This window comes from Sphingomonas sp. UNC305MFCol5.2, assembly GCF_000712135.1.
Taxonomy (GTDB): domain Bacteria; phylum Pseudomonadota; class Alphaproteobacteria; order Sphingomonadales; family Sphingomonadaceae; genus Sphingomonas.
This window is the reverse complement of the sequence record NZ_JOOE01000002.1, coordinates 57,672-173,014: the sequence shown is the minus strand read 5'-3', so window position 1 is coordinate 173,014 and position 115,343 is coordinate 57,672. Positions and strand designations below refer to the sequence as shown.

The 115,343-nt window shown below is 64.5% G+C and carries 97 protein-coding genes and 1 pseudogene (2 of these 98 cut by a window edge); 52 read left to right on the top strand and 46 right to left on the bottom strand.

Annotated features, from left to right (window positions below):
* The 11 genes from putA to BR78_RS0108025 form a co-directional block, all read left to right on the top strand.
* Positions 1-333, top strand: the end of a protein-coding gene (gene putA, locus BR78_RS0108075; RefSeq protein WP_025559988.1) for a trifunctional transcriptional regulator/proline dehydrogenase/L-glutamate gamma-semialdehyde dehydrogenase. It extends 3,285 nt beyond the left edge of the window; only the last 333 of its 3,618 coding nucleotides appear in the window; its start codon lies beyond the left edge, outside the window; the stop codon is at positions 331-333.
* 571 nt (positions 334-904) lie between these two features.
* The gene (locus BR78_RS0108070) at positions 905-1,468 is read left to right on the top strand and encodes a hypothetical protein (protein WP_025559987.1); all 564 of its coding nucleotides are present in this window, start codon (positions 905-907) and stop codon (positions 1,466-1,468) included.
* 124 nt (positions 1,469-1,592) lie between these two features.
* Positions 1,593-2,174 carry a hypothetical protein gene (locus BR78_RS20445; protein ID WP_025559986.1) on the top strand — a complete coding sequence of 194 codons (582 nt, stop codon included), beginning with the start codon at positions 1,593-1,595 and terminating at the stop codon, positions 2,172-2,174.
* 24 nt (positions 2,175-2,198) lie between these two features.
* Positions 2,199-2,762, top strand: coding sequence for a hypothetical protein (locus tag BR78_RS0108060; protein ID WP_025559985.1), 564 nt, complete (start codon positions 2,199-2,201; stop codon positions 2,760-2,762).
* A 13-nt stretch (positions 2,763-2,775) separates the two neighbouring features.
* Positions 2,776-3,360, top strand: coding sequence for a hypothetical protein (locus tag BR78_RS0108055; protein WP_025559984.1), 585 nt, complete (start codon positions 2,776-2,778; stop codon positions 3,358-3,360).
* Complete coding sequence (locus BR78_RS0108050; protein WP_025559983.1) at positions 3,360-3,923, top strand: hypothetical protein; 564 nt, start codon at positions 3,360-3,362, stop codon at positions 3,921-3,923. The genes BR78_RS0108055 and BR78_RS0108050 overlap by 1 nt, the downstream gene beginning before the upstream one ends.
* A 97-nt stretch (positions 3,924-4,020) precedes the next feature.
* Positions 4,021-4,524, top strand: coding sequence for a hypothetical protein (locus tag BR78_RS0108045; protein WP_025559982.1), 504 nt, complete (start codon positions 4,021-4,023; stop codon positions 4,522-4,524).
* On the top strand, positions 4,524-5,096 hold the full coding sequence (locus BR78_RS0108040) for a spore coat protein U domain-containing protein (RefSeq protein WP_025559981.1): 573 nt from the start codon (positions 4,524-4,526) through the stop codon (positions 5,094-5,096). The genes BR78_RS0108045 and BR78_RS0108040 overlap by 1 nt, the downstream gene beginning before the upstream one ends.
* 20 nt (positions 5,097-5,116) lie before the next feature.
* Positions 5,117-5,872: a fimbrial biogenesis chaperone gene (locus BR78_RS0108035; protein WP_049811444.1), complete on the top strand. Its 756-nt coding sequence runs from the start codon at positions 5,117-5,119 to the stop codon at positions 5,870-5,872.
* Positions 5,847-8,402 carry a fimbrial biogenesis outer membrane usher protein gene (locus BR78_RS0108030; protein ID WP_197021331.1) on the top strand — a complete coding sequence of 852 codons (2,556 nt, stop codon included), beginning with the start codon at positions 5,847-5,849 and terminating at the stop codon, positions 8,400-8,402. The genes BR78_RS0108035 and BR78_RS0108030 overlap by 26 nt, the downstream gene beginning before the upstream one ends.
* 2 nt (positions 8,403-8,404) lie before the next feature.
* The gene (locus BR78_RS0108025) at positions 8,405-9,463 is read left to right on the top strand and encodes a hypothetical protein (protein WP_197021330.1); all 1,059 of its coding nucleotides are present in this window, start codon (positions 8,405-8,407) and stop codon (positions 9,461-9,463) included.
* Here BR78_RS0108025 and BR78_RS0108020 read toward each other — a convergent pair.
* Positions 9,458-9,883, bottom strand: a complete 426-nt coding sequence (locus BR78_RS0108020) for a hypothetical protein (protein ID WP_025559977.1) — start codon at positions 9,881-9,883, stop codon at positions 9,458-9,460. The two genes, BR78_RS0108025 and BR78_RS0108020, sit on opposite strands and share 6 nt — an antisense overlap.
* On the opposite strand from BR78_RS0108020, the gene BR78_RS0108015 reads away from it, so the two are divergent.
* The gene (locus tag BR78_RS0108015; RefSeq protein WP_156022270.1) at positions 9,834-11,846 is read left to right on the top strand and encodes a sensor histidine kinase; all 2,013 of its coding nucleotides are present in this window, start codon (positions 9,834-9,836) and stop codon (positions 11,844-11,846) included. The genes BR78_RS0108020 and BR78_RS0108015 overlap by 50 nt on opposite strands.
* Positions 11,824-12,453 (top strand): response regulator, encoded by a 630-nt coding sequence (locus BR78_RS0108010; RefSeq protein ID WP_029725027.1) that lies wholly within the window; start codon positions 11,824-11,826, stop codon positions 12,451-12,453. The genes BR78_RS0108015 and BR78_RS0108010 overlap by 23 nt, the downstream gene beginning before the upstream one ends.
* Here BR78_RS0108010 and BR78_RS0108005 read toward each other — a convergent pair.
* From BR78_RS0108005 to BR78_RS0107935, 15 genes are all read right to left on the bottom strand, one after another.
* On the bottom strand, positions 12,387-12,986 hold the full coding sequence (locus tag BR78_RS0108005; RefSeq protein ID WP_025559974.1) for an A24 family peptidase: 600 nt from the start codon (positions 12,984-12,986) through the stop codon (positions 12,387-12,389). The genes BR78_RS0108010 and BR78_RS0108005 overlap by 67 nt on opposite strands.
* Positions 12,986-13,801, bottom strand: coding sequence for a hypothetical protein (locus BR78_RS21655; protein ID WP_025559973.1), 816 nt, complete (start codon positions 13,799-13,801; stop codon positions 12,986-12,988). The genes BR78_RS0108005 and BR78_RS21655 overlap by 1 nt, the downstream gene beginning before the upstream one ends.
* The gene (locus BR78_RS20895) at positions 13,798-14,748 is read right to left on the bottom strand and encodes a LytR C-terminal domain-containing protein (protein WP_025559972.1); all 951 of its coding nucleotides are present in this window, start codon (positions 14,746-14,748) and stop codon (positions 13,798-13,800) included. The genes BR78_RS21655 and BR78_RS20895 overlap by 4 nt, the downstream gene beginning before the upstream one ends.
* A 3-nt stretch (positions 14,749-14,751) precedes the next feature.
* On the bottom strand, positions 14,752-15,720 hold the full coding sequence (locus BR78_RS0107990; RefSeq protein ID WP_025559971.1) for a type II secretion system F family protein: 969 nt from the start codon (positions 15,718-15,720) through the stop codon (positions 14,752-14,754).
* Between the two features lie 4 nt (positions 15,721-15,724).
* Positions 15,725-16,726 (bottom strand): type II secretion system F family protein, encoded by a 1,002-nt coding sequence (locus BR78_RS0107985; protein WP_025559970.1) that lies wholly within the window; start codon positions 16,724-16,726, stop codon positions 15,725-15,727.
* Positions 16,726-18,087: a CpaF family protein gene (locus BR78_RS0107980; RefSeq protein WP_025559969.1), complete on the bottom strand. Its 1,362-nt coding sequence runs from the start codon at positions 18,085-18,087 to the stop codon at positions 16,726-16,728. The genes BR78_RS0107985 and BR78_RS0107980 overlap by 1 nt, the downstream gene beginning before the upstream one ends.
* Entirely contained in the window at positions 18,087-19,274 is a 1,188-nt protein-coding gene (locus tag BR78_RS0107975; RefSeq protein WP_049811443.1) for an AAA family ATPase, read from the bottom strand. The genes BR78_RS0107980 and BR78_RS0107975 overlap by 1 nt, the downstream gene beginning before the upstream one ends.
* Positions 19,275-19,297: 23 nt before the next feature.
* A complete protein-coding gene (locus tag BR78_RS0107970) occupies positions 19,298-19,921 on the bottom strand; it encodes a TadE/TadG family type IV pilus assembly protein (protein ID WP_025559967.1) in 624 nt (207 codons plus the stop codon).
* A complete protein-coding gene (locus BR78_RS0107965; RefSeq protein WP_025559966.1) occupies positions 19,918-20,442 on the bottom strand; it encodes a TadE/TadG family type IV pilus assembly protein in 525 nt (174 codons plus the stop codon). Before BR78_RS0107965 ends, BR78_RS0107970 begins: the two co-directional genes overlap by 4 nt.
* 6 nt (positions 20,443-20,448) lie before the next feature.
* Positions 20,449-22,005, bottom strand: a complete 1,557-nt coding sequence (locus BR78_RS0107960) for a pilus assembly protein TadG-related protein (RefSeq protein WP_025559965.1) — start codon at positions 22,003-22,005, stop codon at positions 20,449-20,451.
* Between the two features lies 1 nt (position 22,006).
* Positions 22,007-22,297, bottom strand: a complete 291-nt coding sequence (locus BR78_RS0107955; RefSeq protein WP_049811442.1) for a hypothetical protein — start codon at positions 22,295-22,297, stop codon at positions 22,007-22,009.
* A gap of 5 nt (positions 22,298-22,302) precedes the next feature.
* A complete protein-coding gene (locus tag BR78_RS0107950; RefSeq protein ID WP_231478207.1) occupies positions 22,303-23,823 on the bottom strand; it encodes a type II and III secretion system protein family protein in 1,521 nt (506 codons plus the stop codon).
* Complete coding sequence (gene cpaB / locus BR78_RS0107945) at positions 23,795-24,703, bottom strand: Flp pilus assembly protein CpaB (protein WP_025559962.1); 909 nt, start codon at positions 24,701-24,703, stop codon at positions 23,795-23,797. Before cpaB ends, BR78_RS0107950 begins: the two co-directional genes overlap by 29 nt.
* A gap of 79 nt (positions 24,704-24,782) precedes the next feature.
* A complete protein-coding gene (locus BR78_RS0107940; protein ID WP_025559961.1) occupies positions 24,783-24,974 on the bottom strand; it encodes a Flp family type IVb pilin in 192 nt (63 codons plus the stop codon).
* Between the two features lie 75 nt (positions 24,975-25,049).
* Complete coding sequence (locus BR78_RS0107935; RefSeq protein WP_025559960.1) at positions 25,050-25,235, bottom strand: Flp family type IVb pilin; 186 nt, start codon at positions 25,233-25,235, stop codon at positions 25,050-25,052.
* 539 nt (positions 25,236-25,774) lie between these two features.
* Here BR78_RS0107935 and BR78_RS20440 point away from each other — a divergent pair.
* Both BR78_RS20440 and BR78_RS0107925 read left to right on the top strand, forming a co-directional pair.
* Complete coding sequence (locus tag BR78_RS20440; protein ID WP_025559959.1) at positions 25,775-27,250, top strand: hypothetical protein; 1,476 nt, start codon at positions 25,775-25,777, stop codon at positions 27,248-27,250.
* On the top strand, positions 27,247-28,404 hold the full coding sequence (locus BR78_RS0107925) for a hypothetical protein (protein ID WP_025559958.1): 1,158 nt from the start codon (positions 27,247-27,249) through the stop codon (positions 28,402-28,404). Before BR78_RS20440 ends, BR78_RS0107925 begins: the two co-directional genes overlap by 4 nt.
* On the opposite strand, the gene BR78_RS0107920 is transcribed toward BR78_RS0107925, so the two are convergent.
* From BR78_RS0107920 to BR78_RS0107910, 3 genes are all read right to left on the bottom strand, one after another.
* Positions 28,380-29,171 carry a DUF2569 family protein gene (locus BR78_RS0107920; protein WP_025559957.1) on the bottom strand — a complete coding sequence of 264 codons (792 nt, stop codon included), beginning with the start codon at positions 29,169-29,171 and terminating at the stop codon, positions 28,380-28,382. The genes BR78_RS0107925 and BR78_RS0107920 overlap by 25 nt on opposite strands.
* A gap of 98 nt (positions 29,172-29,269) precedes the next feature.
* Complete coding sequence (locus tag BR78_RS0107915; protein ID WP_443027672.1) at positions 29,270-30,448, bottom strand: MFS transporter; 1,179 nt, start codon at positions 30,446-30,448, stop codon at positions 29,270-29,272.
* 7 nt (positions 30,449-30,455) lie between these two features.
* Entirely contained in the window at positions 30,456-31,490 is a 1,035-nt protein-coding gene (locus BR78_RS0107910; protein ID WP_025559955.1) for an aldo/keto reductase, read from the bottom strand.
* Positions 31,491-31,575: 85 nt separating this feature from the next.
* Between BR78_RS0107910 and BR78_RS0107905 the strand changes: the two genes are divergently transcribed.
* Positions 31,576-32,481, top strand: a complete 906-nt coding sequence (locus BR78_RS0107905; RefSeq protein ID WP_025559954.1) for a LysR family transcriptional regulator — start codon at positions 31,576-31,578, stop codon at positions 32,479-32,481.
* 376 nt (positions 32,482-32,857) lie between these two features.
* Here the strand turns inward: BR78_RS0107905 and BR78_RS0107900 are convergent, their stop codons facing one another.
* On the bottom strand, positions 32,858-33,268 hold the full coding sequence (locus tag BR78_RS0107900) for a VOC family protein (RefSeq protein WP_025559953.1): 411 nt from the start codon (positions 33,266-33,268) through the stop codon (positions 32,858-32,860).
* A gap of 68 nt (positions 33,269-33,336) precedes the next feature.
* Here BR78_RS0107900 and BR78_RS0107895 point away from each other — a divergent pair, with 68 nt between their 5' ends.
* Both BR78_RS0107895 and BR78_RS0107890 read left to right on the top strand, forming a co-directional pair.
* Complete coding sequence (locus BR78_RS0107895; RefSeq protein WP_025559952.1) at positions 33,337-33,855, top strand: MarR family winged helix-turn-helix transcriptional regulator; 519 nt, start codon at positions 33,337-33,339, stop codon at positions 33,853-33,855.
* Positions 33,856-34,166: 311 nt separating this feature from the next.
* Positions 34,167-36,584: a glycoside hydrolase family 2 TIM barrel-domain containing protein gene (locus tag BR78_RS0107890; RefSeq protein ID WP_156022269.1), complete on the top strand. Its 2,418-nt coding sequence runs from the start codon at positions 34,167-34,169 to the stop codon at positions 36,582-36,584.
* A gap of 16 nt (positions 36,585-36,600) precedes the next feature.
* Here BR78_RS0107890 and BR78_RS0107885 read toward each other — a convergent pair whose 3' ends face one another.
* Positions 36,601-38,148, bottom strand: a complete 1,548-nt coding sequence (locus BR78_RS0107885; RefSeq protein ID WP_025559950.1) for an alpha-L-fucosidase — start codon at positions 38,146-38,148, stop codon at positions 36,601-36,603.
* Here BR78_RS0107885 and BR78_RS0107880 point away from each other — a divergent pair.
* The 3 genes from BR78_RS0107880 (at position 38,141) to BR78_RS0107870 (ending at position 41,599) form a co-directional block, all read left to right on the top strand.
* Positions 38,141-39,190, top strand: coding sequence for an IclR family transcriptional regulator (locus tag BR78_RS0107880; protein WP_231478206.1), 1,050 nt, complete (start codon positions 38,141-38,143; stop codon positions 39,188-39,190). The genes BR78_RS0107885 and BR78_RS0107880 overlap by 8 nt on opposite strands.
* Positions 39,191-39,360: 170 nt before the next feature.
* Positions 39,361-40,368 carry a zinc-binding alcohol dehydrogenase family protein gene (locus BR78_RS0107875; RefSeq protein ID WP_025559948.1) on the top strand — a complete coding sequence of 336 codons (1,008 nt, stop codon included), beginning with the start codon at positions 39,361-39,363 and terminating at the stop codon, positions 40,366-40,368.
* A 151-nt stretch (positions 40,369-40,519) separates the two neighbouring features.
* Positions 40,520-41,599, top strand: coding sequence for a LacI family DNA-binding transcriptional regulator (locus BR78_RS0107870; protein ID WP_231478205.1), 1,080 nt, complete (start codon positions 40,520-40,522; stop codon positions 41,597-41,599).
* Between the two features lie 4 nt (positions 41,600-41,603).
* On the opposite strand, the gene BR78_RS0107865 is transcribed toward BR78_RS0107870, so the two are convergent.
* The gene (locus BR78_RS0107865; RefSeq protein WP_025559946.1) at positions 41,604-43,226 is read right to left on the bottom strand and encodes a glycoside hydrolase family 43 protein; all 1,623 of its coding nucleotides are present in this window, start codon (positions 43,224-43,226) and stop codon (positions 41,604-41,606) included.
* A 392-nt stretch (positions 43,227-43,618) separates the two neighbouring features.
* On the opposite strand from BR78_RS0107865, the gene BR78_RS0107860 reads away from it, so the two are divergent.
* The 4 genes and pseudogenes from BR78_RS0107860 to BR78_RS0107850 all read left to right on the top strand — a co-directional run bounded on the left by BR78_RS0107860 (position 43,619) and on the right by BR78_RS0107850 (position 48,904).
* On the top strand, positions 43,619-46,546 hold the full coding sequence (locus tag BR78_RS0107860) for a TonB-dependent receptor domain-containing protein (RefSeq protein WP_029725009.1): 2,928 nt from the start codon (positions 43,619-43,621) through the stop codon (positions 46,544-46,546).
* Between the two features lie 183 nt (positions 46,547-46,729).
* A pseudogene (locus tag BR78_RS22145) lies at positions 46,730-46,966 on the top strand (helix-turn-helix domain-containing protein); the annotation flags it as partial.
* Positions 46,967-47,099: 133 nt separating this feature from the next.
* Positions 47,100-48,014 carry an alpha/beta hydrolase gene (locus BR78_RS0107855; protein WP_049811447.1) on the top strand — a complete coding sequence of 305 codons (915 nt, stop codon included), beginning with the start codon at positions 47,100-47,102 and terminating at the stop codon, positions 48,012-48,014.
* Positions 48,015-48,142: 128 nt separating this feature from the next.
* The gene (locus BR78_RS0107850; protein ID WP_025559942.1) at positions 48,143-48,904 is read left to right on the top strand and encodes a FadR/GntR family transcriptional regulator; all 762 of its coding nucleotides are present in this window, start codon (positions 48,143-48,145) and stop codon (positions 48,902-48,904) included.
* Between the two features lie 36 nt (positions 48,905-48,940).
* Here BR78_RS0107850 and BR78_RS0107845 read toward each other — a convergent pair whose 3' ends face one another.
* The gene (locus BR78_RS0107845; protein ID WP_025559941.1) at positions 48,941-50,011 is read right to left on the bottom strand and encodes an alpha/beta hydrolase; all 1,071 of its coding nucleotides are present in this window, start codon (positions 50,009-50,011) and stop codon (positions 48,941-48,943) included.
* A gap of 169 nt (positions 50,012-50,180) precedes the next feature.
* On the opposite strand from BR78_RS0107845, the gene BR78_RS0107840 reads away from it, so the two are divergent.
* A complete protein-coding gene (locus tag BR78_RS0107840) occupies positions 50,181-52,241 on the top strand; it encodes an alpha-L-arabinofuranosidase C-terminal domain-containing protein (RefSeq protein WP_025559940.1) in 2,061 nt (686 codons plus the stop codon).
* 24 nt (positions 52,242-52,265) lie between these two features.
* On the opposite strand, the gene BR78_RS0107835 is transcribed toward BR78_RS0107840, so the two are convergent.
* Together BR78_RS0107835 and BR78_RS0107830 are read right to left on the bottom strand one after the other, a co-directional pair.
* A complete protein-coding gene (locus tag BR78_RS0107835) occupies positions 52,266-53,258 on the bottom strand; it encodes a cupin-like domain-containing protein (protein WP_231478240.1) in 993 nt (330 codons plus the stop codon).
* 14 nt (positions 53,259-53,272) lie between these two features.
* On the bottom strand, positions 53,273-54,004 hold the full coding sequence (locus BR78_RS0107830) for a SapC family protein (protein WP_231478204.1): 732 nt from the start codon (positions 54,002-54,004) through the stop codon (positions 53,273-53,275).
* 397 nt (positions 54,005-54,401) lie between these two features.
* Here BR78_RS0107830 and BR78_RS0107825 point away from each other — a divergent pair, with 397 nt between their 5' ends.
* The 3 genes from BR78_RS0107825 to BR78_RS0107815 all read left to right on the top strand — a co-directional run bounded on the left by BR78_RS0107825 (position 54,402) and on the right by BR78_RS0107815 (position 61,588).
* A complete protein-coding gene (locus BR78_RS0107825) occupies positions 54,402-57,272 on the top strand; it encodes a TonB-dependent receptor (protein WP_081855696.1) in 2,871 nt (956 codons plus the stop codon).
* A 64-nt stretch (positions 57,273-57,336) separates the two neighbouring features.
* Positions 57,337-58,878 carry a tryptophan halogenase family protein gene (locus tag BR78_RS0107820; protein WP_025559936.1) on the top strand — a complete coding sequence of 514 codons (1,542 nt, stop codon included), beginning with the start codon at positions 57,337-57,339 and terminating at the stop codon, positions 58,876-58,878.
* 34 nt (positions 58,879-58,912) lie between these two features.
* A complete protein-coding gene (locus BR78_RS0107815; protein ID WP_025559935.1) occupies positions 58,913-61,588 on the top strand; it encodes a glycoside hydrolase family 3 C-terminal domain-containing protein in 2,676 nt (891 codons plus the stop codon).
* Here BR78_RS0107815 and BR78_RS0107810 read toward each other — a convergent pair whose 3' ends face one another.
* From BR78_RS0107810 to BR78_RS0107795, 4 genes are all read right to left on the bottom strand, one after another.
* The gene (locus BR78_RS0107810) at positions 61,589-63,913 is read right to left on the bottom strand and encodes a glycoside hydrolase family 95 protein (protein WP_025559934.1); all 2,325 of its coding nucleotides are present in this window, start codon (positions 63,911-63,913) and stop codon (positions 61,589-61,591) included.
* Positions 63,914-64,119: 206 nt separating this feature from the next.
* Complete coding sequence (locus tag BR78_RS0107805; RefSeq protein WP_025559933.1) at positions 64,120-64,920, bottom strand: transporter; 801 nt, start codon at positions 64,918-64,920, stop codon at positions 64,120-64,122.
* A 65-nt stretch (positions 64,921-64,985) separates the two neighbouring features.
* Positions 64,986-65,705, bottom strand: a complete 720-nt coding sequence (locus tag BR78_RS0107800; protein ID WP_025559932.1) for a hypothetical protein — start codon at positions 65,703-65,705, stop codon at positions 64,986-64,988.
* The gene (locus BR78_RS0107795; RefSeq protein WP_025559931.1) at positions 65,702-66,190 is read right to left on the bottom strand and encodes an RNA polymerase sigma factor; all 489 of its coding nucleotides are present in this window, start codon (positions 66,188-66,190) and stop codon (positions 65,702-65,704) included. The genes BR78_RS0107800 and BR78_RS0107795 overlap by 4 nt, the downstream gene beginning before the upstream one ends.
* A gap of 98 nt (positions 66,191-66,288) precedes the next feature.
* Here BR78_RS0107795 and BR78_RS0107790 point away from each other — a divergent pair, with 98 nt between their 5' ends.
* The 10 genes from BR78_RS0107790 (at position 66,289) to BR78_RS0107740 (ending at position 85,233) form a co-directional block, all read left to right on the top strand.
* Positions 66,289-67,569 carry a S8 family serine peptidase gene (locus BR78_RS0107790; protein WP_025559930.1) on the top strand — a complete coding sequence of 427 codons (1,281 nt, stop codon included), beginning with the start codon at positions 66,289-66,291 and terminating at the stop codon, positions 67,567-67,569.
* An 85-nt stretch (positions 67,570-67,654) separates the two neighbouring features.
* A complete protein-coding gene (locus BR78_RS0107785) occupies positions 67,655-68,518 on the top strand; it encodes a hypothetical protein (protein ID WP_051683263.1) in 864 nt (287 codons plus the stop codon).
* 924 nt (positions 68,519-69,442) lie between these two features.
* Positions 69,443-72,757: a TonB-dependent receptor gene (locus tag BR78_RS0107775; protein WP_025559927.1), complete on the top strand. Its 3,315-nt coding sequence runs from the start codon at positions 69,443-69,445 to the stop codon at positions 72,755-72,757.
* 117 nt (positions 72,758-72,874) lie between these two features.
* On the top strand, positions 72,875-74,368 hold the full coding sequence (locus BR78_RS0107770) for a tryptophan halogenase family protein (RefSeq protein WP_025559926.1): 1,494 nt from the start codon (positions 72,875-72,877) through the stop codon (positions 74,366-74,368).
* Positions 74,369-74,439: 71 nt separating this feature from the next.
* Positions 74,440-77,415, top strand: coding sequence for a TIM-barrel domain-containing protein (locus tag BR78_RS0107765; RefSeq protein ID WP_025559925.1), 2,976 nt, complete (start codon positions 74,440-74,442; stop codon positions 77,413-77,415).
* Positions 77,415-78,797: an alpha-L-fucosidase gene (locus tag BR78_RS0107760; protein ID WP_197021328.1), complete on the top strand. Its 1,383-nt coding sequence runs from the start codon at positions 77,415-77,417 to the stop codon at positions 78,795-78,797. Before BR78_RS0107765 ends, BR78_RS0107760 begins: the two co-directional genes overlap by 1 nt.
* Positions 78,798-79,273: 476 nt before the next feature.
* Positions 79,274-80,317, top strand: coding sequence for a glycoside hydrolase family 5 protein (locus BR78_RS0107755; protein WP_029936080.1), 1,044 nt, complete (start codon positions 79,274-79,276; stop codon positions 80,315-80,317).
* Between the two features lie 52 nt (positions 80,318-80,369).
* The gene (locus BR78_RS0107750; RefSeq protein ID WP_029936078.1) at positions 80,370-81,359 is read left to right on the top strand and encodes an alpha/beta hydrolase; all 990 of its coding nucleotides are present in this window, start codon (positions 80,370-80,372) and stop codon (positions 81,357-81,359) included.
* Positions 81,360-81,385: 26 nt separating this feature from the next.
* Positions 81,386-82,609: a glycoside hydrolase family 27 protein gene (locus BR78_RS0107745; RefSeq protein ID WP_029936076.1), complete on the top strand. Its 1,224-nt coding sequence runs from the start codon at positions 81,386-81,388 to the stop codon at positions 82,607-82,609.
* Positions 82,610-82,812: 203 nt separating this feature from the next.
* Positions 82,813-85,233 (top strand): TonB-dependent receptor, encoded by a 2,421-nt coding sequence (locus BR78_RS0107740; protein ID WP_029936073.1) that lies wholly within the window; start codon positions 82,813-82,815, stop codon positions 85,231-85,233.
* Between the two features lie 47 nt (positions 85,234-85,280).
* Here BR78_RS0107740 and BR78_RS0107735 read toward each other — a convergent pair whose 3' ends face one another.
* Complete coding sequence (locus BR78_RS0107735; RefSeq protein WP_025561280.1) at positions 85,281-86,396, bottom strand: 5-methyltetrahydropteroyltriglutamate--homocysteine S-methyltransferase; 1,116 nt, start codon at positions 86,394-86,396, stop codon at positions 85,281-85,283.
* A 167-nt stretch (positions 86,397-86,563) separates the two neighbouring features.
* Here BR78_RS0107735 and BR78_RS0107730 point away from each other — a divergent pair, with 167 nt between their 5' ends.
* The 4 genes from BR78_RS0107730 (at position 86,564) to BR78_RS0107715 (ending at position 92,451) form a co-directional block, all read left to right on the top strand.
* Positions 86,564-87,922: an MFS transporter gene (locus BR78_RS0107730; RefSeq protein WP_443027671.1), complete on the top strand. Its 1,359-nt coding sequence runs from the start codon at positions 86,564-86,566 to the stop codon at positions 87,920-87,922.
* A gap of 57 nt (positions 87,923-87,979) precedes the next feature.
* Positions 87,980-89,410, top strand: coding sequence for an aldehyde dehydrogenase (locus tag BR78_RS0107725; protein ID WP_037566373.1), 1,431 nt, complete (start codon positions 87,980-87,982; stop codon positions 89,408-89,410).
* Positions 89,411-89,488: 78 nt separating this feature from the next.
* Positions 89,489-90,337, top strand: coding sequence for a p-hydroxycinnamoyl CoA hydratase/lyase (locus BR78_RS0107720; protein ID WP_029936066.1), 849 nt, complete (start codon positions 89,489-89,491; stop codon positions 90,335-90,337).
* 26 nt (positions 90,338-90,363) lie between these two features.
* Positions 90,364-92,451, top strand: coding sequence for an acetate--CoA ligase family protein (locus BR78_RS0107715; protein WP_029936064.1), 2,088 nt, complete (start codon positions 90,364-90,366; stop codon positions 92,449-92,451).
* A gap of 10 nt (positions 92,452-92,461) precedes the next feature.
* Here the strand turns inward: BR78_RS0107715 and BR78_RS0107710 are convergent, their stop codons facing one another.
* From BR78_RS0107710 to BR78_RS0107670, 9 genes are all read right to left on the bottom strand, one after another.
* Positions 92,462-92,920 (bottom strand): MarR family winged helix-turn-helix transcriptional regulator, encoded by a 459-nt coding sequence (locus BR78_RS0107710; RefSeq protein WP_029936062.1) that lies wholly within the window; start codon positions 92,918-92,920, stop codon positions 92,462-92,464.
* An 85-nt stretch (positions 92,921-93,005) separates the two neighbouring features.
* Positions 93,006-94,007, bottom strand: a complete 1,002-nt coding sequence (locus BR78_RS0107705) for an aldo/keto reductase (protein ID WP_029936059.1) — start codon at positions 94,005-94,007, stop codon at positions 93,006-93,008.
* 2 nt (positions 94,008-94,009) lie between these two features.
* The gene (gene pobA, locus BR78_RS0107700; protein ID WP_029936057.1) at positions 94,010-95,179 is read right to left on the bottom strand and encodes a 4-hydroxybenzoate 3-monooxygenase; all 1,170 of its coding nucleotides are present in this window, start codon (positions 95,177-95,179) and stop codon (positions 94,010-94,012) included.
* A complete protein-coding gene (locus BR78_RS0107695; protein WP_029936054.1) occupies positions 95,176-96,114 on the bottom strand; it encodes a Gfo/Idh/MocA family oxidoreductase in 939 nt (312 codons plus the stop codon). The genes pobA and BR78_RS0107695 overlap by 4 nt, the downstream gene beginning before the upstream one ends.
* A gap of 4 nt (positions 96,115-96,118) precedes the next feature.
* Entirely contained in the window at positions 96,119-96,970 is an 852-nt protein-coding gene (locus tag BR78_RS0107690; RefSeq protein WP_029936052.1) for a class III extradiol dioxygenase subunit beta, read from the bottom strand.
* On the bottom strand, positions 96,970-97,380 hold the full coding sequence (ligA, locus tag BR78_RS0107685) for a protocatechuate 4,5-dioxygenase subunit alpha (protein WP_029936049.1): 411 nt from the start codon (positions 97,378-97,380) through the stop codon (positions 96,970-96,972). The genes BR78_RS0107690 and ligA overlap by 1 nt, the downstream gene beginning before the upstream one ends.
* Positions 97,381-97,396: 16 nt before the next feature.
* On the bottom strand, positions 97,397-98,422 hold the full coding sequence (locus tag BR78_RS0107680) for an amidohydrolase family protein (protein WP_029936047.1): 1,026 nt from the start codon (positions 98,420-98,422) through the stop codon (positions 97,397-97,399).
* A complete protein-coding gene (locus BR78_RS0107675; RefSeq protein ID WP_029936045.1) occupies positions 98,419-99,279 on the bottom strand; it encodes an NAD(P)-dependent oxidoreductase in 861 nt (286 codons plus the stop codon). The genes BR78_RS0107680 and BR78_RS0107675 overlap by 4 nt, the downstream gene beginning before the upstream one ends.
* Positions 99,280-99,332: 53 nt before the next feature.
* Complete coding sequence (locus BR78_RS0107670) at positions 99,333-100,529, bottom strand: LysR family transcriptional regulator (protein WP_029936043.1); 1,197 nt, start codon at positions 100,527-100,529, stop codon at positions 99,333-99,335.
* 97 nt (positions 100,530-100,626) lie between these two features.
* Here BR78_RS0107670 and BR78_RS0107665 point away from each other — a divergent pair, with 97 nt between their 5' ends.
* The 4 genes from BR78_RS0107665 (at position 100,627) to BR78_RS0107650 (ending at position 104,362) form a co-directional block, all read left to right on the top strand.
* The gene (locus tag BR78_RS0107665; protein ID WP_029936042.1) at positions 100,627-101,298 is read left to right on the top strand and encodes a 4-carboxy-4-hydroxy-2-oxoadipate aldolase/oxaloacetate decarboxylase; all 672 of its coding nucleotides are present in this window, start codon (positions 100,627-100,629) and stop codon (positions 101,296-101,298) included.
* The gene (locus BR78_RS0107660) at positions 101,291-102,346 is read left to right on the top strand and encodes a 4-oxalomesaconate tautomerase (protein ID WP_029936040.1); all 1,056 of its coding nucleotides are present in this window, start codon (positions 101,291-101,293) and stop codon (positions 102,344-102,346) included. Before BR78_RS0107665 ends, BR78_RS0107660 begins: the two co-directional genes overlap by 8 nt.
* Positions 102,343-103,248 carry an amidohydrolase family protein gene (locus BR78_RS0107655; protein ID WP_029936037.1) on the top strand — a complete coding sequence of 302 codons (906 nt, stop codon included), beginning with the start codon at positions 102,343-102,345 and terminating at the stop codon, positions 103,246-103,248. The genes BR78_RS0107660 and BR78_RS0107655 overlap by 4 nt, the downstream gene beginning before the upstream one ends.
* An 82-nt stretch (positions 103,249-103,330) precedes the next feature.
* A complete protein-coding gene (locus BR78_RS0107650) occupies positions 103,331-104,362 on the top strand; it encodes a glycoside hydrolase family 43 protein (RefSeq protein WP_231478202.1) in 1,032 nt (343 codons plus the stop codon).
* A 6-nt stretch (positions 104,363-104,368) separates the two neighbouring features.
* Here BR78_RS0107650 and BR78_RS21650 read toward each other — a convergent pair whose 3' ends face one another.
* A complete protein-coding gene (locus BR78_RS21650) occupies positions 104,369-104,545 on the bottom strand; it encodes a hypothetical protein (protein ID WP_156022268.1) in 177 nt (58 codons plus the stop codon).
* A 160-nt stretch (positions 104,546-104,705) separates the two neighbouring features.
* Between BR78_RS21650 and BR78_RS0107645 the strand changes: the two genes are divergently transcribed.
* Positions 104,706-105,569, top strand: coding sequence for a methylenetetrahydrofolate reductase (locus BR78_RS0107645; protein WP_231478201.1), 864 nt, complete (start codon positions 104,706-104,708; stop codon positions 105,567-105,569).
* Between the two features lie 45 nt (positions 105,570-105,614).
* Here the strand turns inward: BR78_RS0107645 and ligM are convergent, their stop codons facing one another.
* Positions 105,615-107,024 carry a vanillate/3-O-methylgallate O-demethylase gene (gene ligM / locus BR78_RS0107640; RefSeq protein WP_029936031.1) on the bottom strand — a complete coding sequence of 470 codons (1,410 nt, stop codon included), beginning with the start codon at positions 107,022-107,024 and terminating at the stop codon, positions 105,615-105,617.
* A gap of 135 nt (positions 107,025-107,159) precedes the next feature.
* On the opposite strand from ligM, the gene purU reads away from it, so the two are divergent.
* From purU to BR78_RS0107620, 4 genes are all read left to right on the top strand, one after another.
* Positions 107,160-108,017 carry a formyltetrahydrofolate deformylase gene (gene purU, locus BR78_RS0107635; RefSeq protein ID WP_029936029.1) on the top strand — a complete coding sequence of 286 codons (858 nt, stop codon included), beginning with the start codon at positions 107,160-107,162 and terminating at the stop codon, positions 108,015-108,017.
* Positions 108,018-108,021: 4 nt separating this feature from the next.
* A complete protein-coding gene (locus BR78_RS0107630; RefSeq protein WP_029936027.1) occupies positions 108,022-108,882 on the top strand; it encodes a bifunctional 5,10-methylenetetrahydrofolate dehydrogenase/5,10-methenyltetrahydrofolate cyclohydrolase in 861 nt (286 codons plus the stop codon).
* Positions 108,872-109,243, top strand: a complete 372-nt coding sequence (gene folB, locus BR78_RS0107625; RefSeq protein WP_197021327.1) for a dihydroneopterin aldolase — start codon at positions 108,872-108,874, stop codon at positions 109,241-109,243. Before BR78_RS0107630 ends, folB begins: the two co-directional genes overlap by 11 nt.
* A gap of 87 nt (positions 109,244-109,330) precedes the next feature.
* Positions 109,331-109,786 carry a MarR family winged helix-turn-helix transcriptional regulator gene (locus BR78_RS0107620; RefSeq protein ID WP_231478200.1) on the top strand — a complete coding sequence of 152 codons (456 nt, stop codon included), beginning with the start codon at positions 109,331-109,333 and terminating at the stop codon, positions 109,784-109,786.
* A gap of 215 nt (positions 109,787-110,001) precedes the next feature.
* Here BR78_RS0107620 and BR78_RS0107615 read toward each other — a convergent pair whose 3' ends face one another.
* The 5 genes in view from BR78_RS0107615 to BR78_RS0107595 are tightly spaced (each overlapping or abutting the next) and all read right to left on the bottom strand, a layout consistent with a single transcriptional unit that may run on beyond the window.
* Positions 110,002-110,502, bottom strand: coding sequence for an aromatic-ring-hydroxylating dioxygenase subunit beta (locus BR78_RS0107615; protein WP_029936021.1), 501 nt, complete (start codon positions 110,500-110,502; stop codon positions 110,002-110,004).
* The gene (locus tag BR78_RS0107610) at positions 110,499-111,851 is read right to left on the bottom strand and encodes an aromatic ring-hydroxylating oxygenase subunit alpha (RefSeq protein ID WP_029936019.1); all 1,353 of its coding nucleotides are present in this window, start codon (positions 111,849-111,851) and stop codon (positions 110,499-110,501) included. Before BR78_RS0107610 ends, BR78_RS0107615 begins: the two co-directional genes overlap by 4 nt.
* Entirely contained in the window at positions 111,848-113,134 is a 1,287-nt protein-coding gene (locus tag BR78_RS0107605; RefSeq protein WP_051683262.1) for a spinster family MFS transporter, read from the bottom strand. The genes BR78_RS0107610 and BR78_RS0107605 overlap by 4 nt, the downstream gene beginning before the upstream one ends.
* Positions 113,131-114,759 carry a thiamine pyrophosphate-requiring protein gene (locus tag BR78_RS0107600; RefSeq protein ID WP_029936015.1) on the bottom strand — a complete coding sequence of 543 codons (1,629 nt, stop codon included), beginning with the start codon at positions 114,757-114,759 and terminating at the stop codon, positions 113,131-113,133. The genes BR78_RS0107605 and BR78_RS0107600 overlap by 4 nt, the downstream gene beginning before the upstream one ends.
* Positions 114,756-115,343, bottom strand: partial view of a TauD/TfdA dioxygenase family protein gene (locus tag BR78_RS0107595; RefSeq protein WP_197021326.1) — the 3' portion only. It continues 369 nt past the right edge of the window; only the last 588 of its 957 coding nucleotides appear in the window; its start codon lies off the right edge, out of view; its stop codon occupies positions 114,756-114,758. The genes BR78_RS0107600 and BR78_RS0107595 overlap by 4 nt, the downstream gene beginning before the upstream one ends.

Sequence of the window (115,343 nt, the reverse complement as noted above, 5' to 3'; positions counted from 1 at the left end):
CAGCTGGCCGCGAGCCTGGCCACCGGCAACCATGTCGTGGTCGATGGTGCTGCCGCGCTGCCGGCGGACCTACCGACAAGCGTGCGCGCGCGGATCCGCGGCGATGCGGGCGCGGTTTCGGCCGCGCTTGCCGAGGGGGACGGTGCCGAAGTCACGGCGCTGCTGACCGGGCTGGCGGAGCGGGAAGGCGCCATCGTCACCGTTCAGGCCGCTTCGACCGGGGCCTTGCGCGAGCCCGGTGCCTATCGTCTCGACCTGCTGGTCGAGGAGGTTTCGGTCTCGATCAACACCACTGCCGCCGGGGGCAATGCGAGCCTGATGATGCTGGGCTGACCGGCGCGCCGTTTGGCTGGGTGCCGCCGGCTTGTTCCACCGTTTCGGGCGACTCGGGGTGGAGATCTCCGAGTCGTTTGGCCGGCCTGGCTCGAGCCCGGCGACCGTGACACAGAAATGCCAGGAATCGTAATTTTATCCTAAGCTGGCGCCATTTTTCTGTTCGGCATCTTAACCCTTTTCATCTTGTCGGTCCCGCACCTCCCGACCCCAGCCGTTCCGAACTGTGGCAGTCGATCTGACGAATTCTTGGCTGCAACATGTAAGAACCGGCGAGATTTCCCGTTTAGTTAAACCTTAATACTACGTAGTAAAATGTTTGTCTCGTTCTTACACAAGTAATAACCCCGGTTTTCTGACTCGTTATAACCAAAGTTATACATATATATCGGACGGCTATAACTATTATTCTTTAGGCCGTTCGAATGGTTAATTAAAGGTTTAAAAAATCTTCTTGCGTTTCAGCAGGATGAATCGATCATTAGCCAATCGTTCATTTGCCTTGGGAGGGGCGGGAACTGTGATTGGCCGGTGTTCAATAGGCATATGTCTGTTCGCGATCGGTGTCGCCATGCTGCCGCATGCCGCCGCCGCGCAGACGGTGTATGCCGCCGGCCAGCCCGGTGTCGTGGGTGGCAACCGCCAGCTGCCGGTGCAGGTGACCGCGTCGGTCGGCGGGCATTGCGGGTTCGCGACGGGATCGGCGCCGTCGGGCAGCTACAATCAGCCCGACTTCGACGTCACCGGTTTCAGCCACGATTTCAGCTTTCAGCTCGATTGCACCGGCCCCTCGCGCGTTGCGGTGGTCTCGACCAACGGCGGGCTGCTGACCGGCGGATCGGTCACGCCGGGCTATGCCGCGCTGGCGCCCTATGACGTGTCGCTCAACCTGGTCGGCTCGTCGAGCACGGCGACCGGAACCTGCACCGTAGCGACATTGGCGGCCGCCGCGGCGGCGCCATGCGCGTTCCGCGGGCCGGTGAGCATGTCGCAAGGCCTTCTGCTCAATTCCACGTCGGTCAATCAGCCCGGCACGTATCTCCGCGTCAGCGCGCCCGCCTACAACGGCTCGAGCGCGCTGATCGGGGGCATCTATTCCGACACCTTAACGGTGACGGTGAGTGCGGCGTCATGACGGCGCCGTGCACAAAGCGGCTCTCCCGGCCATCGGGCAGCCGGTCGAATGTCAAAGGGGAGGGGGGCAGGTCGTCGACCGGGCTCACCGTCGGATTCAATCTGAATGGGGAAAAGGCAGTACAATGAACAAGCTTCTGATCGCGGCGCTCGGCGCCGGCACCATGCTCACCATCGCCGTGCCGGCTTCGGCCCAGACGGTGACGGGCACCGTCAACATCACCGGCAGCGTCGCGAACAAGTGCGCCGTCATACCCGGTTCGGGCAGCACCTTCACCAGCACGGTGGCGCTCGGCGAACTGGCCCAGGCGGACGGCACGATGGCGACCGACCTCGCCACGCGCTTCAACGCGTCGGGCCCTGCCACGCTCGCCTTCCGCGTCGTCTGCAACACGTCGAATCCGACCATCGCGGTCGACTCGACCCAGCTGACCACTGCGGGCGCCGCTTCGACCGGCTACGCGGCCCGGATCGACTATAACGCCAATGTCGCCGTCGCGCTCTCGCCGAGCGGTTCGACCACGGTGAGCAACGACAGCCGCAACGCGCCGACCGCGGCGACGCCGGCCGGTGGCCCGCTGGCCAACACCGGCGGCGCGAACGTGACCGTCACGGCCGACACCTTCGGCACGGCCAATCCGACCGACCTGCTCGTCGCGGGCTCGTACACCGGCAACATCTCGATCGTCATCGCGCCGGGCGCGTGATCGGCTTCATCGGAGCATAATGACATGAAGAACTCGATCCTTGCAGTCGCCGTGGTAGTCGCCGCGACTGCCGCCTTGCCCGCCGCCGCGCAGTCGGCGTCGGCGACGGGCACTGTCACGGTGAACGGTTCGGTCGCCGACCGCTGCCAGTTCACGACGCCATCCGCCGTCATCAATGCCGGCGAACTGGCGCTGCAGGGATCGGGATCGACCGCGGGCAAGCTGGATACCAGCAAGCTCGACGGCCAGACCCGCACATTGGTCGGCTGGTGCAACGGCACCGCCGCATCGATGAGCGTCGAGGCGCAGCCGCTGGTCGACACGACCTTTGTCGGTGCGGCCCCCACGGGCTTCGACAGCGTGGTCAATTATTCGGCGAGCGCGCTCGCCAACAGCGCGACGGCCTCCGACACCTCCATGACGGCTGGTGCCGGCACGGCCGTTCCGGTCGGCCTGTTCACCGGCAATGTCGTGGTGACCCTGGCGGGCTCTTCGTCGCCGACCGGCGGCATCCTCGTTGCGGGCAGCTATTCGGGCCAGGTCCTGGTCACGCTGACTCCCAACGTCAGCCTGCCGCTCTCGGATTGAGGAAACCAGGACCGTGAAGCGCTTGATCCTTCCACTGCTCGCCGCGATCGCCCTTCCGGGCATCGCGCATGGCCAGGCGGCGACGAATACCGCGACGGGTGACGTCGCGGTCGGGGGCAACGTCGCCCAGCTGTGCATGCTGGGCACGCCGACGCCGGCACCGGTCGATCTCGGCCAGCTGGCGACGACGTCGGGCACGCGCGTCGGCAGGATCGCCGTGATCGCGCCGCGCACCGTCATGCTCGCCGGCTCCTTCTGCAACTTCGCCGGTTCCGCGATCACGGTGACTGCGACCGCTCTGGTCAACACCGACGCGACGCCCGCGCCGGCGGGGTTCGCCCGCGCGGTGAACTACACGGCGGCGGTCACCAACTGGGCGTCGGGCGCGGCGACCGCGACCACGGGCGCCACCGCGGGCGGCGGAACGCCAAGCGCCTCGAGCGTCGGGGCCACGCAGGGGGCGCCGAGGATCGCCGATCTGACCGTCAACCTGTCCAATTTCACCGCACCGTCGGACGCATTGCTGACCGCCGGTTCCTATAGCGGCCTCGTCATCGTGACGCTCGGCCCGGCACCTACTTCAGGCGGAGGCTTGTGATGAGCATGCATCATCGACTGCTCGGACTGACGGCGCTCGCCGCTTTGTCCTGGGCAGGCACGGCATCGGCGCAGAGCGCGACCGACACCAAGAACTTCACCGTCACGGGCAACGTGCCGTCAATGTGCGTCGGGGGGATCGTGTCGGGCACCGGCTCGACCTTCGATCTCGGCGTGCTCATCGACATCAATACCGGCTTGCTGCGCACCGATCTGTCGGCGCCGCCCAAGATATTGGCGGGATCGTTCTGCAGCTCGCGCAGCACGATCACGGTCAACGCGACGCCGCTCGCGGCGCAGACCTTCACCAGCACGCCGCCCACGGGCTTCTCGCGCGCGGTCAACTATACCGCGACCGCAGCCGGCTGGACGACGACCGCGGCGAGCTTCGCGACGGGCGCGGCGACGAACCCCGCGGCGGTGCAGTCGCGACTCACGGCATTTTCGGGGGACATCACGGTGTCGATCGGCGGTTTCGCGACGGTAGGCGGCGCAACGCAGCGCCTCGTCGCGGACACCAACTATCAGGGCAACGTGACCGTCACTCTTGCGGTGGCCTCCTGAGATGAGCCGCTTGCCGCTCCTCGGATTGGTCTTGGTCGCCTGCGGTCTTCCCTGTGCACCCCCAACATCTGCGCAAACGACCGAGGCGGCCAAGACATTGCCGGTCACCGGCAACACCCCTCCCGTCTGCGCGGTGGGCGAGCCCAGGCTGCAATCGGGCAACCAGATCAATTTCCGCGGTCTTTCCGGCAATACGCTGCAGATCGATCGGATGGTGGATCCGGCGACTCTCGCGGTCAGCGCGGCTTCGGTCGATGTTCGCTTCGACGCGGTGTGCAACTATCCGCACCGCCTCCGCCTCGAATCGCAGAACAACGGCCTGTGGCCGACCTTGCAGCGCACCCAGGCACCCGCGCCCGGCTTCGCCTATGCGGTGCCGTATCGGGCGACGGTGACATGGGGCGACGTCAACGGCTTGCTCAACGCGGACGCGCAGGCGCGCCGCGTGACCGACCAGCGCTTCAACATCGATCAGGCGACGGCCGGCCAAATCGACCTGCGCCTGGCAATCGCACCCGGAGCGTCGAATGTTCGCGACAACGCTCCCATCCTGGCTGGTGACTATTCGGACACCATCCGGCTTTTCGTGGAGCCGCGCTGATGCTTCGTCCATCCCTTTTCGTGGCAGCCCTGGCGATCGGCACCGGCGCACAGGCACAGGAAGTCGCGATCGGCCAGGGCCGGCTCGAGATTGCCGGGCAGGCGCCTGCCGCCTGCGTGCTCAACGCGCCGGTCGTGTCGAGCGCGCAGAACGCAGCCTTCGCGTCAACCGGCGCAGCCAGCGGCGAGATCCGCATCGTTCAGCTCGGCGATCCCCAGACGGCGCAACCGCGCGCGGCGGCGATCGACCTTGCGCTGCCGGTGATCTGCAACGCGCCGCACCGGCTGACCATCACCAGCGCTAACGGCGGGCTGCTGCGCGATGGCGGCAATGCCCGCAACCGACAGTCGCCGACCGGCTTCGGCGAACTGCTCGGCTTCCAGATCAACGCGACCTGGGCGGGGCAGACGAGCAGCGTATTGACCACCACCAGCAGCACGCTGGTGATCAACAGCGCCAATGGCGGCGCCGGCGATATGGACCTGAACATCGTCGTTCCGCCGGGGGGCGGGGCGCTCGTTGCCGGTCGGTATGCCGATACAGTGACGGTGCAGTTTCAAGCAGCAAACTAGCGTATATTGGAGGGGGCAAAGTGAAGCGTATTCGATCATTGCTGGCGGGGGCGGCGCTGACGGGGCTGCTCATCTTTCCGCAACAGCTCGCCGTCGCGATGACGGTGCAGCCGGTCATCCTCAACCTGACCTTGTCGGGTAGCGGGATGGCGCAGCTCATCACCGTCGAAAACACTTTCGCGACGCCGCTGCCGGTGGAATTGCGCGTCCAGGCGCTCGATTTCGACCAGAACGGGATCAAGGAAACCGGCAAGGATCCCGGCGATCTGCTGATCTTCCCGCCGCAGGCGATGATCCAGCCCGGCCAGACCCAGTCGTTCCGCGTGCAATATGTCGGCGATCCCGATCTGAAGACCAGCAAGCATTATTACGTCACGGTCGCGCAGTTGCCCGTGAAACTGCCTGCCGGCCAGTCGGCGATCCAGATCCTCTACAATTTCCAGGTGCTGGTGAGCATCGCGCCCAACGGCGTGAAGCCGGCAATCAAGGTGCAGAGCGCCGAGGTCGGACGCAACGAACAGGGCAAGCCGATCCCGGTGGTGACGCTGACCAACGCCTCGACGGCCTACGGATATCTGTCCAACGGCCGCCTGCGGATCATCGAAAAAGATACGGCCGGCAAGGAAGTGTTCCGGCGAACCTTGTCCGGGCCCGAAACGCAACAGACGATCGGCTTCGGCCTCGTCGGTGCGAACCAGACGCGGCGCATGGCGCTGCCGATCGAGTTGCCGGTGGATGGGGGCAGCGTAGATGTCAGCTTCACACCAGAGAGCTGAGCAGGGCCAGCATCGCCCGCACCGCCTGTGGATCCTGATGCTTGCGGGGACGAGCATCGCAGCGTTCTGCACGCCGGCGCGCGCTTCGGATCAACAGGGTGTGGTTCCACAGGCGCAGGAACGGCGCGTCACGCTGGACGCTCCGATATCCCCGGCCAACGCGCCACAGACCAATCTCAACCCGACCGGCCGGGACATCGTCCTGACCGTGCCGGTCAAGGATGGGGGTGTCTATCTCGGCGACATTCCGCTGACGGTGACTGCCGACAGCAAGCTGGAATTGCCGGCGCAGCGTCTGCTCGACCTTCTCTCGAACGTCCTGAACCAGACCGCCTTCACTGCGCTGCAATCGAGCCTGTCGACCAAGGCCGTGCTGACCCCCGCCGATTTCGCGGGTGCGGGAGTCGTGATCCGCTACAATCCGCAGACGCTGGAGCTCAACCTCGAGATCGCAGCCGAGCGCCGGGCGTCGCGATCGCTTCAGGTCAGCCCGCTCGACCGGACGCGGGTGGGCAATTTCGCGCCACCCGCCGCGTGGAGCGCCTACCTCAACATCCGCGGCTCCGAGGACTATATCCACGCGGGCGGCGACAAGGGCTTCGCTTCTCCGATCTTTTCGCTCGATGGTGCGATGCGGATCGGCGGCGTGGTCGCCGAGGGCGAGGGGATCTGGCAGCCGGGCGCCAATGGCGTGGACTTCCAGCGGCTCGGCTCGCGGTTCGTCTATGACGACGAGAAGAATCTGGTGCGCTGGACCGCGGGCGACCTCCAGACGGTGTCGCGCGGCTTCCAGTCGGCCCCGGACATCGCGGGCCTGTCGATCTTCCGCTCGTACAGCGTCCTCCAGCCGCAGCAGCTGATCCGCCCGCGCGGCGACCGCAGCTTCCAGCTCAGCCGGCCCTCGACCGTCGAGGTCCAGGTCAACGGCCAGATCGTTCGCCGCCTCCAGCTCGCGCCGGGCACCTACGACCTGCGCGACTTCCCGTTCACGCAGGGCGCGAACGACATCCGGCTGTCGGTGCTCGACGATACCGGCCGTACCGACCTGTTGCGGTTCAACCTGTTCCTCGACCAGTCGCAACTGGCAAAGGGATTGAGCGAGTTCGGCCTTTATGCCGGTGTGCTCAATCCGCTCGGGCCGCATGGGCCGCATTATACCGACAATCTGGCCTTCACCGGTTTCTACCGCCGCGGCATCAGCGATTTCCTCACACTGGGCGTGAACGCCCAGGCCGACGAGCACTCGCAAATGGGTGGTGTCGAAGCCGTGGTGGCGACGCCGGTCGGCACCTTTGCCGGCAATGTCTCGCTGTCGACGGTCAAGGGCCTCGGCACCGGACGGGCGATCTCCGCGACATTCCAGCGGCTGATCCAGCGTTCGGGCGGCCAGGCGGACTCGCTCAACCTGTTCGTCGAATCGCGCAGCCGGAACTTCTCGCCGGTGGGCGTCTTCCTGCCCACCAACGCGTTCAGCTACGAACTCGGCGGCGGCTATTCGCATGCGTTCGACGAGCGGCTTTATGCCGGCGTCGACGGGCGTTTCTCGAAAGGCCGCGGGCTTCAGCGCGATCTCCAGAGCTATCGCCTGACCACCGGCTATCGCATCTCGTCGACTGCGACGCTGACCGCCGATGCACGTTGGGACAGGGACAATAGCGGATCGCGCTTCGGCGGGCTGTTGTCGCTGGTCGTGCGATTTGGCCGCTATTCGACCGGGCGTGTCGATTATGACTCGCGCGCGAACCGCACCCGGGCGTCGTATCAGACGCTCTATGGTTCGGGCGTCGGATCGTACAATTTCACCGCCGATGTCGAACGCAGCGACAATGGTTCGGGGGTCAATTTCAACGGCAATTACTACACCAACCGCGCCGAACTGGGGATTGGCCATTTCGGCACGTTCGAAAACACCTTCGGCGCCGTGACCAGCCAGCGCACCTCGTTCCGCTTCGGCACTTCGATTGCGGTTGCCGATGGCGCGGTGTCGATCGGCCGGCCGATCTACGACAGTTTCGCGATCGTCCAGCCGTACAAGAAGATCCGGGACACCAACATCGTCGTGTCGCCGTCTCCGTTCGGATATACCGCGAATACGGGCATGCTGCGTGCCGCAACCGAGCCCAGCCTGAGCTCGTACGCCGAACGCTCGATCTCGGTGAACGCGCCCAACGCGAAGCCGGGCCTCGATCTGGGCACGGGGTCATTCCGCCTGCTGCCGCCCTACCGCAGCGGCTACAAGCTCGTCGTGGGCTCGGCCTATTCGGTCACGGCGATCGGCAGGTTGCTCGACATCGACGGCGAGCCGGTATCGTTGGTCACGGGCTCCGCGACCGAGCTTGCGCATCCCGAGCGGCCGCCGACCACCGTCTTCACCAACCGCGAAGGCCGGTTCGGCATCGGCGGCCTCGCGCCGGGCAAGTGGCGGATCGAGATGCTCGACGACAAGAAATCGGTCTTCGAAATCAACATTCCCGACGGTGCCGACGGACTGATCCGCATCGACACGATCAAAGCGATTAAAGGGCAGTAATGATGGCCAGGTCTCTGTTTCGACGCGCAATATTGGTGGCAGCGGTCGCCGCTGCCTCGCTGCCGAGCGGCGCATGGGCGGCCGGGCGATGCGGCCTGGTCACGGTCAGCGGCGGCACCGCCAACCTCACTTATGATCCGTTCAGCGGCAACAACACGACGATCAACCTCGCCGGCGTCCAGCTGTCGCGCGTCAACGGAGCTGGCGGCGAGAAGACCGCGAACATCGAATTCTACGTGAAGGGCACAACCGCCGCGCAGAACGGGACGGTGCTGATCCCAACGAGCGCGACCGGGTCCGGCATGGGCGGTCCGACGGGTGGCAACATCTTCTTCGGCACCAACCAGACGCCGCCGATCCTCAACATCAACAGCGGCAGCCCGGCCACGGGCGTGTTTCGCTGGGCGTTCTCGGGCAACAACGCCGCGTCGGACGTCTTCACGCTCAACCTGCAGATCCAGCTGCCGGCCAATCTCAACCTGAACGCAGGGACGACGCTGCCGTTCGACATCGTCTACAGCTGCAACGGGACGGGCGGCGGCGGTCCGTTCACCGATACCGGCACCGTGTCGAACGCGCTGGTGGTCAATGTGACCGTGCTCAGCGGGCTGCAGGCGAGCTATGTCGGTTCGGTGCTCGATTTCGGCGAAGTCGGCAATGTGACGACCGCCCAGGTCACGTCGGCTCCGGCCACCTATACGACTCCGAACACCAACTATATCCGCGTCGCCAGCTCGGGTCCCTATTCGGTCGAGATGTCGTCGCAGAACAATTACAAGCTGACCTTCGCCGGCGGATCGCTCGGCAATCCCCTGCAGACGCTCAATTACCAGGCGCAGTTCCTCGGGCAGACGCGCTCGACCGCAAGCCCCACCTTTTCGACGGTGACTTGCGTGCGTGCCGGAACCGATGCGGCATCGGGCATCCTGCCGATCCGCGCGACGTTGCTCGAGGGCGGGCAGGGCAAGACGCCCGCCTCGGTCTACAACGACATCCTCACCGTCACCGTGACGCCGCTGCTGTCGACCGTACCGTCGCAGCAGAATTGTCCGGCGTTATAGTGCGACGACGCGGAACGAAATGGAGCCCGACTGGACATCGGTCGGGAGATCGAGACTCACCGAACGCGCCACGATGCCGGCACGATTGGACTTGCTGACCCGGGTCGAACCTGCGTTGCCCAGCGGCACTTTCTTGCCGTCGACCAGCAGGCTCGCCTTCGCCAGGTTCGGCGAATAATCGGCATAGACTTCATAGCCGTTGGGATTGTTGCAGAACTCGTTGAGCGAACCCAGCGACACCTGACCCGGCTGGGTCGGCACGGCCGTCGCGTCGACCGTCGCGCGGCAGATCACGGGTACGAAACCGCTGATGCCGATCGAATACTGAGCCGAACCGACACCAACATGCGGATCGACGGCCTGCGCACCCGTGGCAACGCAGGTCATCGCCGCAGCAATGACAAAAGCAACCTTCTTCATGTCCGCATTCCTTCAAATTACGGAATACGTATCGCACCGACGTGTGAAGATGCGGTCGTCCGGCATGGTTAAGCCGCTGATAATCTTCGCGTGCGGCTCGAGAGGCCCCGATCGAGCGTGGTGCCGAACCCTTGTCGCAGCAGCATGGTCGGCCTGTGGAAACTACTGGTTTGTGCCCCTCCGCCGGCCATGCGACACCCTTTGTGTGGAAATTGGCGCGCCTCGGGGGTTCGGCTGGTTGAGCGGACTGAGGGCCGCGACCGTCCGATTGTGGACGCGGGACCTGGGGACCGCCGCAGCGCGCGATGTCGCGGGGGCGACGCGGCTGTTGCTGGCGATCGTGTCGCTGGATTTCCCGTTCCGGTTCGGCGCCGGGAACGCCATCTGGTCGAATCCGGAGCAGATCGCGCTTGCCGGCTATATGCTCATCGCGGCCGGCACGCTGTTCGGGCGGTTCATTTCCTGGAAGCTCGATGTGCGTCTGCGCCCGATTGCGTGGAGCGCCGACCAGCTGATCTGCCTGCTGATGCTGCTCGCTTATCCGCAGGCGATCGGACTCTATCTGCCCTTCGTGATCTTCGCTCTGGGCGTTTCGCTCAGCCGGTCGCCGGTCGTCTTGGTCGCGCTCGACTATCTGCTGTTTGCCGCCGTCATCCTCTTTCACAATCGTCTCGCGGATGCCCTGCCGGGAGTCGGTGCGGCGAGCGACGAGGCCTTGCGCCTGCAATTCACCTTGGTGACCCTGGTGGGCGCTGCCATCCTGGCGTTCAGGGCCAGCCAGGCGGGCGCCGCGGTGGGTGACCGCTGGAACGAGGAATTGCTCGGCACGAGCATTCAGGCGCGGACGCTCCCCATCGCGGGCATGGCAACGAAACTGTCCGAACGGTTCGGCGTGTCGGAGATGCTGATCTGCTGGCGGCGCGCGGTGGATCGGATACCGGAATGCTACCGGTTCAGCGACGGCGAGTTGTCGAACGTCGAGCTCGACCCCGCTTTGCTCGAGCGGATGCTCGCGCCCGACAGAAGCGGCGAGGGGTTCATCCGGGATCCGGACAGCGGAAGCGCGCTGGTCGATGCGAAACTCCGGCTGGGGCCGACCGTGCGTATGATCCCGGCGGGGTTCTTGCCGGCCCCGGAGGCCGCGGCGAGCGGGATCGTCGCCGCTTTGCCGATCCGGACCGGAGCGTTCACCGGATATATCTATCTGCTGGATTTTCCCCGAATTTCGGAATTGAGGCTCAGCCAGGTCGTCGCTGCCTCGCGCGCGGTGAGTGCGACGCTCGATCGCTATCTGATGTTCGAGGCGTGGCGCGAACGGGCATTCGCCAACGCCCGGCTCGACCTGAGCCGCGACATGCACGACAGCGTGCTGCAAACGCTTGGCGGGCTCCGCATGCAAGTGGCGTCGCTCATCAAGGACAAGGATCTGCCCGTCGCGGCGAGGACCAGGCGGCTCGAATCGCTGCAATCGATCATCGCCGCCGAACAGGCGTGCCTGCGCGAGCTCGTCACCGACGCCAATTTGCCGATCGGCGAAAAGATCGACCTTGCCAGCCATCTGGCGCAGCGCGCGGAATTGCTGTCGCGGCAATGGGCGATCAGCTGCACGCTCACCACGGATCCGGCCTCGCTCTGGGTGTCTCCGGATGTCGCGGTCGAAGTCGAGTTTCTCGTCCGCGAGGCGGTGTCCAATGCCGTCCAGCACGCCGAATCGTCGAGCGTGAACGTCGTGGCCGCGCTGCGCGACGACGCCTTATTCATCACGCTGAAGAGTGACGGCGCCACGGTTCTGGCATCGGAGACTGGCGGGTCGAGTGTCGAGGGAGTGAAATCACGATCGCTGGCCCGGCGATTGAACGCGCTCAACGGTCGCGCTTACGCCGACCCCATGGAGCGCGGCGTTCTGCTGTCCATGCGAATTCCACTGGAGGCAATGGTCGATGTCCCGACTGCTGATCGTTGACGACCATCCGATCTTTCTCGAGGGGCTGAACCAGTTCCTCGAGACCAACGATCATTACGTCGAATCGACGGCCCGAACGCCCAGCGCGGCTTTGCGGATCGTCGAACAGGGTACGATCGACATGCTGATCATCGACGTCTGCATGTCCGAAGGCGGCGGGCTGCATGTGCTGCGGACGATGCGCGCCGGCGGGAACCGTCTGCCGGTCATCTTCCTGACGGTCGGCCTGAAGCCGGTGGAGACGATGGAGGCGGTCCAGCTCGGCGTGAACGGGATCGTCCTGAAGCACAGCGATCCGGAAAATCTGCTGACCTGCATCGAGGCAGTGAAGCGCGGCGATACCTGGATCGACCCGACGATCCTCGAGAGCGCGCTCCGGCGCAGCCTGTCTGCACACACCTTGCCGGTCTTGCCGAAATATAATCTCACGCGGCGGCAGGAGGAGATCGTGCGGCTGGTCGGCGAGGGGCTGCGCAACCGCGAGATCGCCCATCGCTGTGGCCTGACCGAGGGAACGGTCAAGCTTCACCTCCATCGGATCTATGCGATCCTGGGCATCCAGTCGCGCGCCCAGCTGATCATGATGCTCGCCGCGGAATCGCTCTGACCCGTCGTCGCGCCGATCCGTGACGGCTGCTGGTACCAGGGTACGGGCTGCGGGCTGATCTGGCCGTTCAGGATGGCGAGCAGCGCGCCGCCGGCGATCGCCACGCCATAGGGGATGGGTCCTCGCGCCTTCAGGCTGGGAATATTGCCCTCGCTGGTCAGGCGGGCGGGGACGATCCGGCGCAGGAGGATGAACAGGATGCTCAGCAGCGCCCCGCCGATCGCCACGAACAGGAACAGCGCGGCAGCTCCCCTGAAATCGAACCACAAGGCGATCGCCGCGAGCAACTTGACGTCACCGCCGCCGAGCCAGCCCCGCGAAAAGAGCAGCGCGCCGCCGAAAAAGGTCACGAGCAGGATGACTGCGTTTTGCCAGAGGGTGGGAGTCCAGCCGACATCATAGATCCACAGCGGAAACAACAGGATGATCGCGATCGGGAACAGGTTGGGTATCCTCAGTTTCCAGATGTCCACCGCCGCCGCGAGCATCAGCAACAGGCAGAGCGCGGTCGTCACGAAGCTGCCGGCCGACATCACCGGGCGTCCAGTCGCGCGAGGTTGGCAGCCGCAATGGCCTGAAAGACGGGACTGGCGGCGACGGCCATCGTCAGCCATTTGCGCGCATCGTCGCCGCGTCCGGCGAGCATGGCGGCGTACCCGGCATTGTTGAGCCGTTCGGCCCAGCGCGACATGCTGTCTCCCGAGCGGCGCACCGGCATCCGGCCGAGCGAGCCGGCGGCGATATCGAGATTGTTCGCGATGAGCACGTCATGGGGAGCCCTGGCACGCGCGCGCGCCAGGAGGGGCTCTGCTTCGGCGAAGCGGCGTTGCCTGATCAGCGACGCGGCGACATTGTTGAGTAATGCGGGCTGGTCGCCTCCGCTCGCCATCGCGCGGGCGTAAGCGGCATCGCTGTCGCGCCAGCGCGCTTTGGCATCATAGGCGAAGCCGAGCGCGGACCAGGCCTTCCAGTCCGCGGCACATGTTCCAGTCGCGCTTTCGAGATGCCCGATCGCAAGATCGGCGTCGCCCAGATCGGACTCGGCCATGCCGAGCCCCAGCAGCACGCGACAATCGCCGGGCATGCGCAATGCGAGCGCGCCGAAGCCCTGCCGCGCATCCTGATCGCGGCCCTGGGCAAGTGCCAGTTGGCCGCGCAATATCTCCAGCTCGGTCGTCGCTTCGCCGGTTTGCGGCGGTGTCGTCCGGGCAAGCATGAGTTCGGCCTGCACCAATCGGCCCGATCGAATCGCCGCCGCGATCAGCGGAATGTCGTCGGCCGGCCTGGCTTCGGCGGCAGCGGCAATCACCAAGACGCCGAGCAGGATCACGCGCAAAAGGGCGATCATCTTCGTTTCAGCCGGGCATCGAAGCTCACGGCATTACCGCCGACGAACAGCTGAAGCCGACCGGCACGCGAGGAAGGATAGAGCCGCGTGCGGAACGGAAGCGCGCGTGCAAGGCGGCGCGCCGCATCGCCCGAGCCGACTGGAAACACGATCCTGCTTTCACCAAGCCGGACGGCGCTGTTGCCCGTATCGACCCGCGACCAGCCGCGGCTGCCGAGAAAGATCTGAATGCGTCGCGCTATTCCCTGCCGCCCGGCGGCGTTGACGATCCGCGTCGGCAACAAGGCGGGCGGAGTCGGCGGCGCGGCGGCCACGGGATCGCGCCGGACGGCGCCATAGGAAGTCGCAACGGTATCGGGAGGCAGGACAAGCCTGACTTCGGCCGCCGACGACCGTTCGAGCCTGACGTTCCGCGTTACCGCGCCGGACGGCGCTGCCGGGACGATTGCCTGGCTCGCGGCAACCACGGGAGCCGATATCGCTGGCGGATGTACGTCGATTGCGGCGATCCCGGCATTTGGCGCATCCTGCGCAAGCATCGCGCGCATGTCGACGTCGAGCAGGTCGGCGTCGAAATTCTTCCCCTGCGACCGCAGCGATTTACCGTAGGCCGTGTAGATTTCCGGATCGCGCGGCGCCAGCGCCAGCGCCTGCTGGAAATAGCGGTCGCTGAGATCGAAGCGCTGCAGACGATCATAGGCGATCGCGAGGCCCTCGACCGCTTTGGCATCCTCCGGATTGGCGGAGAGATAACGGCGATAGGTTTCGATCCCGAGCCCGTAGTTGCCGTTCGCGACGAAGCGCTGCGCTGCTGCCAGCGAAACCTCCGACTTGCCAGTGAATCGCGTCCCTTCGGGCAAGGCAAGTCCGCCTTTGGGACCCATGCAGCCGTTGACGGCCAGCAGGATGCCGCACAGCGCCAGGCGCGATATGATTCCCCGACGCATCGATCAGCCCGACATCATCGGCAGAAGCTGGCGAATGACGCGGATCGCGGCGGGCAGCATGAGCACGCCGATCATCACCGGTAGCATGCAGGCGACCAATGGAATGGAAAGCAGGACAGGTAGCCGGTGCGCCTTTTCCTGCGCGAGCATCTTGCGTCGTTCTCGCATTTCGGTCGCATAGATTCGCAGTGTTTGGCCGATGCTCGATCCCAGCTTGTTCGACTGGATGAGCAGAGTGGCAAAGGATTTGATCTGATCCACTCCCGCCCGTTCGCCCATCCGGCGCAGCGCATCCTCGCGGCCACGTCCGGCGCGGAGTTCGAGAACCGTGTTTGCCAGCAAGCCGGCGACCAGCGGATGCGTGGTCGCCATTTCGCGACCCACCCGGTCGAAGGCCGCCTCCATGCCAAGCCCGGCCTCGACGCAGACGAGCATCAGATCCAGCGCGTCCGGAAAACCACGGGTGATCTGGTCCTGACGGCGCGAGGCGCGCGCCGACACCCATAGATTGGGCATGTAAAGGCCCAGCACCGCAAGCAGCGATCCAAAGAAATAGAGCTTGAACAGTGACGGCGGCGCGCCGTTGATCAGCGTCGCGGCGACCAGCAGCAGCGGCAGGCACAAGGTCGAGCCGACGCGAATGAGCGTGAAGACGCGCGGCGCCTGCGGCGAAGTGAACCCGGCAGCGGCAAGCTTGGCGACCAGCCCGGCATTGTTGGTGTCGAGCAACGAGATGCCGCGCTTCTCGATCGCATCGACGAGGCTCGCCCAGGCGTCGGGCCCCGAGGTTCCCCGCAAGGAAGCCGCTGCGCCTGGCCCCTGCGCGCCGGTTGCGGTCTCCGCCAGCCGGCGGCGGATCGCGGCGCGGCCCGTGACGACGGTCGAGACGCCGAGCACCAGCAGGACGACGACTGCGAACAACCCGCCGAGGATGACGAAGCGCGGAAATTGATTGAGAGCGGCTTCCCACATCGTCCTAGACCTTCAGGTTCACGAGGCGGCGGATAATGACGAACCCGACCGCATAGAGCACGATCAGGCACCCGAACCCGACCGAGAATGCCGGATCGTTGGCGACCTGCAGGTAGAATGGCGGATTGAGCAGGAACAAGGCCACGAACGCGAGCACTGGCAATGCAGTCAGGATGGTCGCGGTCATCCGGCCTTCCGAGCTCAGGGCGCGGACCATCAGGACCATGCTCGCACGGTCGCGGATCACCCGGGAGAGGTTTTCGAGGATTTCGGCGAGATTGCCACCGGTTTCGCTTTGCACCGACAGCGAGACGACGAACATCCTGAGGTCATCCAGATCGCAGCGATTGGCCATGCTGTGCAGCGCGTCGCGCAGATCCGCGCCATAGGCGACTTCATCGGTCACGATGCCGAACTCGCTGCCGATCGGATCGCTCATTTCCTGCGTGAGCAAGTCGAGCGCGGCGGCGACCGGATGGCCCGCGCGCAATCCGCGGACGAAGATGTCGAGCGCCACCGGGAATTGCTCGGCCATCCGCTTGCGGCGGCGATCGGCGCGGCGCGCGATGAACATCAGCGGCAGGCCCAGCCCCGTCGCACCGGCAAAGCAGGCCGCCATCAACAGGGTGCCGAAACTGATGGTGAGGCCGGCGGCGAGCGCGAAGATGACGGTCGCGATGAAGAGAAAGCCGACAGCCAGCACCATGAGGAACAGCAATCGCGCCGGCGACATGCCGAACGACGCGCCGCGCAGCAGATTGTCGAGCTTGCGCCCCGTGTTTGCGAGCGGTCCCGGCAGGTAGATGCCGCCGCCCCAGGCGTCGCGCCTGAGGCGAGCGAGAACTTCGGGACGATCGTGCCCCGTCGCGATGAGACGCAGGCGTTCGTTGATCGCGCGCACGCCGCCGCGATTGGCGCGGATCCAGGTCACCATTCCCTCGACCGCGAGGATCACCGCGGCGAATATCAACGCGAGGACGATCAATCGGATCGAAGTCATCGACATCAGTCGAGCACCATGCTGGGGTTGAAGATGTCGGCCGACAGGCTGATCCCGCGATCTTCGAGCTCGCGCATGAAATGCGGTCTGATTCCGGTCGCCTCGAACCGGCCCAATACGCCACCCTCGTCATCGCGGCCGGTCTGCCGGAAACGGAAAATCTCCTGCATGGTGACGACTTCGCCTTCCATGCCGATGAGTTCGGACAGGCTGAGCAACCGCCGCTTGCCGTCGGCAAGACGGCCGACCTGGATGACGACATTGATCGCGGAGGCGATCTGCGCGCGCGCGGAGCGCGGCGCGATGTCGATGCCGCTCATCCCGATCATCTGCTCGAGCCGGGACAATGCGTCGCGCGGCGTGTTGGCGTGGACCGTGGTCATCGACCCGTCATGGCCGGTGTTCATCGCCTGCAGCATGTCGAACGCCTCGCCGGCGCGGACTTCGCCGATGATGATACGGTCAGGGCGCATGCGCAGTGCGTTCTTCAGCAGGTCGCGCTGTGTGACTTCGCCGTTTCCCTCGATATTGGGCGGGCGGGTTTCGAGTCGCGCGACGTGCGCCTGCTGCAGCTGGAGTTCGGCCGAATCCTCGATTGTCACGATGCGTTCGCCGCCGTCGATATAGGCCGACATCGCGTTGAGCAGTGTCGTCTTGCCCGAACCCGTACCTCCGGAGATCAGGATGTTGCGCCGCGCCTCGACCACGGCCTTCAGCACTTCGGCAACCGACGCAGGAATGCTGCCGAGGCTGGTCAGGCGGGCCATGTCGATCGGCGTGCGCGCGAACTTGCGGATCGAGAGGAGTGATCCGTCCACGGCAAGCGGCGGAATGATCGCATTGACGCGGGATCCGTCGGCAAGCCGGGCATCGACATAAGGCGATGCCTCGTCGACCCGGCGGCCCACCGCGGAGACGATCTTCTGGATGATGCGCAGCAGATGCCGCTCGTCCTTGAAGCGGACCGGCGAAGCTTCGAGCCGCCCACGCCGCTCGACGAAGACCGAATCGTGGCCGTTGACGAGGATGTCGGTGATCGACTCGTCCTTGAGCAGCGGCTCGATCGGCCCCAGGCCCAGCAGTTCATCGAGAATGTCGCTGACCAGCCGCTGCCGTTCGCCGAGGTTGAGCGCATGCTTCTGCAACGACAATTGCTCGTAGACGATTTCGCCGATCTCGCCCTGGACCTGTTCACGCGTCATGCCGTCGAGCGCGGATAGGTTGATCAGGTCGAGCAGACGCTGGTGGAGTTCGACCTTGAGGGCGGTGTTACGGTCCACCCCCTCGCTCGTCGGATCGGCGGGCACGTTCGCGGAAGGTTTGGCCGCCCCGAGCTCGCCCGCCCGCCTGATTTGCCAGACGCTCATCATCCGCGCTCGAGCAGCATGTCGATGGCGTCGAGTATCTTGCTCAGATCCCGCCCGATCGCGCTCTTCGACTTGATGTCACGGATCATGGTGCCGCGATTGAGCGCCGTGTTCATCAGCGCGAAATCGCTGGTCACGCTCAGCCCGATCGGCTTGCCCAAAGTCTCTGACGCGTCGCGTAGGTTGATCGGCTTGAACATCTGCTTTTCGACGCGGTTGACGACGACCTGAACCGCATCGGGGTTGACTCCGAGTTTGGTCAGCAACGAGAGCTGCCGTTGCGCCTGGCGCAGGCTGGCGATCGACAATTCGATGACCAGAAAGACGATGTCGGATTGCGCGACCAGCGAGAGTGACCAGTTGGTCCAGTCGCTCGGCAAATCAAGGAAGACCGTGCCATATTGCGTCATCGCGAGATGGACGATGTCGCAGACCTGGTCGGTGCCGACGGCATCGGTCGGCATCAGTTCGTTCGGCGCGCCGAACAGGCGGAGACCCGAGGGGTGGGGAGCCGCGACCGAGGCCAGGACGGCCGGGTCGAGCCGCTTGCCGGCATCGAGCAGGTCGCTGACCGTCAGACCGGGATTGACCCCCAGATGCGTCGCCGCGTTGCCGCCCTGCAGGTCGAGGTCCAAAAGGCAGACCGATCGTCCACGCTCGGCCTCACGCATTGCGTAGAGCGCCGCGACCTGGCTCAGCAATGCAGTCGCGCCTACGCCGCCGACGCTCTTGATGATCGATATCGTCTTGCCCCTGGCGGCTTCCTCGCTCGCGCTGCGTTCGAGTTCGCCATGGATGCGCTCGAGCGCGGCTTCCAGATCGCGTCGCGTCAGCGGCAAGGCGACGACATCGTTTATTCCAGCACGAAGCAGCGCCTGCATTGCCGTGATCGACGGATCGCGGACGGCGGCGATGATCGCCAGCGCCCGGTTTTCGGCGTGCAGCCGCGTCAACCGGCGAAGCGATGCCGGCCGATCCGGACGAACCTCGACGATGACCACGCGGGCGCGCTTGACGATCTCGGCGGGGATATCCGCCTCGGCGTCGAGTTCGCTGGTGTCGAACGCCATGCCGGCGACCACGCTCTCGCCGAATTCCGCCGCGACGATTTCCTCGCGCGACAATATCAGCTCGACCATCGCGTCGCTGCGCTTGATCGTCCAGCCGGTAGACGCGAGTTCGGACAAATCTACTTCCACTTTACTAACCTCTAGTCGGATACGTTACCAATTCCGTCCTCCAGCGTGAGCGCCGTGTTGAAATTTGGCAGCGTAACGCTCGATGATCCGAAGAAACGAAACAGCATCGGGGTGAATGTGATATTTTGCAGCTTCACCGTGACCAACGGCGCGACATCGCTTCCATTGGGATCTCCGGCAAAGCCAAGGCCGGAATATTTATACGCCACGGTGACGTTGTCTGCGGCGATTGCCGGATAGAATAGCTGCATCCGGTTCACGATGTTCGTGAACGCGGCAGTGTCGACGGGCGTCAGCGTCGGGCAGACCTGACCGGAATCGCAGGAGCAGGTTACAGTCCCGCCGGTCGAACTGCAGGTTGCGCCACCGAACGCGCTCGCCGGGATCGGGTCGCCCTGAACGAGGCTTCCACTGACTGCGAAACTATAGGTCGACAGGCCGGTCGGGACCATGTTCGTCGCGACTGCGAAACGCGCACCCATCTGGGTCGCTTTTTCGGCCCGGTTACATTCCCAAAGGAACCGGCCCACATCGATCGTGCCGATCAGGAAGGCGATCAACAGCGGCGCGACCATGCCGAATTCGGCTGCCGTCGATCCGCGGCGATCGCCGAGCAGTTTCGCCAGGGCGCTCACAGGCCCATCACCGCAGCCTGGGACCGTGCTCTCAGCGACAAATTGGTGCTGGTGAAGCCGAGGTTGTTGAACAGCGAATTATAAGGAACCGTGGCCGAGACATTGACCGTGGGAGCCAGCGTCATCCCCTTGTAGAGGCCGGAATAATCGGCCCCGCTGCTGGTGGTCACGCAATCATAGCTGACGGTTATCGTCGTTGCGTCCGTCCAGCCGACCAGGCGCGGCGCGCCGCCCGATACCAATTGGTTGCGCGCTACGTTGCCGACGTCGGTGACGACGGTCCCGCCCGGCGTATTGCCGGTGGACGCGGTTGCGCACGGATAGTTGGAAAAGTTCAGCCGCGATGCGTAGCGGGCGCCGTCCCGCACTGCCTTCACGACGACATGCTCGCTGAGGAAGTAGTTGCCCAGTTCGACCGCGCCGAACATCAGCACGACGAAGATCGGCGCAACCATCGCCATCTCCACCGCGGCCGAGCCGGCGGTGGAGGCGATCAGTCGGGCAAGGCGCGGCTGTCGCATCTGCCGCTACCGGATCAAATATGGCACGGCGCGCTGGATGACCTGCGCGGTGGAGGCCCCGCCGATGCCCGAACCGGTCTCGCCGATTTCCTCGACATAGATGTCGGACATGTCGGTCTGCGCGTTGGTGCCGTTGCCGCGCGTAGCAACCGGCTGGACGAGGAAGACGTCGAGCCATTTCGTTACCGGCACATTGGTCGTCTTGCCGTGCAAATTGGTGGCGTTGCAGTTGATGACGGCGACCGACAGCCGCCGCCGGTCGATTCCCGAACCCGGGCTGATTCCCGCGACGCCATTGGCGGGCTGCCCGAACGCCTTGTCGTTGCCTACCGCCTGGCCGACACTGATTCCCTTGGCCACGCCGTCGACGACGACCGAGGGATTGGCGAGTTCCCATTGATAGACCTGGTAGCGCGTGACCGTCGCGGCGGTATAGCCGGCACTGGCCATCGCCGTCTGCCAATCGAAAGTGCTGCCGTAGTTCACGCGGAAGAAGGCGGCGCGATCCCAGGTACCGTTGCCGATGACACCGCAGGTGGCCGCATCCTTCTTGGCGACGGCGTGACAGATATCGACCGGGTAGCCCATGATCGGCGGGTCCTGACTACCATCGCTGGCGAGCGCGACGGGCGGATAGGGCGGCTGATAGAAGTTGCCGGGAATATCGTATTTGCTGCCGCCGCAGCCGGTACCCGAAGTCTTGCACACCATGTCCTTGCGGACATTGGTGGAGGGCGAACAGGGTCCGCTGCACCCGATATTGCCGTTGTTGTAGATGTCGAAGCGAGTGTTGAAGGCATCCATGACGGACGTCTTCATGCCCGTGCTGGTCGTCACGCCGCTGACCGGCTGGCAATCGACTCGCAACGAGTCGTTGCCGAGCAAGGCGGACAGGCCGGGCGCGCCATTGCCCAACCCGGCATCCAGCCAGCCGAAATTGCCGGGCGCATCGGCATTGCCCGTGACCAGCCTAAGGCCGAGCCCGGCCACCGGAGTGAAGGTGAGATTTTCGTCGGTATTGTTCGCCGGCTCGCCCGGATTGCAGATCATCACCGGCGGGACCTTGCAGATCGATTGGCCGAGGCCGGCGGTGGCCGATGCGGTGATGCTGCCCGAACGCAGCGCTGCGACGACGGGGGTGAGCGCGAAAAATGACTCGCGCCCGGCGGTCGTCACTTTGACGATCTTCGCCGCGGCGTCGGTCGTCGTGGCGGTGCCATAGGTATCAGTCGTGCGATCATATCCGTCGTAGAAAGTCAGCGACAGATCGGTCCCGGAAACTGCGGGCGTCTTGCCGTCATTGGCGAAGCGGGTTTCGTTGGCGATGAGCTGACGGGCGGCTCTCGTGGCGCGGGCGATCGCGTTCGTCTTGCCGTCGAGTTGTGTCGCGGCGGCCAGCGCGGCCTGGTCGGCCACGCCTTGCAACTCGCTATCCATCCCCGCCATGCGGGCATAATCGAAGCCGATGCCCGCCGCACCGATCAGCGCAAACAGCGAAATGGCGACCAACGGCGCGACAGAGCCTTCTTCCGAACGCCAGAGATGCCGTCCAGCCTGGCCCATGTCAGTTCGGCCCCGATCCCGGGCTCGCCCCACCGGTCGATTTGGTGGTCGTCTGGACCGGCTGCGGCTGCCGGACCGTGCCCTTGCGATAGCGTTCGGACGCCGCGCCCGCCAGATCGCCCGAGCCGCCTACAATGACCGCGGTCTCGGCGGAGATCGGCCCGGGCTCAGGGTTGATGACCTGCAGCGCATAGTCGGTCTTGACCGCGTCGCCGAAGGTGGCGTCGATCGGCGTGCAACTGGCCAGCAGGAGCAGTGCCGCCGGAACGATGATGATCTTGATGCCGAGCATGTCCGTTACCTCCCTTGATGGCCGTTGGGCCCGGAGAAACCGCCCTCTGGCGCCGCCGGGGCGGGATTGGCCGGATATGGGTTCTTCGGCGCATCCTTCGGATCCAGCGGATTGGACCCGACCGCGCTGTCCGTCCTGCCGTTCAGGAACAGGTCGAGTTCGCTGGGCGGCCGCACGCGATCGGTCGGCACCTTCATCTGACCCGCGGGGACCGGCCGAACTAGCCGCGGAGTCACGATGATGACCAGCTCGGTCTCCTGCTTCTGGAAGCCAGTCGAACGGAACAGCGTGCCGATGATCGGAATCGAGCCGAGCAGCGGGAATTGCCGGACGGTGCTCTGGAAGTCGTTGCGCAACAGCCCGGCGATCGCGAACGATTGCCCGTCGCGCAGCTCGAGCGTGGTCTTGGCGCGGCGCGTCTGCAGCCCCGGGATCGTCAGGCCGTTGACGTTGATCGATGCCGAGGGGTCGATCGAGCTGACTTCCGGCGCGACCACCAGATTGATCACGCCGTCGTCAAGGACGGTAGGCGTGAACGCCAGGCTCACGCCGAAGGGCTTGAACTCGACCGTGATGCTGGTGTTGCCGTTCGTGGTTCCCCCGCCGCCCTGGGCGACCGGCACGGGAAACTCGCCGCCCGCCAGGAACGACGCGGACTCGCCCGACATCGCCACCAGAGTCGGTTCGGCAAGCGTCGTCACGACACCCTTGCGCTCCAGCGCGTCGAGCGCAGTGAAGATGTTGAGATTGCCGAGCGTGATGCCCTTGGCGACGATGCCGAAGCTGCTCAGCACGCCGGCGAGATCGATCGTCGGCGAGCCGTTCTTGTTGGTCAGCAAGGTCGTGGTCGGCGCCGTGTTGCCGAAACCGCCCTGAAAGGTGTGCGGGCCGTTGCCGTTGGTGAACCCGGTATTGAGGCCGAGATTCTTGGCGGCGGTGCGGTTCATTTCGGAGAAGCGCACTTCGAGCATGACCTGCTGCGAGGCACCCACCGTCAGCAGATTGACGACCTTCTCGCTGGCATAGGTAGTCGCGATCTGCTTGGCGCGATCGACGGCGGGGCCGCTCGACACGATTCCGGTAAGCACCACCGAGTCGCCGGAAATCTGTGCGCCGATGGTTTCGGTGGGCATCAGATCGTGCAGCGTTCGCCGCAGCGTTATCACGTCGGGCCCGACCGCGACGTCGACGACCGAGATCAGATTGTTGTTGCGGTCGTACAGGGTCAGGCTGGTCGTGCCGATCTTCTTGCCGAGGATGTAGAGCGACCGATTGGTCAGCGGCAGAACGTCGGCGATGTCGGCATTGCCGATCAGCGCCTTGGTGAAGGGCCGATCGGCTGTCAGCACCTGGCTCTTGTTGACCGGCACGTCGAGCTGGCCGGCGAGGACATTGGCGCCCGGCAGCGAAACCGCGTCCTGGGCCTGTGCCGCGGTGGGCACCGCCAGCAGGGCGGCGATCGCCAGTGCGCGTGCCAGCGGCCGGCGCGGAGTTGCATTAGCGCGCGCCATAATGACGAACCTCATAGCTGCTGTCCTTGGTCCCGCGGACGATGAGAACGGTCGAGGTGTCGGCCGATGGCGACGCGGCGGCGGGTTTCGCCCTGCGCGGCGGCGGGGCCGGCATATAGGCCATCGGCGGCTGGTAGATCGGCGCCTTGTCGGAATAGCCGCCGACATAGGCGCCGTCGCGCAAGTCCTCGACGCTCACGGTCTCTACGGCCGGGCTCGGCACTGCGGAAGGATTGGCGAGAACCAGGCTGATCTGGCCGACTTGCTGGGCGAGCGCGAGCTTCTGCGCATCGACCTGCGAAACTTCGAGCGTCGCGGTCTTGCCGATGATGGGCTTGTCCGCTGAATCGCTGGCATCCTGATCTATCGCGATGACCCGGATCTTCTGCAGCAGGATGTCGGTGATCTGCCCGCCGCCATTGGCATTGGGCGGCGTTCGCGTGACGAGCACATCGACCACGTCTCCCGGCAGCACGAAGCCGCCGACGCCGGCGACGTCGCCGACCCGGACCGCGGCGGCGCGCATATCGGGCTTCAGCACGGCGGAAATCGCCGCGCGCCCGCCTTCACCGGAAATCTTGGAGCGCAGGATCGGCTCGTTGACCGCCATCGGCCGAAGCGCGACGCGGTTGCGGTTCATCGGCAGAAGCTGGGAGACCGACGAGAAGGTGCCCTCGGGCAACGTGTCCATCGGCAAGTCGATCAGCGTGATCTTGTCGGGCGTGATCACCGTGCCGAATTCGAGCGGCACGCGCGCTACGGCGACCTTGGCCATGCCTTGCGGCGTCGTCGCTTGTCGTTCCTCGACACGCCCCAGATAGCTGTTCGCGAGGAAGACCGCTGCGAGCCCCACGAGGATCGCGACGCCGAGAATGATAAGCCCTTGTCCACGCATGACCTTCGCCCCCGCTTGGTCGAATGCAATAATAAGCAATCGAATGGGGCCGCGCCGAAGCGCGATCCCCGTCAGAGCATCAGCAGGTCGGAGCGGCCGCGCCGCCCGATGTGTTGATGCAGTTCGACGCCTTGTTCATGGCATTGCTGATCGATCCGCCGAGCGTGAAGGCGGCAACGGCTATGCCGGTGCCCACGATCGCCAGGATCAGCGCATATTCGGCGGCCGACGCGCCACTCGTGTCGGCCAGCAGATTCTTGATCGTCGTCATGTCGATTTCCTTTCCTGTGCCGGGCCCAGCCCGGTCCGGAACGGCGGGGCGCCGCAACGGCGCCCCCCGTCAGGATCAGCAGGCCGTGGCGCTCGGTGTACGGCTAATGCAGTTCGACGCCTTGTTCATGGCGTTGCTGATCGAGCCGCCGAGCGTGAAGGCGGCAACGGCTATGCCGGTGCCTACGATCGCCAGAATCAATGCATATTCGGCGGCCGAAGCGCCGCTTGTATCGGTCAGAAGGTTCTTGATCGTCGTCATCGTCTTTCCCCATTCCCCTCTACCCGGAGAAAGTCTCCGGCCCATCGTTCAGCCCGAAGACGTCAGGAGCGATTTACGCTGGTCTTTCGCCAGCCGTGGTGGAGCATCCAAAAGCTCCGCAACGCTCGATACGCCTAGGTTGCATTCGAAGAGGGAACCCAAGTGACAACCAAGTCAACAACGCTTTATTTAATGTTTAATTTCCGTGACTTAGCGTATATTCTCGTTAACCATGGCAGAAAATATTGTGTAAAATCAAACACATAGTGCAGCGCGATCCATTGTGGATGCGTTTCGTTAACCATCCGGAATCGCTGAAAAAATGCCCCCTCCGAGACATTGGTTATAATAGATATAACTTTTGGTATTCTCATTCTGGACCGCGATGGTCCCAAGCTATGTTGTTCTACTTAAGGGACTTCCCGTTACTTGCCCGCTTTCTACGATTAACCAGATTCGCGCTTTGCCGGGAACGGATCGGGCGATAGGGTGAGTCGCGAATGGAGGGGGCTCCATTTGGGATAGTTTGGGGGGTCCGGATGGAACGGCCAAGGGTCACCGGTCCCGACCTTTCCGGAACCTCGTTCGTACTTGCGGCAAGCTTTGCGGCCTTCGCCATTGTCGTCGTCCTGTCGTCCGCACTCGCCGACGGGGATACCGGCTGGCACATCGCGACCGGTGCGTGGATCGTCGCGCACGATGCGGTCCCTCAGGTCGATCCCTTTTCGTTCACGGCGCGTGGTCAGCCCTGGGTGGCGCACGAATGGCTGTCCGAAGTGACGATGTATGCGGCCTGGCGTTGGGGCGGCTGGAACGGCCTGATCCTGTTGTTCGGCGCCGCCGCGGTGGCACTCTATGCCATTATTGCGCTCCATTTGCTTCGCTGGCAGCGGCCCGGCGGGGCGGCGCTGATGCTTATTTATCTATCGCTCGGGCTTGCGCAGTCCGTGCTCGCGCGGCCGCATCTGCTCGCACTGCCGATGCTCGCCGGATGGCTGGTCGCGCTTCTTCGTGCGCGTGATCGGGAGCGCGCGCCACCGCTCGCGCTCGCATTGTTGATGCTGGTCTGGGCCAATGCGCATGGCAGTTTCGTGTTCGGGCTGGCGCTCGCCGGTGCGTTCGGCTTCGAGGCGCTCGTCACTGCGCCAGCCGCAAGCCGAATGAAAGTGATACGCGACTGGGGCCTGTTCGGCGCGGCGTGTCTGGTCGCGGCGTTGCTGACCCCGGGCGGTGTCGGTGGCCTGTTATACCCGTTCTACGTCAACGACCTGAACCTGCTCGCTTATATCGCCGAGTGGCAGCCGGCGCGGTTCGGCGGAGCGTCGGCACTCGAAGTCCTGCTGCTCTCGGGCCTGTTCTTCCTGTTCTTCCGGCCGACGCGCATCCCGGTCACGCGCCTGCTGATCCTGCTCGTGGCGTTGCATCTGACCTTGGATCATATCCGCAACCAGATGGTGCTGGTCACGCTTGCCGTGATCCTGCTTGCCGAGCCGCTAGGCCGGGCATGGGCCGATGGCGCGGAACGGCCCCGCCCGGCGATACTTCCCCAGGTCTGGGGCGCGCGGCGCGAGCTTGCGCCCATCCTCGTCGTCGGGCTGTTGTTGTTCGCCGGAACCGCAGCCTGGCGAATGATCGCGCCATTCGACCGAAAGGACAGCTACGGCGTGCCGATTACCGCGCTCCGGCATATCCCGGCCGAGCTGCGGCAACAGCCGGTCTTCAACGAGTACAGCTTTGGCGGGCTGCTCGTCTTCGATGGTATGGCGCCGTTCATCGATGGCCGGTCGGACATGTACGGCGACGATTTCACGGCACGTTATTTCAAGGCGTCCACAGGCGATATCCGGAGTTGGCGCGAGGCCGACTCCCGCTGGAAGTTCGGTTGGACGATCCTGCCGCCCGACAACGCATTGGTCGCCGTGCTCGACAAGGAGCCGGGATGGCGGCGATTCTATGCCGACAAATGGGCGGTGATCCACGTTCGCGATCGCCCCTTGACCACCCCGCGCCGATGAACGCGCCGCCGCCGGGTTCGGGCAGGATGCGCGACTGGGTGCGCACCAATCCGCGCGCGGCGCTCCAGATCGGGCTCTCGACGGTCCTGGTCTATGGCCTGTGCTGGCCGATCGTGGCGCCCGACCTGCACACGTTCCTGTATCCGTGGATCGATCACATCCTCTCCGCAGGCCGGATCAAGGCCTTCGCGGTGCCCTTCAGCAACTACACGCCTCCCTATCTGTACCTGTTGTCCGCGGCGTCGCTGGTGATCGCCAACCATCTGGCGATCGTCAAGTCGCTGGCGCTGCTCTCGGTGCTTGCGGCCGCGTTCGCGGTGCGCCGGCTGATCGGCCAACGGCCCTTCGCCAATGAAGCGACGTTGCTGGTCCTGTTGTTGCCGAGCATATTGGCCAATGGCGCGATATACGGCCAGTGCGACGGATATTGGGCCGCGGCCTGTGTCATGGCGACGGCGTCGGCGGCCGATGCGCGGCCCCGGGCGATGCTCGTGTGGTTCGGCGTCGGTCTTGCGTTCAAGTTGCAGGCGATGTTCCTGGCCCCGTTCGTGCTCGTCATGCTGTTGCAGCAACGGCTGCGTCTGGTCGAGTGGCCGATCCCGCTGGCGATCTACGCATTGGCGATGCTTCCGGCGTGGCTCGCCGGCTGGCCCGCCGCCGATCTGGCGACGATCTACCTAGGGCAGGGCGAACATTTCAACACGATCGGAACCGCCCCCGGCCCCTGGGCGATCGTCGCGGCATTTCATGCGCGGGAACCGATGGCGATATTCGCGCTGGGTTATGCAGCGGCAGGGCTGGCGAGCGCCGGCTATGTCGCGATCTTCGCGCGCAAGCGCCTCGATCCGATGATGACGATGCGCATCGCTTTGCTGTCGGCGATGATGGTCCCGTATCTTCTGCCGAAGATGCACGAGCGCTATTTCCTGCTCGCCGATCTGATGTCGTTTGCGATCGCGGTCATCGCGCGCGATCGCCGGTCGGCGCAGGTCTTCGTCGCCTGCCAGCTTGCCTCGACGATCGCGATCTTCGGATCGATGTTCGATTTCCCGCGTGTGGCTGCGGCAAGCGTTGTTCCCGCCACCGTGGCGATCACGCTATTGCTGCTCCAGCTCCGCGCGGACGCTGGTCAGGCAGGCACACGCCAGCGATAGGTCAGGTTCACGCGGCGCGACAGCAGCAGATAAGGCAGCCAGATCGCGACGCTGATCAAAACTTTCTTCAAATTGCCCTCGAGCATGTCCGCCAGCGACGCGCCGACCGGACCGGGCAGATTGGCAACGTGCGCCATCACGCGCGCGATGCAGATCTGCATCAGGACGTCGATCACCCATACCCCGGCGAGGAACCGTGGGAAGAGCGGGACATGACGCAAGGCGAGGACGAACGCGAAGGCATAAAGGCCCGACAGGAACACGAGATCGACGAACATCATCACGTAGAGCATGCGGAACCAGTCGGGTGCCATTCCGCCCAGCGCCGGCACCCCGGCGAGGAACTCGAACGTACGGAAGGGCACGTTGATGAGGATCCCGACCAGCAACGAGGCCATGAACCCGCCGGCGCCGAACAAGGGCATGGATCGCGCGGTCACGGCATCGACACGCCGCCAACGGCCGAACTGCGCAAGTCGGCCAGTCGGCTGGGCAACGAACGCACCCGATGGGAAAGCGCGCAAACCCAGAAAGATCGTCACGACCGGCGCCACGATCACGAGAAGATAGGGCAGGGCATTCCTGATCGCATCGACCGGCGTCGCGATGGGCGTCGCGGCATATGCCAGCCGCAAGCCCGCAGCGAAGCTGACCAGAACCACCCAGAGAGTCATCAGGTCCGGCAGACCGACTTCCAGCCGGCTTACGAGCGTCTGGCTGCGCGCCGTAAGGTGACGGCTGATCGGCAGGCTGCTCAGGCGATCCATTCGAACGCGCTCCTTCGTATCGCCCGTATCGCCGGCATTATGCTTTCGAAAGCGTTGACGCCACGTAAAGGCCCCTTTTGCCGGCGCGAAACCAGACCTCACGCGCTGCAGGGTTGCTCTTGCGCGACAGGCCGTGCACGCTGCGTGGTGAGCAGGAGAGCAAGCAGCCCGATCGTCGACGTCGCAGCTCCGGCAAGTGCTACCGCCGGATAGCCCAGGCCGGCAGCGATCACGCCTCCGCCCAATGCGGCACCCAATGCGTTGCCGAGATTGAAGGCGCCGATATTGACGGCCGAGGCGAGGTTCGGCGCATCGGCGGCCGCGGTCATCACGCGAATCTGCAGCGGCGGGACGAGTGCGAAGCTCGCGACTCCCCACAGGAAGATCAGCACCGCCGACGCTCCGGCGTGCGGCATGAACAGGGCGAAGGCGATCAGGATCGCGGTCAGGGAGGCCAGCGTGACGATCAGCGTGCGATCGACCGAGCGGTCCGCGAACTTCCCGCCCAGCCAGTTACCCACCGTCAGCCCCACACCGAAGGTGACGAGCATCGCGGTCACGAACGCCAGCGAGGCATGCGTCACTTCGCGCAGGATCGGCGTGATGTAGGTGAAGACAGTGAACATCGCACCGGAACCGACCACGGTCAGCGCCAGCGCGCCCAGCACCTCACCGCGCCCGAGGACGCGCAGCTCCGCGAGCGAGCTTTCGCCTCTCGGCGCCGGCAGCGGCGGCAAGGTCAGCCGCAGCGCGGCCATCGTCGCGACGCCCAGGCCGGCGATGCCCCAGAAAGAAGCGCGCCAGCCAAGATGGTCGCCCGCCCATGTTGCGAGCGGCACGCCGACGACATTGGCGATGGTCAGGCCCATGAACATGGCGGCAACCGCGCTCGCGCGACGTTCGGGCGCAACAAGGCCGGCGGCGACTATCGAGCCCACACCGAAGAATGCCCCGTGGTTGAACGAAGTGACGATGCGCGCGGCTAGCAACATGCCGTAGCTGTCGGACACGGCCGCGAAGAGATTGCCGGCAGTGAACACGCCGGCAAGCCCGATCAGCAATGTCCGTCGCGAAACGCGCCCGGTGGTCAACGTCATGACGGGTGCGCCGATCACCACGCCGAATGCATAGGCACTGATCAGCAGGCCGGCGGCGGGGATCGAGACGCCGAGGTCGTTCGCGATCACCGGCAGCAGCCCCATGGGCGCGAACTCGGTGACGCCGATCCCGAATGCCCCGATGGCGAGGGCGATAATGCCGAGGTTGAGCTTCACCATCGCCTCCTCAGACCATCGCCTGGTTCAGGCGGGCGAAACCCTCCTGCTGGTGATAGGGGGTGTGGGGGTAGGGCGGCAGCACTGTGCTCACGGCATCGAGTGCCGCGACCTGCCCGGATGTGAGCGACCAGCCTGTCGCACCCAGATTCTGCCGGAGCTGCTCTTCGTTGCGCGCGCCGATGATCACCGACGAGACCGTGGGGCGGCGCAACAGCCAATTGATCGCGACCTGGGGCACGGTCTTGCCGGTCTCCGTCGCGATCGCCTCGAGCGCGTCTATGACCCGATACAGGAGCTCGCTCTCCACGGGCGGGGCGAATTGCTCGGTTTCGTGGAGCCTGCTTCCCGCAGGGACAGGGCGGTCTCGGCCGATCCTGCCGGTCAGACGGCCCCAGCCCAGCGGGCTCCAGACGAGCGCGCCGATGCCCTGGTCGGCGCCGAGCGGCATCAGCTCGGATTCATAAGCGCGGCCGATCAGCGAATAATAGACCTGGTGCGCCACCAGCCGAGGCCAGCCGTGCCGCTCGGCCAGGCCCTGCGCCTTCATCAACTGCCAGCCGGGATAGTTGGATACGCCGGCGTAGCGGATCTTGCCCGCCGCGATCAGCAAGTCGAGCGTGCCCATCAGCTCCTCGGCCGGGGTAGACGCGTCGAAGGCGTGCAGCTGGAGCAGATCGATATAATCGGTTCCGAGCCGTGACAGCGCTTGCTCCACTGCCCGTACGAGCCGGGCACGGGACGCTCCCCAATCTTGCGGGCCGTCGCCTGTCGGCAAGCCGGTCTTGGTCGAAATCAGCACGGCGTCGCGGCGTCCCCGAACCGCCTCGCCCAGGATCTCCTCGGACGCGCCGCCCGAATAGACGTCGGCGGTATCGAACAGCGTCACGCCGGCGTCGATGCAGATGTCGATCAGTCGCCGCGCCTCGGCGGCGTCGCTTTGGCCCCAGGCGCTGAACAGCGGCCCCTTTCCGCCGAAGGTGCCGGTGCCGAAGCTGAGTGCCGGGACGCGCAGGCCCGAATTTCCGAGTTGCCGATATTCCATGATCCACCGCTATGCTGTTGTCGATGCATAGATGGACGGCGGATCGTTGCTGCAGTAGCGGCTGCGGACGCGAAGGATTTATGCGATGGATGCAAAGATGGGTGGGGGATCGGACCGGGCCCGGGCACTGGCACTTTTCTCCGCCGTCGTGGAAGAGGGCAGTTTTTCGGCAGCCGGACGCGTCCTCGACATGAGCCCTTCCGCTGTCAGCCGGGCGGTTGATCGGATCGAAGCGCGGCTGGGAGTCAGACTTTTGTTACGGTCGACCCGAGCGCTGTCCCTCACGGCCGAGGGCCAGGCCTATCTGCAGGCGGCACGCCGCATCCTGACCGACCTTGACGATGTCGAACAGCAGATCGCCGATCAGGGTGCGCCGCGCGGGCGGCTGCGGATCAACGCGGCGCTCTCTCACGGTCGCCTCTGCGTCGTGCCGCTGCTGGGGGAGTTCGCCGCTCGCTTTCCGCATATCCTGATAGACATCGCGCTCAACGATGCACTGGTGGACGTCGCTGGCGGGCAGGCGGATGTCGCAATCCGCTTCGGTCCTCTGCCGGACAGTTCGCTCACCGCCCGAAAGCTGGGCGAGACACGCCGTGTGATCGTGGCGTCGCCGGAATATCTGGCGCGGCACGGACGGCCGGAGGTTCCCGAAGACCTGCACCAGTTCAATTGTCTCAACTTCAATTTCCGTCGCGTGGAGCCGATCTGGCCGTTCCGGAGAGATGGCCGGGATTTCGCCTTGTCGGTTGCCGGCAATATCGAGGCGAACAACGGCGAGACGTTGGGCCAGCTCGCGGAGGCGGGCGTCGGCATCGCCCGGATCGGCCGCTTCAGCGTAGAATCGGAAATCGCTGATGGCAGGCTCGTACCGCTTCTCGAGGAGTTCAATCCTGGCGACGTGGAGCAGATCCACGCGGTATTCGTCGGGGGAGTCAGCACTCCGGCCCGCGTCCGCGTCTTTGTGGATTTTCTTGCCGCGCACTTGCGCTGACCGAAGGCGGCGAGCGGATCGCCATCCGGCCCGATCGCGATAGCCGAAGGGCATAGGGCTAATAATGCATCATCATGCAGATGTCGTATTTGTCCAATCGGACTCGAAGGCCACAGCTTAAGGCGCGCTCATGGTGATGTTCGATTGGTGCCGGCGAGCGTCGGCATGGTTTCGAACTCTGGGAGATCTAAAGCGTGCGCAAACATGACCACAACAGCCGCGGAGCATACCCGCGAAGCCCGGTCAGGGAAGCGCTCGTCCGTTGGCTCGCAAGTCTCGACGCAGTGAGCCGCACGCTCTTCCCGGAGCAGGAGTCGTAAGGTTGCCTTTCGAGTCGGCTCGAGGAGCTTGCCGACCCTGACGGCGACGCCTGCGCTCAGGCGCCCGCCATTGCGGACATATCCATCCAGGCAGGTTCGAAGACATTCCCGTCAGGATCGGCGAAGCTGCGAAGGTACATGAAGCCCATGTCCTGCGCTTCGCGAATGTCTGCCGTTCCTCCAACCTTGGCGGCCGCCTCGACCATGGCGTCCACTTCGTCGCGGCTGTCGCGCGAGAGCGCGAAGAGCGCGGCGCTGGTTTCGCGGGCATCCGCAATCGGTTTGGATGTGAAGGTCTGGTAATAGTCCCGCGTCATGAGCTGGAAGATGATGGCTTCGGACCAGACCATCGAGGATGCCTGCTCATTGCTGAACTGGTCATTCTTCTCGAAGCCGATCGCCTCGTAAAAGCGGGTCGCTGCGGCCAGATCCGTCACCGGCAGGTTCACAAAAAGCATTTTCGGCATCGCTCTTCCCCAACTATGTCGAAACGAATATAACTCGATATCGAATTAATTATCTAGGTACTATCTCGATGTCAAGGCATATTGATGAGGCGGCGGATCGTATCGACGCACGCATGGCGCAATGGGCGTGCGAACTGCCCGACGTGGACACCACGGGCATGGCGATCCTGGGCCGGATGCGGTGGATCACCTTGTCCGCCCGACCCGTGATCGAACGCATTTTCGAAGAAGAGAATCTGGACACCGGCGAGTTCGATGTCCTTGCAACCTTGCTCCGATCCGGCGCGCCCTATCGGTTGCGGCCCACCGAGCTGCATCGATCGCTGATGATATCCTCCGGCGGGCTCACCGATCGCCTTCGCCGTTTGACGCAAGCGGGTCTGGTGTCTCGACCGGTCGCCCAGGAGGATGGCCGCAGCCTGCTCGTGGAGCTGACGCGGGAAGGGCGCGCCAAAGCGGAGAGAGTGTTCCGCAAGGACATGGAGGTTGAAATGCGAATGCTTTCCATGCTCGACGCGGAGGAGCGCAATCGCCTGGCGAATCTCCTGCGAAAACTTTCCCACTCCATCGCGATCTCAGCATTTTAGCCATTGGGGCAGCGAGGCATGCACCTTCGCGCCATCGAGCTCCGATTCCGCTCCGGCGCCGCCCTGTCCGCCTCATCAGGCTAGATTACCTTCCCGGAACAATTTTCGGCGCACTGGAATCGCGCCGCTATAGAAAGCCGCGGGCGGCGAACGCCCGGGCGATGGGCGGAGCGTGGCTTTGCTCCACGCTCTGAAGAGAGGGGATCATTCGGTTGTCATCCACCGGCAGGTTACGCTCGGCTTTCGCGCCTGTGCGCCAGAATCCCTCGAGCGGACGGAACAGCGCTTCGCTTTCATGGCCATATGCGCTGTTGCGGCTGGTATGCGCTTTCCTCGCCGTCCTGTCGCTTTCGGCGACCGCGGCATCGGCCGAGACTCGCAGTCTATCGCAGGGGTGGCTGTTTCAGGCCGGGGAGAGCACGGGGGCCGAACGCTCGCGTTTCGACGATAGCGGCTGGCGGAAAGTGGTCGTTCCGCACGACTGGTCGATCATGGACAAGCCGGACGGCAGCCCGCCGTTCGATCCCAAGGCGACTGCCGGCCAGGACTCCGGCTATCTGCCCGGCGGCATCGGCTGGTACCGCCGCCACCTGAACCTTACCGCGGAAGAAGCCGCCAAGGTCGTGCGGCTGAACTTCGAGGCGGTCTATATGGACGCCGACATCTGGCTGAACGGCGAACGGGTCGCCGAGCATCACTACGGCTACACCGCCTTCACGGTCGATCTGACCGGCAAGCTCAAGGCCGGCGACAATGTGATCGCCGTGCGCGCCCACCATGCCGATCCCTCGTCGCGCTGGTATGCCGGATCGGGCATCATCCGGCCGGTCACGCTCGACCTTCTCGATTGCCTGTATATCCGGCCGGAAAGCATCTTCGTCACCACGCCGGTCGCGACCGAGGCGTCGGGCACTCTCGCGATCCGCGCCTCCGCCGCGAACTGCGGGGGCAGGGCGGAGACCGTGGAGCTGGTTTCGCGCGTCGTCGCCTCCAACGGCGACGTGGTGGCGGAAGCGACCGAACGCCGCAACGTCGTCGGAAAGGGCAGCGCCGACTGGGCCCAATCGCTCACGGTGCCGCGCCCCGCGCTGTGGTCGCCGGACTCACCCAATCTCTACACGCTGGTGCAGCAGCTGCAGGTCGGCGGCGTGGTGACGGACGAGCGGCGGACCCGCTTCGGGATCCGCACGATCATCGTGGATGCCGCGAACGGCCTGCGGGTCAATGGAAAGCCGGTGAAGCTGCGCGGCGGCAATTTCCACCACGACAATTACATGCTGGGGGCCGCCGGTTTCCCCGACGCCGACGCGCGAAAAGTCGCGCTGATGAAGGCGGCCGGCTACAACGCCATCCGCAGCTCGCACAATCCCGCGAGTCAGGCGACGCTGGATGCGGCGGACGCGCTGGGCATGCTGGTCATCGACGAAGCCTTTGATGCCTGGAACAAGAGCAAGCGCGACCAGGATTATGCGCGCTTCTTCAAGGCGGACCGGGCGCAGGACATCGACAGCATGGTCGTCAGCGGACGCAATCACCCGAGCGTGCTGTTCTGGAGCATCGGCAACGAAATCCCCGAGGATGGCACGCCGGAGGGCGTCGAGTCCGGGCGCTGGCTTGCGGCGCGGGTCCGTCTCCTCGATTCCACCCGGCCGGTGACACAGGCGGTCAATGCCGATCCGCCGAAAAGCTCGAACCAGTTCGATATCCTGGATGTCGCCGGATACAATTATCACGCGCACGACTTCGAGAAGGAGCATGCGAAGTTTCCGGATCGGATCCTCTACACCTCCGAATCGGTGACGAAGGACGCTTTCTCCTATTGGCGATATGTCGAGAAATTTCCGTGGGTGATCGGCGATTTCGTCTGGACCGCAGTCGACTATATCGGCGAAAGCGGCATCGGCTGGATGGGCTATAGCCAGGATTGGCAGAAGCTCGGGCCCTATCCCTGGCACCTCGCTTATTCCGGCGAGATCGACGTGACCGGGCGCAAGCGGCCTGCCGCTTATTATCGCCAGATCCTGTGGAAGACAGGCATCGACCCCGTCGTCGCCTTTGTCCGCCAGCCCAAGGGCACCGAGGATCTGCCGGACCGGTTCCTGTATCCGATCACGCCGCCGCATCTCGATTGGTCGCATCCCGACGTCCACCCGAGCTGGACGTGGCGCGGGCAGGAGGGCAAGCCGCTCGAAGTGCTGGTCTATTCCGAGCTTCCCGAGGTCGAGCTGCTCCTCAACGGCAAAAGCCTCGGGCGCAAGCGGGCAGGCCTGGACACCGAATATGCCGCAGCGTTCAACGTGCCCTATGCCCCGGGCCGGCTGACTGCCGTGGGCTACCGCGACGGACGGGAGGCGGCGCGGTGGGAACTGCGGACCGCTGGGGTGCCTGCCGCCGCAAAGCTGAGCGTCGACCGCCAGCGCCTCACTGCCAACGGCACGGACATCGCCTATGTGACGGTCGAGCTGGTCGATGCCGATGGCACGCCGGTCTATGCGCAGGCGGACGACCGCCGCATGACCGTACGCGTCACGGGCGCCGCGGTCTTGGCCGGCATCGGCAACGGCGATCCGCGCGACGCGTCCAGCTTCCAGTCGGGAAGCCGCTCCTCGTTCCACGGCCGCGCCGTCGCTGCGATCCGCGCCGGAACGCAGGCGGGGCCGGTGACGATCGAGGTCGCCGTCGATGGCCTGCCGCTCCAGCGGCTGCGCTTCGACACGGTGTCGCGCTAGAGTCCGATTCAGCGCCTCAGGCGAAAGTGATTTTGAAGACGCTGGCGTGGCGCGTCGGCAGATGTCCGGGCACCGTTACGACGAGTGCGCGATCGGTCTGCCGGAAGCCGATCCTGCCGCGATGGCCGAGCAGCTGAACCTGGCGCACCCGGCGGCTCTCGTGCGGATTGCCGCTCGCCAGTGATGTTATCGCCGTCTCGCCCGAGGGTTCGCCCAGGACGATGGCGTAGAGCGCGCCGGCCTTGGTGGTGAAGCGGATGTCCTGCGCGGTGTATTCAGCCTTTTCGGCGAACATGCCCGACTTCGTCTCTGTCGGTCCTTCGCCGTAGATCTTCCAGGGCCGCGTGCTGTGGATCGCTTCGGCATTGATCGCCATCCAGGGGGCAAGCTCCGCCAGGAGCTGCTCGGACTGTGGCGGCAGGCTGCCGTCGGGATATTGCACGACGTTGAGCAGCAGATTGCCGTTCTTGCTCACGATATCGGCGAGCATCGTGACGACCTCGCTAGTCGTCTTGTAGGTATAGTTGTCGCTGTAGAACCAGTCGCCGTTCGACGTGTCGGTCTGCCAGGGCAGCGGGTTGATGCCGCTGAGGACGCCGCGCTCGACGTCCTGGACGACAGCTTCCTTGTGGAATTCGCCCGAACCGGTGTCCTTGCAGTTATAAACGGCTTCCAGCTTTCCGGTTCGTACGATGCTGCTGTTGTAGAGATGCGCGACCAGTGCGCGCCCGACTTCGCCGAACGGCAATCCGCCATCGGAATAGAGCAGGTCCGGCTGATAGGAATCGACGAGGTCACGAATCCGCTCGAACCACCGTTGGTGATAAGCGGGATTGGTCGTGTACCAGCTCTTTGGCGTGTTCAGGAACGGCTCGTCGCGATTGTCGTGATAAAGATCCGCATAGCGCGGATCGGCGCCGTCATAGCTGATCCCCAGCTTCGGCCAGAACTGATCGTAGAGATGGCTCGGATGCCACCAGCTATAGCTGGCGCCCAGATGTTCGGAGACGCCGAAGCGCAGGCCGCGGCGCTTTGCGGCGGCTTTCCATGCGCCGACGATGTCGCGTTTCGGGCCAAGCGCGGCTGCGTTCCAGCGATGGTGTTTGGAATTCCACAGATCGAAATTGTCGTGGTGCACCGCCATGGAGACAAAATATTTGGCGCCGGCCGCGGCATATTTGTCCATCAGCGCTTCCGGGTCGAAGCGCTCGGCCTTCCATAGCGGGATGACATCCTTGTAGCCGAATTCGGACGGATGCCCGTACGTCTTCACGTGATGATCGTAATGCGGGTGGCCGGGTACGTACATGAAGCGCGCATACCAATCGCCCTGACGCGGCACCGCCTGCGGTCCCCAATGCGCCCAGATCCCGAATTTCGCGTCGCGGAACCAGTCCGGCGTGCCGTAGGTCTTTAGCGACTCGACTGTCGGCGTGAAGCGCCCGGGCGGCACGTCGCGATGTCTCTCGCGGAGCCCGGAACTCTGGCTCTTCGCCTGCGCGCCCAGACCAAGCGCCGCCATCAGGGGAGCCGCCAGAACGTCGCGTTTGCTGAAAGTGACCATTTTCCTCCCCGTCGCTTGTTCGATCCGAGTCAAGCCGATCGAGCGTGACCTCAGGCGGCGTCTTGCCGCTCACCAGCTGAGGTATATGCAAACCTGTTTTCATATATCAAGCAATTCTCATCCACGCCTGCATGCTCTTCCGCGCTGGCGAGGCGCAGCGGCAGAGGGGGCGGCAAGGTCGGTTGACGTGGCTGGCTTCGCTCCAATATCTCCACGAGATCGAGCCGCGGCGATATGCATGGTCGAATTGGAGGGGACGATGGCAAAAGCAGGGCTCAAGGGGACCTATGCCGCTCCGGCCATCGAAAAGGCGTTCGAGGTTATCGAGCTGCTGGCGAACCGGCCGGAAGGCGCGCTGATAAGCGAGATGGCGACCGACTTGAGCCGTTCGGTGGGCGAATTGTTCCGGATTGTCGTGGTAATGGAGCGGCTCGGCTATCTGCGTAAATCCGATGCGTCGGACCGCTACACCATCGCCTACAAGCTTCTCGACGTCGCATTTCGCGGTACGCCGTCGCAGGAACTCGTGCGCGCGGCCATGCCGGAAATGCAGGTGCTTGCGCTGGAGGCGGGGCAATCCTGCCATGTCGTCGTACCCAATGGCGGCCGCGGCATGGTGGTCGCGAGAGAGGAGCAGCCCGGAACGCGCGGATTCGCGCTGAAGGTCGGCGCCCATATCGATATCATCAAGAGCTGCTCGGGGCAGGTTCTTCTCGCCTTCTCGAGTATTCAGCGTACGGAGCGGATCGTGCGCGCCGCGGAGGAGGAGCTGGGTATTTCAGTCGATCGCGGCTGGTTGGCCGATCGTATCGCAATCATCCGGCGAAAGGGCCATGACAGCCGCAAGAGCCCGGTCACCCATGGCGTGACCGATATCAGCTTCCCCGTTTTCGGCTTCGATCGGAATGTCGTCGCGGCGCTGACGATTCCCTTTCTCGAGCTGATCGACGGGTCGCAGAAAGTCGATCTGGAGGCGGCGCGAGACTTGCTGCGCACGGCGGCGGCGCGCGTTTCGGATCGACTGGGATATCAGTCAGACTGAGGCCATTCCGCTGCAGTGGCTTCCGGACCACGCTTGCGGCGCGCCTGGGCTACGACGCAATCCTGGATGCAACCGATCAGCGTTGCAGGCGCGCGGAAAATATCGATGAAATCTAACTTGCAAATACGCAAACGGTTGTGCGAGGTCGCGACAGGGAGAAGCCTATCGTTATGCGCACGATCATTTGCCAGGAGCCGTTTCGTCTCGCCTTGACGACGAGAAGCGAGCCCATCGCAGGCCCAGGGGAAGTCCTGGTCCGCATTTCGCGGGTCGGCCTGTGCGGAACGGATTATCATATCTTTGCGGGGCGCCACCCGTTTCTCCAATATCCGCGGGTAATGGGGCACGAACTGAGCGGCGAGATCGTTGCGGTGGGCCCCGGCACGACGCTGCGGACGGGCGGGCCGGTGACGATTAATCCCTATATCTCCTGTGGCAGGTGCGTGGCGTGCCGCAAGGGCAAGCCCAATGCATGCGTGAACATCAACGTGCTCGGCGTGCATTCCGACGGGGGCTTGAGCGATATGCTGGTGGTCCCGGAATCGGCGGTCATCGACGCCGAAGGCCTGACGATGGACCAGGCGGCGATGGTGGAGTTCCTCGCGATCGGCGCGCATGCCGTGGCACGCGTCCCGACGAATGCTTGCGGAAGGATGCTGGTCGTCGGCGCCGGCCCGATAGGCATCGCGACGGCTCTATTCGGCCGGCTCGATGGCTTCGATGTGATGCTCACCGACCAAAGGGAGGCGCGGCTCGCCTTCGCCCGGGAGCGCCTCGGATTCGAGGGTGTCTTCGCCGGTGACGCGTTGGAGACCGTGCTGGCGGAGCAGACCGGCGGCGACATGTTCGACGTTGTCGTGGATGCGACCGGATCGTTGCCGGCCATGCGACGCAGCCTGGGACTGGTGGCGCATGGCGGGGCTCTAGTGCTGGTCGGCGTGGCGCCAGGGGAGCTAGCCTTCGAAGACCCCGAATTTCACAAACGGGAGGCCATTTTGATCGCAAGTCGCAACGCGCTTGCGGCGGACTTCGAACGGGTGATCGCCGCGATCCGGTCGGGCGTGATCCCCACCGGGATCCTGCACACCCACAGCGTGGATGTCGGTGAACTGCCGGAGCGCTTTCCCGAACTCATCGCCGCGGCGGATTCGGTGCTGAAGGCGATCACGCGTTTCTGACGGCCGAGGCCGCATCCATTGACGAGGCGACAGAATGCACGCGCACGTCCTGCAATGAACGCATTCATTCATGGTCACCGGGCTCGGGAAATCCGGAAGTCTGATGTCGTCGTTGCGCGCCGGGTGAAATTGGCTAGTTCACGGAGACTCAGTGCATGAAGGGATCGTAGTGACACGAAACGCGCGTCCACGAAGCGCCACGCTCAAGGATGTCGCGGCAAAGGCCGGCGTATCGCCGATGACCGTGTCGCGCGTGATCAACGGACAAAGCGGGGTTGGCGCCGAAACACGCGCTGCCGTGGAAGAGGTCATACGAATACTCGGCTACACTCCCAACGTGGCGGCTCGAAGTCTCGTGACTTCGGCTGAACCCAAGATCGGCGTGATCTATTCCAACCCTAGCGCGGCGTTCATGAGCGACTTCCTGATCGGCGTGTTCGAAGAGGCGTCCGCGCGCGGAATTCGCCTCGTTCTCCTGAAAGGCGAGGGCGGCAAGCCTCCTGCGAAGGCGCGGCTGAAGGAACTCGCGGCTTCCGGGGTGGCAGGCTTCATCGTCACGCCGCCATTGGGCGAATCGCCGTCCATGCTGGATCTGCTTCGCGAGACGGGACTGCCGATGGCCGCGGTCGGCGCACACGCCGTCGAGAACGCGATCTGCGTTCGAATAGACGATCGCCGCGCGGCCTATGAGATGACGCGGCACCTGATAGATTTGGGCCATCGACGACTGGGCTTCATCGTCGGCAATCCGGATCAGGCGGCAAGCGCGGAACGGCTCGCCGGTTTCTATGCTGCTGTTCGGGAGGCGGGCGATGTCCGGACCACCGTCGCGCAGGGGGACTTCAGCTTCGCGTCGGGGCTGGACGCGGCCGAAAAACTGCTCGATGCCAGCCAGATGCCTTCGGCGATCTTCGCCAGCAATGACGACATGGCCGCCGCGGTTATTTCGGTCGCGCACCGGCGCCAGCTCGACGTGCCGCGAGAGTTAACCGTGGTGGGATTCGACGATACGCCTGCGGCTGTGATGCTGTGGCCGCCGCTGACGACGGTGCATCAGCCGGTTCGCGACCTGGCGTCGGAAGCGCTGCGCCTCCTCGCCGCCGAAATCGCCGCTCCCGGCTTGCCCGCGAGTCGATCCGATCGCGTGCTGGAACATACGATCGTGAAGCGGCAGTCCACGGCCGAGGTGCGGCCGCCAGATCGCGTGACCAGCCCGGAAGCCGCGGAATAACCTGTCATTCCTCGTCGCGGCCTTCATACCGAAAGAACGCAAAATCCGCCGGAGCGGCGGTGCCGGCCAGATCCTGACAGGCCATGCCGACGAATGCCCCCGTGAAATTGGGCAGGCCGGGGAACGAGGCCTCGTCGGAAAGGATGCTCGCATCCAGCACTTCAGGCGCGAACCGCCAGTCTTGGTCACCCTCGCGCCAGGCGAAGCGAAGCGCGTCGTGGTCCACGTCGACGCGCAGTTCGATCGGCCCGCGCGCAAGCGCCGGCACGATCGTGGTGAGCGAAGTGCCGCCGTCATCAGGCGAACTGGACATCACCTGCAGTTGCCGTGCGTCTCCATCGCGCGTCACGAACAGATAGTGGAATTTCGTGCTGTTATAGTAGCAGACCAGTCCGGCTGCTTGCTGGAAATGTGCCGGATCGAATTCCAGGCGGGTGGTGGCCGTGTAGCGGAAATGCTGTTGGCGGCGCGCCACCAGTGCCTGGGTGAAGTGGCTGCCCAGGCTCTCGCGCCCGTACAGGCGGAGATAGCCGGGCCGGGCGGCGAGGCTGAACAGCTCTTCCGGATATGGTGTCCGCAGCCACTGCAGATCCTGCGGCAGATCCGGTTGATCGAAGCGTCCATTCCAGGGCGTATGCGGCCGGGGCGCGGGGGGCAGGTCGGGCGCGGGCGGGGCGGGATCAGGCAGCGCGTCGCTGCGCGACGTTCTCAGCCAGCCGTCGTCGCCCCATTGCATGGGCTGCAGCGCCGTTTCGCGACCGAGGACGCAGCGTTCCCGTCCCGGCAGAGGGCGCCCGCACAGATAGCTGATCCAGGGCGTTCCGTCGGCGAGTTCGACAAGGTCGCCGTGCCCGGCCCGCGTCAGCGGCAGGTCGCGTCTCCCGAAGGAAGTCAACACCGCACCGTCGGGATGCGCCTCATAGGGGCCGCATAGAGTACGCGAGCGGGCCATCACCACTGCGTGCTCCCAGCCGGTGCCGCCCTCCGCGACGAGCAGATGGTACCACCCGTCGCGTTTGTAGAGATGCGGGCCTTCGGTGAAGCCGCGTTGCGTGCCCTCGAAGATCACGCGCCGCTCTCCGAGAAGCTTACCGGTGGAACGATCGAGCTCTTGCGCGACGATGCCGGCGAAGCGCGGCTTCGTGGGCCGGTGATCCCAGAGCATGTTCAGCAGCCAACTGCGCCCGTCATCGTCATGGAATAATGCGGGATCGAAGCCACTGCTGTTGAGATGGATCGGGTCCGACCAGTCACCGTCGATGCGATCGCAGGTGACAAGATAATTGTGGAAATCGCGCAGCGTCATGCCGGTGGGACCGTCCAGCGTCGATTGGCCGAAGCGCTTCACGTCGGTGTAGACAAGCCAGAAGCGGCCATCGGCATAGGTCAGGTCGGGCGCCCAGACCCCGCATGAATCGGGGTCGCCGCGCATGTCGAGCTGGGCTGGGCGGCGCAGCGGTCGCGCAGCCAGTCTCCAATGGGTCAGGTCCTTGCTGTGGTGGATCTGGACTCCGGGAAACCACTCGAACGTCGAGGTGGCGAGGAAGAAATCCTCGCCCACGCGCACGATCGAGGGATCCGGATTGAAGCCGCGCAGAACGGGGTTGGAAATCCGGTTCTGGTCCATCTCAGCTGGCGAAGGGCGACGAGCAGGGGCGTCCACACGCGTGTAGTCCGGTCTCTCCCCCATACGCTCTCCAACGGTAACGTTACCTAACACCCGAAACCGGCGCGCGGGACCAAAAGAAGCGCCATTGTTCCCGGGATGTGGGATAAACAACAGGAAAAGCCGATAATTCAAGCCAAAAATGCGAGCGTGGCCAAGAAATTTGTCGGAGCATTGACTCTCTGCGCCAGTGAATTTACCACTCCTATGGTAACGCTAACGTATCTGCTACGACGAGCAGGCCGAATGCGGCGGTCCGAAGAGGCCGAAGAGGAGGAGGAGAGAAGATGTCTGATTTGGGGAAGTTCGGATTCGTTGCAGCGGGCGGCCGGGGCGAGGTGTTGCGCCAGGCCATGCTTTCCGCCAGCGTTCTCGCCGCGATCACGTTCGTTGCCAGCCCGGCCATGGCGCAGGATGCTCCGACGAGTCCGCCGGTTGCGACCGCGCCGCAGCCCGCCGATGACCAGGTCGACGAAGCAACCGCAGCCGATATCATCGTCACCGGTTCGCGAATTCAGGCCACCGGTTTCGCGGCGCCCACGCCGACGACGATGATCGGCGAAGAGCAGATCCAGAGCAACGCGCAGCCGAACATCTTCGCGACCATCACGCAGTTGCCGTCGCTCCAGGGATCGAGCGGATCGACGACCAATACGTTCAGCACCTCGAGCGGCCAGCAGGGTCTCAGCTCCTTCTCGCTGCGCGGTCTCGGCACGATCCGCACGCTCACCCTGATCGACGGCCAGCGTGTCGTCGGCGCTTATTATACCGGGGTCACCGACGTCAGCCTCTTCCCGCAGCTGCTCATCCGCCGCGTGGACGTAGTGAACGGCGGCGCATCCGCATCCTACGGCTCGGACGCCGTCGGGGGCGTGGTCAACTTCATCACCGATACCCATTTTACCGGTATCAAGGGCAACATCCAGGGCGGCATTACCACGTATGGCGATGACGGGCAGGGGCTTATCCAGCTCGCTGCTGGCCGCAGCTTCTTCGGAGACCGCCTGCACGTCGTAGCCAGCGGCGAGTTCGCCAAGGAAGCCGGCGTCGGGCCGGGCGATTTCGGCCTCGATCTCGCCGGCGATCGCGACTGGTTCAAGCAAACCACGATGATCAACCGCAATGTCACCAACGACGGATCGCCGCAATATGTGATGCGCGACTTCGCGCAGCCCTATAATTTCACCAAATACGGCCTGATCAGTGCGGGCCCGCTTCAAGGCATCGCGTTCGATCAGAATGGCCGGCCTTTCCAGTTCAATTACGGCTCGAACGGTACGCCTGCGCGCAACGCGGCCGGCACTGTCAACGGCTGCTTTCCCGGCTTCTGCGTCGGCGGCGATCTTTCGGGGAACACCGACACCGGGCGCACGCTGCAATCGGGCATCCAGCGCCTGACGGGCTATGGCCGCATCGGCTATGACTTCGCCGAGGATAACGAGATCTACTTCACCTACAATGTCGGCCAGGTGAAGACCCACAACCAGCCGGTCAACGGCCAGAACCGGACGGGCCTGACGATCCAGTGCGCAAATCCGTTTGTCCCGGCTTCGGTGCAGGCGCAGTGTGCGACTGCGGGAATCACCAGCTTCACGTTCGGCACCGCGAACGCGCTGTTGCCAAACACCAAGGTCCGCACCGATCGCCGCCAATATCGGTTCGTCGGCGGCCTGAAGGGCAAGTTCAAGCTTCTGGATTCCGATTGGACCTACGATGCCTATTACGAACGCGGGATCAATCACACGGCGGTTGATGTCGAGGACATCATGCTCAACCCGCGCTACAACCAGGCGATCAACGCGATCGTTCTCAATGGCGCAATCGTCTGTGCCGATCCGGTTGCGCGGGCCAATGGCTGTCAGCCGATCAACATCCTCGGCGGTGCCGAGCCCTCGGCCGCCGCACGCGCCTGGATCATGCCCGAGAACGGACCGTTCCAGCGGTTGCGCATGACGCAGGACGTCGCGAGCCTGAACTTCTCGGGCTCGCTGTTCGATTGGGGGGCGGGGCCGGTGTCGGTCGCGTTCGGTGCCGAATATCGCAAGGAATTCTACGAAGTCCATGCGGACCCCTATGGTGCCGGCGTCGCCCCGATCAGCCCGAACAGCGCCGACTACCCCGTCGACCCGCTGCTCTCGACCACGGGCAACAACTGGTATGCAGGCAATTACAAGAACGGCCACGGAAAATATAGCGTCAAGGAAGCGTTCCTCGAGCTGAACGTGCCGCTGTTCAACAGCGACACCTTCGGACGGGCGAACATCAATCCGGCCGCACGCGTCACCGAGTACAGCACTTCCGGAACCATCTGGGCGTGGAAGGTCGGCGGCACCTGGGACACGCCGCTCGACGGACTGCGCATCCGCGGCGTCACGTCGCGTGACGTGCGTGCGCCGAACCTGTCCGAACTGTTCGCGGCGCCCGTTACGACCACGCTGCCCAACTTCCTCGATCCGGTGCGGAACGTGAACGTGGTGGCGATCCAGAGCGTGGTCGGCAATCCGAACCTCACGCCTGAAATCGGCCGGAACACCACCATCGGCGCGGTTTACGCAAACCCCTCCTGGTTGCCGGGCTTCAGTGTCTCGGTGGACTATTACAAGATCAAGGTGACGGACGTCATCTCCAGTCTCGGCGCGGCCCAGATCGTCGATCTTTGCTTCCGGAACATCCTTCCCGAGACGTGCAGCGCGTATAATCTCAACAATCCGAACGGCCCGAATTTCATCAACGTTCAGTCGTTCAACCTCGCCTCGATCAAGACCAGCGGATTCGATATCGAAGCGAGCTATCAATGGCGCCAGCCGCTGGGCTTGCCGGGCAACTTCACGCTGCGGGGGCTGGCCACCCATATCCGCGAGTTCATCACCGACACAGGCCTGCCGGGCACCGCACCGAACGACACCGCGGGCGTGAACACGGGCGCGACGCCGCACTGGAAAGTGCTGGCGGTGCAGAGCTACGCGAACGATCGGCTCAGCCTTACCGTGCAGGAACGCTGGTTCACCGACGGCAATTACGGCAACCAATATGTCGTCTGCGCGCCCGGCAGTTGTCCGGTATCGACGGCGATCGCACCCACGATCGACCGCAACTTCATGCCCGGGGCCTTCTATCTCGACGTCGGCGGGACCTATAATTTCTCCGACCAGGTCACGGGTTATTTCAAGGTCGACAATGTCTTCGACCATGACCCGGCAAAGTCGCCGTTCAACGCGAACCCGGCATTGTACGACATCATCGGCCGCGTTTACCGCGCCGGCGTCCGGTTCAAGTTCTGATCGCGCCCGAACGGAGGTCCCGCATGGTCTCCACCCCTCTCAGGCGCACCTTGACCGGCTACCCAGAGGGTAGCCGGTCCATTTTACGAGACCGGAATAAGCATGGTGGCGTTGACGCGCTGCCGAGCGCTAGCAGCTGAAGCGGCGTCAAAGCCGCGAAGGAGAGGTGCAGCCGTGAGGGATTTGCATGAAGACCTCGTTCTTCCGGGGCCGCAACGCAACGAAGGTGCATGTCAGTTGCCGCAGCTCACGCCGACCCAGAACCGGGTATTTCGACTCGTCCATGCCGGACTGTCGAACAAGGAGATCGCGCGCGAGCTGGGAATAGCCGAAGCGACCGTGAAGGTGCACATGACCGCCGTCATGCGCAGGCTGAATGTTCGCAATCGCACGCAGGTAGCGATCATCGCGAACCGGCTGCACCGGAGTCAGCCGGCCACCGCCAAAACAAAGGGTCCGAATATATCGGGAGCCAGCCGTCGCATTTTCCCAGGAGGAGGAAACAACCGTGAAGCTCAACAGGAAGCTTAGGCTCTTGCGCGTCGGCCGGCCGGTGCACATTCTCGCGGTCGCGGCCTCCCTGGCCTGCGCTCTTCCTTTGGCAGCCCGGGCGCAGAACGACAGGATGACACCGATCGCGACCCCGACGCAGCCGAATGCGATCGTGCTGGACACCGGCCCGCTGCCTGGGGCGACGGCGGGCGAGGCGTGGCACAGCCAATATGGCAGCGTCTTCGCCCGGAACGTCACCGTCGCTACCCTAACACCCTTTCTTCCGGATCCCGCCCGGGCATCCGGCGCCGCAGTGATCGTGGCTCCCGGTGGAGGGTTCCGGACACTCTCTATGGAGAATGAGGGCTGGGATGTGGCACGGGCGCTCGCCGCAAAGGGTGTGGCCGCCTTCGTGCTGAAATATCGACTCAATCAGACACCAGCGGACATGGCGGCGTTCCAGCGTTCGACGCGGGAAATGTTCTCGGCGCCTGCGCCCCGGCCGCGCATGGACCCCGAGCAGGCATTGAAAGGCCTGGCCCCCCAAATTGCCGATGCGCGCGCCGCCTTCGCCCTGATCCGCCGCCGCTCGGGCGAATGGCACGTGGATCCGGACCGCATCGGGATGGTGGGTTTCTCCGCGGGCGCCATGCTGACCCTCGCGACCACGCTCGCGGGCGAGGACGCGAAGCCGGCCTTCATCGGCGACATATACGGGCCGCTTGCTCCGGTCGCCGTGCCAAAGGACGCGCCGCCCTTGTTCGCTGCGCTGGCTGCCGACGATCCATTCTTCTCGACCGGGGGGATCGGGCTGATCGACAGTTGGCGGGCGGCGAAGCGACCCGCCGAATTTCACCTGTACGAGCAGGGCGGGCACGGGTTTGGCATGTATCCGAAGGAGACCACGAGCACCGGCTGGTTCGACGCATTCGTGCGCTGGATCGCGATGCACGGCATGCTGAAGCCCGCACACTGAGGCCGAAATCGTGGCCCGTTTCCGCGTGGCGGGCATGCCAATGTACTCGGAGTATTGCGCCAGATGCAACTTGCGCTGCAGTGTCGGGCTGCGGATAAAGCGCGGCGCATCAGGGGGAGATTCATCATATGGCATCGGATAGTGAAGACGCCCCGACGCCCCTGCTATCTCCCGCCGCACCCTTGGCCGCGTCCGCGAAGGGTACCGGCCGGCGGTTGCGTGGCGCGGTTGCGCATTATCTCGGCACTGCGATCGTTTCCGGACGCATCGCACCGGGCGAGCGCCTGACCGGCGAAGTCGCCAATTCCGAAGCACTCGACGTTTCTCGCAGCGCCTATCGCGAAGCGGTGCAGGTGCTCGCGGCGAAAGGGCTGGTCGAAAGCCGCACCAAGGCCGGAACGCGTGTGTTGCCCCGCAGCCGCTGGAATGTGCTCGATCCGGTCGTACTGGCGTGGGCGTTCTCGGGCGAGCCCGATCTGGAATTCGTCCGCGACCTGTTCGAACTTCGCGCGATCGTCGAGCCTGCGGCTGCCAGGATCGCGGCGGGACGGCGCGAGAAGGCCGATATCAAGGCGATGAAGGAAGCCTTGGCCAGGATGCGCCGTCATACCCTCGCGACCGACGCGGGCCGGGCCGCCGATCGGGATTTCCACGACGCGCTGCTGCAGGCCACGCACAACAACGCATTGATTGCGCTGACCGCGAGCATCGGCGCGGCAGTGAACTGGACGACTCAGTTCAAGCAGCGCACGCGCGCATTGCCCCGCGACCCGCTACCCGACCATGCGCGCGTCTTCGAAGCGATAGCGGCCGGCGATCCCGAAGCGGCGAGCGAGGCCATGCGGATCCTCGTCGACCTCGCGCTCGAGGATACGCGCTCGTCGATGTGAGCGCCGGAGCGGAGGGTCGCTCCGGCGAAGCCTGCTTCACCGGGACGCTGCAAACGCCAGATGCTTGCTGAAGAACGGGATCACCTGTTCCTGGAAGCGCGCGGCGACATCGCTCGTATGATCGCCGGGATAGATTTCGAAGCTGTTGGCAATGCCGTAGCGGTCGAGCACCTCGTGCAACTTTCGGGAATCATCCTTGAGCCCGTCACGATCGCCGACATCTATGGCGATCGCGCGGTAGCGGCGGAGATTGCCGACATATTGGTCGACGAACGCGAGCGGGGCGTTAGCCGCCCACTTTGCCAGGACCTCAGGCCGCACCACGCCGTCCTTCATCGGCAGGTCCAGATACAAAGGTGGATTCTGTGGATTGGGCGACCATGCCGCTGCGGTGGCGAGCTGGGCGCGCTCGCCCCAGCCGAGCTTGCTCGCTTCTTCCAAGGACTGCACCTTCGCAAGCGCAGCCCCGGTCGCCGCATTGAACTGGGCCGGGTCGCGCGGCGAGAGACAACAGGGGCTCATCATGTAGATCGCCCCGAACATGTCAGGATGCCGCATTCCGATGCGTGCGGTGCCATATCCACCCATCGAATGGCCGGCCAGTCCGCGGCTCTCACGCCTGGCCAGCGTGCGGTAATGCGCGTCGATATGTTGCACCAGATCGTGCGATATGAATGTCTCGAAATCGCCGGTAGTCGCCGAGCTCGAATACATCGAGCCGTTGTGCGCCGTCTTGCTGTCGGGAAGCACGACGATCATTTCCTTCGCGCCCTTGGCGAAGGCGCCTTCGATCGTTTGGGGGACGTGGATCTCCTTGACCCATTGTTCGGCACCGATCGAGTAGCCGTGCAGGGCATAGAGCACTGGATAACGCTTTTTCGGGTTGCTGGCGTAGCCGGGAGGCAGCACCACCAGCACGTCGCGATCGGCGGCCTCGCCCTCCAGATTGCCCGCGATGGCGGGAGAGTGGACCTTGATGCGCTCGACGGTGGCCGAAGGTGCGCCTGGCACCGGCGCCGGGACACGAGTCGTCACCTGCGCCGAGGCTGGGCCGGCCGCGATCCACGCCAGCGCCATGCCCAGAAGATAAGCACGTCTCTTCGCCATATCCGTTTGTCCTCTCCTGTTGCGGACCGTCCATTGTCGATCCCCGAGCCTTCGCGCCCTGTGCTGCTGCAAGCCCGGCACTCGGACAAATTGCCGAAACGGGGCTGGTGCAATGTTAGCGCTACCGTTACGAATAACGGTAATAGCAAATAACACAATGGAGGGATGGATGAGGCTGGCGGCGAGAGCGGCGACGCTCGTGTTGATTCTCGCGGGGAGTGCGCCGCTGGGCGCACAGGAAATCCGCGTCACCATCCATGGCTCGAAGCGTGCGGCGCCGGTCACGCGTTATGCCTATGGCATGTTCATCGAGCCCATCGGCGGGCTGGTGGCACGCACCTTGTGGGCGGAGATGCTCGACGACCGCAAATTCTACTATCCGGTCGTGCCCGAGGCGCAGGACATTCCGCCGCCGCTGAACGCGGAGGGTCGGCCCGGGGTCACCTATCGCAAGTGGCGCCCGATCGGCGGCGACGATGTAGTGAAGATGGACAGCCGGGATCCGTTCGTCGGACCACACAGCCCGAGCGTGGCGGTCGGGGAGAGGCCGCGCGGACTGACGCAGTCAGGCATCGGGGTTGCACGGAACACGCGCTATGAGGGATCGCTATGGCTGTCCGGCGACACGACGGCCAAGGTGCAGGTCGCGCTGATCTGGGGTGTCGGCGACGGCGACCGACAGGTCGTGACGCTGCCCGGCGCCGGACCTGCATGGCAACGCGTCGACTTCGCTTTCACGCCCGCCGCCGACTCCGCCGACGCGCGGCTCGAGATCACGGGAACCGGCACTGGCCGCTTCCGGGTGGCTGCGGTCTCGCTGATGCCTTCCGATAATGTCGATGGCTGGCGCGCGGACACGACGGCCATCGCGAAATCGCTGAACTCGGGCTTCTGGCGGCTGCCCGGCGGCAATTTCCTCTCCAACTGGGATTGGCACGGCGCACTCGGCCCTCGCGATCGCCGCGCGCCGATGTTCGATCATGCCTGGAGCGCCATGCAGCCGAACGATATCGGCATGGACGAATGGATGCGGCTCACCCGGATTCTGGGCGTCGAGCCCTATGTCACTGTCGATGCCGGTTTGGGCGACGCCAATTCCGCCGCGGAAGAAGTGGAGTATCTCAACGGCCCGGCGACCAGCGACTGGGGTGCGAAGCGCGCGGCCAATGGCCATCCCGAACCCTATGGCGTCCGGCTCTGGAATATCGGCAACGAGCCCTATGGCTGGTGGCAGATCGGCAAGACCAGCCTCGAATATTATATGATCAAGCATCGCGCGTTCGCCGAGCGGATGCGTGCGGTCGACCCTTCGATCGTGCTCATCGCCTCCGGCGCGATGCCCGACCAGCTCCATCCGCGTGATTTCAAGGAGAATGCGTCGCTCGAGAGCATCCAGCACAAGTTTGGAACCGAGGAGGACTGGACCGGCGGCTTCTTCGCCAAGGCAATGGGCACGTTCGACGGCATCAGCGAGCATTGGTATGATCGCCCCGAAGAGCGCCCGACGGCTCCCGCCGATGCAGAGCTGATCGAATATGCGCGCTCGCCCTCCAATCACGTGCGGATGAAGGCGGAGGAGTGGAAGATCTATCAGCAGCGTTTCCCCGCGATCAAGGATCGCAAGATCTTCCTGTCGATCGACGAATATGCCTATTTCGGCAAGCCGACGCTCAAGAACGCGCTCGCTTATGCGATGGTGATGCAGGAGATGTTGCGGCACACCGATTTCCTGACGATGAGCGCCTTCACTACAGGTGCCTCGACGATGGACATCACGCCTACCGCGGCGACGCTCAACACTACGGGCACTGTGTTCAAATTATACGGAGAACGGTTCGGCGCCGGCACGATCCCGCTGTCGGTCGAAGGTAACGTTCCCCAGCCGGACCCCAAATATCGGGTCGGCTTCGCGCATCCGCAGGTGAATGCCGGAAGCGCGACCTGGCCGCTCGACGTCCTCGCCGGGCTGAGCCCCGACGGCAAGCGGCTGCGCATCGCGGTGGTGAACGCTACCTACAAGCCGCAGCGGCTGCTGCTCGAGCCGCGGGGTCTCAAACCGGCCGGCGCGGGCACCCGATGGGTGCTCACCGGCGGATCGATCGACGCCGAGAATAAGGTCGGTAAACCGGAAGGCGTGACGATCAGCGAGAAGCGGGTGCCGGCGCTTGGACGCACGATCACCGTCGATCCGATATCGGTGACGATCTTCGAATATCCCGTCAAACAATGACGCGCGGGTCCTGCGCGGCGTCGATCATCCGCCGCGCAGGACCTGCATCACCATCGCGCGAATCCGGCCGTAATGGTTGCGCAGCGGGCCCAATATGCCGTGCCGTTCCTCGGGCAGATGCGCGAGCGGATGGCCATCGGGACGAAAGACATAGTGATCGAAAAAGGCACGCCAGGCCGCACGCTCGGCGGCCGGGCGCTCGGCGATGGCGATCATCGCGAGCATCATCGTCGCATAGGGCGCATCGGGGCCGGTGCTGAACCCGTCCCACCAGTAATTCACCAGCACGTTCGCCGGCCCAGTCGCCTCGACCTGGTGCCACCAGAGCTTGGGGATGTAGAGTGCGTCGCCGATTTCGAGCTCGGCATGCAGCGCCCGCGGGCGGGCCGCTTCGAACCGCGGAAAATGCGGATCGGCCTCCGTCAAGTCGGCCGCAAGGCTGACCGGCTGGCCGGCCATATTATGGTCGATCGGCCCGACATAGAGGTCGCCTATCGCATCGGGTGGGTACAGGGTGAAGCGTCGCCGTCCCGCGGCAACCAGCGCCAGATTGTCATAGGTGTCATAGTGGCACGCGACCCGCGACGCGTTGCCGATCCAGATGCGTGGGCGGATCGCGGGGGGCAGGAAGGCTACGCGATTCTCGTCTCCAAAGCCCGGCAGGTGAACATCCGTGGGCAAGGATCCCATATAGATCGAAGGCAGTTCGGGTCGGTCGCCAGCGGCTGCAATGCGCCGCAGGGTCTCCGAGAGCGAGAGCGTTTCGCGCGCGAAATTGAAGCCGTCGGGGCCGGTTCCGTAGTGATAGCGCCCCGCGATCGCGGGCGGCCCGATAAAGGCTTGCGCGGTCTGACCTGAGTCGAAGCGCTGAAGATAGGCGAACAATGCATCGCGCGAGGTTCGCGCCGCCGCGACGAGGGGCCAATCTTGTCCGAGCCCCCGCAGAATGACGGGTGCGCAGTTTTCGGCAACTTCCCGTTGAAAACTTTCGGGATCGAGCCCCGGTTCGGCGGAAATCTCGCGCACCCGAACTATCCCGGGACAGCCGCGAGGCGGCGATTGCGGCGCCAGGCGAGGGCGGGGATCTGCTTGAGCGATTCGGCCATGCAGTAAGCCAGCTGCAGATATCCGCGCCGGAACAGTTCCAGCACGGCGGCGTCGTCGAGTTCCTGCAAACTGTCGAGACTCACCGTATAAAGCCCCTGCAGCGCCAGCGCCTCGCCGTCGTCGAAACGCAAGCTGATGTCGACGGGATCGACAACGCGGTGCGAGAGCAGCGTCTGGATGAACCTGTCGGTCTCCTCCACGCCCGTTTTCAATTGACGCAGCACCTGCTGGATCCGCCGCAGCCGTTCGCTCGGCGCACCGCTTTCGGTAAAGAGCGGTTCGCCGTCAGGCGCGTCGAACCGCGCATGGTGCGGGTCGATTGCGATGCTGTCCGCGGAGATGAAGAAGCCCTGACGCTCGAGGTCGAGCGGATGATAAGGCCGTGCTTCCCCGGCTGGATACTGCAACAGGTTCTCGCCCGGTTTGAACCCGTACATTGCTCCGGCATAAAATGCGCCGGTGTCGGGATTTTTGGTCAACAGGATCGGACAGCAAGTCGCTGCCGAGGCGAATTCCGAGACGACCACCTGCACGAAATGGGGCGCGATCTCCTGGCCTCGCGCGATACGAAGGCTGCGGTGCGCCTCGGTATCCAGCAATTCGAGCTCTCTCTGCATTCCCCCTCCTGACGCGGGCGTCCAAAAAATTCGCGCCATTCGATGCTGAAAGCGACGCGAGGTCAACGCTCTGCGGGATAGTTATATACGCCTACAAATTATTGTTGATAGCGCTAACGTTGCTGGCTAATGTGTCCGCAGATTCGCAGAAGATGGATCGAGGAGGATGCTGTAGCTGCCGGCGGTTCGTCCGCGGGCGCCCGTTGACACCTATCTCGATGATAAAAGCGGCTTTTGACCGTCATATGCGCGAGTCCGCGCCGGCGATCCGGCGTGCCACCCGTCAATACCACAAGGAGGGGGTATCGGCATGAAAGACATAATTACACGTACAAATGCATCGGGCGCGAGTTCGACGGCCAAATTGGCGCTTTTTTGTGCTTCAAGTTTGGTAGCGCTAACATTGAGTTTGCCCGCGTTTGCGTCTTCCACTCCGATGCCCGGAGAGGAACGTGGCGCCCCCCACACGGCAGGCCCTGACTCGCCGGCGAACGGCGCTCAGGACCAGACACTCGAGGCGCCAGCGACGGGCCTTACCGAAGCCGAACAGGACGAGATCGTCGTCACCGGTATCCGCGGCTCGCTCCAGCGCAATCTCGACGCCAAACGCGAGGCTTCGGGAGTCGTCGACGTCATTTCGTCCGAGGATATCGGCAAGTTCCCCGATTCCAATGTCGCTGCCTCACTGCAGCGCCTGCCCGGCGTCTCGATCCAGCGCGACGGTGTGCGCGGCGAGGCGAACGGCGTGACGATCCGCGGCTTCGGTGGCGACTTCAACGAGACGCTTGTGGACGGGCGGCGCCTCGCCACTGCGACCGGCGGGCGTTCGATCGACTTCAGCACCGTCGGTTCGGACTTCATCGGTGCGCTCACCGTGTACAAGACCCCCGACGTGACGGTTGCGGCAAATTCGATCGGCGCGACCATCGACATCGCCTATCCCAAGCCGCTCGACCGTCCCGGGTTTCGGCTTGCGGCATCTGCCTCGGGATCGATCCAGAATTATTCGAAGCGCATCGTGCCTTCCGGCGGCCTGCTGATCAGCGACAGCTTCGCGGACGACAGGTTCGGGATCCTCGCCAGCGTGATCTACACGCGGCACGACACGCGCACGAACAATGTGTTCGTCCATGGTTTCCCAGGCGGTCGCTATGCGCCATGCCAGCTCGCCGGCAGTACGGCTGCGACCTGCAACCCGACGACCAACACGACCGCGCCGGCATCGCAGCAACAGACGATCGTCGGCTTCTTCGAGCAGCAATATGGTGCGCAGCAATCCTATGCGAAGGATGAGCGCATCGACGGGCGCATCGCCGTTCAATGGCAACCCTCTGATGATCTGCTGCTGACGGTCGACAACAATTATTCCGACCAGCGGATCAACACCGATACTTTCGGTTTCGGAATCTGGTTCAACCAGGGCTCGCTGCGCAACGTGAAGCTCGACGAGAATGGCGTGCCGCTGGATTTCACGCAGTCCGGCTCGCAGACCGACTTCACGGCGGGCACCGACAGCAACTGGCGGCGGAGCAACCAGACCGGGCTCAACGTGAAGTGGGACGCGACCCAGAACCTCGAAATCGAGGCGGACGGCAGCCTCTCGCGTAGCTGGCTGAACCCCGACGGACGCGTCAATGGCAAGGGCGCCGATGTCGGATACGGGTTCGGGATCGGCCCTGCGTTGGGTATCGCGATCACGGGCGACAGCGACGAAGTAATTCCGTCACTGCACAATTACGGCGTCAGTGGAAACCCGGCTCGCTGGGCGGACACGTCGGCGATTGGGTCGCACGTCACCGTCAACATTGCGAACAAGAATACCGACACGATCAAGCAAGGCCGTCTGCGCGCCAAATGGACGCAGGACGATCTGACCCTGTCGATCGGCGGATCCTATGTCGACGATACGTTCAAATTCCGCAGTGCCAACACTTTCGCGAACAACTTCTGGCAGGCCTATTCAGGCTATGGGCCGGCATCGGGAACGACGGGTGGCGTCGCCATTCCGACGAGCCTTTATGACCGTACCGTCAGCACCGCGAACTTCATCCCTGGGTTCAGCGGCACGCTTCCACCCACGCTGCTCGATTTCTCGGCGGTCGCGTTTCAAAACTTCCTTACCGGGCTCGGCAACCCGCAAACGAAGACGATTCCGGGCTATAATTACGGTTGTTGCGGCACTGCCTTCACCGGCACGTTCGATGTCGCGAACGATGTCGGCAGCTATCGCAACATCAATGAGAAAACCTGGTCGCTCTTCTTATCGGCGAAGTACAAGACCGAAATCGCCGGCATGCCGTTCCACTTCAACGCCGGCGTGCGTCAGGAATCGACCAAGCTCGCCTCCACCGGCGTCGGCCGTTTGCCGACTTCGATCACGCCGAGCACGACTGACCCGACATTGCTCACGGTCAACTTCGGCCCGTCGCAGCAAGTGACGACGCGGAACAGCTACAGCTATCTGCTGCCCGCGGTGGACATGAAGCTCGAGCTCACGCCCAAGCTGGTGTTGCGCTTCGATGCCTCGCGCACGTTGACGCGGCCGACGCTCAATCTGCTGACGCCGGTGCTCAACATCGGCTCGGGCCAGCGCGTGGGAGCGCTGACCGCGGATGGCGGCAACCCCCTGTTGCAGCCGTATCTCTCCGACAATTTCGATGCCGCGGCGGAATGGTATTATCAGCGCAATTCCTATGCGTCGGTGAACTTCTTCCTGAAGAACGTCTCGAACTTCATCGTTCAGGGCACGCAGCGCCAGACGATCAACGGAGTCACCGATCCATCGACCGGACAGGCGGCGCAGTTTAGCGTTTCCCAGCGCGTAAACGGTCCGGACGCGACGGTTCGGGGTGTCGAGCTGGCGCTGCAGCACACTTTCGGGGATTCGGGCTTCGGTTTCATTGCCAACGGCACGTTCGTGGAGACGAACAAGCCCTATGACCGCAATGACATCAGCCAGAGCGGGTTCGCCGTGACGGGCCTCGCGAACTCGGCGAACTTCGTCGGCTTCTTCGACAAATACGGGTTCGAGTTCCGCGCGGCACTCAACTGGCGCGACGAATATCTGCTGCAATTCGGCCAGGTGCAGAACACCGGCGCGTTCGGAGCAGAGCCGACCTTCGTCAATGCAAGCACGCAGATCGATCTCAGTGCCAGCTACCAGATCACCAAGAACATCAATGTCTTCGGTGAGGCACTGAACATCACCAACGAGACGATGAGCACGCATGGCCGGTACAACAACCAGCTGCTCGACGTCTTCGGGTATGGGCGGCGATTTACCGCGGGTCTCCGCATCAAGCTCTGACCCTTTTCCCCTTGGCCGGGGGTGTCTTTGACACCCCCGGGCTTTGTCGCTGAAGATTGCGCGCATGCGTCCGATCAAGAACATCGTCGTCGTCGGTGGCGGAACCGCCGGATGGCTGACCGCCGGGATCATCGCGGCGAAGCACCGGGGCCGGATGGCCGCCGGCTTCACGGTCACCCTTGTTGAGTCCCCCACGACTCCGATCATCGGCGTGGGCGAGGGGACCTGGCCGACGCTGCGAACGACGCTCTCGAAGATCGGTGTCTCCGAAACCGATTTCTTTCGCGAGTGCGACGCGGCGTTCAAGCAGGGCGCCAGCTTCGCGCGCTGGACGACGGGCGCGCCTGACGACGCTTATTATCATCCGCTCATGCTGCCGCAGAGCTTTCACCAGCTCAATCTCGTGCCGCATTGGCTGGCTGGATCGATGCCGGGCAGCTTCTGCGATGCGGTTTCGCCGCAAGGTCGTATCTGCGACGCCGGGCTCGCGCCCAAGACGATCGCCACGCCCGAATATGACGCCGTCGCCAATTACGCCTACCATCTCGACGCCGGAAAGTTCGCGCCCTTCCTTCAGCGCCATTGCTGCGAGAAGCTCGGCGTGCGGCATGTCCTGGCGGATGTCCGGCGCGTTCACCTGACCGAAGGCGGCGACATCAGGAGCGTCGAGACCGAACAGACGGGCGAGATCGAGGGCGATCTCTTCGTCGACTGCACGGGTTTCCGCGCGCTTCTCCTCGGCGACGCGCTCGGCGTGCCGTTCCGTGACTGCTCCGACGTGCTGTTCTGCGACACTGCGCTCGCGGTCCAGGTGCCGTATGATCGAGAGGACAGCCCGATCGCCTCGCACACTACCTCCACTGCTCAATCCGCCGGCTGGATATGGGATATCGGCCTGCCGACCCGCCGGGGCACCGGCCATGTTTTCTCGAGCCACCACATTTCCGACGATGAGGCCGAGCGCGAGCTGCGCGCGTATCTGGGAGACGCGGGAAAGGACCTTTCCGTTCGCAAGATCAGGATCCGCTCCGGCCATCGCGAGACGTTCTGGAAGGGCAATTGCGTCGCCGTGGGCCTTGCCGCTGGGTTCCTCGAGCCGCTCGAATCCTCCGCGATCGTGCTGATCGAGCTGTCGGCGAAACTCATCGCCGAACAGATGCCGGTGTGCCGCGAGGTCATGGATGTCGTCGCTTCGCGCTTCAATGCGACGACGCATTATCGCTGGGGCCGGATCATCGATTTCCTCAAGCTCCATTACGTCCTGACCCAACGGACCGACAGCGATTTCTGGCGCGACAATGTGCGCACCGAGAGCATACCCGATCGGCTCCAGGAACTGATGCTCCTGTGGAAATACCAGCCCCCTTGGTTCCACGACGAGTTCGACCGGATCGAGGAAGTCTTCCCGCCGGCCAGCTATCAATATGTGCTCTACGGCATGGACTTCCGCACAGAAGTCGAGCCGGGCGCGATCGCGGACGAGGCGCGGCTCGCCGAACGCGCGACGCGGGAGAACGCTGCGCAGACCGAGCGGCTGCGGGTCGGCCTGCCACGGCATCGCGATCTGATCCGCAAGGTCCATGAACATGGTTTCCAGCCGGTCTGATCGGTCTTCCGTACCCGCACAGGAAAGGCATCCCATGAAGCGATCCTCGGCCATTCTCGCGGCGTCCCTGCTGGCGGGGATGTCCTGCATTCCGCCGGTCGCTGCCCAAGACACCCAAACGGCGAATGCCCAGGCGCGGGCGGATCGGTTGGCAGCCGAGCTCGTCGGCAAATTGTCGCTCGACGAGAAGGTTGACCAGCTGCTGAACACCGCCCCCGCGATCCCGCGGCTCGACGTGCCTGCCTATAATTGGTGGACGGAATCGCTCCACGGCGCGTTGGGATCCTTGCCGACGACCAATTTTCCCGAGCCGATAGGGCTCGCCGCCACCTTCGACGCTCCGCTCGTCAAGCAAGTCGCCGGCGCGATCAGCACCGAAGTGCAGGGCCTTCACGCCCTGGCGCGGCAGACCGGGCGGATGGGCAGGATCGGCACCGGGCTCGACACGTGGTCGCCCAACATCAACATCTTCCGCGATCCGCGCTGGGGCAGGGGCCAGGAGACCTTTGGCGAGGACCCGTTTCTCGCCGCGCGGATGGGGGTTGCATATGTGACCGGCATGCAGGGCCCCGATGCCGCGCTGCCGCGAGTGATCGCCACGCCGAAGCATTTCGCCGTGCATAGCGGGCCGGAATCGACGCGCCACAGTGCGAACGTCTTCGTGTCGCGCCATGATCTCGAGGACACCTATCTGCCGGCTTTCCGCGCGGCCATCGTCGAGGGCAGGGCAGGATCGGTGATGTGCGCCTACAACCGCATCGACGGCCAGCCGGCCTGTGCCAGCGACATGCTGCTCGGCGAGTATCTTAGGGGTGCCTGGGGCTTCACCGGCTACGTTGTCTCCGACTGCGATGCGGTCAAGGACATCAGCGACAACCATCATTATGCGCCGGACAGCGCGACGGCCGTGGCAGCGGCGTTGCGCGCCGGGGTCGACAGCGAATGCCATGGGGCGACGCTCTCCGACACCGCCGGCCTCGGCGAGCGCTATCGCGAGGCGCTGTCCCGCGGTCTGATTACCGAAGCCGATATCGATCGAGCCCTCACACGCCTGTTCGCGGCGCGCTATCGTGTCGGTGACTTGCCCGGAATACGCAAACCCGCTGGCGACGTCGCAGCCGTCGGTGCGCCGGAACATGGTGCAACTGCACTTGCTGCGGCCGAAAAGAGCCTCGTCCTCCTCAAGAACGACGGCATCCTGCCGCTGCGACCCGGACTTCGGATCGCAGTGATCGGCCCGCTGGGGGATGCGACCCGCGTCTTGCGCGGGAACTACTCGTCACCGCTGTCCGGAACCCCAATCTCGGTGCTCGAGGGCCTGCGCCGCACGCTACCCGGCGCCCACGTCGACTATGTGCCGTTCGGCGAAACCTACACCGACGGTGACCCGATCCCCACGACCGCGCTGCGCGCGCCTGACGGTCGCGCAGGGCTGCTGGCACAGTATTACAACATCGTGGGGACGCCGCCGGCGCGTTTCGCTCCGGGAGAGTTCAAGGCCTTTGTCGGCAATGCGCGCTTTGCCGCAGAGCCGGTAGCCTCGCGCGTCGAAGCGAGCGTCAACGGGCGCAGCCTCGATCTCGCTCAGGTGTCCGACCATCACCGGGTCGTATGGACCGGCTTTCTCGTCCCTCCCGAGACCGGCAGCTATCGGCTCGGACTGTCCGGCTTCATGAGCGGCTCGCTGCGCTTCGAGGGGAAGCCCTTCGTCGATCTCAAGGATGCGCCATGGGGCAGCCTTCCCACGATGAAGACGATGCGGCTCGAAAAGGGGCGCCGCTACCCCATCGTCGTCACCGGCGATGCGCACACCGGAACGACCGGGGTGGGCCTCGTCTGGAAACGCATATCGACTGCGCCCGAGCGTGACCTGCAAGCCGCTGCGGCGCAGGCGGACGTGCTTGTCGCGGTGGTGGGTCTGACGTCGGATCTCGAAGCCGAGGAATCGCCGGTAAAGATTCCCGGCTTCGAGGGTGGTGACAAAACTTCGCTCGGCCTGCCGCCCGATCAGCAGGCGCTCCTCGTCCAGGCGAAGGCAACGGGCAAGCCGATCGTCCTCGTCGCAATGAATGGCAGCCCTCTCGATCTCTCCTGGGCAAAGAACAACGTCGCGGCGATCCTCGAGGCCTGGTATCCGGGGCAGGCTGGCGGGCTCGCGATCGGCAACATTCTCTCGGGCCGCACCAATCCATCGGGCCGCCTGCCGCTGACCTTCTATCGGAGCCTCGACGATCTGCCGCCGTTCGGGGATTATTCGATGGCCGGACGCACCTATCGCTACTTCACCGGCACGCCCGTCTACCCCTTCGGCTACGGGCTCAGCTACACGCGGTTCGCTTATGGACCGCTCGCGGTAACGCCCGTCGGCGGCGGCCCTCACAAAGGGCTCCGCGTGACGACCGAGGTGCGCAACGCAGGCGATCGCGCAGGCGACGAAGTGTCGCAGCTCTATCTCGACTTTCCCGACGATCCGGGCGCGCCGAGGATCGCGCTGCGCGGCTTCCAGCGCGTGGCGCTCAAGCCAGGGGAAGCGCGCACGGTTCGCTTCGATCTTTCGCCACGCGATCTCAGTGCGGTTACCATGGAGGGCGTGCGCAAGGTGCTGGCCGGTGACTACCGCGTCAGCGTCGGCTCCGGCCAGCCGAGCACCGGCGTGGCAGGCGAGAGCGCCGGCTTCGCGATTACGAAGGAAGCCACGCTTCCCAAATGATCATCCGGATCCAATGCTCTCCGCTGCGCGCAACCTCGCGCCGGAGAGATGCAGCGGACGTCCCGGCCTGAGCGTCGCGGCGACGCGGCGGGCACCCAGACGAACCTGATAGTCGCCGCCCGTCGCGCTCACCAAAGTCGCACGGGTCAGCCGGTGCGCGCGCCATTCGAGGTCGACGGTGCAGGCACCTCGCGCGCGCAATCCCCGCACCGATCCATCGGGCCAGGCGCGCGGGAGTGCCGGCAGGAGCAATATCTCGTCGTTCCGGCTTTGCAGCAGCATTTCGGCGATGGCGGCCGCACCGCCGAAATTGCCGTCGATCTGGAAGGGCGGGTGCGCGTCGAACATGTTGGGGTAGGTTCGCCCGGGCCCGAGCAGGAAGCGGAGGATCCGGTGCGCGCGCTCGCCGTCGCCGAGCCGGGCCCAGAGATTTGCTCGCCACGCAGTCGCCCAGCCGGTGGATTCATCGCCGCGCAGATCCAGCGAGCGTCGGGCGGCCGCCGCGAGGGCAGGGGTCTCCTCAAGGTTGATCTGGTGCGACGGATAAAGCCCGTAAAGATGCGAGACGTGCCTGTGCTGACGCTCGGGAGCGGCCGCATCCCAGTCTTCCTGCCATTCCTGCAGCTGCCCGAGCGCACCGATCTTGTCGGGTGCGAGTTGCGTGCGTGTCGTCCGGAGCTGCGCCGCGAATTGCGCGTCGATGCCGAGCACCCCGGCCGCGGCGGCGGTTTGTTCGAACAAGTCGCGCAGGATCTGCATGTCCATCGCCGGACCCGCGCATAGCGAGGATCCATGCGGGTGGTGGTTTTCGGGGGACAAGGAAGGATTGGTGACGAGAAACCCCGTCGACGGGTCACGCTGGAGCACATCGACGAAAAACTCGGCGGCGCCGCGCATCAACGGATAGACCGTAGCGAGCCATTTCGCGTCGCGGCCATAATCGTAGCGATTCCACAAATGGGTACACAGCCAGGCGCCGCCGGTGGGCCAGAGACCCCATTGCGCGCCGTCGATCGGCGCGGTCGCGCGCCACAGATCGGTATTGTGATGCGCCACCCATCCGCCTGCGCCGTACATTTCGCGCGCCGTCCGCGCGCCCGTCTCGGCGATTTGGCTTATCATCTCGATCAAAGGCGCCGTGCACTCGGCGAGGCCGGTAATCTCGGCGGGCCAATAGTTCATCTCGGTGTTGATGTTGATCGTGTATTTCGAGCCCCAGGGCGGATTGAGGCTGTCGTTCCAGATTCCCTGCAGATTGGCGGGCTGGCTCTTCGGCCGCGAGGCGCAGATCAGCAGATAGCGGCCATAGTTGAAGTAAAGAGCGGCCAGCGCGGGATCGTGCGCCTGCTCGCTGGTGCGGATGCGGACATCCGTCGGCAGGTCGGCGGCGGGCGTCCGGCCCAGATCGAGCTGCACGTTGCGGTAGAGCCGGCGATGTTCCGACGCGGTGTCGGTCGCGATCGTAGTGAAGCCAGTCGCGGCCGCCGCATCCAGCCGGGCGCGCGTGATCGCGGCGGGATCGGCGTCGACATCGTCGAAGCGCCGAAAGCTCGTCGCGATCGCGATGAGCAGCGTCGCCTCGTCCGCGCCATGCAGAACGATCTTCCCGTCGCGGGCCGCGAACGAACCGCCGCGCGCGATCACGCACACCCGCGCTTCGAAGCGCAGCGCACCGGCAACACCCTCCTTGTCGCCGTTCCGACCCGACAGCACGAGCGTATTGCCGTCGATGGCGAGCGCATGCCGCAGCGGCGATGCGAACCCGATGCCGCAGCTGATCGCGCCCGGCCGGTCCGCCGAAAGCCGGACCGCGATGATCTGCCGGATGGGGCAGGCCAGAACCTCGCGTCGAAAGCGCGTGCCGTCCGCCGTGAAGCGCGTAGTGGCGAGGGCGGCGTCGAGATCGAGCGCGCGTTCGTAGTCGCGCACCTCGGCTCCTTCGAGCCGGGACATTTCGATGAACAGATCGCCGACGGTCTGATAGGGCATTTGCTTCAGCGGCCGAGCCATCAATTTGGCGTCGGCGAGTGCCTGCGCCTCGGCGTAGCGGCCGGCGAAGATCAGGCGGCGCACCTCCGGCAGCGCCGCACGCGCCGCGGGATTCACCGGATCATACGGCCCCCCGGCCCAGAGCGTGTCTTCGTTCAGCTGCAATCGCTCACGCGCCACGCCGCCGAACACCATCGCGCCTGCGCGGCCATTCCCGACCGGTAACGCCTCGACCCATTCCTTGGCTGGCTGGCTGTACCAGAGACGATGCGCGTGCGCTTCCGGTACCGCGCGCATTGCCGATGCTGCGGGAGCCGCGAATCCGGCCGCCGCCACTGCAGAACTCCCCAGCAGAAAACGCCGCGTAATGCCCTCAGAATCTCCATTCTGGTCCCAAGATTCCATCCGCAGCTCTCCTCTGTTTCGTCCCGCCTTAACGCAGATCTGTTAGCGCTACCAGTTTCTACTGGCCAAAGTTGATTTGCAACAGCGAAAGCAGTCTCCCTTTTCTTGAGGGCATTCCAGGTCAGCGGGCACTTCCTTCAGAACAGGCGAACGCCGAGCTGCACGCCTGCCGTGGTATCGGGCGCGCTTTTCGACAGGCCCGCGCCGCCTTGCACCGACAGCGAAAGCCTTGGCGAGATGCCCGTGGTGAGCCGCATCGAGACCAGTTGCTCGTCGGACATCGCCGCACCCGGGTTCTGCGCATAGCCATAGGCGATCTGCCCCGAGACGCCCGAACCAAGCGCCGCGTTCAGCCCCGCTTGCCCTGCCAAGGTATCGCGCAGGCGATAGCCGTCCGGGCTCCCCGGCATCGTGTAGGTGACGTTCGCGAATGGAGTCACTCCGCCCAGCGGTTTCGAGACCTCGGCGCCCACCGAATAATCTGCCTTTCCGGTGCCCAGTCCGGTTTTGGCCGTCGGCAGCTTCACCTGACCATAAGCAGCGAGGTCGACCGCCTTGAGGGGCGCCACCCATGCAGCGCCCAGCCGCAGGTCGCCCACGCCCCGTCGACGCATACGCGTCGCGGGGCGAGTCGGATCGACGATGATCGGGAGGCCGAACAGTCCGCCGCCGCCCGTCACCACGTTCCCGGGCGCATCGACCTGGGTGTAGGGCAGTGAGGCAGACAGGATTACGCGGCCCTTGACCACGCGCGCGCCGGCGATTGCCGAGCGGCTCTCTATCCGCTGCCCGGTGCCATAGTCCCCGGTCTGGTATTCGGCACCGGCGCTCAGCTCCGCCCGGGCATTTCCTGGGCGGGAGACGGGCTCGGCGCGTTGCTGGGCCATCGCCGGAGGGGCGAGGAGCAACAGGCCGACGGCAACCGGAAACACATGCATGGCATTCTCCATTCTCGATACGTGCGTATGAGAACGAGGGCCGTTGCGGATTTAATCCCGCGGCTTCACCGCGACGGCGACCAGTGCGCGGCGATCGCGGATTGTTCGCCCGCGGCGTCGAACGGCGCGCCTACCATCATGTCCTGCGCTTCCGCCATCAGCGCCGCACTCGCCGAGCCGGCCTGACGATATTCGGTAGCGGCGCTCCCGCTCGTTCCACGGAGCGACTGGACCTGCCAGCCGCCCTCGTGCCGGCAGGCGATCGCGGCCTGCTCGCCCGTTTCGAAGGCGCGGCAATATTCGCCGTTTGTACGGCGAAACGTCACCACGATCCGGACGGGGGCGCCCGCCGCCTGCGAGGAGGCGAGCTGGGTGTCGAGCGCCTTTGCGGTCTCGCCACGCGCGACCAGCGCTTCGTCGTGCATCGCGAAGGGACCTTCGGGCTGCGGCAGCCCGCGTCCGATCACGAGCCCCAGCGCGAGCGCCGCCGCCGCCGCGCCACCCGCGGGCAACCAGCGTGGCAAGGCCCGACTACGCTTCGCGCGAACCTCTGCAATGTCGGTGACCTTCCCTGACGCGCGCAGCATCGCGATGAGCGCATCGGATGGCCGCGCAGATGTGATCGGATCGAACGCCGAACGCAGTCGCGCGCGCATCCGGCGATGCCGTGCGATCTCCTCGGCAAGCGCGGCGTCGGCCTCGGCGGCGCGCTCGACTCGCTTCGCCGCGATCGGATCGAGTTCGCCGTCGACATAGGCCATCAGCATTTCGGGATCGATATTCATGCCGCTTCCCCCAGCCGCGCCATCAGCGCCGTGCGTCCGCGCACAAGGCGCGAGGTCAACGTACCCATCGGAATCTCGAGCATCTCGGCGGCTTCCTTGTACGCGAAGCCCTCGACAAGGACGAGCGCGATCGCTTCCCGTTGCTCGTCGGGCAAGGTGGCCATAGCGCGCATCACCTGGCCAAGCTCGACGCTCGCCTCGATCGCGCTATCGCCGCTATCGCCGATGGTTTCGCCTTGCTCGGCAGCGACGAAGGTCTCGCCGCGACGGTTCGCCGCGCGGGCAGTGTCGATCCATAGATTGCGCATGATGCGATACATCCAGCTGTCCAGTCGCGTTCCGGGCTGCCACGAGGCGCGCGCGTTGATCGCCCGCTCGACCGCAGCCTGGCACAAATCGTCCGCATCGGCCGGCGATCGGGCGAGCGCATGCGCGAACCGCCGCAACCGCGGCAGGAGCGCCACCATCTCGTCCTCGAATGCCACTTTCTGCGGATTTCCTCGCTATTGCCGGATGAAACGAGCGGGCTCCCCCGTTTCATCCCTGCATGACACAAATCTTTGCCCGCGTTAGACTCGAAAGGATGAACCGACCTCCCTGGTTGCTCGTCGCGGCGCTGCTCATCGCGCCGGTTCGGGCGAATGCGCAACTTTTGCCGGTGCCGTCCTTGCCCGGGCCTGTCGGCGGCATTGTGCGCGATCTCGGCGCTCCGGTCCTGCGCGATCCGCTGGTGCAGCAGATCGATCGTGCCGCGCGGGGGCTCGCCCGCGATCGGCTTGATCGGCTGGAGGGCGTCGCGCGATTACACCCCGACGCGATCGAACTGGATCGCGACGGCAATCCGGTGCGCGCGCGGGAGATCGTGGTCGAGGATCCCGACGAGGCACTGCTTGCCCGTGCCGGCGTCGCGGGCTTCGCCTTGCTCGAACGCCAGACAATCGAAGGTCTGGAGATCGGCTATGCACGTTTCCGGGTGCCGGCGGGCATGTCGCTGCGCGACGCGCTGAAGCGCATGCGCACGATCGCCGGCGAGCGCGGTGTCTCCACCGATCCGCTGCACTTCGCGAGCGGCAGCGTGATGCCGGCTGCGCGGCCGGGCGGTGCGGCGCCTCTTGCGGCGACCGGAGCGCTGTCGATCGGCATTATCGATGGCGGCGTGGACCAGCGCGCGATCACGGGCCCTCTGGTGCAGCAGGCATTCGCGGCGGGCGGGCCCAGCCCGAATGCGCATGCGACGGCGATCGCTTCGCTGATTCAGGGAGCACCGTCGATCCGCGGCGCGGTACCGCAAGCGCGGCTGCTTGTCGCCGACGTCTATGGCCGCGATCCTGCGGGTGGAAGCGCGACTGCGATCGCGCGGGCGATCGGCTGGATGGTGCAGCAACGCATCCCGGTGGTCGCGGTGAGCCTCGTCGGACCCGCCAATCCGCTGCTCGCGCGGGTCGTCGCGGCGGCGCGGGCGCGCGGTACGGTGATCGTCGCCGCAGTCGGCAATGACGGCCCGGCCGCGCCGCCCGCTTATCCTGCCTCCTATCCCGAAGCGCTCGCGGTGACAGGTGTGGACGGGAGAAACCGCGCGCTGATCGAAGCCGGCCGCGCGCGTCATCTCGATTATGCAGCCCCCGGCGCGGACATGCTGGCCTCGGGGCTCGCCGGGCGAACCGTGGCGGTACGGGGTACTTCGTTCGCAGTGCCCTTCGCCGCCGCGCGGCTCGCGCGCTTCTACGCGGCGCCTGACAGCGGGGCGATTGCCGGTGGATTGCGCGCGCTCGATCGCGAGGCGCGCGATCTCGGCAAAAGCGGGGCCGACTCGCTCTACGGTCGCGGCCTGGTTTGCGGCGATTGCCGGACGCCGAATAAATGAGCGGCCGGCGGGATTAAGCCGGCACCGGCATCCGTTCTCGGGGAGAGCGCGCGATCTGCGCGCCCTGATGCGAAAGGAAAGCCCGATGAAGACGCTCTTTCTCGCGACGGCCGCGGCCCTCGCTTTCTCCGCAGCACCCGCGTCCGCCCAGCTTCTCGGCGGTAGCGGCGGCCTCGGCGGCACGATCGGCGGCGGAGGCTCGCTCGGCGGCCTTGGCGGCACCCTCGGCTCGGCGCCCTCGGGCACGATCGATCGGGTGCGCGAGCCGGTGACGGCCACCACCCGCTCGACGACGCATGCCGACGGCAATGCCCGCGCCAGTTCAAACGTGGATCGGCGCAGCGGCCGCGTCACTGCCGCCGGCGGCGGCGATGCGAACGGGAGCAGCGCGCTCGACGGCGCGGCTGGCGCGCTGGCCCCGTCCGGCAGCGGCGCCGCCTCGGGCTCGGCCGGCGGCAGTGCGAACGCGGACCTGATCGGCACCGATGACGCGCGGAGCTTGACCGGAAGCACCACGAGCGCCGTGCGCGGCGCGGCGGGCACGGCTGGCGAGCTGGCGGGAGGCGCTCGCGATCGTGCGCGGAACGCAATAGGCAGCGTCGGCAGCGCGACGGGCTCGGCCGCCGGCGGCGGAGCGGCTGCCGGCTCGGCGGCCGGAACGGCTGGCAACGGCGCACTCGCGCTGAGCGGCTCCTCCGCAGCCGAGGCGCTCGGCAGCTTCGCGGTCGCGCCCGGCATGGACGTCACCGATCTGAAGGGGCGGACGATCGGCACCGTCCGGAACCTCGTGACCGACGCGCGGGGCCGCGTTCAGGCGGTGCGGATGGAAGTCGGGAAACGGCTTGCTACTGTCCCCGCCGGCAATTTCAGCGGTTCCGGCGACGTGCTGGTCTCCACCGCGTCGAAGGGGGAGATCAAGGACATGGCGGAAGATCAGTCGGCCGACTGATCCGAATGTCGCGACATGCGGGCCGGGCGTCGACGAGAGTCGGCACCCGGCCCGCAAATGTCGGCGGAGGAAATAGCCCAAGTCGACGTCCGAGCGCTGGGGAGGTTCGGGCGTTACGATTGAATTGAAGCGGATTTGTTGCGTTGGTCTTCATTCAGCCGGCGGGCCCTCCGGCGACCACATATGAAAATAGTTTTTGCCTTATAGGAATTTAGGCCCCCGCGTAATCGCGGCCGAAGGCGTCGCCTGGATGGGCATCATGTCGTTGGTAACGGGCATTTTTTTCCGGCGAGGGGGGTGCGCGTGGTCGGCGCCGGCTTGAGTCTCCATCAACAATGACATGTGTCCGCCGAGCCACAGCTCGCGCGAGAATCGCAGTCTTTTGAAGGTAGCGATAAATCTCACTAGGAAATTCACATTTTTGCAGGTAAAAGCCATTTTGCAGGACGAAAAAAGGCCGCGCCGGGCGCACAAGCGCTAGCGCCTTACAAATCGCCTGCGGAGGTTCCGAGGAATCAGTCTGGGGAGGCTGCTGAAATGGTGAGGATGAGCGGGAATACGACGCTAGGCTGCAGACGGAATTTCGCATGCGCGAGCAGCTATATCGCCGCCAACGGGACGTTGGTGCGCGCGGGCAAGCTGCCCGGATTCCGCCACCGAAGTCCTTCAGCGAATATCGGATGTGAGTATCGTCGGCATCTGTCCGTCGGTCGAAGCGTCGGGGGTAAAATCGGCCCATCGAGATAGGTGGGCGAAGGAGGAGAGGGGCATGCTGAGGCCCCGCCTCTCAGAAACACGATGAATCATCAGTGAAGCCGGCAATTCGGCGTCCGCGACTGACAACGATGTCAGGTGCCCCGGGTCGAGCCTGAAGCCTTTGGGACGACCTATCGCCGAGAATTAAAACGATGGGGAGAGATTTATATGCTTGCGAAGAGATTTCTGGTCAGTGTCAGCGGTTGCGCGATCGCCTTGGCGGGAGCGGGTGTCGCGCACCCCGTATATGCGCAAGATGCCAATCAGGAGGTATCGCCGGAAGGTCCGGAACTGGACGAAATCGTCGTGACGGCTCGCCGAAAGGCGCTGGCGGATGCGATTTCCATCAAGAAGAACTCCGACACGATCGTCGACTCTGTGACCGCGGACGAGGCAGGCAAGCTTCCCGACAATTCGATCACCGAAGTTCTTCAGCGCGTGCCGGGCGTGTCGATCTCGCGTTTCGTTTCGGCAAACGGCGGCAATACCGCGTTCCAGATCGAAGGCACGGGCGTTACCGTGCGCGGCCTTCCCTTCAATTCGAGCACGCTCAACGGGCAGCAACTGTTCAGCGCCAACGGCGCGAGCGCCATTAGCTGGAACGAAGTCACGCCCGAGTTGATGGCGGGGGTCGATGTTTACAAGGCGGCGCGCCCCAACATTATCGAAGGGGGTACGTCCTCGATCGATCTTCGCACGCATCTGCCCTTCGATTTCCGCGATACGCAGTTCAACGTTACCGCGGGTGGCAGCTATGGCACCCAGGCGAAAAAGGCTTCGCCCCGCATCTCCGCCTTGTTCTCCACGCGCTTCGATACCGGCATCGGCGAAATTGGTGTGTTGTGGGATTTCGCCTTCAGCCGTCTGCACCAGCAGAGCAGCAATCTGCAGGTTGGTGCCATGTTCGCCCAGTACGCGCCGACCTCCACGCGTGCCGATGGTCTCGCCTTTGTCCCCAGCTCGTTCAACTGGAGCACTAACCAAAGCAAGCGCGACAGATACGGCGCCTATCAGGCCCTTCAATGGTCGCCGGCGTCGAACCTAACGCTGACCAACACCGTGTTCTTCTCCCAATATATCGAGGATAGCCAGGGGAACAGCGGGTCCGTGGGGGCGAACCCATCCGCGGCAGCTGCAGTCATGCCCGTAGTCGGCAAGCCGGTTGACTATGATGCCAATGGCGCATTCCGCAGGGGAAGCCTCACGGTCGGATCCACCGGCAATTCGGTGGAGTTTGGGAACACGACCACCCACACCTCCTGGTTGCCCCCCCAGTACCAGATCGATTGCGGTGCCAGCTATGGCGCTCCCGCGTCGTCGATTCAGTGGGACTGGTCGGCGAACGCTCCCGTTCTGGCGCAATGCGGCCCCGCCGCCACGCTGAACCCCAGCGGCGGGTCGTCGACATCGCACAGCAAGAATTCCACGCTGGATATTTCGCAGAAGTTCGTCTGGACCCCTGGCGACCGGGTGGCGGTGCGTGGCGGTGTGCAATATGTCAGTTCCCGCGCGACCGGGCAGAGCATGTATGTCGGCCTCAATCAGACCAGCCCGCTGGTCAGCTCGATGGACGTCGACCTGACGGGGTCGCTGCCGGTTGTGTCCGGCCTGTCCACCGTCGGCATGCTCGATAAGGGCAAGGCGTACTTGGCCCAGTTCGGCTATCATGAACCCAAAAATAAAGGGACGATGCTGGCCGGCCATCTCGACGTTGAGTTCAGGGTCAGCGACGGTGGATTCCTGCGCAACATCACTGTTGGCGCCCGTGCCGCCAAGCGCACCGAAAACGACAATTTCGTGGGGACGTATTGGGCGCCGCTGGGTCAGTCGTGGCTGTCGAATCCCTGGGGGCCCCATCTTGGTGACCCGACTTATGGACCGGGGAACATTCAATATCTCAATAATCCAAACGTCCGTCAGTCGGATTATCAAGTTTCCAGCTTCTCGAATTTCTTCGGCGGAAAGACGGCTGTTCCGGCACAGCTTTTCGTCCCCAGCCAATCGCTCATGCAGAGCTATGACTGGTACCATTTGCTCAAGACGTATAACGGTCAGATCCCCAACGGTACCGCGGATCAGTATTGGACGGCGAATATCGATCAGGGCCTGAACAAGACCGAAAGCCGCATCGTCAACCATGCTGCCTATGTTCAGGCCACGTTCGCGCATGATGGTATCGGATTCATTCCGGCGTTCTCGGGCAATATCGGCGTTCGCGTATTCCACGATTCCCTGCGGGCGAACGGCCTGCTGCAAACACCCGACAGCTCGAACCTTGCGCTGAGCGAAGCGGACTCTACGGCATATTTCAACGCGCAGCAGGGTGTGCCGGGTTCGTCGCCGGTGTTCCCGACGCTCTATGGGTTTACCAGAGCTTATTCGATGCAGACCCGTAGCTATGAGTACACGCGCGTTCTTCCCTCGTTCAACATCAAGTTCGACGTATCCGACAAATTCAAGATTCGCGGCGCGGCATCGCTGTCGTCTGCTCCGCCCAATCTCAATGACATTCGCGCGGGCGGTTCTATCAGCGCCAGAACACTTCCCAACCCTACCAATTCGCTGGCACCTTCGATTCTCACGGGTTTTGTCTCCAACGGCGGGGGCGCAAATCTGAAGCCGACCATGATCACCAGCGAAGACCTGACGTTCGAATATTATCCGTCGTCGTCCAGCTTCTTCTACGTCGATCTGTTCGCCAAGCAGATCAAGGATCACCCGCTGTTCTATTCGTTCATCGCCCAGAATCTTCCCGTTCCGGCGATGGCGTACGACAATGGGCAGAGCACGGTTGGGACGCCGACATCCCTGGATCTTCCGTGGCTCTATCTGCAGAACAAGTCGGCGACGGAGAGAGCCTATATCAAGGGATTTGAGATCGGTGGTCGCAAGTTCTTCGACCACCTGCCGGGAGTGCTCAGCGGGTTGGGCATCGAAGCCAACCTGACCTACATCGACAGCAGCAACCCTTCCCAGCAGGCCAACAGTGTGTTGAGTCCGCCCACGGCCAACGGAGGGCTCAATCCGGACGGCACGGTGCCGCAGACCTACCCTGACCTCCCCTACGCCGGACTGTCGAAATGGGCTTACAACGTCCAGTTGCTGTACAGCCGTGGCAAGGTCAATTTCCGCCTGGCGTACAACTGGCGCGACAAGGCGTTGCTGTCGACCAATGTCAATCCGCTGTCGTACGCGACGAGCGGTGGCAATCCCTACACGCTCAACACCAGCCCGACCAACTTTGACTCGGATCATTCCCGTCCCGTGTACAACATGGTTCCGGCCTACATGGCGGCGGCCGGTTACCTGGATATGGGCTTCGACTACAAGTTGAGTGAACAGCTTTCCGTCTCGTTCAATGCGAACAACATTCTCGATACGGTTTCGAAAACCCTTCAGGAGCCCGTGCCTGGCGTGTTCCAGCCGTACGACCATAACGTCAGCGATCGGCGCTACGAACTCACCATGCGGGTGCGTTTCTGACGGTCTGAACCGGGGGGAGGGCGCTTCATCGAGAAGTGCCCTTCCCCTTTTCGAATATTGGTTAAACCATTGCGGCCGTGTTGACCCGGCACGGGTCTGTCCATCGAAGGCATGTTTATGAATGACGGCCCTCAACAGAATATTGTCATTCTGGGTGGTGGTGCGGCGGGATGGATAGCTGCTGCGCTGCTGGCCAAGAAGGTTGATAGCCAACAAGCGCGCGTCACTTTGGTTGAATCAGAGGAAATCGGCATCATCGGCGTCGGGGAGGCGACGATTCCGATATTGGCGCAGTGCAACGCCTTGCTCGGTATCGATGAATTCGACTTTGTTCGCAGCACCCAGGGCACGTTCAAGCTGGGCATTGAATTCTGCGATTGGGGAACTGCCGGAAACCGGCATTTCCACGCATTCAGTGACTATGGTCACCCGGTTGAAGGGGTGTCGACCCACCATTATTGGCTGAGAATGCGACAATCAGGCGATAATCATCCGATTGATGATTATTCGTTTGCCTATGCCGTGGCGAAAAACAACAACTTCGCCCCGAGCGACCCGCGGAATTCACGCTATCACCATGCCTATCATTTTGACGCGGCATTATACGCCCGCTACCTGCGTGACGTCGCAACCGAACTGGGCGTGCAGCGTGTCGAAGGCAAGATGACGCACTGCGATCTGGATGGCGAGTCAGGCAATATTACCGCAATCCATCTTGCCAATGGCCATAGGGTTCCCGGCGACTTCTTCCTGGATTGCACCGGTTTTGCATCCGAGTTGCTGGGAAAGGCGTTGGACACGCCTTTTGTCGACTGGTCGCACTGGTTGCTCTGCAACAGCGCCATCGCGGTGCCATCGAAACGCGCTGGCGCGCCCACGCCGTTTACGCGATCCACCGCGCACGCCGGGGGCTGGCGCTGGACGATCCCGCTGCAACACCGCGCCGGCAATGGCATGGTCTATAATTCCGATTTATGGAGCGACGACGCGGCGCGCGACGCCTTGCTGGGCAGTATCGAAGGGGAGCCGCTCGCCGAGCCGCGGTTGTTCCGCTTTACGTCCGGGCATCGCAAGCAGTTCTGGAACCGCAATTGTGTTGGGATCGGTTTTGCCTCCAGCTTTCTCGAGCCCCTGGAATCAACTGGAATACAGTTGATCGTCATGGGGGTTCTTAAGCTGCTGCAATACTTCCCCCAACAGAACATCGATCCCGTTCTGCGGGACGAATATAACCGGCTATCCACGAAAGAAATCGAACGCATCCGCGACTTCATAATTGCGCACTATTATCTGTCGCGTCGTCCCGAGCCATTGTGGTCGGCGTGCCGCGAAATGGAGATACCCGACAGCCTTCGGCACAAGCTTGATGTCTGGAACGCGAGCGGGCAAATCGCGCTGGGCGATTCCGAATCCTATATGGAGCCGAGTTGGCTCGCCATCCTGTTGGGCAACGGTGCCGTTCCAGCGCGCTACAACATATCGGCTGATCTCTATCCGCTGGAGCAGATTCGCACGGGTATGGAATTGCGCCGCGAAGAAATCATGCGTTCGGCGCTGGCGGTCACTTCGCATCAGGATTTCATAGACCGACACTGCAAGGCTCCCCAATAGGCCCCGCTTACCACGACCTCCGGATGAGTAGATCGCAAAATACTGATCGCCGTGGAACAGGGAGAGACGACGTGAACATCGAAGGGACAGCAGAGTGCTGGAAGGCGCCCTCGCTGGTGATCGGCCGGCGAACGCTGCTTGGCGGCGTTGCCGCTCTTGCCACGGCCCCGGTATTCGCGGGCGTGGCGGAGCCTGTTTCGTCACTTCCCACCGGTCTCGATGCGAACGGCCATTTCCAAGCTGTTGCACTGCCGCAGAACGACTTCGCATTTACGCAACTGCGCGAAGGGGTGCAGTTTCGGGCCAACGGCGTTTCGAAGAACCTAATCTTCTATGCACCCGACACGGTACGCGTGAATGCGACGCTGGGTGAGAATTACTGGACGGCTGCCGGCCTTGTCGTCACCGGCCGGCCGCAGGCGGTGCCCTTTTCGATCAGCGAGACGCCCACGACGCTCGCGATCGTCAGCCAGAAACTGCGGATCGAGGTCGACAAGACCAGCGGCGCGCTTCGCTTCTTCGATGGCCAGGGGCGGCTTTACACGAGCGAGCAAGCCCATGCTCCACAGACGCTCAAGAAAGTCCTGATCTCGACCGCGCCGACCTATGAAGCGCAGAACACGCTGACGCTTCATCCCGGAGAGGCGATCTACGGTTTCGGTTTCACCGCTGACGACAGCAGCAACCGCCGCGGTAAGGATCTGCTGCTCGTACAGACCAATGTCGGGATCATTATTCCCGTGATGATGTCGTCCCGCCGGTATGGCATCCTGTGGGACACTTATTCGCAGATGCGGTTCAGGGACGGCCCCGACGGCGCGTCCTTGTGGGCCGAGAGTGCGCCCGGCGGCGTCGATTATTACTTCATGGCAGGCGAAACGCCCGACGATGTCGTCCGCGCCTATCGTGCACTCACCGGCCAGGCGCCCATGTACCCGAAACAGGCGTTCGGCCTGTTCATGAGCAAGGAGCGCTACCAGACACAGGAGCGCTTGCTCGAGGTCGCGCGAACCTTCCGCGAGGAGCGCTTCCCGCTCGATTACATCGTACAAGACTGGCAATATTGGGGCAGCGACAAGGACGGCAGCTGGAGCGGGATGACCTGGGACCCGGTCCGTTATCCCGATCCGGTCGGCATGATCCGGCAAGTCCACGGCCTCAACATGAAGCTGATGGTTTCCATCTGGCCGTCGATCGGCAACGACACCGCCCTTGCGCGCGAGCTGGACGCGCATGGCCTGCGCTTCCAGCCGCTGCACTGGATCTCAAAAAAGGCCCGCGTCTACGACGCGTACAGTCCGCTCGGGCGCCGCATCTACTTCAAGCACATCAAGTCGGGGCTGCTCGACAAGGGTGTCGATGCGCTGTGGATGGACGGCACCGAGATCGAAGTCAGCAGTGCCATGTGGAACGCTGCCGACAATATCCGCGATACGAAAGCGCTCGGGGCGAACGCGCTGGGCGACTTCACGCGCTATCTCAATCCCTATTCGCTGATGACGACGCTGGGTACCTATCAGGGGCAGCGCGCGACGAGCGACAAGCGCGTCTTCACCCTGACCCGCTCTGCCTGGGCCGGAGCGCAACGCACGGCGGCAGCGTCCTGGAGCGGCGATGTTTTCGCGAGCTGGAAGACCCTCCAGCAGCAGGTTTCCGGCGGCGTCAATGTGACCGTCACCGGCAATCCCTATTGGACGCACGACACGGGCGGCTTCTTCGTTTCGGCTTTCCCGGGGGGTGAGAAGAATCCCGCGTGGCGCGAATTGTTCGCGCGCTGGCTCCAATATTCCGCGTTCAGCCCCATCATGCGGATCCACGGCACCGACGTCGAGCGCGAGCCCTACATCTTCAAGAGCCTCGACCCGCAGGTCTACGCTTCGCTGCTGAACAGCGTTCACCTCCGTTACCGGCTGCTTCCCTATATCTATGGGCTGAGCTGGAAGGTCACCTCAGACGGCTACACCTTGATGCGGCCGCTGATGATGGATTTCCCGGACGATCGCGCGACCGACGCGATCGACGACAGCTTCATGTTCGGGCCGGCCTTCCTCGTCCATCCCGTTACGCGGGCAATGTACCATGTCGAACCGCCGCCGCCGCAAACTGTGCCGTCCCAGTTCCTGCGCACCGCCGATGGCCAGGCAGGACTGGCGGCCCAATATTATGAAGGGACCGGCTTCGAGACGGCAAAGGGGCAAGTGCTCGACGCGAAAATCGATCACACATGGCCGGATCCACCGCTCGCCGACATTCCGGGCGGCCTTGCCAGCCTCAACAATTTCTCGGTCCGGTGGCAGGGTTTCCTCATCGCGCCCGAGGATGGCGAATATGAACTGGGGCTCAGCGGCGACGATGGCTTCCGGCTGATCGTCGACGGTCAAAAGCGCATCGACGACTGGGCGAATGGCGCAGAGCGGTACCGGTCCACGATCCAGCGCTTCCGCCAAGGGCAGCAAGTGCCGATCACGATCGAGTTTTTCCAGGGCACCGGCAACCGCAGTCTTCGCTTTGCGTGGCGACGGCCAAAAGAGCGCGCGGCACTCAAGGCGACGGACCCGGCGATCGACCTCAATATGGAAACCTACCTTCCTGCGGGTTCGGAATGGTTCGATTTCTGGACCAACGAACGCTTCCAGGGCGGTCAACGCGTATCGCGTCAGGCGCCGCTCGACCTGCTGCCGCTCTATGTCCGGGCCGGATCGATCGTGCCGATGGGCCCGATCGTCCAATTCGCCACCGAGGCCCCCGATGCGCCTTATGAGATCCGCATCTATCCCGGCGCGGATGCCCGTTTCACGATCTACGAAGACGACAACGAAACCTATGCCTACGAGAAGGGGCAGCGCGCCACTTACGAGCTGGCCTGGAATGACAAGGCCGGGACCTTGCGCATCGGGGGCCGCCGAGGTTCCTTCCCCGGCATGGTGCGGCGTCGCCAATTGAACCTCGCTTTGATGCGCGCCGGCAATGCAACCGGCGCGGCGCCGGCGACGGCTACAAGGTCGGTTGTCTATAACGGACGGCCGCTCACGATTTCCCTAACCTGATGAAGTGGATGACGATCATGTTTTGCGCCGGTGCCCGCGCGACGCGAGAATGCATGGCCCTGATCCGGCGCCTCCTTGCGCTATGCGCCGCGGCCGCGTTCCTGCTCCCCGGCGTGGCCGGCGCCCAGACGACCGACGAGCAACGGTCCGCGGCGAAGGAGGCGAACGCCGATCCGACGCTCGCTCCGGACCTGCTGCTGCCCGACCGGGACATGGCCTGGTGGCGCGACGCCAAGTTCGGGATCTTCGTGCATTGGGGGCTCTACGCCATTCCCGCGAAGGGCGAATGGCACATGTTCAACGACAAGGTGCCGACCGAGGAGTATGCGAAGCTGGCGGCGCAGTTCAATCCGCAGCATTATGACCCGGATGCCTGGGCCAGGCTGGCGCGGGAAGGGGGTGCCCGCTACATGGTGATGACGGCCCGGCACCACGACGGTTTTTCGCTTTTCGACAGTCCCTCCAGCTACCGTCGCTACGACTCGGTCCATTCGGCCGCCCACCGCGATCTGATCGCTCCCTTCGTCGCTGCCGTTCGCCGCAATGGCCTGCGGGTCGGTCTCTATTATTCCCCCCTGGACTGGCGTTTTCCAGGCTATTTCCGCCCCCGTGAGCTCCCGGATAATGCCCGGCTCCTGAAGCAGCAGACCTATGGCCAGGTCGAGGAATTGATGCGCGGCTACGGGAAGATCGACATCCTCTGGTGGGATGGCGGCTGGCTGGCCCACCAGGGAACCGACGCGGACGCGGCGTGGTTCTGGGAGCCCGACAAACTCAACCGCATGGTCCGACACTATCAGCCGAAGATCGTGATCAACCCACGATCCGGCTGGCAGGGCGATTTCGATACGGCCGAGGGAGCGGCGCCGATCACCGGGCCGATCCGCGCGCGGCCTTGGGAAAAGACCTTTTCGATCAATCGGTCCGCCTGGGGATATACGCGCGACGACAACACGATGCGCGCGGACGAAGTCATCGTGTTGCTGGCCAACGCAGTCGTGCGGAACGGCAACGTTCTTGCCAACGTAAGTCCGGATCCCGACGGCGTGGTGCCCGCGAAACAGGCGGAAACGCTGCGGGGCGTAGGGGCCTGGCTCCGTCGGTACGGCAAGGCGATCTATGGAACTCGACCGGGGCCCTTGCAGCCGGTGGACGGAGTCTATGGCACCACGCAGTCGGGGCGCAGCATTTTCGTTCACGTCCTGAGCTGGCCGTCGGCAGAGCTGCGCATACCTTTGAGCGGCGCCGTCCTCGATGTGCGGAATCTGTCCGGTGCCCGGGTCGAATGGAGGCGCGAAGCCGGAGGATTGATGCTCGCCGTCCCGACAGAATCCCGCGGGAGCCCGGTGACGATATTGGAGATCAGGCGCGCCGCGCACTGAAGCGCAGCGGGAAACCGAAGTCGACGGGACCCGGAGAATTTCGGTTCAGGCGACGGTTTGACCGCCGCGCGCGGCGCCCCTCGCATTCACTTCACTAACGCTCGCAAATCTTTTCAAAAACGACATATACTTTCACATACGAAAAAACTGTTGCGCCTCTGAAATTTGCCGGGTACAGACAACGTTGTCCTATGATCGAGGGCGCCGTGCTCCGAGGATGTGCGGCGTTTAGAATAAGATGAGGGATAGGGAGAGCGCGCGTGAAAGTTGCGAGACGTCAAATTCTTGCTTCGACGATTGCATTGGTCGCCGCGGGCTGTTCCGGAGGTGCGGCCGATCCGACACCAGCGTCGGCGCCGCCTTCCCCGACGCCCACTCCGTCACCGACGCCCACCCCCTCACCGACGCCTACGCCGAGTCCGGCCAGCCTGTATCCAAGCTACAACACCAGCCCGACCCCGGCCGATCCGATGGGCATGACCAGCACTGCGGTCGATATCGCCGCGCGCATAAGGCTCGGTATCAATATCGGCAACACGCTAGAGGCGGTCGGCGGTGAGACCATCTGGGGCAACCCGATGATCACCCAGGCCCTGGTCGACAAGTACAAGGCGCTCGGCTTCGATGCGATCCGGCTGCCTTGCTCCTGGGATTTCTATTCGAACGCCACGACCGCGAAGATCGACGCGACCTGGCTCGATCGCGTCAAGCAGGTGGTGCAATATTGCATCAACGCGAACATGCTCGTCCTCCTCAATATCCATTGGGACGGCGGCTGGCTCGAGAGGAATGTCACGGTCGACAAGAAGGATGCCGTCGCCGCGAAGCAGAAGGCGTTCTGGGAGCAGATCGCCACGCATCTGCGCGATTTCGACGAACGCCTGATGTTCGCCAGTGCGAACGAGCCGAGTTGCGACACCGCGGCGCAGATGGACGTCCTGTTCACCTATCACCAGACTTTCATCGACGCTGTCCGCTCGACCGGCGGCAGGAACGCGTACCGCACGCTGGTGCTGCAATTGCCCAACACGAACACGGATCTGGCAAAAACGCTCTGGACGAAGACGCCGACCGACACGGTGGCCAACCGCCTGATGGTCGAGCCGCACTTCTACAGCCCTCCCAATTTCTGTATCCTCACCGAGGACGCGAGCTGGGGGAAAATGTTCTATTATTGGGGCAAGGACTATCACTCGACGATCGAGCCGGACCGCAACGCCACCTGGGGCGAGGAGGAGACGGTCGATCAGCACATGGCGCTGGCAAACAGCCTGTTCGTGAGCAAGGGCATCCCGGTGTTGCTCGGCGAATATGGCGCGCCGAGACGCTCCACTCCGCTTGATATGACCATGCATCTGGCGTCGCGCGCGCATTGGATGAAATATGTGACCCAAAAGGCCCTGGCGAACGGCATCATGCCGTTCCTCTGGGACACGGGCGACCTCATCAATCGCCAAACCTATGCGGTCAAGGACCAGCAGGGCCTGGACGCCTTGCTCGAGGGCGCCGGCAAGAAGTGAGAGGACATCGCCGGGAGCCCGTTTCAGACGGGACGCAAAAGGAGACCCTTCCGTGAGCCTTTCACGACGCGATCTTGTAAAATCTCCTTTGGTCCTGGCGAGCGCCTCGGCGATTGGCTTGGGATCGGCGGCCAAGGTGGGGGCGCGGCCTGGTTCGACGGGACCGGGCGAGACCATCGAGCTGTGGCCGCATCCCCCGGCGGGCGCCCTGCATCCGGGCATGGCGGAGATTGTCGAACAGTCTTCATCGGACCCGGCCTATAGCAGCCGGCGCACGAAGGGGATTTCGAGGCCGCGTATGATCGCTTTCCCGGCCGCCCAGCCCAATGGCTCGGCCATGCTGATCATTCCGGGCGGCGGCTTCGCCTGGAACTATTTCGAGCACGAAGGCTATTACATCGCGGACATCCTGAACCGCGCCGGCATCACCTGTTTCGTGCTGATCTACCGCCTGGCCCAGGACGGGTGGAGCGATCCGGCAAGCGTCGGTCCCGCCGACGCACAGCGCGCCATGCGCGTCATCCGCGCCCAGGCTCCTCGCTTCCAACTCGATCCGGCGCGAGTGGGCGTCCTGGGCTTCAGCGCCGGCGGCTTCCTGACGGCGACGCTCGCCACGCGGCATTCGGCGCCGTTCTCCACACCGAGCGACGCTACGGACAAGCTCAGCGCCCGGCCTCTGCTGGCGGCGCCGATCTATCCAGTGCAAAGCGCCGATCCCGCTTATGCTTATGGTGGGGTGGCGCCGTCGCTGTTCGGCGGACAGCCGACAGCAGCGCAGATCCGCGAGTGGTCGCCCGATCTCAATGTCACTGCGGCGGCGGCGCCGACGTTCCTTGTGCATGCCGAAGACGATGGCACGGTGCCCGTGGCCAATACGGTGCGGCTGCGTGACGCCATGGTCGCGGCCAGGATCACCGTCGAGACGCACCTGTTTGCTCATGGCGGCCACGGCTTCGGCGTGAGTCCCCGACCGGGCAGCCCCGACGGCCTGTGGTTGCCGCTCTTCCTCAACTTCGCGCGCGAGCAAAAGCTGTTCGGCTAGCGGCCGGGTTTATTTAGGGAACACCCATGATCGGAAAAACAGCCTTCGGCACACTGGCCGCGGCGCTTCTCCTCAATGCCGCCGTTGCGGCCTTCGCGCAGGAGGTGGATCCCAATACGCTCGCGTCATCGAACAATCCGAAGCGCGTTGCCAACGGCCTCGCCCCGACTCCGCCGATGGGATGGAACAGCTGGAACAAGTTTGCGTGCAATGTGAACGAGAAGATTATCCGCGGCACGGCGAATGCGATGGCCTCCAATGGGATGAAGGAAGCCGGTTATCGATATATCGTGATCGACGATTGCTGGCACGGGCAGCGGGATGAGAACGGATTCATAACCGCCGACTCTGTCAAATTTCCTTCGGGGATCAAGGCGCTGGCGGACTATATTCATTCAAGGGGGCTGAAGTTCGGCATCTATTCCGATGCCGGACGCAAGACCTGCGGCGATCGGCCGGGCAGCCAGGGCCATGAATATCAGGACGCGCTGACCTACGCTCGCTGGGGCGTTGATTATCTTAAATATGATTGGTGCAACACAGGTACGCGCAATGCGGAGGAGGCGTACGCGCTCATGGCCGACGCGCTGCGCGCAACCGGCCGCGATATCGTGTTCTCACTTTGCGAATGGGGCAATAGCCAGCCTTGGTTATGGGGGCAGAAGATCGGTAACCTGTGGCGGACCACAGGGGACATCACCGACAAATGGGAAGGAAAATACGGCTACAGCTGGGGGATGCTCAACATCCTCGATATGAACGAGCCGCTCTGGCCGTTTGCCGGACCAGGTCACTGGAACGATCCCGACATGCTGGAAGTCGGCAATGGCGGGATGACCGACGCGCAATATCGCGCGCACTTTTCGCTCTGGGCCATCATGGCAGCGCCGCTCATTGCCGGTAACGACGTCGCCAATATGGATGCAGCCACCAGGGAAATCCTCCTCAATCGCGACGTCATCGCCGTGAATCAAGACGTGCTCGGCGTTCAGGGCCGGCGCGTCAGCCGCGACGGCAACCGTGAGGTTTGGGTGAAGCCGCTATCCGGCGGCGCACGCGCGGTGTTGCTGTTCAACCGGGGCGAGCATCCAGAGACGATTTCCGTGGACTGGGAGGCGCTTGGCTACCCCATGACGCTGAAGGCGAGCATCCGCGACCTTTGGAGGCACAAGGACCTGAAGCCAGTCGCGGGGCACTACTCCGCCACGGTTTCCGGCCACGGGGCCGTGATGCTGAAGATACAGCCCTGAGCCGCGACGAGAGTAAAGCCACAGCTAATGCTGTCACCGGCGCGTCGGCGCGTCAGCACCGAGCGATAGGAGCCCGGCACGCCTGATGCTCAAGCTCGTTTCGAGGTCGAATTAGGTACATGGCATAACTGTTATTGACATGAACTAATTCTGATGGGAACCTTGCAACGGGACGGATAGATCCCGACCAAGGGGATGGATGCATGGCTGGTTTCGGCGGACGGGCGCGCGCGCGCCTGGCTTGTGGCATCGCGGCGTTGGCGGCGCCGGTGAGCGGAATCCTTCCGATTGCCGCATGGGCGCAAACCGGCACGGCCGCTCAAGAGGTCGCCAGTACCGAAGATGGTCAGGCCAGCAGCACCGGCGACGATATCGTCGTCACTGCGCGGCGGCGCGAGGAGAGCCTGCAGGATACGCCGGTCGCCATCACTGCGCTGAGCGCCGAAATGCTCGAGGAGCGGCAGATCGTGCAGACGCAGGATCTCGAACGCATCACGCCGAGCCTGCAATTCAAGCCGGCCGGCCAGCTGTCGGGCAACAGCGCGTCCTCGGTGGTGTTCATCCGCGGCGTTGGCCAGGTCGATCCGACCGCGGCAGTCGATCCCGGCGTCGGCATCTATCTCGACGAAGTCTATCTCGGGCGCGCCGTGGGCGGGGCGATCGATTTCGGCGACATCGCCGGCGTCGAGGTTCTGCGCGGCCCGCAGGGAACCTTGTTCGGGCGCAACACCATCGGCGGCGCGATCCTGGTACGCACGCGTCAGCCCGAACTGGGCAGCTGGAACGGTCGTGCGCGTGTACGCGTCGGCAGCGACGACCTTGTCGAAGGCTTCGCGGCGCTGAACATCCCGCTGGGCGACACGGCGGCCGCGCGTGTGTCGGGCGGGTTTCGCAAGCGCGACGGCTATGTCATCCGCGAATATGACGGCCTCGATCTGGGCAACGACAACAGCTATTCGATCAACGGCGCGATCAAATGGGAGCCGTCGACCGACTTCGACCTGTTCGTCCGCGGCGATTACAGCAAGCGTGACGAGCATGGCGCGCCTTTCGTGTTCGCCGGCATCAACGAGCAGGCCCCAGTCGCGGCGATCGCGAGCGTCGGCGCCGGATGCCCAGGCGCGACGATTCCCTTCGCGCCGATCGCCCCCGGCAATCCGCGCTTCGGGCCGCCCAACGTGCCGATGATCAACGATCCGCGCTGCGCGAACGATCTCCAGATCCGCGGACCCTTCGTCAACGGCGGCACCGCGCCGGTGATGAGCCGATCCGAAATCTGGGGGCTTGCCGCGACGGCGAACATCCGGCTGACCGACGTCGCGGCGGTGAAGCTCATCTCGGCCTATCGCAACACCAGTTCGCGCGGCATCCGCGATGCCGACAATACGCCGTTGACGCTGATCACCACCGATGTCGGCGCGCAATCCGAACAGATCAGCCAGGAAGTCCAGCTCCAGCTCGATTGGGGCAGCGTGAGCGCGATTGTCGGCGGATATTATTTCAACGAAGTCACCGACGAGCGTGCGACCGTACCGCTGGCATTCCCGCCATCGCCACCGGTGATCGCCTCGATCCTCGCGGGCCGCGGCGGCTCGCGCGATCTCCAGATCTCCCGGCTCAAGACCGACTCGGTCGCTGCGTTCGGCGAAGTGAGCCTGAAACCGGCCGAGGGGCTCGAGGTGACCGGCGGGCTGCGCTACACGACCGATCGCAAGACCTTCCGGGGTACCGTCCTCAATCTCTTCCCAGCGAGCTTGCCCGATCCCGACCCGCTGCCGACGCTGGCGATCCCGCAAGGCGGGCCCTTGTTCATCTACAACCGTCCGTTCACGCGCAGCTTTTCCGCGCTCACCGGCTCGGCCAGCGTCCAGTATCGCTGGAGCGAGGCGATCAGCACCTATGCCTCCTATGCGCGCAGCTTCAAGTCGGGCGGGTTCAACACGCGCTATAACGCCCCGCCGCCGGGCAATCTGCCGGTGCCTTTCGACGAGGAAAGCGTCACCAGCTACGAGATCGGCGCGAAGACCAATATCGGCCGGCTGCGGCTCAATCTCGCGGCATTTCAAGCCAATTACGACGATATCCAGCTGATTTTCCGGCAAGGCGTGGTGCCGCTGCTGTTCAACGCCGGCAAGGCGCGCATCCGGGGACTCGAGGCGGAAGCGAATTACCGCGCGCCCTGGGGCCTGATCGTCAATGCCAGTGCCAGCAAGCTGGACGACGAGATCCAGAGCATCACGCCGGTGCCCGGAGCGACCGCGACCGTCGCGCCCGGCGACGATCTGCCGCTGACGCCCGATTTTCAGGCCAATTTCGGAATTGGATGGGAATTCGATCTCGGCGGCAATGCGGTGCTGACGCCCCGTTTCGACGGCAGCTATCAATCGAAGGTCGCGTTCATCACGGGAAGCATCCCGCTGATCGAGGAAGACGGCTATTTCGTCGGCAACGCGTCGCTGTCGCTGAAATTCTCGCAGCGCTACGAGCTGACCGGCGGGGTCACCAATTTGTTCGACGAGCGCTATCTGATCCAGGGAAATGCCTCGCTTGCGACGCTCGGCTATGCGGAGCGTATCTACGCGCGGCCGCGGACCTGGTACGTGCAGCTCTCCGCAAGCTTCTGAACTAGCGAAACCCGCGATGCCCTGAAGCACCGCGGATCTCCGCACCGTCAGGCGATATCGCCCCAGACCGATCGCGCGACATCGATCACCAGCCGCAGCTTCGCCGCCTGCTGCTCGACGGCGATGTCGTTGCCGTGCACCGTCGACGAGAAGCCGCATTGCGGCGACAGCGCGATTTGATCGAGCGGCATGAATTGCGCGGCCTCGTCGATCCGGCGGCGAACGTCGTCCTCGGATTCGAGCTCGGCAAGCTTGGTGGTGACGAGCCCGAGCACGACGGTCTTGCCGGTCGGTACGTGGCGAAGCGGCGCGAAATCGCCCGATCGCGGATCGTCATATTCCAGGAAATAGCCGTCGACATCCAGTGCGTTGAAAAGCACTTCTGCTACCGGTTCATAACCACCTTCGGCCGCCCAGGAAGACCGGAAATTGCCTCGGCACAGATGGACGCACACCACCATGTCGTCCGGACGGTCGCGGATCGACTGGTTGATGATGTCGGCATAGAGACGCGGAAGGGCATCCGGATCCATGCCGCGTACGCGGGCATTGGCGCGCTGGGTGTCGTCGCAGAGATAGGCGAGATTGGTGTCGTCGAGCTGGAGGTAGCGGCATCCGGCCTCGGCCAGGCTGGCGATCTCGGCGCGATAAGCAGCGGCGAGATCGGCATAGAAATCCTCGAGATCGGGATAAGCGGCTGCGTCGATCGCATCGCGCCCGCCCCGGAAGTGCAGCATCGTCGGCGAGGGGATCGTCACCTTTGGAGTGCGCGTGGTGCAGCTTGCGAGGAACTCGAAATCGCGGCGCTGGATGTCGCGGGCGTGGGCGATCTTGCCGGTGATCTTCATGACCGGAGGCGCATATTCGAGCTCCTTGCCGCCATGCTGATGGAATTTGACCTGGCTGCCGCCGGCCTCCTCGACGCCGTCGAGCTGCAGAAGGAAATCGGTGTGGAAATAGGTCCTGCGGAACTCGCCGTCGGTGATGCCCTGCAGCCCGAGATCCTCCTGGAACTTCACGACGTCACGGATGGCGGCGTCCTCGACAATGCGCAGCGCGTCGGCGTCGATCCGGCCGGACCGATACGCCTCGCGCGCCTCGAGCAGGACTTTCGGACGCAAGAAACTTCCAACATGATCGGCACGGAAGGGGGGCTTCGACACGCGTATCTCTCCTGGTGAATTGTAGGAGTTGCATACAAAATTGCTGTCAGGCATGACAAGGACATTGGCAGCGAAATCGAGGCGATAATCCCGGCATCGCGCAGTGGCCGAACATGCTGCGCCGTCAGAGGGATATTCCGCCAACCGATTGTTGCCTTCCATAACAAATGACCGCACAACATGCGGCAAAGATGGAGAGGATGATGGCGAGCGATCCACGGGCAGTGATCCAGCGCGAGCCGATGTCGCGGTTCCAATGGGGAATCGTGGCGACGATGGTCGGTCTCAACGCGCTCGATGGATTCGACGTGCTGTCGATAAGCTTCGCTTCGCCCGGCATCGCTGCCGAATGGCGGATCGATCGCGCGGCGCTCGGGGTCGTGCTGTCGATGGAGCTCATCGGGATGGCCGCGGGATCGCTCCTGCTGGGTGGCATCGCCGACCGCGTCGGCCGGCGCGCCACCATCCTCCTGTGCCTCGTCATGATGACGATCGGGATGCTCGGGGCTGCCAGCGCAGGTTCGATCATGGTGCTTTCGGGTTGGCGCGTGCTGACCGGTCTCGGCATCGGCGGCATGCTCGCCGCGACCAATGCCGCGGTCGCGGAAGCAGCGAATGACAGGCGCCGCGCGCTGGCGGTGGTGCTGATGGCGGCCGGCTACCCGCTCGGTACGATCATCGGCGGGCTGGTCTCGGCCGTGCTGCTCGCCCATTTCGACTGGCGGGCGGTGTTCCTGTTCGGCGCCACGGCCAGCACTTTGTTCATTCCGATCGTCTTCTGGTGCGCGCCGGAATCGATCGCCTTTCTGGTGCATCGCCGCCCCTCCGGCGCGCTCGAGCGGACCAATCGCATCCTCGGGCGGATGGGCCATGCGCCGGTCGATGCATTGCCGGTGGAAGACACGTCACCGGCCAGGGTGCCGCTGGTCGCCTTGTTCGCGCCGGCGCTGCAGCGGCCGACGATCCTGCTGACGCTTGCCTATCTCGCGCACATCATGACCTTCTACTTCATCCTGAAGTGGATCCCCAAGATCGTGACCGACATGGGTTTCGCGCCGTCGGCGGCCGCTGGCGTGCTGGTCTGGGCAAGCATCGGCGGAGCTACGGGCTCGCTGCTGCTCGGCCTGCTCACCGCGCGCCTGCCGCTCCTGCGCCTCACGATCATCGCGATGCTCGCCTCGACAGCACTCGTCACAGTGTTCGGCGCGGGGCAGGGGAGCCTCGCCGGTTTGTCGGCGGTTGCGGCATTGGCGGGCTTCGCAACGAATGCTGGCGTCGTCGGGCTCTATGCGTTGATCGCACAGAGCTTCCCGACCGCGGTTCGGGCGACCGCCACCGGCGTAGTCATCGGAGTGGGGCGCGGCGGATCGGCATTGGCCCCGGCGCTGGCGGGGCTGCTCTTCGCGCAAGGCCATTCGCTGCAGACGGTGGCGCTGCTGATGGGGCTCGGATCGATCGTGGCAGCGTTGGCGCTGTTCGGCCTGACGACCGCGCGCCGAAGGCCTGCAGTCCCGGTAGCGCCCTGACGGCGCTTGCCACGGCGGGAAATAAGCTATAGTATATAACAAATAGGAGAGGCGTTCATGGCTACGATCGCACCGCCGCGCACCGGCGCTGCCACTTTCACTCGCCGCAACCCCGTCACCGGCGAAGTCGCGACCACCGCAAGGGCGTTCACCGTCGCGGACGCCGATGCCGCAGTCGACGCCGCCGCGGCCGCCTTTGCGACTTGGTCGACGCTCGGCCCGAATGCGCGTCGCGCTGCACTCGGCAAGGCGGCGGCTGCGCTGGAGGCGCGGGCCGACCAGTTCGTCGAGGCGATGATGCACGAAGTGGGCGCCACCGAAGGCTGGGCGCGGTTCAACCTGATGCTCGCAGCGGGCATGGTCCGCGAAGCCGCGGCGCTCACCACCCAGATCGGCGGCGAAGTCATCCCGTCGGACAAGCCGGGCTGCATCGCGATGGCGCTGCGCGAGCCGGTGGGCGTGATGCTCGGCATCGCGCCGTGGAACGCCCCGATCATCCTCGGCGTGCGCGCCGTCGCCGTGCCGCTCGCCTGCGGCAACACCGTGGTGCTCAAGGCCAGCGAGCAGTGCCCGCGCACGCACAGCCTGATCGCCGAGGCATTTGCCGAAGCCGGCCTGCCCGAGGGCGCGGTCAGCATCGTCACCAATGCACCCGAAGACGCCGGCGAGATCGTCGGCGCGCTGATCGACAATCGCCATGTCCGCCGGATCAACTTCACCGGCTCGACTGCGGTGGGGCGCATCATCGCGAAGCGCGCGGCGGAGCATCTCAAGCCCGTATTGCTCGAACTGGGCGGCAAGGCGCCGCTGATCGTGCTCGACGACGCGGATCTCGACGAGGCCGTGAAGGCGGCGGCGTTCGGTGCGTTCATGAACCAGGGCCAGATCTGCATGTCGACCGAGCGGATCATCGTGGTCGACGCCGTTGCCGACGCGTTCGCCGAAAAGTTCGCTGCCAAGGCGAAGACCATGGCCGTGGGAGACCCGCGCCAGGGCAAGACGCCGCTCGGCGCCGTGATCGACCGCAAGACGGTCGATTGCGTGCGCGGCCTTGTCGACGACGCGCTTGCCCAGGGCGCGGACCAGCTCGTCGGCGGAGAAGCTGACGGTGTGCTGATGCCGGCGCATGTGATCGATCGCGTCACGCCCGAAATGCGGCTGTTCCGCGAGGAGAGCTTCGGTCCGGTGGTGGCGATCACCCGCGCGCGCGACGAGGCGCATGCGATCGCACTCGCCAACGACACCGAATACGGCCTGTCGGCGGCGGTGTTCACGCGCGACACCGCACGCGGGCTGCGCGTGGCGCGCCAGATCCGATCGGGCATCTGCCACGTCAACGGGCCCACCGTGCACGACGAGCCGCAGATGCCGTTCGGCGGAGTCAACGCGTCCGGCTATGGCCGCTTCGGCGGCAAGGCCGGCATCGACGCCTTCACCGAATTGCGCTGGATCACCATCGAGACCCAGCCCGGCCATTATCCGATCTGAGCGGGCCCACATCGCGCACGTCATCCACCCCTTCAACGCATCACGCCTCCGTCCGGAGGAAGTCGAATAGGAACGTCCATGACCGAACTGAGCAGCAACGGCGTCGTCGCTTATGATGTCGAGGGCGGCATCGCCTGGGTGCGCTTCAATCGTCCCGACAAGCGCAATGCGATGAGCCCGACCCTGAATCGCGACATGGGCGAAGTGCTCGACCAGCTCGAATTCCGCGACGATGTCGGCGTGCTGGTGTTGTCGGGCGAGGGCCCGGCGTGGAGCGCCGGCATGGACCTCAAGGAATATTTCCGCGAGACCGAAGCCAAGGGCCTGGGCGCGACGCGCAAGGCCCAGCGCGAGAGCTATGGCTGGTGGCGCCGGCTGCGCTGGTACCAGAAGCCGACGATCGCGATGGTCAATGGCTGGTGCTTCGGCGGCGGCTATGGCCCGCTGTTCGCATGCGATCTGGCCTTCGCCGCCGAGGATGCACAATTCGGCCTGTCCGAAATCAACTGGGGCATCCTGCCGGGCGGCGGCGCAACCAAGATCGCCGTCGAGCTGATGCCGTTCCGCAAGGCGATGTACCACGCGATGACGGGCGAGAATATCGATGGCAGGACTGCCGTCGAATGGGGGCTGGTCAACGAAGCCCTGCCGCTCGCCGAGCTCAAGGCGCGCGTTACCGAAGTGGCGAAGGTGCTCCTCCAGAAGAACCCGGTCGCGTTGAAGGGCGCGAAGGACGCGATCCGTCGCGTGTCGGAAATGACCTATGACAATGCCGAGGACTATCTGGTCCGCGCGCAGGAGGCGGCCAATTCGTACGACAATACCGGCCGCAAGGAAGGCATCCGCCAGTTCATCGACGAGAAGAGCTACAAGCCGGGCCTCGGTGCCTATGACAAGGATCGCGTCGGTTCCGGGGCGAAGGGCTGACGGCGGCGCGTTCGGAAAGTCCGGCAATGGCTGACCTGTCTCGCTTGCTTGCGCCACGATCAGTTGCGATCGTCGGCGCTTCGCCGACGCCCGGCGCGCTCGGCAACAGCGTGCTGCGCAACCTCGAGCGGCACGGCTATGCCGGGAACATCCATCTGATCAATCCGAAACGGGATGAGATCGACGGCCGCCCTTGCCTCAAGTCGATCGACGATCTGCCCGATGGCGTGGATGCGGCGGTGCTCGCCATTCCCGGGCCGGCGGTGCTCGATGCGGTACGCGCGCTGGCCGAACGCAAGGTAGGCGCGGCGATCATCTTCTCCGCCGGCTTTGCCGAAGGCGGCGAGGCAGGACTCGCCGCACAGGCCGAAGTCGCGCGGATCGCCGCCGGGAGCGGAATGGTGATCGAAGGGCCGAATTGCCTCGGCATGGTCAATTATGCCGCGGGCATTCCCTTGACCTTCGTCGAGGCGCCGGTGCTCGAACTCGCGGGCCGGCCGGCGGTCGGCATCGTCAGCCAGTCCGGCGCGATGGCGGTGGTGCTGGGCACCACGCTGATGGCCAAGAACCTCGGCATCACGCTCTCGGTTTCGACGGGAAACGAGGCCGCGAGCGGCGTCGAGGACTATGTCGAGCATCTGATCGCCGATCGGGCTACTCGCGTGATCGGCATGATCGTCGAGCAGTTTCGCGATCCGGCACGCTTCCTGTCGGTAGCCGGGCGTGCGCGTGCGGCGGGCAAGACGATCGTTTTGCTGCACCCGGGCACGTCGAGCGCGGCGCGCGAGTCCGCCGCCACGCATACCGGCGCGATGGCCGGCGACTGGGAATTGATGCGCGCCAAGGTGGAGCGCGCCGGTGTCGTTCTGGTCGACAGCCTCGAAGCGCTGGGCGATGTGCTCGAGATCGTGGCCCGAGCCGCGCCGCTTGGTCGCGGCGGCGCAGCCGTGCTGACCGAATCCGGCGCGTTCAAGGCGCTTACGCTCGATCTGGCGGAGCGCATCGGGCTGGAATTGCCGCCCGTGGAGGGTGCCACGGCGGCCGCGATGCGCGCGGCCTTGCCGTCCTTCATTCCCGTGTCCAATCCGATGGACCTGACCGCGCAGGCGCTCGTCGATCCCGATCTTTATCGCCGCACGCTGGAGCCCCTGCTGGAAGACCCCGCTTATGCCGCAATGGTGCTCGCGATCATCCAGACCGACGAGACGACCAGCGCGCGCAAATTCCTGCCGATCATCGATGCGGTAAAGGCGCTCGAGCCCGGCAAGCCGGTGGTCTTTGCCGGGCTGGACGACGGCGCGGCGGTCCCGGCTGAATATATCGCGGCGCTCCGCGCGCTCGGGGTGCCCTATTTCCCTTCGCCGGACCGCGCATTCCGAGCATTGCGCCACCTTATGCGCCACGCGGCACTCGATGAGACACGGAGTGCAGCGGCGCCGATCGCGCTCAAGCTGCCGCGCGGCGTGATCCCCGAATATCGCGCCAAGCAGCTGCTCGCGCCGACGGGGATTCCCTTTCCGCGCGGCGACTTCGCAGAGTCGATCGAGGAAGCGAAGGCGATTGCCGCCGGGATCGGCTACCCCGTGGTGCTCAAGGCGCAGGCGGCTGCGCTGAGCCACAAGAGCGATGCCGGGGGCGTGATCCTCAACATCGGCGATTCCGCCGCGCTGGAGGCTGCGTGGCAGCGCCTCTACGCCAATGTCCGAAGCCATGACGCGGCGATCCGCCTCGACGGCGTGCTAGTCGAGGCGATGGGCGAACGCGGGATCGAACTGATCGTCGGCGCACGCAACGATCCAGACTGGGGCCCGATCCTGCTCGTCGGATTCGGAGGCGTGACTGCCGAATTGCTGCGCGACGTACGATTGCTCCCGCACGACGTTCCGCCCGAGGCGATCGCCGCGGCGCTGCGGGGGCTGAAGCAGGGGCAGCTGCTCGACGGTTATCGCGGATCGCCTCCGCTCGACGTGGAAGCGATGGCGGAGGTGATCGCGACTTTGGGCCGCGTTCTTGCCGGAACGCCGTCGATCCGCGAGATCGATCTCAATCCGCTCGTCGTCTATCCGCAGGGGACAGGAGTGGTGGCGCTCGATGCGTTGATCCTCAACGACTGATCGGGCCGCGTCAGGCCTCTTCGATTTCGGGCGCCCGACGCTCGATGCGGGCCAACAGGTCGAGAAGCGTCGCCTGTTCTTGCCGACTGAGGTCCGCCAGCATCCGCTGTTCGTGCGCGGCGATCCGCCGGACGGCGTCTTTCAGCGCAACCGTGCCTGCATCGGTGGGCTTGAGCGAGAAGGCCCTGCGATCACTGGCGTCGACTGCCCGATCGACCAGCCCCTTGTCGACGAGCTCGTTGATCAGCGAAACCATGTTGGCGCGCTTGATCCCGAGCACCCGGCCGACGGCGCCTTGATTGATGCCGGGATTTGCCGCCACCACCGAAAGCACGGCGAAGGGCACCTGGCGGAGCCCGGTGCCCTCCATCTCGGCGAGGAAATCGCTGGAGAAGGCGCTCCATGCGCGGCGCAGATGATAGCCCACCAACGGCGCCAACGCGCCTATGTTCTCTTGCTCTCGCGACATGGCAATGGTGCAAGCAAGTTTCATCGACTGCGTCAATGCGCCAGCGTGTCGGCCGTCTTCGTAATTCAGGGCGGATGCCGAACGGTCAGTCGAGTTCCTCATCGAGAAAGACTTCGGTGCTCACTTGCGCTTGCATCGGCCGGGAATAGCGTGCCCCGTGGATCGCGCCGGGCGCGAAGATCGCTTCGGCGCGGACCAGCACGTCGGCAGGAAGCGCGATCGTGGCGGCGGCAAGGTTTTCCTCGAGATGATCGATCCGTGTCGTGCCGGGGATCGGCACGATGTGCGGCGCCCTGGCCAGCAGCCACGCGAGCGCGAGTTGCGCCGGTGAGATTCCCGCCTCCCGCGCGAGTGCCTCATGGACGCGCACGGGCCCCAGATTGTGCGCGAGATTGGCGCCGGTGAAGCGCGGCATGTGGATGCGAATGTCGCCGCTCGCATAGGCGTCGTCGCGCACCCCCATAGCCAGCAGCCCGCGTGCGACGGGCGAGAAGGCGACGAAGCCGATGCCGAGCTCGGCGCAGGTATCGAGCACGGCGATCTCGGGATTGCGCACGGTGAGCGAATATTCGGTCTGCACAGCGGTGACGGGGTGCACTGCGTGTGCGCGGCGGATCGTCTCGGCGGACATTTCCGAAAGCCCGATCGCGCCGATCTTGCCGGCCTGCTTCGCACGGACGAGCGCCCCGACCGACTCCTCGATCGGCACGTCCTTGTCGGGGCGGTGAAGATACATCAGGTCGATATGATCGGTGCCGAGCCGTTTGAGCGACCCGTCGATCGAGGCGGCGATCGCTTGCGGAGAGCCGTCCAGGACTCGCTTGCCGTCGCGCATGCCGAGCACGCACTTGCTGGCGAGCGTGAATTCGCCGCGACGATGCCCGATTGCGGAAGCGATCAGCCGCTCGTTATTGCCGCCGCCATAGAGCGCGGCGGTGTCGAGCATGGTCACGCCCAGGTCCAGCGCGCGATTGAGCAGGCGTTCGCCTTCGGCGGGCGCGGGGGGCACGCCGTAGGCATGGCTAAGGTTCATGCACCCGAGCGAAATGGCGGAAACATTGAACGGACCGATCGCGCGTTCCGGCATCTTCAAAGCGGTAATCCCACATAATTCTCGGCGATCGCCCGCTGCATCGCCTCGGAGGATGCGACATAATCGAGCTCGGCCCTCTGCATGCGATGCTCGAAACTCCCGTCCTCAGGGAATCGATGCATCAGCTTGGTCAGATACCAGCTGAACCGCTCGGCCTTCCAGATGCGTGCGAGCGCTTTCGTTTCATACCCTGCAAGCGCCGAATCGTCGCCGCTCCTGTAATGCGCGATCAACGCGTCGGAGAGATAGGCGACGTCCGAGGCGGCGAGATTGAGCCCCTTCGCGCCCGTCGGAGGCACGATGTGCGCCGCGTCGCCGGCGAGGAACAGCCGGCCATAGCGCATCGTCTCGAATACATAGGAGCGCAGCGGCGCGATCGACATCTCCAGCGCCGGTCCGCGCGTGACGCCGTGCTTCGAGATCGGATCGAAGCGCTGTGCGAGTTCATCCCATAACCGTGCCTCGGGCCAATCCTCCAACGTCTCGCTCAGCGGTACCTGGATATAATAACGGCTGCGTGTCGCCGATCGCATCGACGCGAGTGCGAAGCCGCGTTCGCCGTTGGCGTAGATCAGCTCGGGATGGCATGGTGGCACATCGGCGAGAATTCCGAGCCAGCCGAACGGATATTCGCGCTCGAACTCGCGCACGCGCGCCGCCGGGATCGCCCTGCGCGAAGGACCGTGGAAGCCGTCGCAGCCGGCGATGAAGTCAGCATGGATCCGGTGCTCTACGCCGTTCTTCACATAGCTGAGCGAGGGCAGATCGCTTTCGAGATCGTGCAGCCCCACGTCTTTGGCCTCATAAACGACCTCCAGCCCGCGTTCCGCCGCCGCGTCCATCAGATCGCGCGTGACTTCAGTCTGGCCATAGACGACGACATGCTTGCCGGTGAGCCGAGTGATCTCGATGCGGATCAGCCGTTCGCCGTCCGCAAGGTTGAAACCCTCTTCGAGCAGGCCACACGCCTTGAGCCCGGCGTCGATGCCGAGCCGCTCCATGAGATCGGTCGTCACAGTCTCGAGCACGCCGGCACGGATGCGGCCGAGCACATAATCGGCGGATTGCCGCTCGACGATCACGCAGTCGATGCCGGCCGCGCGCAGCAAATGACCGAGCAGCAGGCCGGAGGGGCCGCTGCCGATGATCGCGACCTGGGTCTTCACTCCCGGAGCTGCTTCTCGAGTGCGTCGAGCACGCGGTAGCAGGGCAGCACCTGCGCCACCGAGCTATTGGGTTCGCGCCCTTCGCGGATGGCGCCGATGAACTCGCGGTCCTGGAGCTCGATGCCATTGTTCGAGACCGCGACGCCGGACAAGTTGACCGGCTCTTCCTTGCCCGTCACCAGATCGTCGTAGCGCGCGATCCACGTGCCGTTGTCGCAGATGTAGCGGAAGAAGGTGCCGAGCGGCCCGTCATTGTTGAAGCTGAGCGAAAGCGTGCAGATCGCGCCGCTCTCGGCCTTGAGCTGGATCGACATGTCCATGGCGATGCCCAGCTCCGGGTGGATCGGGCCCTGCAGCGCATTGGCCTGGATGATCGGGCCAGCCTGATATGCGAACAGGTCGACCGTATGCGCCGCGTGATGCCATAGCAGGTGATCGGTCCAGCTGCGTGCTTCGCCCTTCGCGTTCATGTTCTTGCGGCGGAAGAAATAGGTCTGGACGTCCATCTGCTGGACTGCGGCTTCGCCGCCCTCGAACTTGCGGTGGAGATATTGATGGCTCGGATTGAAGCGGCGGGTGTGGCCGACCATCGCGACGAGGCCTGTCTCCTGCTGCTTTTTGAGCACGGCTTCGCCGTCGGCAAGGCTGTCGCAGAGCGGGATCTCGATCTGGACGTGCTTGCCTGCCTCGAGGCATTGGAGCGCCTGTTCGGCATGCATCTGGGTGGGTGTGCACAATATGACCGCGTCCAGGTCGAGCGCGAGGCTGTCGGCCAGCTCGGTGGTGACGTGGCCGATGCCATATTTGTCCGCAATTGCTTGCGTAGCGTCCAATCGGCGACCGACGAGGCTGACGACTTCGACCCCGTCGATGTTCTTCAGCCCGTCGAGGTGCTTTTCTCCAAAGGCGCCGGCGCCGGCTAGTGCGATCTTCATTTTCTCATTCCTGTTCGGGGAGAGGCTCGAGCACGATGTGGCCGACCGCGGTGTTGCTTGCAGGCACGTGATAGTGGCGATGAAGCGTCCGGGTGGCGCGCCCCAGCGCGCCGCGCATCACCAGCCACATCACCATCTCGATGCCTTCGGAGCCCGTCTCGCGCAGATATTCGATATGCGGAATATGGCGCAGCGCGTCGGTGTCGCCTTCCAGCCGGTCGAGGAAGCGATTGTCCCATTCGGCGTTGATCAGCCCGGCGCGGGGCCCCTGAAGCTGGTGGCTCATCCCGCCGGTGCCCCAGACCTGCACGTTGAGGTCTTCGGGGAAGCTCGCCACCGCGCGCGCGATCGCCTCGCCCAGCGCCCAGCAGCGATTGCCCGAGGGCGGGGGGTAGGTGACGACGTTGACCGCGATCGGGATCACCTTGGCCGGCCACTTTTCGGGCTGGCCGAACATCATGCTCAGCGGAACGGTCAGGCCATGATCGACGTCCATCTCGTTGATGATCGTCATGTCGAATTCGTCGAGGATCAGGCTCTGCGCGATATGCCAGGCGAGGTCGGGATGCCCCGGCACGACCGGCACCCGGCGGGGTCCCCAGCCTTCGTCGGCGGGGCGGAATTCCTCGGCACAGCCGATCGCGAAGGTCGGGATCACCTTCATGTCGAAAGCGGAGGCGTGGTCGTTGTAGACGAGGATGACGACGTCGGGCTTCTGCTCCGCCTCCCAGGCCCTGGTCCATTCATAGCCCGCAAAGGCGGGCTTCCAATATGCCTCTTCGGTCTTGCCCAGATCGGTGGCGACGCCGAGCGCCGGGATGTGGCTCGTCGCCACGCCTGCGGTGATCCGCGCCATCAGTTTTTATCCTTGAGGGAGCGAAGGCCTTCCGGCGAACGGCCGCCGGCGAGCATCATCGCCTGATAATCCTCGAGGCTCATCCCGCTCATCGTCGAGACCGCCTGGAGAAAGCTCTGGCCGTCGGTCGAGAAGACCTTGGCCATGAAGTAGATGTTGCCGCCGAGATCGAGCAGGCGGTTGTAGTCGCGGTCGAGCAGGGCCTGCTTCTGCGCGTCGGTGAGCTTCCACTCCTCCAGATAGGCGCGCTCGTCGGCCTTCCAGCGCTCGCGATTCTCGGGCTTCATCAGGCTCATCGCGAACTGGTTGAGATGATAGCCCTGACGCGCGCGCGCCGCCGTGAACACGCGCGTGCCGGGGATGTCGTCGAACTCGGCGAGATATTGGTGGATGTCTCGGGGCGCCGTCACTGGGCATTCTCCTCTGTCACAGGCCCCGCGCCCGAAGCTTCGCGTCGAGCCGGGGAAAGACGCGGCGGGCATTGCCCTCGAAGATCGCGTGGCGCTGGCCGTCGTCGATCGGCAGCGCGTCGACATAGCGCTTCGTGTCATCGAAATAATGGCCGGTCTGCGGATCGATCCCGCGCACCGCGCCCACCATCTCGCTGCCGAACAGGATGTTCTTGCTGTCGATCACCTCGGCCAGCAGATCGATGCCCGGCTGGTGATAGACGCAGGTGTCGAAGAAGACGTTGTTCATCAAATGCCCGTCGAGGCTCGGCTGCCTGAGCATATCCGCGAGGCCGCGGTAGCGCCCCCAATGATAAGGCACCGCGCCGCCGCCGTGCGGGATGATGAAGCGGAGCGTCGGGAAATCGGCGAACAGATTACCCTCGATCAACTGCATGAAGGCGATCGTGTCCGCGGCGATGTAATAGGCGCCGGTGGCGTGGAGCCCGGGATTGCAGCTGCCCGAGACGTGGATCATCGCCGGCACGTCGAGCTCGACCATCTTCTCGTAGAAGGGATACCAGAATTTGTCGGTGAGTGGCGGCGCGGTGAAGTGCCCACCGCCCGGATCGGGATTGAGGTTGCAGCCGATGAAACCGAGTTCGCCCACGCAGCGCTCCAGTTCCTCGATCGAGCCGGTCAGGTCCGCCTTCGGGTTCTGCGGCAGCATGCACACGCCGGCAAAGGTCTCCGGGTAGAGCGCGACGCAGCGGGCGATGAGGTCGTTATTGGCGCGTGCCCATGCTTTCGCGACGGCCTCGTCACCGACATGCGGCGCCATCGCCGAGGCGCGGGGGGAGAAGATCGTCATATCCGCGCCGCGCTCGCGGATCAGGCGGATCTGGTTCGCTTCGAGCGTTTCTCGGATCTCGTCGTCGGAGATGGTGGGGTAGGGCGGGGCGGCTTCGTCCGCCTTGAACGCTGCCTTCTGCGCCTCGCGCCACGCGTTATGCGCGGCCGGCGCGGTGGTGTAGTGGCCATGGCAATCGATGATCAGCGTCACGCGGCCTTCGCCTTTCGATCGAGGATGAGGCCGAGCTTGGCGTCGAGCCCCTCGGGAGCCGTCTGGCCGATCGCGCCGATTTCGCGCTGGCGCCGGATAGTGCCGCGAGTCATCGCCGGCTCGATGCCGAGCGCCTCGAGTGTCCGGGCAGCTTCCTCCATCTCCGCGGCGCGGCGGGTGCCGTGAACCAGCATGCGATCGAGATTATAGTCGGCGCGTTCGGCCCAGGAGCGGCCACGCTCGCTGGCGTCGAGCGAGGCGAGCACTTCGTCGCGCACGCCCGCAGCCTCGGCGGCGAGCATGCATTCGGCGGTGAGCGCCTCGATCCCCTTGACGACCACAGAACGGATCATCTTCACGGCCGATGCCGCGCCGATGCTACCTTCGATCACACGCACCTGCGTGAACCCCATCGCCTGCAAAAGGGCCGCCGCCGCCCCGGCATGCGGCCCGCTCGCCAGCAGCGGCACGCCGCGGCCTGCGGGATGCACCGGGGCCATCACCGCCACGTCGACATAGCGGCCGCCGTTGCCTTCGATCGCCGCCGCGGCTGCGCTTTTGGTCTCGGGAGCGACGCTGTTCATATCGAGCCACAAAGCGCCGGAGGGCAGATGTGAAGCGTAGTCCCGCGCCGCGGCAAGCGCCTGATCCGCCGTCACCAGCGACAGCGCAGCCACGACCCCGGCAAGTGCCTCTTCGGGTCGACCAGCGCCAGCCACACCGGCTTCGGCGAGCGCGGCATTCATCTCAAGGCCGGTCTTCAGATCATATGCTGAGAGAGCGAAGTCGCGCGCATGACCCGTCGCGAAGGCGCGGGCCGCTTCGCCGAAACCGATCAAAGCGATCTTTCTCTCCATTCCCTACGACTGGATCGCTGCAGCGCGCGCAGCCAATCGGTTTTGCGGGATAGCTATTGATTTTCCGGAATTTCCGACACGGCACGCAGCAAATCGAGGAAGCGCGCCTGCGCCGCTGTCGGACGCCAGCTTTCGCGCAGCGTGATCCCGATCGTGCGGCTGCTTTGCGGCAAGAGCGGGCCGATCGTGGTGAGCACACCCGTTGCCGCTTCGAGCGCCACTTGATCCGGCGAGAGCAAAGTGAGGAAGTCGCTCTCGCGCAGCACTTCGCGGATCACCATCACCGATCCGCACTCGATCGGCGCGGGCGGCAGCGAATGTCCGGCAAAAAGCGCCTCCCAATGGCCGCGCAGCGGCGTCCCCGCCTGACCGACGATCCACGGATAGTCTGCGAGCTGCGCGAGCGTCGGTGCAGCTTCGCGAGCAAGCGGATGGCCGGCGCGTGCGATCACGACGAGTTGGTCGACCAGCAGCGGCACTTGCGTGGCGCCGCGGGGCGAATGCTCGCGCAGCGCGCCGATCGTCAGATCGAGCACCCCGTCGAGCAGCGGGTCGATCAATTCGCGCCACGATCCTTCGACCACGTCGATGCGCATTCGTGGATATTCTCGCGTGAAGCGTGCGATGGCGCGCGGCAGGATCAGCGCGCGCGACAGCGGCATCGCGCCGATCGTCAGGCTGCCGCCCTGCGCCACCGCGTTGCCCTCGATCTCCGCGATCGCGGCGGCCAGCTCGCCGCGGGCCAACCGCACCCCACGCGCGAGCCGTATGCCGGCGGCGGTCAGCGCGACGCCGCGGCCGCGGCGCTCGATCAGCGGATAGCCGCAAATCTGCTCGATCTCGCGCGCGGCGCGGTGCAGCGCGGGCTGTGACAAGCCCGTCGCCTCGGCAGCGCGTGCGAAGCCGCCCGCATCGGCGAGCGCAAGGAACGCACGCAATTGCGTGCCTGTCATCAGCAGCTCCGGGCGGGCGAAGCCGCGCCCGCCGCCGCGTACCGCCTGGCCGATATGCCCGATCGCCGCATCGCTGCGATCTGCGAGTAGCCGCCCCTCCGCGGTCGGCGACATGCCCCCCGCATGGCGTTCGAACAATGGCGTGCCGAGGCGCTGCTCGATCTTGGCAATGCCCTGAGTGAGTGCTGGTTGGGAGAGCCCGACTGCTTCCGCCGCGGCGCTCATGCTGCCGCGGCCGATGATCGCCGAGAGCGCGCGCAGGTGGCGCGGATTGAGGTCGAAGGGCTCGAGCTTCATGCGCATCCAATAGCAAAAACTTATCGCTACCCTGCAATCCGAATTGTCGCCGCCGCCGGGCCTTCTCTAGCTGGTGGTGGAACAATGGGAGAGCGGCATGGCCAAGGTCGTCCAGAATATCGAGCGCGCCGATCCCGCGACGCTTGCCGGGCTGGCCCATGCGGGCGTCGCCACGGTGCATGAGGCGCAGGGGCGCGTCGGCCTGCTCGGCCATTATCTGCGGCCGATCTATCCGGGCGCGCGGATCGCCGGCTCGGCAGTCACCATCTCGGCGCCGCCGGGCGACAATTGGATGATCCATGTCGCAATCGAGCAATTGCGCGAAGGCGACATCCTCGTCCTCGCACCGACTTCACCCTGCTTCGACGGTTATTTCGGCGATCTGCTCGCCACTTCGGCAATGGCGCGGGGCTGTCGCGGGCTGGTGATCGACGCGGGCGTGCGCGACGTGCGCGATCTCACCGCGATGGGCTTTCCGGTCTGGTCGAAAGCCGTGTCGGCACAGGGCACGATCAAGGCGACGCTCGGTTCGGTCAACGTGCCGATCGTATGCGCGGGTGCGGCGATCGAGGCGGGTGACGTGATCGTCGCCGACGACGACGGCGTCTGCGTGGTGCGGCGTGCGGATGCCGCCGCGGTGCTCGAGAAAGCGCAGGCGCGCGAGGCGGCCGAGGAGGGCAAGCGCAAGCGGCTCGCCGCCGGCGAACTGGGGCTCGACATCTACGGCATGCGTCCCAAGCTCGAGGCGATGGGCCTGCATTATGAGTGATGGCGTGCGCTGCATGTGGATGCGTGGCGGTACGTCGAAGGGCGCCTTCTTCCTTGCCGACGATCTGCCGCAGGACCCGGCCGCACGCGATGCCTTCCTGCTCCGGGTGATGGGCTCGCCCGACCCGCGGCAGATCGACGGCATGGGCGGTGCCGATCCGCTCACCTCGAAGGTCGCGGTGATCGGCAAATCCGCGCGCGCGGGCGTCGACATCGACTATCTGTTTCTGCAGGTCTTCGTCGATCAGCCCATCGTCACCGACAGCCAGAATTGCGGCAACATGCTCGCGGGCGTCGGCCCCTTCGCGATCGAGCGCGGGCTGATCGCGCCCGCCGGCGGCGAGACCCGCGTGGCCATTTTCATGGAGAATACCGGGCAAATAGCGGTGGCGACGGTGCAGACGCCCGGCGGCAAAGTCACCTATGCCGGCGATGCGGCGATCAGCGGCGTGCCGGGCACTGCCGCGTCGATCCCGCTGGCCTTTCGCGATACCGCAGGCGCATCATGCGGTGCGCTGCTTCCCACCGGCAACGGCGCCGACACGATCGAGGGCGTCTCCTGCACGCTGATCGACAATGGCATGCCGTGCGTGGTGATCACTGCGTCCGAGGTCGGGATCACGGGCTATGAAGACCGCGATACGCTCGATGCGAACGACGCGATGAAGGCGCGCGTCGAAGCCATTCGACTGAAAGCGGGCCCGTTGATGAACCTGGGCGATGTCGCGGCGAAGTCGGTGCCGAAGATGATGCTGGTCGCCGCCCCGCGCGAGGGCGGGGCGATCGCGGTCCGTTCGCTGATCCCGCACCGCGTCCATGCCTCGATCGGCGTGCTCGGCGCCGTCAGTGTCGCCACCGCGTGCCTGATCGAAGGCTCGCCCGTCGCCGCGCTCGCCGCGGTGCCGGAAGGCGCTGTGAAGACGCTTGGCGTCGAACATCCGACAGGGGTCACCGAATGCGTGGTGACGGTGGACGCGGAAGGGAGGCCGGTAGAGGCCGGCATGCTGCGCACTGCGCGCAAATTGTTCGATGGAGTGGTCTTCGCATGAGCACCGACGCCGAGGGCCGCATCCGCAGCTGGACTCTCACGCCCTCCAGGCCGCGGTACGTGCCGCCTCTCGGTGCAGTCGATGCGCATTGCCACGTCTTCGGCCCCGCGGCCGACTTCCCGTTCAGCCCAAAGGCCAAATATCTGCCTCAGGATGCCGGGCCCGAGATGTTGTTCGCGCTGCGCGACCATCTCGGTTTTGCGCGCAACGTCATCGTCCAGGCGAGCTGTCATGGGACGGACAACCGGGCGACTCTCGATGCGATCGCCAGATCGAACGGACGCGCGCGAGGCGTCGCCGTGGTCGATCCCGCGATATCCGACGCCGAACTCGATTCGCTTCACGCCGGTGGCATTCGCGGCGTGCGTTTCAATTTCCTCAAACGCCTCGTCGACGATGCGCCTAAGAACAAGTTTCTCGACCTGTCGCACCGCATCGCACGGTTGGGCTGGCACGTCGTAGTGTATTTCGAGGCTGATCTCCTCGAGGAGCTACGACCTTTTCTCGACGCGATTCCGGTCCCGGTGGTGATCGACCATATGGGACGGCCCGATGTCGCGCAGGGCCCGGAAGGCGCCGACATGACCGCGTTTCGCGCCTATGTCGACAGCCGTCCGGACATCTGGGTCAAGACAACGTGTCCGGATCGCCTCGACTCGGCCGGCGAGCCCTATGACGATTTCGTCCGTGCGGTACGTCCTCTCGTCGAGGCCTATCCTGATCGGGTGCTCTGGGGCACCGATTGGCCGCATCCGAACATGGAGAAGGTTCTGCCGGATGATGGCGGAATCGTGGACGTGATTCCGCGGATCGCAGTGACGGCCGAGTTGCGGCAGGCGCTTCTGGTCGACAACCCGATGCGGCTTTACTGGCCCGAGGCCGCGACAAGGCTGCCCGAATAAGGGATCGGTCCTGGTCGAATGACCAGATTGACCGATTGATTGGTCAGGGTAATCTGCCGGCACAACAATATGGAGAGCGGTGGTGGGAGTGGGTGTCAGCCAGGCAAAATTCGCGGCGATAGCGCTGGTAGCGCTAACATCATTGAGCCCGGCGATCGGCCAGACTGCTTCGCAAGCCAGGCCTGGCGCCAATCCGCTCATCCGCGACAAATTCACTGCCGACCCGGCACCGCTCGTGGTGGGAGATCGGCTCTATCTCTATGTCGGGCATGACGAAGCGCAGCGTGACGAGATGTTCAACATGCGCGAGTGGCTCGTCTATTCGACTACCGACATGAAAAGCTGGACCGACCATGGTCCGATCCTGAAGGTCGCCGATTTCAAATGGGCCAAGAAGGACGCCTGGGCATCGCAGGCCATCCAGAAGAACGGCAAGTTCTGGTTCTACGCGGCGGTCGAGCATGACGGCACGCACCCCGGCAAGGCGATCGCCGTCGCGGTATCCGATACGCCCACCGGCCCGTTCGTCGATGCCAAAGGCTCCGCGCTGATCACCAACGAGATGACGCCCAAGGGAACCCACAGCTGGGAAGATATCGATCCCACGGTGTTCACCGACGATGACGGGACGACCTGGATCGCCTGGGGCAATCGCCAATGCTATATTGCGAAGCTCAAGCCCAACATGATCGAGATCGACGGCCCGATCACCGAGATCACGCCGCCACATTTCGAGGAAGGGCCCTGGCTGCACAAGCGCGGGGCGCTCTATTACCTGACTTATGCCTCGCTCGACCGGTCGACGCACCGCGACGAGAAAGTGTCCTATGCCACCGCACCTTCGCCCAAGGGACCGTGGACGTATCGCGGGGAACTGACCGGATCGGGCAAGTACAGCTTCACGATCCATCCGGGGATCGCCGAGTTCAAGGGCAACTGGTATCTTTTCCTGCACAACGCCGGGCTGACGATCGGCGACCTCAACGGCGCAATCGGGCGGCGTGCCGTCACGGTCGAGCATCTCCAATATAATCGAGATGGAACGATGAAGCCCGTCGTCCAAACGGAAGCGGGTGTATCAGTCCCGCCGCCGAGCTCGGCCGGACGCAACTAGGGCCGATCAGGGGTCATTCGCGACAATTGGGCGATTTTCGGCGCCCGAGCTTGGCAGCAGAGCATCATAGATACTGCATGCGGCGAGGACGAGAAGCGCGTCCGCGCAGCATGTGCTCCATTCATCCGTCCGGCCGGTCCGGCTGGCGGACAGTGCGCGGGCAATCAGTTCCACCGTCGTCATGCGCGACGCTCCTCTGACCGACTCTATCCGACGCAGGCGCGAGCGCAACGAAAAAGGATGCCTTGCATACAAAATAACAGGGTGCAGGCCCTGGATTCCTCTGTTTCTCTCTACATAAAATATGTATGTGTTACGTACAGAATCAGATGGGAGATGGGGCTTGCAGAACAGCGCGACCATGCGGCCCACGCGCGAGGCCTGCGCGCCGGACTTGCTGCGCGAGCTTTCGATCGAAATCACGGCGAAGGATCACGACAAGATCGAATTGCTGCGCGATCGAATTCCGGATCGCACGCCGATCTCGATCACCTTCCTGCCCGGTGAGGATATCGATTCGCGCATATTGGCGGCGTGCCGCGTGCGCGATGCAGGCTTCATCCCGGTTCCGCATATTTCTGCGCGGCGCCTGCATTCGGCCGGCGAACTGGACGCGTTCCTGGCTGCGCTTACCGACAGAGCGTCCGTTGACCGGGTCTTTGTCGTCGCCGGTGACATCGCCGAGCCAGAGGGCCCTTTCCGCGATGCGCTGTCGGTGATCCGTTCGGGCGTCCTCGCCCGGCACGGCATCGAGCAGGTCGGCATCGCGGGCTATCCCGAGGGGCACCCCGACATCTCCGGGGCAGCGCTCGAGCGCGCATTGTACGACAAGCTGGAAGCGCTCGAGGCGGCGGGCCAGAGCGCCTGGATCGCAACCCAATTCGGCTTTGACGCGGAGCCGGTACTGGACTGGTTGACGGCGCTTCGCACGCAAACTGCCGTGCCGGTGCGCATCGGCGTCGCCGGACCGGCAAGCATCAAGGCGCTGCTGCGCTTTGCCGCGCGCTGCGGCGTGGGCGTATCGGCCAAGGTCATGGCGAAATACGGGCTGTCGCTTACGCAGTTGCTCGGCAGCGCCGGACCGGGCCCATTGATCGAGGAACTGGCCGAACGGCTGGTTCCGGAAGTCCATGGAGAGGTCCGGCTCCATTTCTATCCGTTCGGCGGGCTCGAGAAGACCGCCGACTGGATCGCCAACTTCCGATAGGTTTGAAAAGGGGAGCACGCCGCGACGGCATGCCCCCCTTTTCGGTCAGGCCTCCGCCTTGGCGGTGCGCCAGCCCTGATGATAGGTCTCACGCGCCACACGCGAATAGGGGACGGGGCTCACCACCGCGCGGACTTCGATCTGCTTGTGCGGCTCGACCGTGGTCTTGCGCGTGCCGCCATCGGGCTCGCCCCAAACCACGCGCAGTTCAGTTCCAACCGGAATTTCCGGATCGATCGTCGCCAGGCTGAGCGCCGTCTTTTCATTGTAGCTGTAGCCGGTGAACATCGACAACCCGACCGTTGCGCCATCGGCATCGGTCACCCTGTCATAGTTGGACGAGGCATAGTTCGCGAGCGGCAGATCGAAGAACTTGTACTGGTCGCCGTCGGGGTCGAACAACGAAGCGAAGATCTTGGCCATGTCGTCGCCGTTCCATGCGAGCGTCACCTTGCGGCGCTGGCTGTCCTTGTCGAGCGCCTCCAATACCTCGCGGCCATGGAAATCATGGTCGAACTTGACGAACGGGCCATAGCCCAGCTCGTATGGCGTCAGATAATAATCCTCGACATTGCCGGAAACGAAGCTGCCGCCGATCGCGCCGGTGGCTTCATAGCTGTCGGCGCCCAGCCATTCGCGATACGCCTTGAGCTTGTCGCCGGTATAGATCGCGGGGAGCGGCGAGGGGATCCAGCCACTCTCCAGCGTATTCGACGGATAGGCGCGGCTGCCGCACGGCACGATGCCGAATTCCTTGCCCGCCGCGAGGATCGCAGCGCGGATCTCCTCCTGCTCCTCATAGGGACCCCAGATCTCGAGGCCCGGCGCACCCGACATGCCATGGCGCAGCGTGCGAACCTTGCGGCCGGCGATGTTCATTTCGCTCATGTTGAAGAACTTGAGCTGCTCGAGCGGACCGCCATGCAGCTTCTCGATGATCTCCCAGGCGCGCGGACCCTGGATCTGGAAGCGCCAGTTGATGCGCTTCACCGGCTTGCCCATCGGGCGCGATGGGCTGCGGTCGTCCTTGACGATCTGGACGTCGTAGCCGCCGGTCTCGGCGTGGAACATCAGCCAGTTGGCGGCGGGCGCACGGCCGACATAGACGAATTCCTGCTCGGCCAGCCAGAACAGGATGCCGTCGCCGATCACATGACCATAAGGCGTCGTTGGCACATATTGCTTCGCCTTGTTCACGGCGAAGCCCTTCATCGAATTGATCGCGGTATCGCTGATCAGCTTGAGCGCGTCGGGGCCGCTGATGAACAGATCGACCATATGGTGCGACTGATCGAACAGCACGGCCGAGTGCTGCCAGGCCCATTGCTCCGAACGCCAATTATGGAATTCCGGAGCGACGACGGGATAGACGTAAGCGCCGATCTGCGAATTGCGCAGCATGTCGACCGGATTGCCGGTCGCGTTGAGTAGCTGCTCCAGGTTGGTTGCCGTCATCTAGCGATTCCTCTCTCGATTTCCCCATGGGGTTAGCCGCTGCGCCTATCCGCGCTTGCCCCTTTCTATCCTCCGCGATATTAGTATGCAATACATACAAATTGCCGCGAACGCGCAGGGAATGGGAGAGATCGAATGACTCGGATTGCGCATGTCCTGACGCTGTCGTGCACCGACCGGCCGGGCCTGGTCGCGACGATCTCGGGACAGCTTTTCGAGGGAGGGGGCAACATCCTCGAGGCGCAGCAATTCGACGATGTCGAAACCGGGCGCTTCTTCATGCGGATCCTCTTCGATTGTCCGGCGGATGCCTATGCGGCGATCCAGGAGCGCATCGCCGAGACCGCCGCGCGTTTCGAAATGGACTGGAAGCTGCGCGCGCGCGACCAGCGCACGCGCGTCTTGCTGCTCGTCTCGCGCATGGACCATTGCCTGGGCGATCTTTTGTACCGCACCCGTATCGGCGAACTGCCGATGGATGTCGTCGGGATCGTCTCCAATCACCCGCGCGAAACGCTCAACGTCTCGCTGATCGGCAACATTCCCTTTCATCACCTGCCGATCACCGGGGAAACCAAGCCGCAGCAGGAGGCGCAGATCAAGGCACTGGTGGACGAGACCGGCGCTGAACTGGTGGTGCTCGCCCGCTACATGCAGATCCTGTCGGATGACCTTTCCGCATTCCTCGTGGGACGCTGCATCAATATCCACCACAGCTTCCTGCCCGGTTTCAAGGGCGCCAAGCCCTATCACCAGGCGCATGCGCGCGGCGTGAAGATGATCGGCGCGACGGCGCATTATGTCACAGCCGACCTCGATGAAGGCCCGATCATCGTCCAGGATGTCGAGGCGGTATCGCACGCCGACACGCCCGAGGACCTTGTGCGCAAGGGTCGCGACATCGAACGTCGCGTCCTAGCACGCGCAGTGCGCTACCAGCTGGAAGACCGGGTATTGCTGAACGGCAGCAAGACCGTCGTTTTCACGAGCTGAGATTGTGGCGGTCTTGATCGACGGCACGGCGCTGGCCGCGCGCATGACGCGCGAGACCGCGGCGCGCGCTGCGCAGCTTTCCTTGCAGCACGGGATCGTGCCCGGACTCGCAGTGATTCTCGTTGGTGATGATCCGGCGAGCCGCATCTATGTCGAGCGCAAGCTGCAGCGGGCGGGCGAGGCGGGGATCCGCTCGATCGAGCACCGCCTGCCCGCCCATACCGATCAGGAAACGCTGCTCGCGCTGATCGCTGCCTGCAATGCGGACGATGCGATCCACGGCATCCTCGTCCAGCTGCCACTCCCGGCGCAAATCGACCCGGCGCGGGTTCTCGACGCGATCTGCCCGGGAAAGGATGTCGACGGCTTCCATCCCGTCAATGTCGGGCGCCTGTCCACGGGGACGGGCGGACTGGTCCCGTGCACGCCCTTGGGATGCATGCGGCTGCTGGAAACCGTGATCGAGGACTTCCGCGGGCTGAAGGCCGTGGTGATCGGCAAGTCGAACATCGTCGGCAAGCCGGTGGCGCTGTTGCTGCTCGACCGCGAATGCACCGTGACGATCACGCATATCCTGACGCGCGGGCTGCCCGAGATCGCGCGGACGGCCGATATATTGGTTGCCGCCGCCGGAAGCCCGGGACTGGTCCGCCCCGATTGGATCAAGCCGGGAGCAGTGGTGATCGATGTCGGCATCAACCGGGTTCGCGGCATCGACGGCAAGGCGCGAATTGTCGGCGATGTGGCCAGCGAAGGAATGGACCATGCCGCGGCGATCACGCCGGTGCCGGGTGGGGTGGGGCCTATGACGATTGCGTGCTTACTTTCCAATACGGTGCGCGCGGCGGAACGTCGTGGCGCTTGACGATCCCTTTTTCGACCGCGGGATGACGATCCATGTCACCATTTCCGGCCTGCAGGTCGCCGCGGACATCGGCGTCTATGCGCACGAGCATGGCCGCGCACAGCCCCTGGTGGTGGACATCCTCCTCGCCATCGACGCGCCGGCGCACGACGCGTTGCAGGAAACCATCGACTATCAGCGCGTCGCCGATGACGCCCATGCCCTGGCACTGAGAAGGACCGCGCTGATCGAGACCTATGCGATGCGGCTGGCCGAACGGTGTATCGCTCATCCCCGGGTGCAACGAGCGGAAGTCCGCGTTTCGAAGCCCGGGGCGCTGCGCGGCGGCCTCGCCGGCGCCCGGGTCTCGCTCGCCCGCTGATCGCCTGGCGCGACACGTCCGGCTCTGGACTGTGCAATCGCGATCGCGCAGGACATCGGGTTATCGAGCGAACGACAGGGGATTGCGTTGACCAAACAGGCCGAACCGCCGATCGAGGACGATGGCGGCATCGGTGCGATCGGGGATATTCTCGGATTTCACATCCGGCTGGCCCATGGCGCCGTCTATCGCCACTTCATGGAGACTTTCGAACATCTCGGCCTGACGCAGAAACAGGTCTCGGTGCTCTGGCTCCTCGACGATCACCCCGGGATCGCACAGACCGATCTTGCGCAGCGCCTGCAAATGGACCGCGCGACCGTAATGGCGATCGTCAATCGCCTGCAGGCACGCGATTTTCTCGTGCGCGGCAAGTCGGCCGGCGATCAGCGGCGGCAGACCCTGACATTGCGTCCGGCCGGCCATGCCGCACTGGTCGAGGCACGCAAGGCGATCCTGGAGCACGAAGCCTGGCTCAAAGGCCGCTTCAACCAGCGCGAGATCAAGCAATTGATCGCGCTGCTGACGCGCATCCACGGATAAGCGTTGATTTCGTGGCCCAGTCCTAGGCCGATAACCTATACAAGCTGTTGATAAATTTGAGTCATCCCGGCCCCTTCGACTGCCTGCAAGGCAGGCGCTCAGGACAGGCTTGAGCCGGGATCCCGCTTCTTCTGCCCGGCCTGAAGCCAGCGGGACCCCGGCTCAAGGCCGGGGTGACGAAAATAATATGAGTCCTCAACATATTCCCGGCGGCTTCAGATCGAATAGAAATCGACCACGGTCGGGATGGTGTCGTTGAGCAACAGGATATGCTTGCGTGCGATCCGCCATGCGCCCTGTTCGTGGCGCAAGACGTGGCGATAGCGGCCGAAGAAATGATGCGTGCGATCCGCACGGACGTCCTGCTGGCAGACGATGAAGGTCGACGCGATTTCGGCGGTGCCGTCCGCGCATTCGATCAGCCGGACATTGCCGATGCAATGCACGCAGCGCGGACGCGGGCGCGATGCGACCGACTGACCCGACCGGGCGCGGAACACACGATCCTCCAGGCCGCGGCGCCCGTCATAATAGATCAGCGAAAGCTCGCGGTCCGGATCGGAAGCGGGGGTCTCCTCGTCGCGCCACGCCGGCATCCAGAAGATCGCATCTTCGGTATAAAGCGCCAGCCACGCGTCCCACTCGCCCTCGTCGAGCAGCGCAGCCTCGCGGTAGAGCAAGTCTTCGGCATCGGCACGGGATAGCGTCGCCGTCATGCGCGTCCGGATCCGACGGCGGGAGCCATGCGCCGCGCCCATTCGCGATAATAATTGTGATAGAGCGTCTCGTCGCACAATTGCGAATCCGCCAGCACGCTTCGCACCGGCGAGGCCCCGATCGCGTCGGACAGCATGTTCCCGCCCTCGCGGCTCGCCGTCATGCCGCGCGCATAGCCTTGCAGCCAGGGATCGACCCGCCCGGCGTGGCCGCGCTGGCAGCTCTCATAGGCGACCGTATCGTCGGGTGTCGCCATGCCCGAGGGATTGAAGAAATCCTCATATTGCCGGATCCGCTGGCGCCGCGCGGCGCCGCTCTCGCCAATGGGCGCGACACACCAGGTGCGCATCAAGGTGCGCCCGGGCGCAAGCGGCTGGATCACGCGCAACTGGCTCGATGCGTTCTCGGCGATCTGGAGATTGGGGAAGATCGTCAGGTTGCGCATGTTGAACACCCAGTCGCGGCCCGCCTCGCCGTGCCGCGCCGCGATCTGCCCCGCGCTTTCGTGCAACGGATGCGAATCCGCCACGCCGATCCGCCCCCAGTTGAGCACATGGCCGTGTTCGAAGCAGTAGCTGCCGCCCTGCACCCCCTCGGCATCCTCGCTCCACGCCTGCGACTGCTCCCAGATCGATCGCACCGCCACGGCGCCTTCGCCTTTTTGCCGCCGCTCCATGATCTTGATGTACGAGGGGTGCGCCGACGTGAAGTGATAGGCGTCGGAGCAGTTTTCGAGCTGCATCTTCCAATTCGCGTCATAGGTGAAGGTCACCGCGCCCGGTACCAGCTCTATCCCTTCCTCGGGCTGGCCGACGACGAAATCGAGGAAGCGCGCGGCTTCGCCCAGATGCCCGGCGAGCGTCGGCACATCGGCGACGAGGCTGCCGAACAGGAATCCGCGATATTCCTCGAAGCGGGGCAGTCGCGTCAGGCCGTGGTCGCTCTGGTCGAAGGCTTCGGAATAGCAGCCGGCGCGTTGCCACTTGATCCCCCGGCTCTTGCCTGCGCTGTCGAAGCTCCAGCTGTGATAGGGACAGACATGCACGCGCGCATTGCCTGCGCGGGTCTGGGCGACCTGCGCGCCCTTGTGCGGACAGGAATTGACGAAGGCGCCCAATCGGCCCTCGCCGTCGCGCATGATCAGGATGGGGACGCGCCCCGCATGGGTCGTGAAGAAATCATGCGCCGCGGGCGCCTGCGACGCCAGGCCAAGGAACACCCAGCCGCCTTCGAAGATGTGCCGCATTTCGAGATCGAAGATGCGGGGATCGCGGAAGACCGCGCGATCGACGCGGAAAATGCCTTCCTGCGGCCGATCGTCGATCAAGCCGGCCGGGTCGATCGTCATGTTTCCTGGCCGGCGTTTGCCGCGGCGGCATAGAGCGTCGCCGCCCGCCAGAAGCACAGCGCCGCGAGCAGGGGGGTGACTGCGATGATCAGCATCGAATAGCGGATGGCGTCGTCGCCCAATTGGCCGGCGAGGAGATCGTTGAGCACGCCGACCGCGCTCGGCCCCACGGCATTGCCGATCAGGCTGGCGCCGAGCAGCACGACCGAGATCGCCAGTGCGCGCCGCCGCTCGCCCACGACGTTCACCACCGCCGCGAAGATCGGCGCCTGGTGGATGAGCGTGAAGAAGCTGGCGAGCGCGAAGCCGCCGACCCAGACCGGGTAGGAGCTGCCGAGCAGGAACAGCGCTTCCGCCGGGCCCGCCAGCAGGCAGGCGATCGCCGGAATCCCCACCCGCCAGAAGTCCCGATGCCGCGGAAGCCGGTCGATCAGCAGTCCGCCCAGCAGGATGCCGACCAGACCGATGATGCCGCGCGTCGGCCCGATGATGTTCGCGACTTCGGTGATCTTCAAATGGTGGACGCGCACGAAGAAGGTCGGCGTCCATGCTCCCGCCGCCCAGACGTTCGCGCCCATCAGCGTGACGCCGGCGAAGATCCAGACGAAGCAGCGGTTCGAGAAGAGCGCGGCGAGATCGCCGAACAGCGAGCGCGCCAGTGGCAGACGCTTCGGAGGGGGCGCCGTCCGCTCGGGTTCGCGAACCGTGAGGATCAGCAACAGCGCGAGGAGCACGCCGGGCAGGCCCATCGCGATGAACATCGCGCGCCAGCCATGGTGCTGCGCGATCCAGCCGGCGAGCGGGAAGAACAGGATATAGGAAAGCGGCGCGGCGGTGCCGAAAAGCGCCAGTGCGAGCGGTCGCCGGTCGGGCGGGAAGCGATCGGCGATGATCGAATTGGAAGGGGCCATTCCGCAGGCTTCACCGGCCCCCATCAGCAGCCGCACCACCGCGAGCTGCCAGATGCTGCCGATAAAGCCCGTGCACGCGGTCATCAGGCTCCAGAAGGTGAGGCCCGCGGCGATGATGTTGCGCCGGTTCGTCCGATCGGCAAGCCAGGCGATCGGAATGCCGAGCAGCGAATAGAAGAGGATGAACGCCAGCCCCGAGACCAGCCCCAGCACGGTATCCGACGAGCCGAGCTCGCGCTTGATCGCGGGAAGCGCGAGCCCGAGCAGCGATCGATCGAGATAGTTGAACACCGAGACCAAAGTGAGGACGAGCAGCGGCCAGGTGGCCGACCAGGGCCAATGCCCCCGTTCGCTGGCGTCCAAGCCCTTCATAGCCGCGACGCGCGCGTTTCCTGCGCGGTGATGAACTCGAGCAGCGCCGGCTGCCCGGCTTCGGTCGCCGCGATTCCCCGCAGGATCGCGGGAACGATCTGGTCGGGCGTGGTGACGCGTTCGCCATATCCGCCCAGCGCACGGGCGAAATCGGCATAATTGCCCGAGATGTCCGTCGCGCGGAAACGCTCGGTAGCCACCGGCATGATCGGCAGTTCGATCGCCATCGCCGAATTGTTGAGCAGGATCGACAGGATCGGCAAGCGCTCGCGAACCGCGGTCTCGAAGTCCATGCCGGTGAAGCCGATCGCGGCGTCGCCCCACACATTGATGCACAATTTGTCGGGGCAGGCGACCTTGGCTCCCATCGCCAGTCCCAGCCCGTAACCGAGCTGGGTGGTCTTGCCCCAGCCGATATAGCTGAGCGGCGAAATCGATTTCCAATAGGGCGTGAGCTGATCGCGCGGCGATCCGGCGTCGTGCGTGATGATCGTGTTGGCGACATCCACGGTACGCTGCAGTTCCCAAAGGACGCGATAGGGGCTGAGCGGCGTTTCCTCGCTTTCGAGCAGAGGCCGCCATTGTGCGAGCCATTCGGCCTCGACCTCGGCGATCTCGCGCGTCACGGCGCCCGGATCGCGGGGAGCCTGCAGCCGATCGCGGCAGGCCTCTATGAGCATCGCCAGAGTCAGCCCCGCATCGCCGACGAGCGCATCGATGCACGGCACGCTCTTGTTGATGTCCGCGGGGTCGAGCGTGGCGTGGACGATCTTCGCCCCCGCCGGCATTGAGACGCCGAACGCCGTTTCGGAAAAGCTGCAGCCGACGCCGAGGATCAGATCGGCGCGGTCGAGGAAATGGCGAAGCTGGCCGGGAATCGCCGCGCCGCCCGAGCCCAAAGCGAGCGGATGCGTCTCGTCGAACGCGCTCTTGCCCTCGAGGCTGGTCGAGACGGGGGCGGCAAGCAGCTCCGCCAGGCCGCGCAATTCGGCATAGGCTTCCGCCCAATGCACCCCTTGCCCCGCATGGATCACCAGCCGCTCCGCCGCGACCAGGCGGTCGGCGACCCGGGCGATCGCTTCCGGATCGGGCGCGGACCGCGTCGTGACGACGGGGGCATAGTCGATCGGCCCGGGCATCTCTTCGTCGAGCACATCCCACGGCATTTCCACCAGCGCGGGGCGAAGCCGGCCGTTGCGCAGCGCGCTGAACGCGCGGCGCAGGACCGCCGGCGCATCTTCGGCGCGCAGGATCGGCTCGCAGGTCTTGGTGATGTCGCGCATCGAGACGCTGGCGTTGTAATTGTCGGGGACGTGCGCCAGCCGCCGCGCATAGCCTTGCGGCAACACCAGCACCGGCACGCTCTCCGAATAGGCCTGGGCGACGCCGCCATAGGCATTCTCGGTGCCGGGGCCGTGCTGCATCGCGAACACGCCCATCCGCCGCCCGCGCGTCAGGCGGGACAGCGCATCGGCCATGTGCAGCCCGGTGCGTTCCTGGCGGACGATGATGGTGCGGATGCCTTTCGCCGCCGCCTGTTCCAGCACGGCGTTGCGCGGATAGCCGAAGAGGACGTCGACACCCTCCCGCGACAGGATTTCGGCAATTGCCGCGCTGACCTTCATGATTTCGCGATGTCCGCGGGGCCGAGCGGCCGTTCGCCCACCACGGTGGTGCGGATCAAGTGGCGCCGCTCATATTTGAAATCATGGATCCCGCGGTGAAGCGTGAAACGATTGTCCCACACGATCAGCGTATCCTTCCGCCACTTCACGCGGCAGTGATAATGAAGATGCTGCGCGAGGCTCTGCAGATAGGCGAGCAGGGCACGGCTTTCTTCTTCGCTCCAGCCGACGAAGCGCTTGAAATAGGCCGTCGTGGCGAACAGCGCCTTGCGGCCGGTCTCGGGATGTACGCGCACCGCGGGATGGATGCTCTCGAGCTGGTCCTCGGTGAAATCGTGGCTCTCGCGCAGGCGCAGACGCTTCTCGGGCGCGAGTTTCTCGTTCTTCGCCCAGATGTCCTTGCCCGAATAGACGACCTGCAGTCCGTCGAGCAGCGCCTTCAGGCCATCGGACATATGTTCGTAGACGAGATAGGCGTTCGAGAACGCCGTATCGCCGCCCCATTGCGGCACTTCCAGCGCGCGCATCACGATGCACTTGGGCGGACGGAGGAGAAACGGACTGTCGGTGTGGAAATGCTCGAA

Excerpts from the sequence above, each read along its gene's own strand:
- BR78_RS0108070 (WP_025559987.1), top strand. The coding sequence starts at position 905 with ATGCTGCCGCATGCCGCCGCCGCGCAGACGGTGTATGCCGCCGGCCAG.
- BR78_RS20445 (WP_025559986.1), top strand. The coding sequence starts at position 1,593 with ATGAACAAGCTTCTGATCGCGGCGCTCGGCGCCGGCACCATGCTCACC.
- BR78_RS0108060 (WP_025559985.1), top strand. The coding sequence starts at position 2,199 with ATGAAGAACTCGATCCTTGCAGTCGCCGTGGTAGTCGCCGCGACTGCC.
- BR78_RS0108050 (WP_025559983.1), top strand. The coding sequence starts at position 3,360 with ATGAGCATGCATCATCGACTGCTCGGACTGACGGCGCTCGCCGCTTTG.
- BR78_RS0108040 (WP_025559981.1), top strand. The coding sequence starts at position 4,524 with ATGCTTCGTCCATCCCTTTTCGTGGCAGCCCTGGCGATCGGCACCGGC.
- BR78_RS0108030 (WP_197021331.1), top strand. The coding sequence starts at position 5,847 with ATGTCAGCTTCACACCAGAGAGCTGAGCAGGGCCAGCATCGCCCGCAC.
- BR78_RS0108025 (WP_197021330.1), top strand. The coding sequence starts at position 8,405 with ATGGCCAGGTCTCTGTTTCGACGCGCAATATTGGTGGCAGCGGTCGCC.
- BR78_RS0108020 (WP_025559977.1), bottom strand. The coding sequence starts at position 9,883 with ATGAAGAAGGTTGCTTTTGTCATTGCTGCGGCGATGACCTGCGTTGCC.
- BR78_RS0108010 (WP_029725027.1), top strand. The coding sequence starts at position 11,824 with ATGTCCCGACTGCTGATCGTTGACGACCATCCGATCTTTCTCGAGGGG.
- BR78_RS0108005 (WP_025559974.1), bottom strand. The coding sequence starts at position 12,986 with ATGTCGGCCGGCAGCTTCGTGACGACCGCGCTCTGCCTGTTGCTGATG.
- BR78_RS21655 (WP_025559973.1), bottom strand. The coding sequence starts at position 13,801 with ATGATCGCCCTTTTGCGCGTGATCCTGCTCGGCGTCTTGGTGATTGCC.
- BR78_RS20895 (WP_025559972.1), bottom strand. The coding sequence starts at position 14,748 with ATGCGTCGGGGAATCATATCGCGCCTGGCGCTGTGCGGCATCCTGCTG.
- BR78_RS0107990 (WP_025559971.1), bottom strand. The coding sequence starts at position 15,720 with ATGTGGGAAGCCGCTCTCAATCAATTTCCGCGCTTCGTCATCCTCGGC.
- BR78_RS0107985 (WP_025559970.1), bottom strand. The coding sequence starts at position 16,726 with ATGTCGATGACTTCGATCCGATTGATCGTCCTCGCGTTGATATTCGCC.
- BR78_RS0107980 (WP_025559969.1), bottom strand. The coding sequence starts at position 18,087 with ATGAGCGTCTGGCAAATCAGGCGGGCGGGCGAGCTCGGGGCGGCCAAA.
- BR78_RS0107965 (WP_025559966.1), bottom strand. The coding sequence starts at position 20,442 with ATGCGACAGCCGCGCCTTGCCCGACTGATCGCCTCCACCGCCGGCTCG.
- BR78_RS0107960 (WP_025559965.1), bottom strand. The coding sequence starts at position 22,005 with ATGGGCCAGGCTGGACGGCATCTCTGGCGTTCGGAAGAAGGCTCTGTC.
- BR78_RS0107955 (WP_049811442.1), bottom strand. The coding sequence starts at position 22,297 with ATGCTCGGCATCAAGATCATCATCGTTCCGGCGGCACTGCTCCTGCTG.
- BR78_RS0107950 (WP_231478207.1), bottom strand. The coding sequence starts at position 23,823 with ATGAGGTTCGTCATTATGGCGCGCGCTAATGCAACTCCGCGCCGGCCG.
- cpaB (WP_025559962.1), bottom strand. The coding sequence starts at position 24,703 with ATGCGTGGACAAGGGCTTATCATTCTCGGCGTCGCGATCCTCGTGGGG.
- BR78_RS0107940 (WP_025559961.1), bottom strand. The coding sequence starts at position 24,974 with ATGACGACGATCAAGAATCTGCTGGCCGACACGAGTGGCGCGTCGGCC.
- BR78_RS0107935 (WP_025559960.1), bottom strand. The coding sequence starts at position 25,235 with ATGACGACGATCAAGAACCTTCTGACCGATACAAGCGGCGCTTCGGCC.
- BR78_RS20440 (WP_025559959.1), top strand. The coding sequence starts at position 25,775 with ATGGAACGGCCAAGGGTCACCGGTCCCGACCTTTCCGGAACCTCGTTC.
- BR78_RS0107925 (WP_025559958.1), top strand. The coding sequence starts at position 27,247 with ATGAACGCGCCGCCGCCGGGTTCGGGCAGGATGCGCGACTGGGTGCGC.
- BR78_RS0107920 (WP_025559957.1), bottom strand. The coding sequence starts at position 29,171 with ATGGATCGCCTGAGCAGCCTGCCGATCAGCCGTCACCTTACGGCGCGC.
- BR78_RS0107915 (WP_443027672.1), bottom strand. The coding sequence starts at position 30,448 with ATGGTGAAGCTCAACCTCGGCATTATCGCCCTCGCCATCGGGGCATTC.
- BR78_RS0107910 (WP_025559955.1), bottom strand. The coding sequence starts at position 31,490 with ATGGAATATCGGCAACTCGGAAATTCGGGCCTGCGCGTCCCGGCACTC.
- BR78_RS0107905 (WP_025559954.1), top strand. The coding sequence starts at position 31,576 with ATGGATGCAAAGATGGGTGGGGGATCGGACCGGGCCCGGGCACTGGCA.
- BR78_RS0107900 (WP_025559953.1), bottom strand. The coding sequence starts at position 33,268 with ATGCCGAAAATGCTTTTTGTGAACCTGCCGGTGACGGATCTGGCCGCA.
- BR78_RS0107895 (WP_025559952.1), top strand. The coding sequence starts at position 33,337 with ATGTCAAGGCATATTGATGAGGCGGCGGATCGTATCGACGCACGCATG.
- BR78_RS0107885 (WP_025559950.1), bottom strand. The coding sequence starts at position 38,148 with ATGGTCACTTTCAGCAAACGCGACGTTCTGGCGGCTCCCCTGATGGCG.
- BR78_RS0107875 (WP_025559948.1), top strand. The coding sequence starts at position 39,361 with ATGCGCACGATCATTTGCCAGGAGCCGTTTCGTCTCGCCTTGACGACG.
- BR78_RS0107865 (WP_025559946.1), bottom strand. The coding sequence starts at position 43,226 with ATGGACCAGAACCGGATTTCCAACCCCGTTCTGCGCGGCTTCAATCCG.
- BR78_RS0107860 (WP_029725009.1), top strand. The coding sequence starts at position 43,619 with ATGCTTTCCGCCAGCGTTCTCGCCGCGATCACGTTCGTTGCCAGCCCG.
- BR78_RS0107850 (WP_025559942.1), top strand. The coding sequence starts at position 48,143 with ATGGCATCGGATAGTGAAGACGCCCCGACGCCCCTGCTATCTCCCGCC.
- BR78_RS0107845 (WP_025559941.1), bottom strand. The coding sequence starts at position 50,011 with ATGGCGAAGAGACGTGCTTATCTTCTGGGCATGGCGCTGGCGTGGATC.
- BR78_RS0107840 (WP_025559940.1), top strand. The coding sequence starts at position 50,181 with ATGAGGCTGGCGGCGAGAGCGGCGACGCTCGTGTTGATTCTCGCGGGG.
- BR78_RS0107830 (WP_231478204.1), bottom strand. The coding sequence starts at position 54,004 with ATGGCGCGAATTTTTTGGACGCCCGCGTCAGGAGGGGGAATGCAGAGA.
- BR78_RS0107825 (WP_081855696.1), top strand. The coding sequence starts at position 54,402 with ATGCCCGGAGAGGAACGTGGCGCCCCCCACACGGCAGGCCCTGACTCG.
- BR78_RS0107820 (WP_025559936.1), top strand. The coding sequence starts at position 57,337 with ATGCGTCCGATCAAGAACATCGTCGTCGTCGGTGGCGGAACCGCCGGA.
- BR78_RS0107815 (WP_025559935.1), top strand. The coding sequence starts at position 58,913 with ATGAAGCGATCCTCGGCCATTCTCGCGGCGTCCCTGCTGGCGGGGATG.
- BR78_RS0107805 (WP_025559933.1), bottom strand. The coding sequence starts at position 64,920 with ATGCATGTGTTTCCGGTTGCCGTCGGCCTGTTGCTCCTCGCCCCTCCG.
- BR78_RS0107800 (WP_025559932.1), bottom strand. The coding sequence starts at position 65,705 with ATGAATATCGATCCCGAAATGCTGATGGCCTATGTCGACGGCGAACTC.
- BR78_RS0107790 (WP_025559930.1), top strand. The coding sequence starts at position 66,289 with ATGAACCGACCTCCCTGGTTGCTCGTCGCGGCGCTGCTCATCGCGCCG.
- BR78_RS0107785 (WP_051683263.1), top strand. The coding sequence starts at position 67,655 with ATGAAGACGCTCTTTCTCGCGACGGCCGCGGCCCTCGCTTTCTCCGCA.
- BR78_RS0107775 (WP_025559927.1), top strand. The coding sequence starts at position 69,443 with ATGCTTGCGAAGAGATTTCTGGTCAGTGTCAGCGGTTGCGCGATCGCC.
- BR78_RS0107770 (WP_025559926.1), top strand. The coding sequence starts at position 72,875 with ATGAATGACGGCCCTCAACAGAATATTGTCATTCTGGGTGGTGGTGCG.
- BR78_RS0107760 (WP_197021328.1), top strand. The coding sequence starts at position 77,415 with ATGAAGTGGATGACGATCATGTTTTGCGCCGGTGCCCGCGCGACGCGA.
- BR78_RS0107755 (WP_029936080.1), top strand. The coding sequence starts at position 79,274 with ATGACCAGCACTGCGGTCGATATCGCCGCGCGCATAAGGCTCGGTATC.
- BR78_RS0107745 (WP_029936076.1), top strand. The coding sequence starts at position 81,386 with ATGATCGGAAAAACAGCCTTCGGCACACTGGCCGCGGCGCTTCTCCTC.
- BR78_RS0107740 (WP_029936073.1), top strand. The coding sequence starts at position 82,813 with ATGGCTGGTTTCGGCGGACGGGCGCGCGCGCGCCTGGCTTGTGGCATC.
- BR78_RS0107730 (WP_443027671.1), top strand. The coding sequence starts at position 86,564 with ATGACCGCACAACATGCGGCAAAGATGGAGAGGATGATGGCGAGCGAT.
- BR78_RS0107725 (WP_037566373.1), top strand. The coding sequence starts at position 87,980 with ATGGCTACGATCGCACCGCCGCGCACCGGCGCTGCCACTTTCACTCGC.
- BR78_RS0107720 (WP_029936066.1), top strand. The coding sequence starts at position 89,489 with ATGACCGAACTGAGCAGCAACGGCGTCGTCGCTTATGATGTCGAGGGC.
- BR78_RS0107715 (WP_029936064.1), top strand. The coding sequence starts at position 90,364 with ATGGCTGACCTGTCTCGCTTGCTTGCGCCACGATCAGTTGCGATCGTC.
- BR78_RS0107710 (WP_029936062.1), bottom strand. The coding sequence starts at position 92,920 with ATGTCGCGAGAGCAAGAGAACATAGGCGCGTTGGCGCCGTTGGTGGGC.
- BR78_RS0107705 (WP_029936059.1), bottom strand. The coding sequence starts at position 94,007 with ATGCCGGAACGCGCGATCGGTCCGTTCAATGTTTCCGCCATTTCGCTC.
- BR78_RS0107695 (WP_029936054.1), bottom strand. The coding sequence starts at position 96,114 with ATGAAGATCGCACTAGCCGGCGCCGGCGCCTTTGGAGAAAAGCACCTC.
- BR78_RS0107690 (WP_029936052.1), bottom strand. The coding sequence starts at position 96,970 with ATGGCGCGGATCACCGCAGGCGTGGCGACGAGCCACATCCCGGCGCTC.
- BR78_RS0107675 (WP_029936045.1), bottom strand. The coding sequence starts at position 99,279 with ATGGAGAGAAAGATCGCTTTGATCGGTTTCGGCGAAGCGGCCCGCGCC.
- BR78_RS0107670 (WP_029936043.1), bottom strand. The coding sequence starts at position 100,529 with ATGAAGCTCGAGCCCTTCGACCTCAATCCGCGCCACCTGCGCGCGCTC.
- BR78_RS0107665 (WP_029936042.1), top strand. The coding sequence starts at position 100,627 with ATGGCCAAGGTCGTCCAGAATATCGAGCGCGCCGATCCCGCGACGCTT.
- BR78_RS0107660 (WP_029936040.1), top strand. The coding sequence starts at position 101,291 with ATGAGTGATGGCGTGCGCTGCATGTGGATGCGTGGCGGTACGTCGAAG.
- BR78_RS0107655 (WP_029936037.1), top strand. The coding sequence starts at position 102,343 with ATGAGCACCGACGCCGAGGGCCGCATCCGCAGCTGGACTCTCACGCCC.
- BR78_RS21650 (WP_156022268.1), bottom strand. The coding sequence starts at position 104,545 with ATGACGACGGTGGAACTGATTGCCCGCGCACTGTCCGCCAGCCGGACC.
- ligM (WP_029936031.1), bottom strand. The coding sequence starts at position 107,024 with ATGACGGCAACCAACCTGGAGCAGCTACTCAACGCGACCGGCAATCCG.
- purU (WP_029936029.1), top strand. The coding sequence starts at position 107,160 with ATGACTCGGATTGCGCATGTCCTGACGCTGTCGTGCACCGACCGGCCG.
- BR78_RS0107615 (WP_029936021.1), bottom strand. The coding sequence starts at position 110,502 with ATGACGGCGACGCTATCCCGTGCCGATGCCGAAGACTTGCTCTACCGC.
- BR78_RS0107610 (WP_029936019.1), bottom strand. The coding sequence starts at position 111,851 with ATGACGATCGACCCGGCCGGCTTGATCGACGATCGGCCGCAGGAAGGC.
- BR78_RS0107605 (WP_051683262.1), bottom strand. The coding sequence starts at position 113,134 with ATGAAGGGCTTGGACGCCAGCGAACGGGGGCATTGGCCCTGGTCGGCC.
- BR78_RS0107600 (WP_029936015.1), bottom strand. The coding sequence starts at position 114,759 with ATGAAGGTCAGCGCGGCAATTGCCGAAATCCTGTCGCGGGAGGGTGTC.